Source organism: Cellvibrio sp. QJXJ (genome assembly GCF_024452345.1).
In the GTDB taxonomy this organism is placed as follows: domain Bacteria; phylum Pseudomonadota; class Gammaproteobacteria; order Pseudomonadales; family Cellvibrionaceae; genus Cellvibrio.
The window spans coordinates 2249193-2364535 of the sequence record NZ_CP101662.1 but is presented as its reverse complement, the minus strand read 5'-3'; the positions used below and the strand labels follow the sequence as shown (position 1 = coordinate 2364535).

The window sequence follows — 115343 nt, the reverse complement described above, 5'->3', positions numbered from 1 at the left end:
TGAGCTCATGCGCACTTCTTTGTAGCCATACTTAAAGGCGTTCTCCAGCAGGTTGCCGAGCAGTTCCATCACATCCTGTTCATCCCCCGCGACGACCGCGTTAGGCGAAAGGTCCAATGTCTGTTTCATTTGTTTGTTGGCGTACACCTTTTGCAGTGCGGCAAACAGGCGCTGTGCAATGGGTTCAATACGGGTGCGGCGGAAGCTGCCCTGTTGCTGGCTGGAAACGGCGCGCTGTAATTGATAGGTCACTACCTGGCTCATGCGGGCAACTTGTTCGCTGGCAATTTGTTGCAACTCACTGTCAGATTCAGTGCCTTGCCCGAGTTTACTTTGCAGCACGGCGAGCGGTGTTTTCAAACTGTGCGCAAGGTCGGCGAGGCTGTTGCGGTAGCGCTGGCGCAGCGCTTGCTCGCGCTCAAGTACCTGGTTGAGGTTGTCGACAATTTTTTGTAACTCTTTGGGGTGTTCGCCGGCAATATTGCTGGTGTCTCCGCTTTGCATCTTTTTTAGCGCCACGGCGAGTTTGCCCAGCGGGCGCAAGCCCCAGCGTAAGATCATGGTTTGGGCGATTAGCAGGAAAATCCCTGCTGCTCCCAGCCAGCGCCACAGTTCATTGCGATAGGCTTTGAGTTCGGCTTTGAATTCAGTCGCCCCGTGAACAACCACAAAATAAAAGGGCGTGGGTTTGCCGCTGGCACCCTCCCAATTAACGGCGTAACTCGCCACAAAATACCGCTTTTTATCCAGCACTTGCTCGCTAAAAACCAGCTGGCCGGGGGAGTCTTTGGTAACCACTTTGCTGAAGGCGGGTGGGTCGAGTAGGGCGGCAGAGTTGGAATGCCAGACCAACTTTTCTTTGCCGTTGAAAATATAGCCATAGAGCCCGGAGTTGGGGTGTTCAAAATCAGCCTCGCTGAGGGTGACGGGCATTCTTAAACTATCAAACCGGCCATTCCGTCCTTCCGGTTCGGCGACACTGAATAGCAAATTGATATGCCCGCGTAGTCGCGAACTCTCGGCGACATTCAGGCTGTTTTCAAAGGCGCGGTCGAGAAAAAAGCCGGTCAACCCCAAAAATAATGGTAGCAATACGGCCGATGCCAGCAGCAGCCGGGCGGCAATAGAGGAAAAGCGCGCCTTCAGTCTGGACAAGGCTTATTGAACATCCAGATTGAAGCGGTAACCCAAGCCCCGTTGGGTGCTAATTAAGTTGAGGCTGCCGTCCGGGTCGAGCTTTTTGCGCAGGCGTCCGACAAAAACCTCAATCACATTGCTGTCGCGGTCGTAATCCTGCGCATACAGGTGTTCGGTAAGCTCGCTTTTGGAGATGTTTTTGCCTGCATGTAAGGCGAGATAGGTGAGGGTGTTGTATTCAAAGCTGGTCAATTCAACTTCGGTGTCATCGCGGTGTACGCGCTTGGCGCTGGTGTCGATGGTGATGGGGCCGTAACGCAGCACTGAGGAGGCATGGCCGCTGGCGCGGCGTAGCAGGGCGTGAATGCGCGCGCGCAACTCTTCCGGATGGAAGGGTTTGGTGAGATAGTCGTCGGCACCGGCTTCGAGCCCTTGCACCTTGTCTTGCCAATTGCCGCGCGCGGTCAAAATTAAAATAGGGAAATTGCGCGATTTGCTGCGCAGCTCGCGGATCAGCTGAGTGCCGTCCAGCAGCGGCAGGCCCAAATCGATAATCGCCAAATCATAGTCGTATTCACTGCCTAAAAATAAACCTTCACGGCCATCGGCAGCGCTGTCGCAGGCGTACTTTTCGTCTGCCATCAGGGCGAGAATTTGCTCGCGCAGGGGTTTTTCGTCTTCGACTATCAATATGCGCATAGGTGAATCCTGACCTTATTATTCAGAGGCTGGGTTATTGATTGAGTAACTGACCGGTTTGACCGTCCACATTGATGACGCGCATGCGGCCGCCATTGAGCACTTTAACACCGTAAATAACCCCGGATTCACTGCGCTGGCTATTTACGCTCATCACTTGGCCGCCCACTTTGGTGCGTACCAGTGCCGCCGCTTGTGCCGGGGAGAATTTCGGTGGTACGGGTTCGTCGGGTAAGCTTTGGTTGTCGATTAATGAATTGCTGGGCGCGCTGGAGGTCAGGCCCATATCACCTTCCAGCAGCGAGGGGTCGGCAAGGGCTTGGTTGCTGGCCAGCGCAAGGCTCGCTGCCAGAATACACTGGGTCAGGCTGACCCGCGCTTGGCGCATAGCGATGGATAACACGGCGCGGAAGGTATTTGACTGCAACATAACAAATTCCAACTGGGTAATAGCACTGCTTCACTATCGCCGCTGAGGGGGCAAAGGTCAATTCGACCTCCGCCCGGAGGGTACTAACAGTGACTAGTAGCGATCTCTGACATGCACAATACGGTCGCCGGGGTGGTGGCGGGTATTGGTAGTATAGACGCGACCATCATAGCGGTAGGTGACATCATAGCCCACCAGTTCGCGCTGATATTCGGTGCGGTAACGGGTAGTGCACACCTCGCGATCTTCATAGCTGGTTACCCGACGACTGCCGCCAGCGACATTGTTACCAACTGCTGCACCAATCAATCCGCCCGCTGCTGTGGCGTGACCGTTACGGCCTACTTCATGGCCGATAGCCGCACCAATCAAGCCGCCTACCACGGTGCCTTGGAAAGAGTCGCCGCCGCGACGTTCGGTATAGGCAACTGTTTCCACATGGCAGGAATCCACCGGCACTCTTACGGCAACCTCGCGATAAACGGGTGTGCTGCGCACTACCCGGGCATAGTCATCGCGATATTCCACATAGTGGCTGTGCCCGTGTTTGTGGTGATGTTTGTGTTTGTGCTTGCCATCGGCGAGGACATTGTTAGCCAGCAACAAACTGATGCCGGCCAGCGCGCTGATTGCTAACAACTTTTTCATGATGTGACTCCTGAGAATGATCTTGCGCCAGTCATTAACGGTGGATGGCTGACGCCGCGGTTACGTCTTGTGCAGTGATTGCACAGGATCAGACTAGTCCTCATAAACTGAATCAAAACTGAAGCTTATCGGCCTATTTATGGCGCAAATCATTTTCTTGTGCGCCCCATCGCAATTGTGTGAATCGGCCAAAAGACTGAAATAAAGGCGCAAGCAGCGCCAACTTTGGGCGGCACTCAGGTTATAATCGCGGCCATTTTTTCCGGATTACCCGCAACAGGTTGTTTCATGTCTGAATTGAACGTCAAAGAATATATGGCCGAAGTTGGCCGCAAAGCGCGTGCTGCCTCCCGTGTGATTGCCGCCGCACCCTCTGCAGTGAAAAATGCAGCGCTCTTGGCGATTGCCACTGAATTGGATAAATCCCGTATCACTCTGGTTGCAGAGAACCAAAAAGACTTGGCCGCCGGTAAGGCCAATGGTTTGGATGCCGCCATGCTGGATCGCCTCGCCGTTAAACCTGCGGCGATTGATAGCATGATCGAAGGATTGCGTCAGGTTGCCGCGCTGCCTGATCCCTGCGGTGAAATCACTGGGATGAGCTATCGCCCGAGTGGTATTCAAGTGGGGAAAATGCGGGTACCACTGGGCGTGGTAGGTATTATTTATGAGTCCCGCCCGAATGTGACTATCGATGCAGCGAGCCTGTGTTTGAAATCCGGCAATGCTGCAATTTTGCGCGGCGGCAGTGAAGCCATTCACTCCAATCGCGCCATCGCCAATTGTTTGCAGGCTGGTTTAAAAGCCGCTGGCTTGCCTACCGATGTGGTGCAGGTAATTGAAACAACGGACCGCGCTGCTGTGGGTGAGTTGATCACCATGCCGCAGTTTGTGGACGTGATTGTGCCGCGCGGCGGCAAAAGCCTGATCGAGCGCATTAGCAATGACGCCAAGGTACCCGTGATTAAACATCTCGACGGTATTTGCCATGTGTATATCGACGATAAGGCGGACCTTGATAAAGCCTTTACCATTGCCATGAATGCTAAAACCCATCGTTATGGCGTGTGTAATGCGATGGAAACCTTATTGGTTCATGAGACAGTTGCCGCCGATATTCTCCCGCGCCTTGCTGCCGCCTTTGGCGAAAAAGGTGTTGAGCTGCGCGGCGATGAAAAAACCCGCGCGATTATTCAGGCCAATGTCGCCACTGAAGAGGATTGGGCGACAGAATATCTCGCGCCGATCTTGTCGATTAAGCTAGTGGTCGGTTTGGATGAAGCCATTGCACATATCAACCAATACAGCTCGCAGCATACCGATGCCATAGTGACTGAAGACTATACCCGCGCGCGCCGTTTTATCACCGAAGTGGATTCAGCGTCGGTGATGGTCAATGCATCAACCCGTTTTGCGGATGGTTTTGAATACGGTTTGGGGGCGGAGATTGGGATCTCCACTGACAAAATCCATGCGCGCGGCCCCGTTGGTCTGGAGGGACTGACCTCGCAAAAATGGGTGGTGTTTGGTGATGGGCATATTCGTCAGTAATTAGATGATGCGCAAATGTATCGGTATTTTTGGTGGTACCTTTGATCCGATTCATCTCGGCCATTTGCGGCTGGCGCTGGAGTTAAAACAACAGCTGGCACTGGATGAAATGCATTTGCTGCCCTGTTATTTGCCGCCCCATCGCGCTGCGCCGGGCGCCAGTGCCCCGCAGCGTGTGGACATGCTGCAGCTGGCCTTGCATAACTGCCCCGAGTTGCAGATAGATAAGCGCGAACTACAGCGCGATAAACCTTCTTATACCCTGGATACGCTCAGGGAAATACGTGCGGAGCAGGGGGGGCAAACAAGTCTCAGCTTGTGCATGGGTATGGATAGCTTTTGCACCCTGGATACCTGGTACGAGTGGCAGCAGTTAATTCGCCTTGCGCATATTGTGGTGGTAGAGCGCCCCGGCTATGAATTGCCAGCGGTAGGGCCAGTGGCGGAGCTTGTGCGTCGTCATAGTGCCGATGTCGCCGCGATTAAAACGGCTGCGATGGGGGCAGTCGTCATTGTTGCGCCGCGCCTGTTACCGGTATCGGCCACGGATATTCGCGCACAGCTAAAGACCGGGCAGTCACCGCAATTTTTACTGCCGGATGCTGTCCTTGAATACATCCATGCACAGCAGTTGTACCGTTAAATTGTTATTTTTTATTTTCTAACACAGTCTGATTTTTTTAAAACTTATAGGTAATTGAATGTCTGATTTAAACCAAGCGATCATTAACGCCCTTGAGAACCTCAAAGGCAAAGAGATAGTGACGCTCGATGTGCATGAACTCACCGATGTGACCGATACCCTGATTATTGCCAGCGGTACCTCCAGCCGTCACACCCGCTCGCTGGCGGAAAACTTGGTGGAAGAGACTAAAAAGGCCGGTTTTCGCGCTCTGGGTGTTGAGGGGCTGGACGCCGGTGATTGGGTGCTGGTCGATTACGGCGATACCATTGTGCACGTGATGCAGCAGGAAGCGCGCGACTATTACGAGCTGGAAAAACTCTGGTCAATGAAACCCGCTAATCGCCTTTAACGTTAATGAGTGACGGGTTAACAGCGAATGCGTATTCGTATTATAGCCGTGGGCACCAAAATGCCCGACTGGGTCGAGCAGGGTTACGCGGAATACGCCAAGCGTATGCCGCGCGATGTCACGGTTGAAATGCTGGAGTTGCCGCTCGCCCAGCGCGGCAAAAATACCGATATCGCCACTGCCATGGCCAAAGAAGGCGAGGCCATGCTTGCGGCGATTGAAAAAGGTGGCAAGGGCGAGCAGGTAATTGCGTTGGATGTAAAGGGCAAACCCTGGAGCACTGAACAATTGGCAGAGAATCTCGCCAGCTGGAAGATGAGCGGTTTTAATTATTGCTTATTGATTGGTGGCCCCGATGGTTTAGCGCCCGAATGTTTGGCCTTGGCATCGGTTAAATGGTCTCTGTCACCGCTGACCTTACCCCATCCCTTGGTTCGCATTCTGGTCATTGAACAGTTGTATCGCGCCTGCAGTATTTTGCAAAACCATCCATATCACAAATAACATCGGCTGTTTGCACCCCTAAGGGCTGCGATGGCCATAACTTCAATTACTGATTTTGATCAACCTCTGGCCCAAGAATGCAAGAAGACCAACAGTTTAAAGATCACCAGCGCGAGGCTCGATTATTCCGCAATCGCATTCTGGTGATGGCCGCCTTTATGCTGACCTTGGTCTCTACCGTGGTGTATCGCTATTACGATTTGCAAATTGTGAACTACGAGGAGTATGCCACTCAATCCGAGCGCAACCGCGTGCATGTACAGCCGGTTGCGCCTACCCGCGGGTTGATTTTTGACCGCAACGGCGAGTTGCTCGCCGACAACAAGCCCAGCTTTACTCTCTATGTCATCAGCTCCAGTCAAGATGAGCTGGATGCGACCATCGATTTACTAAAAAGCCTGATCGAGGTCACCCCTCTGGATCTGGAAAAGTTTTACAAGGCCAAAAAACAGCGGCGCCATTCACTTGACCCGGTGCCCCTGCGCTATCGCCTCACCGAAGAAGAAATTGCCCGCTTGGCGGTTAATCAGCATCTGCTTGACGGGGTAGAGGTGAATGCAGAGCTGGTGCGTAACTACCCATACCGCGACCTGTTTGCCCATGTTATTGGTTACACCGGGCGCATCAACGAAAAAGAGGTGGCCGCATTTACACCCGAGCAAATCCAGCGTTATTCAGGCACTCACTCGGTTGGCAAAAGCGGTATAGAACTCAGTTATGAAGATACCTTGTTGGGGCAGGTGGGGAGCCAGAACGTAGAAACTAATGCTCGCGGTCGGGTAATGCGGGTTCTGGATCGTATCGACCCCAAGCAGGGAGGCGATTTGCACCTGCATCTTGATTCCCGTCTGCAGGAAACCGCGACGGCAGTTATGCGCGGTCGGCGCGGTGCCGTTGTCGCGATTGATGTAAAAACCGGAGGGGTCTTGGCGGCTGTCAGTTATCCCGGGTTTGACCCCAATTTATTCGTGACGGGCATCAGTGTTCCTGACTATCGCGCGCTCAACAATGACATAGATACCCCTTTGTTTAATCGCTTCCTTCAGGCCCAGTATCCGCCCGGTTCAACGGTCAAACCGGTGGTGGGCATGGCGGGGTTGTATCATGGTTTTACCGATGTTAACCGCACCATCGCCGATCGGGGTTTTTATACCCTGCCAGGCAGCTCGCGTATTTATCGCGACTGGATTCTGGCTAAAACTGGCGGCGGTCACGGTATGGTCAACCTGAAAACCGGGCTTGCTGAATCCTGTAACACCTATTTTTGGGATTTGGGGGTGCGTATGGGTATTGATCATATGAGTGAGTTTGGCGCCCATTTCGGTTTGGGCATGCTGACTGGGATCGATATTCCCAACGAGCGCAGAGGTGTGTGGCCATCCCGCGAGTGGAAGCGTGCCACCAAAGGTCAGGCTTGGTATCCGGGTGATACAGTGAATATGTCCGTGGGGCAGGGGTTTGTGTTGACGACCCCCATGCAATTAGCGGTTATGGCGTCCACCATTGCCAACCGCGGCACTCGCTTCCGCCCGCAATTGGTGAGGCAGATTGGCGATCAACCACAAGCGCCGATCATTGAAAGCCAGTTGGAAACCAAGCCTGAATACTGGGATGCCATCTTTGACGGCATGGCCGAGGTAATGCACGGCGCCCGTGGTACGGCGCGCAGGGCGGCCGAGCGGTCTGAATACCGAATGGCTGGCAAGTCGGGGACAGCGCAGGCAGTAGGTATAGCGCAAAATGCCAAGTACAACTCCGGTTTGCTCAAGGAGCGCCATCGTGACCATGCCTTGTTTATTGCGTTTGCGCCGGTGGAAAACCCGCAAATCGCGGTAGCGGTGATGTTGGAAAACGCCGAGGGCGGATCCAGTCAGGCGGCACCGGTGGCGCGGGCCATGATGGATGCCCACCTGTTGGGTTACTACCTGAAACAGGATGAATTTGTGCCGCCGCTGGGCTATCACCATGCTGCCATCGTCAAGCGCGCCAACAACTATATCGCTGAGCGCAAAGCCGCGCGTGAAGCGGCGGCTAGCAGCAGTGCCGCTGCAGCATCATCAGCCCCCAGTGCTGCAGGAAACTGATTGATGAGTAGACAGGATTTTTTACGGCGTATGCCCGAGGCTGCCAGTGCATTCAGTCGCCGGGCGCGGCTGGCGGAACGCTTGCATATCGACTTCTTTTTACTGGGACTGTTGCTGATATTGACGGTGATAGGTTTGACCGTGCTCTACAGCGCCAGCGGTCACAACTTGCCGAGCGTGGAAAAGCAGGCCACTTTTTTTGTGATTGCTTACATCACTATGTTTGTGGTGGCGCAAATACCGGTGGATTTCATGCGGCGCATGGCCCCCTTTGCCTATGTGGGCGGCGTTATTCTGCTGGTTGCAGTCACCATCTTTGGCAATGTTGCTATGGGCGCGCAACGCTGGTTGCAAATTGGCGGCTTTCGCTTTCAGCCTTCTGAAATTATGAAGCTTGCACTGCCGATTGCGATTGCTGCTTATTTGAGTGGGCGTTTTTTGCCGCCGCGTTTCAAACATGTGTTGGCGGTGCTGGGGCTTATTGGTGTGCCTACGGCCTTGATCATTGAACAGCCTGACTTGGGCACCTCAATCCTGGTCGCGACTTCGGGCATTATGGTGCTGTTCTTTAGTGGATTATTGTGGCGTTACATCGCGGCGGCGGTCGTGGTCTTTCTCGCCAGCCTTTGGCCTATTTGGCATTTTATGATGCATGACTATCAGCGCCAGCGGGTGTTAACCATGCTTGACCCCACGCAAGACCCGCTGGGGACGGGGTGGAATATTATCCAGTCCAAAACAGCGATTGGCTCTGGCGGCCTCTCGGGCAAAGGTTGGATGGAAGGCACCCAATCGCGGCTGGATTTTCTGCCGGAGGGGCATACAGATTTTATTATCGCGGTGATGTCAGAAGAGTTTGGTCTGCTTGGTGTGCTGCTGCTGTTAACCATCTACGCCATGCTCATTATTCGCGGCTTGATGATCGCACTCAATTCGCAAAACACCTTTGGTCGCCTCTTGGCGGCGAGTATTAGCTCCACGTTTTTTGTCTATGTGTTCGTCAATATGGGTATGGTATCGGGCATGCTGCCGGTGGTGGGGGTGCCCTTGCCCCTGATTAGCCAGGGTGGAACCGCGATTGTTGCGCTCTTTGCCGGCTTCGGCATTTTGATGGCCATATCAACAGAGAAAAAACGGGTAATGACTCCGCAAGGTTAACGACCGGGGGCGGGGCACAACAGGAATCGAGGTCTTATGTTTTCTTCAATACGTTGCTTAGCAAAAAAATCACTGCCGCTGTTGCTGGGTGCGGCGCTTCCGGCCTGGGCAGATTACAGCCAGCACCCTTTGGCGCCAGCATTTATCGACGAAATGGTACAGCAGCATGGTTTTACGGCGGCCGAAGTGACGCAGTTGTTAAGCAAGGCGGAAAAACGCCAGCCGATCCTGGATGCAATTGCACGCCCGGCAGAAAAGTCCAAAACCTGGAAAGAGTATCGCCCCATTTTCATTGTGCCCATGCGCGTGACTAATGGCGTTGCCTTTTGGAATGAACATCGTGCGGCACTGGCGTTGGCTGAAAAAGAATACGGTGTGCCCGCCGAAATTATCGTGGCGATTATTGGCGTGGAGACTAACTACGGCCGCAATATGGGCAGCTGGAAAGTGATTGATGCCCTGAGCACACTGGCGTTTGATTACCCACCGCGCGCACCATTTTTCCGCTCGGAGTTGGTGAATTATTTAATTCTCACGCGCGAACAACAGCATAATCCGCTCGAATTCAAAGGCTCTTACGCGGGCGCTATGGGCTACGGGCAATTTATGCCCTCCAGCTACCGCAATTATGCGGTTGATTTTAGCGGTGATGGTTTTACCGATATTTGGAACAACCCCACCGATGCGATTGGCAGTGTGGCCAATTATTTTAAACAACATGGCTGGCAGACAGATAAGGCAGTAGTGGTACCGGCAAAACTGTCGCAGGCGCGCAGTAAAGTGATCGCCAACGACGCATTTAATAAAGTGGTGCCACCCACACTGACATTAAATGAATGGAAAAAAACCGGTGTGGTCCCTGTCACTAAAGCGAGCGGCAAGATCCCGGCTATCGCCATTGAATTTGAAGGCGTAAAAGGTCTGGAATATTGGTTTGGCCTGCAAAATTTTTACACGATTACCCGTTATAACCGCAGTCCGATGTATGCCATGGCGGTGTATGACTTGAGTGTAGAAATCAAAAATGCGATGAATAAATCCAACCAAAAAGTAGCGGGAGCAAACTAATGCAATGGGTGGCGCGCGCAAAACAATTTTTTGGCAGATGCCAGATTTATTTTCTCTGTCTGCTCGGCCTGTGTGTTTTGCTTGCCGCTTGTTCCGCACCACAAAAAGCGCCCACTGGAAAAACCAAACCGCCCTATAATCCCAACGATGGGCGCTATGCCCACGATAAAGATTTTGGCCCGGATGAAGATGTCGATCTGTCTCACGTGCCAGATGCGGTGCCGCGTTATGAGGTGCGCACCCGTGCGGGCAACAAAAATCCCTATACCGTGTTGGGCAAAACTTATCACTTGATCGCGGATGAGTCTTCATACAAAGAGCGTGGTTATGCCTCCTGGTATGGTAAAAAATTCAACGGGTATCGCACCTCAAACGGCGAAGTCTACGACATGTACGCTATGACCGGTGCGCACAAAACCTTACCTATTCCATCCTATGTGCGGGTGAAAAATCTCGACAATGGTAAAAGTGTTGTGGTGCGTATTAATGATCGCGGGCCTTTTCATCACGGGCGAATTGTTGATTTAAGTTATGCCGCTGCCCAGCGTATCGGAATTCATAAAACAGGAACCGGACGTGTTGAAGTTGAAATTGCGTTGCCGAATGACGCAGCACCGGTGCCTTTACGTGCGGGTGGTAATTCCGCTGCACAGGTCGAGTCTGCGTTGCCACCTGGTACTTATTTGCAAGTTGGTGCTTTTTCGCAAAAAAATGCAGCGCAGCAATTTGCCGCAAGTATTGGCACTAAACTAACCTATCCACTCACTATTAATTCTGCTCAGTCGCCCAAAGAAATTCACCGCGTGCGTGTTGGCCCATTCGCCAATGCTAAATCCTTACAGGAAGCGCGCGATCAATTGGCGCGCATAAAAATATACGAAGCCCATGTGGTTTATCAGTAACGGTGGCAAAGTGATTCAGGTTTGATTCACTGCGCTGCTTTACTGTTACAATTCGTCATTCATTTTTATTTTTCGTTTTAAAGAGTGTTATCTCATCATGATTAAACAAATTGCTGCCAGTATTTTTCTTGCCGGCGCGAGTATCGCGTTTGCGCAACAGCCTTCGGCTCCTGTCCCTGCTACCACTTTGCCAACTCCTACACCCGGTCAGGTTGTTCAGCAACAGCCACAAGCAATTCCCTCTGCGCCGCAATTGGCGGCTACGGGCTACATTTTGGTAGATGCCACTACTGGAGCGATTGTTGCGGAGTTTAATTCGGCGGAACGCTTGCCTCCCGCGAGCCTTACTAAAATGATGTCCAGCTATTTGGTGGTGGATGAAATTGAGAAGGGGCGAATTAGCGAAGACTCACTGGTAAATATCAGTGTTAAAGCCTGGCAGATGGGCGGTTCGCGCATGTATGTAAAAGAGGGCACCCAGGTTCCAGTAATCGATTTGCTGCGCGGGGTAATTATTCAATCCGGTAATGACTCTACGGTTGCTTTGGCCGAATATATTTCCGGCAATGAAGATGCATTCGTGGATTTAATGAATCAAACCGCCGCCCGCCTGGGCATGGTCAGTACCCATTTTGAAAATTCATCGGGCTGGCCCGCCGAAGGCCACTTAACTACCGCAAAAGATTTAGCGGTGCTGGCGCGTGCGATTATTAATGATCACCCAACCCATTATCCTCTGTATGCGGAAAAGTATTTCACCTACAACAATATTCGCCAGCCCAACCGCAACACGCTGTTATTCCGCGACGACGCGGTGGATGGTTTAAAAACTGGTCACACCGACGAGGCGGGCTATTGTTTGGTGGCCTCAGCCAAGCGTGATAACACCCGTTTTATCGCTGTGGTAATGGGCACTGAGTCAGAGCGCGCGCGCGCGGCAGAAACGGAAAAATTATTGGCCTATGGTTTCCGTTATTTCCAAACTACATCGCTGTATCAAGCGGGTCAGCAAGTAGGTACTTCCCGTGTATGGGCGGGTCAGGCCGACGAAGTCAGCCTCGCGATACCCAAGGATATAGTGCTCACTCTGCCCAAGGGACGCGAGCAGTCACTGCAAGCAAAAATGCATATCAACGAAATCATCAAAGCGCCGATTGCAGTTGGTCAGGAGCTGGGTAACCTTACGGTGGAATTGGATGGGCAGCTGTTGGTAAATACCCCAATCGTGGCGGTTCAGGCTGTAGAAGAAGCGGGCTTTTTCGCGCGTTTATTGGATAACTTGAAATTGTTCTTCCGCAATTTGTTTAGCTAAGCCATTGCGGCTCTATATTGCTTGTATCGCAGTATAGGGCCGCTTATCCACTACCTTATGCTTTTTTGCCCCGCGCGGTTCAGGTAAATCCCCTCTCTTTTCTTTTCTTAGCGATTCTTCGCTTTTCCCGTTTCGTTGGTAATGGTCTAATAAAGTCATATTTATATTGGCTGGCTTGTCATCAGGGATTTGGTGGGTGCTAATACCTTGCATACGTATTCATCTTGCTCCGCTCTCCTGCCTAAAACTACCCTGAGGTTGAAGCAAGATAAAAACAATAACCTTCTCCTAAAAGCTGCAAACCATGAGTAAACCCTGTCTGGCGCTATTGAATAGTGTGTTGGCAGTGCGTGTGAATTCAACTACCCAGGAATTTATACAGCGCACTCAGGATCAAATTTCCACTGGCGTTACGGACGATCGATTTACCCAGCTGGTTTCGTTGGCGAGCAGGCATGTGCCGCGCCAGCCGCTTGCCCCCTCTGGTGCGGAGCTTGAACGCGCCGCCGCGTTAATTCCCGGATGGAGCCCCAAGGCCTGGAGCTTGCTGGATACGGTGCGTGTCGGTTTTGTGCTGGCGCGCGCGGATCTGGCAGAGCCCGCCTTTGCCCAGCGTTTTAATCAATGGTTTCGCTTTGCCGATGAGGGTGAGTCCTGCGCTTACTATCGCGCGCTCTGTTTATTGCCTGAGCCACAACAACATGTCTGGCGCGCCGCCGAAGGTTGCCGCACCAATATGCGCTCGGTCTTTTCTGCTGTCGCCTGCGATTCGCCGTATCCGTTTTTGTATTTCGACGCTCTCGCCTGGAATCAAATGCTGCTTAAAGCTTTATTTATTGATGAACCGCTGGGCAATATTTACGGCGTTAATTTGCGTACTACGCCGGAATTAATCGCGATGGTAAATGACTATATTGATGAACGGCGCAGTGCCGGGCGCGATATTCCAGCGGATGTGCAGTTATTAGTGGGTTAATACGCCTCAACATTTTCTCTGTCAGTGCGACAGACAATCACCGGGAATTTTAGTTATGAAATTTTTTGATCCGCATATTCATATGTGCAGTCGCACAACAGACGATTACCAGGCCATGGCCGCCGCCGGCATTCGCGCCGTGATTGAACCGGCGTTCTGGTTGGGGCAACCGCGCACCAATGTCGGTTCGTTTATCGATTACTACGCCAGCTTAATTGGCTGGGAGCGCTTTCGTGCCTCGCAATTCGGCATCGCCCATTACTGTGCCATGGGCTTAAATTCCAAAGAGGCCAACAACGAAGGTCTTGCACGCGAAGTATTGGAAATTTTGCCGCAATTTATTTTAAAAGAAGGCGTGGTCGCGATTGGCGAAATTGGCTACGACGAAATGACACCCGCCGAAGAATATGCCTATCAAGCGCAATTAAAAATGGCAGTGGATTACGACATGCTGGTGATGGTGCATTCGCCCCATCGCGATAAAAAACGCGGCGTGTTGCGCTCTATGGATGTCGCGCGCGAAATGGGTGTGCCCATGCACAAACTCATTATGGATCACAACAACGAAGAAACCGTGCGCGACGTATTGGATTACGGCGCCTGGGCGGCGTTTACTATTTACCCCAATACCAAAATGGGCTCGGCGCGCATGGTGGAAATTGTGCGCGAATATGGCCCTGAACGCATTATTGTCGACAGCTCCGCCGACTGGGGCGTGAGCGATCCGCTCTCGGTTCCCAAAACCGCGCAACTGATGTTAGAGCGCGGCATTGATCCCGCTGCCGTTGAACTCACCACCTGGACCAATGCGATTAGCGCCTACGCCCAGTCGGGTCAAATTGATGTGGATGCGTTAATGCAAACGCCGGTGATTGATCAGCGCCAGTCTTACAGTGATAACTCGGTATTGCGCGGGCAAAAACCCCGTGTTGACGAACCTGTTCCCAATTAAAAGACGTAGTAAAAAAAGATGTCGCAAATTATCCAACGCTTCAGTGTCAGCTATGAATTTCCGGTGAGTTTTACCCGGCATACCTTTGCGGTAGAAAACGCGGTGCTGCGCGAAATTCTGCAGCGCGCCGGCGATCGCGAGCATAAAGTATTTCCGGTTATAGATGCCGATGTGCTGAAAAATCACCCGCAATTAATAGATGACCTGACGGAATATGCACGCTGCCACAGCGATACGATTAATTTAATTCTTCCGCCGTTAATTGTGCGCAGTGGTGAGATTTGCAAAAGCGATCCGCAAGAAGTCGAAGAGTTCTATCGCCTGACACAGGATTACAAAATCGATCGTCACAGTTTTGTACTGGTGATTGGCGGTGGTTCCGTGATTGATGCGATGGGATATGCGGCAGCAACAGCACACCGCGGTATTCGTTTAATTCGTATGCCCACGACCGTGCTGGGGCAAAACGATGCGGGCATCGGTGTAAAAAATGCGGTGAACTTTTTAGGTCGCAAAAATTATTTGGGTACCTTTGTACCGCCCTTTGCAGTGATTAACGATTTTGCTTTTTTACAAACCCTGCCCAAACGCGACCAACGCGCCGGTATTGCCGAGGCGGTAAAAGTCGCGCTGATTAAAGATGCGGATTTTTTTAATTGGCTGCACGAGAGTCGCCACTTGCTCGCTGCATTTGATGAGCAAGCGGTAGCCTATATGATTCGTCGCTGCGCCGAATTGCACTTGCATCATATCGCCACCAGCGGCGACCCCTTTGAATACGGCAGTGCGCGACCACTCGATTTTGGCCACTGGTCGGCACATCGCCTGGAAGAATTATCCGGCCACGATTTACGTCACGGCGAAGCAGTCGCGATTGGTATCGCACTGGATTCACTCTATTCCGCCAACATGGGTTTTATTACCCACGCGCTGTTGGAAAAAATAGTGGCAACACTGCGCGATTTGGGTTTTAACCTGAGTCACAGTGCGTTAACGCGCCTGGATATTCACAAAGCCCTGCAGGATTTCCGCGAGCATTTGGGAGGGGAATTATGTATTACCTTATTAACTGGCGAAGGGCAGGCGGCGCAATTTAATCATATTGAGCTTGATGTGATGCAGCGCAGTATTGATAAATTACTTAGTGATTTTCCGGCCACCAATTGACCATGCGCCAATTAACTTACTGCAGCAATATTCACCCCGGCGAATCCTGGCAGCACGTGCTGGATAACCTTGAATCCCACGGCTTGAGTGTAAAACAACAAGTTTCACCTAATGCGGCGTTCCCGCTCGGGCTGCGTATCGCCCAGCAGGCCAGCGTTGAACTGGACGATAAAAAAATCGCCGAGTTCCGCGCCTGGTGTGAACAACACGATTGTTACTTGCTTACCATTAACGGTTTTCCCTACGGCACATTTCATGATCAGCCGGTAAAAGAAGCTGTCTATGAGCCCGACTGGCGCACGCAGGAGCGAGTGGTTTATACCCAGCGTTTAGCCGATCTGGCGGTGGCTTTAACCACGCGTGCGCAGCAATTATCGATTTCCACTGTACCTATTGCCTACAAACAAGGTTTTGCGGAAGCCGATTGGTTACTGGTGCGTGAAAATCTAATCACCGTGCTTAGGCATTTACATCTGCTGCATGAGCGCAGTGGTATTCTGATCCAGTTGGCGCTGGAACCTGAACCCTGCTGTGTATTGGAAACAACCGCTGAAACTATCGACTTTTTTGCGCGCATGGATTTTCCGGCGGAATTAAAAACCTACATTGGGATTTGTTTTGACTGTTGTCATCAAGCGGTAGAGTTTGAAGATGCCGCCGATGTGCTCGCGCGGCTGCGCGCCGCCAATATCACTATTGCGAAAGTACAAGTCTCCAGTGCCCTGCGGGCGCAAGACGAGCAAATTGCCACGCTAATGCAATTTAACGAGCCGGTGTATTTGCATCAGGCGGTTGCCAAACATGCGCAGGGTTTGCATCGTTTTAGCGATTTGCCGGAGCTGCAAGCTGCACTTGAAAATGGCGAAGTTTATAGCGAATGCCGTGTGCATTTTCATGTGCCGATTTTTATCGATAACCTCGGGCCATGCACCACCACGCAATTTTTCCTGACCGATTTTTTACCGCAATTGGATGCGTCTATTCCATTAGAAGTGGAAACCTACAGCTTTAAAAATCTGCCCGCCCACTTACGGGATTACCCGCTGGATGTATCCATTGCGCGCGAATTGCAGTGGGTGAAAAATCTGCTCGGCCAAAATAATTAAGATTTTTATGGATACCCGCGTTCGCGAGTATGACGAAAAAATACAATAGGTAAGTTTTATGCAACGAACGCTGGTGATTAATGTGGTGGGGCTAACGCGCAATTTAATTGGCGAGCACACACCCAACTTACAAAAATTGCTGGGCAACAGTGTGGATATAAAACCCATGGTGCCCGCCGTTACCTGCGCCGTGCAAGCCACTTACCTCACCGGAAAAACACCGGCGGAGCACGGCATAGTTGCCAACGGCTGGTATTTTCGTGACCTTAATGAAGTTTGGTTGTGGCGGCAGAGCAACCGCTTAATTCAAGCGCCCAAAATTTGGGATATAGCACGCGCAAAAGATTCGTCGTTTACTTGCGCCAATACGTTTTGGTGGTATGCCATGGCCACCGGTGCAGACTACACCTTAACGCCGCGCCCACTCTATTGCGCCGATGGCAGTAAATTGCCGGATTGTTATACCTATCCGCTGGAGTGGCGCGAAGAATTGTCGCAAAAGCTTGGGCCATTTCCTTTGTTTCAATTTTGGGGGCCAGCGACTTCCATTAAATCCAGCGCCTGGATTGCCGATGCGGCGATAAACGTCGAGTTAAAAAAATCTCCCAGTTTGCAATTGGTTTATTTGCCGCATTTGGATTACTGCTTACAAAAAGTCGGCCCCCAAGGCGATATCAGCAAAGACCTGCAAGAGGTCGATGCGTTGGTGGGTAAACTGCTCGACTTTTTTACCGCGCGCGATTGCCGGGTGATTGTGTTATCGGAATACGGTATTGGTGCGGTGGATAAACCGGTACACCCCAACCGCATTTTGCGCGAAGCGAATTTACTCGCGGTAAAAACCGATTTGGGGCACGAGTATTTGGAAACTGCAACCAGTAAAGCCTTTGCCGTGGCCGACCATCAAATCGCCCATGTATATATTCAGGACGCTGAATTAATTCCCACCGTAAAAAAATTATTTGAGCAACAACCGGGCATCGCACGGGTATTGGATGCAGAAGGCAAACGCGAGCTTGGGTTGGATCACGAGCGCTCAGGTGAACTTATTTTATTGGCCGAGGCCAATGCCTGGTTTACTTATTATTATTGGCTGGACGATAACAAAGCGCCGGATTTTGCGCCTACAGTAGAGATTCATCGCAAACCCGGTTATGACCCCTGCGAATTATTTTTTAATCCCAAATTGCGTTTCCCTATGCTGCGCATGGCGGGTAAGGTGCTGCGCAAAAAATTAGGCTTCCGCTATTTAATGGATGTGATTTCCATGCAGCCGGAACAGGTAAAAGGTTCACACGGTTTGGCATTGCCTGGTGCAGACTCTACGCCGATTTTTATGTCCACCGAGGCGCGTCTGGTGCCCCGTGAACCTATTGCCGCCACTGACGTATGCGATTTAATGCTGCGCCATGTGTTTGATTAACTTTTATGGATACTCGCGTTTGCGAGTATGACAAAAAGTGTATTTATCAGAAATTTCTTGGCGTTCAACTTTGTCTCTTGGGATATGTACATGAAAATAAAACCACTCTTGGCTCTGTGCCGTATCAGTAACTTGCCCACAGTGTGGATGAATGTGCTCACGGCCATGGTGTTAATTGATCATGCTGTTCCTGCTACGGTGCAGTGGGTGTGGCTGCCGGTATTGGCGCTTGCGCTGTCGGCATTTTATTGCGGCGGCATGGTGCTGAATGATCTGTGTGATTATCAATGGGACAAACAACACCAACCCTACCGCCCGCTGGTGACTGGCAGTGTCAGCGTAAAAACGGCGGTGATTATTGCGATTACATTATTTTTAACGGGTTTTATTCTTGTCGCACTCACACCCTTTGCGCTGGCAGGCCTATGTGCTGCAGTCGCACTGTTTACAACCATTGCCGTTTACGATGTGTTCCATAAAAAAACGGCTGCCAGTATTTTGGTAATGGGGTTAGCTCGGGCATTGGTATTTGTAGTGGTGCTTATGGCCTTAACTGGTGAGTGGTTGCAGTGGGTGCTTATTGCCGCTGTGTTGCAGTTTCTGTACACCCTGTCGCTAACCTTTGTTGCACGCTATGAGCATATGCGCGGCAAACCCTACACTGGGCCGGTTATTCCACGCATGATTGCGGGCATGGCGGTGGTGGATGGCATATTGCTCGCGCTAGTGGTTGCGCCAGTCTGGTTATTGGCTGGCATCACGCTGGCAGTATTAACGCGTTTTGGTCAACGCTATGTGCGTGGTGACTAACACTTTATCCGTTAATTTCTCAACCAATGCTAGCCGCTTGAAGTGATGCGACTAGCAAGTGGTTTTCCATTCGACTATGGGTTGCTCCGCTGTTACGCGATGTAACTAATTGTCACCCAATACTTTTGTATTCCCTGCCTGAATTTTCTGCATACGTATTCATATTGCTTGCAACAACGGAACAAAACTATTCTGCAATGGCGATGGTGATCGTTTTAATACTTTTGTGTTAGCGCAATCATCTGCTTTCTCGCATCGATCAATACAGTAAAAAAACAACACACTAAAAAAATAAAGTAATTCGAACAAGTATCACCCTGCGTTGTTTCAGCGCCTTACAAATACTCTTACGTTACAAAAGACTATGGAACCGGTACGCAACAGTTGCGGGCATTACTGTGGCTGGGTAGCGGCATACTTTTGCTTAATGTTTTTCTGAAAATAATTTGCAAAATGTTGCACTGGTTGGGCGATAACTCCGCTCCACGGGTTCGTTATTCTTTAAATAATATCAATTTACATAACAATAATATTTCCAGGCTTCGCGGCGCGTAACGCCGGTCGTTTGGTTTCCTGTAGGAAGATACTATGCGTAAGTTATCAGCCTGTTTTGCGGCAAAAGGGTGGTTCACTCTTTTGTTCAGTGTTGTCGCCCTTGCTTATTCCCATGGGAGTAGCGCCCAGTGGAGCAATGCTTATTTTCGCGGTACTCCCACGGATTGGGTCGCCACTGCCATGACGAAAAACACCGCAACAGGTTTGTGGGAGACGCGACAAAATTTTGCAGGGACTAATCCGCGTTTTAAGGTTGGTCGCTATACCGACAATTGGAATGAAACCTTTCCGGCGCAAGATTTTTTAATCCCCTCTACGGGTGATTACCACATTGCTTTCAATGAGACGAGCAAGGCAATTTCCGCCGTAAAATTAGCGGCGACAGTTTCAGGCAGCAGTGTTTGTTTTAATAACCCCGGCAATTTTGCCAACCCCAGTATTTATTTCTGGGCGCCTACACCTGCGTCCAGCATGACCAATCTACCTGCTTGGCCGGGCAGGGCGATGGTCAAGATTGGCAATTATTATTGCTATGATTTGGCGAGCCATTTAACAGCGAGTGCATTGCCAACATCGCTCAGTATTATTTTTAGTAACAACGGTGCAAATCAAACCGCCAATCTCACTTTTAATGGTTCAGGTAGCGGCGCGGGTTGTTATGAAAATACCGTGTGGAAAAGTTTGCCGCAGTGCGGGTTTTATTTAGCAAATGCGGCGTCATCGTCCAGTGCGGTTTCTTCCATTGTCGCCTCCAGTGTTGCGCCTTCGAGCGTGCCATCCAGCGCGGCGGCATCATCGGTAGCGACGCAAATTATTAGCGCTAATTCGATTTGTTTTAATAATCCCGCTAATTACGCAAACCCTTCACTTTATTTTTGGAACCCTGCTCCTGCAGGGGCCATTACCGCTTTGCCCGCTTGGCCCGGTAAGAGTATGACCAAGCGTGGCGTTTTTTATTGTTACGACTTTAGCGCGGACTTGGCTGCTGGTGTTATGCCAACCTCGCTGGATATTATTTTTAACAATACCGGTGCGCCGCAAAGTGCGAATTTGAAATTTACCGGCGCCGGTTGTTATGAAAATACTGTATGGAAAACTCTTGCGCAGTGCGGCTTTACCACTGCAGTGGCATCCTCCTCTGCACCGGCATCAAGCAGTGTTGCACCTGCTTCTTCAAGTGTTGCGCCAAGCTCATCCAGTCTGTCGATAGCATCGTCAAGCGTTGCACAAACCTCTTCCAGTGCCCCCTCAAGCGTGGCCGCCACAAATACCACCCTGTATTTTAAAAATACCGCTAACTGGGCCAGTGTAAACGTGCATTTTTTCAATGCCGTGCCTGCGCGTACTGGCAGTGTGTGGCCGGGGCCTGCGATGGTTCGCCTTGCGAATGCGCCGACCATTTACAGCTATCAATTCACGGGCGCGCTCACATCGGCGGGCATGGTGTTTAGCGCAAACGGCAACCCTAAAACGGGCGATTTAAATTTTGTCGCACCCAATACTTGTTATGACTTTGGTACTGCGTCCTGGAAAACACCGGCGGCCTGCGGCGTGCCTGCAACCCTGGTCGCTAATGCGGGGGTGGATCGCAAAGCAAATGTGAATGGTCGGCAGGCATTGTCGGCGGCAGCATCCACTGGCGATTACACGACGGCCAGCTGGACCAGCACCGCCTGGGCGGGAGCATTGGCGGGTAAACAAGTAGTGACACCACCATTGACCAGCCTTGGTAATCACACGGTCACACTCACATTAACGGCAGCCGATGGTTCCACCGCGACCGATACCCTGGTGATCAATGTTGTCGCCGCGACTCAAGGTTTACCCGAGCGTCCGCAATTGGCGGCGCCACTTGGCTTCCCCGTTACCGGCACGGTGAGCAGCGGTAAATACCGCTTTGTAAATGCCTTCCCTGCGTTGGAATCCTTTTTCTTTTCACCGGTAATGGTGACTAACGACGGCGCCAATGATTTGGTGTATGTGGTGGATAAAGAGGGCGCGATCTACGCATTCCCCAACAAAGAATCGGTAGTGCCGGCAGAAGTGCGCAAGTTGTTGGATATCAAAACCACTGTGCTCAACAGCAACGAAAGCGGCATGCTCAGCATGGCCTTTGACCCGCATTACGCCAGCAATGGTTTTATCTACGTCTATTACATTTTTGGTGAGAGCGATAATTTCTACCCGCGCACCGATGGCATAGTGGGCGGGAAAACCGGCGATGCGATTATCGAGCGCTGGACGGTTGATAACCCGGCCAACCCAACCTCTGCTGGTTCCAAGGTCGAGCTGCTGCGCATTCCGCAACCGGGTGAGGATCACAAGGGCGGCATGATGCAATTCCACCCCACCGAGGGTTACCTCTATGTAGGTATCGGCGAGGGCGGCTATGGTCACAGCGCCTTCCCGCTCAACCCGCAACCGAGCGATGCCTATCAGCGCCGCCACAACAACAGCGCGCAAGATCCGACCACTTTGCGCGGCAAATTTATCCGCATCCAGCCGCTGGCGACGCCAGTGAATGGCAAGTATTACAGCGTGCCGGCGGATAACCCCTTTGTCGGGCAGGCGGGTTATTTGCCGGAGATCTGGTCCATGGGCCATCGCAACCCTTGGCGCTGGGCGTTTGATACCGATGCCCCCTACACCCTGTGGGAAACCGAAATCGGGCAGGACACCGATCTGGCCTATGAGGAGGTAAACATCATCACCAAAGGCCAAAACTACGGTTGGCCGGTGTGTGAAGGCACACGCAACCGCGGCACCTTGGGTGGCGCTGCCAGCAAAAATTGCCTGACGGATTATGTGCCGCCGCGCGATGGTTATGGCCGTACTTCCGGTGTGTCGATCATTGGTGGTTTTGTCTATCGCGGCACCCAATTACCGGCGCTCAATGGCAGTTTTATTTTTGGCGATTACGTGACCAAGCGCCTCTGGTCGGTGAGCAATGACGGGCAGGCGAAGAAACTGATCAGCGAAGCATTCCCTTACTACATCTCGTCGATAGGCAAGGATTTACAGAAGAACCTGCTGATTTCCAGCCACGGCCGCGAATTGGGTGGGCCATCCAGCATTTTCAAAGTGGTAGATGACGATGTCGCTACCGCGCAGATCCCGACCAAACTTTCCACCACCGGTCTGTTTGCCGATTTGGCTAACCTGATTCCGGCTCACGGTGTGATTGAGTATTCACTCAATAGCGGTGGTTGGTTTGATGGCGGCAAAATGCGCCACTTTATCGCCTTGCCCAATAGCAGCACAGCGGGCTTTGACCCGACTGCACTCTGGGACTTGCCGGTCGGCTCGGTGGTGGTAAAACACCTGGCCGTAGCCACCGCCAGCAATGCCAATAAACCCTTTACCACCTCGGTTTTGTTCCGTCAGGAAACCGGTTGGCAGGCCGCTAACTACCAATGGAATAGCGCCGGAACTGATGCCGATTTGGTTACTGAATCGGCCGTGGTGCCGGATGGCGGCTTGGTGAGTGTGACGCGCAAAGTGGAAACCGGCAGCACCTGTGGCGGCTGTCATAAAAATGCCGAGGGTCAACTCACCCCGCTGGCGCTAAGCACCCGTCAACTCAACGGCAACTTCAATTACCAGGGCGTGACCGCTAACCAACTGACAGTGCTCAACAGCATCAACCTGTTTAGCAGCGCCATTGGCAATGCCAGCAGCTATGCGCAGTTTGCGGCGCCAACCGATAGCAACGCGAGTTTGACCGAACGCGCCAAGGCTTACCTGGATGTTAACTGCGCCCACTGTCACGCCGGTACCTCGGGCGGTATGGATTTGCGTTTTGACACTGCGCTGGAATCCATGAAGCTGGTCAACCAGAGCAACCGGGTAATTCCGGGCATTCCCGCCAATAGCAACCTATACAAATACCAAACCGGTTCCGGTATGCGCATGCCTTTTGGCTCCACCGAAACCAATGCCCAGGCGGAAACCCTGTTCCGCAATTGGATCAATGAATTGGGTGTGGATGTAGTACAAACCGGCGTTGCACTCAGCGCCAGTAAAACCAGCGCCGAAGTGAACGAGGTCATCGGCCTGAGTTTGGCGATGCTCTACAGCAACAGCACCCAACTGCCTGCGGTGGGTGAGGTGAGCTGGAGTTCCAGCAACCCGGCGGTGATTTCTACCCAAGGTAAAACCGGCGCCGCCATCAACCTCACGGCATTAAGCACCGGCACGGTAACCATCACCGCGAGCAGTGACGGCTACAGCGATAGCATCACGCTGGAGGTGGTGCCGCCATCCAACCCCATCACCGCACTGACTATTGTCGGCCGTGCCAATATGCGTTTGCTGGCAGGTGAAAAGCACCAGCTGGCACTGGTGGCTACGGCGGCAGATGGCTTGCAGGGCATGACTTCGCGGGTGATTTGGACCAGCAGCAACCCACAGGTGGCGAGTGTATCGGCCTCCGGTTTACTCACCGCAGGCACCGCAGCAGGTACCACCACTATTAATGCCCTCTACGGCGATCTGACTACCAGTTACACCGTGACGGGGTTGGGGCAGGGGCAGTATGTGTATGTGAAAAAGCCTGCCAGCTGGGGCACAGTGTCAGCCTATGTGTGGACTAACCAAAACGGTGTAGAAACACCGCGTACTGGCCCATGGCCGGGAACTGCGCTGACCGAGGCGGCCACGGCCTATGGCGCAGGCTGGCTGCGCTTGGTGATTCCCGCCAGCTGGGCGAACACCAGCGGTGCGACCAATATTATTTTCAGCAATAACGGCGCTAATCAGACTGGCACCGGCCTTACCGTGAATCAGGCCCAGCCAAGCTGGTATGACAATGGTTGGTTGGCTGCTGAACCCGCTGCCGCTGCAGTGGAAGCAGGCACCCAGATTCAGGTCGGTAACGGCAGCGCGAGTATCGGCGCCAGCGGTAACCTGAGTGGTAAGTTGTTTGTGCCCGGTACTTTGCTGGATATTAAAGCCAATCCCGCCGGCCCCGGCATGCAGTTTGTGCACTGGGAAGGTACCGGCGCGGCTTACTTGTTGGATGCCAATAGTGCCACTACCCAAATGGTGGTGGGCAATGCGCTGTCGCTGACGTTGCTGGCGGTGTTTGATGCCATCACCGATCAACACGAAGTAGCGCGCGGCCATTACCAAAGTCAGGGCTGTGTGGGTTGTCATGGTAGCGATGGTCAGACTGGCAGTTACAAGCTCACTAACCAAGCGATTGCTGGTCGCTACAACCTGCAAACATTGGCGGACTACATCGCCACCAATATGCCCAAAGACACCAATGGTGCGAGCCTTGGCACCTGTACTGGCAGCTGTGCTACCAGTATCGCCGCCATGATTCTGGCGGATGCCATACTGCCGCCCGCAGGTGTGTGTGATGCCGAAAGCCTGGACGATTTGATCCCACAAGATCGCAGTTTCCGCTTGTTATCAACGCTGGAATACAACAACTCGGTGCGCGATTTACTGGGTTTAACCACCCCTATCGATGTCACCAGTGGCCGTATTCCGGGCGACTTGCCGGTCAATGGCTTCAAAACCAACGCCAATGCGGTGTTCACCAACGACTACGCCAAGGGGTATGTGCTCGCGGCAGAAGCGGCGGCGGGCATGGTGACCAACCTCTACAGTCTCGCTCCCGGTTGTAACAACGTAACTTGTTTGGTGCAGAACTTTGGCAAGCGCGCCTTCCGTCGGCCATTAAGTTCGAGCGAAGTAACCAAGCTGGTGACATTGCATAGCGCGCAGGGCGACTTGGCCTTGCTCACGGCGATTTTGTCCTCGCCCTCCATGCTCTATCGCTCGGAAGTGGGTGTGCCAGTGGGGAACTATTACGAGCTGACCGACTATGAAGTCGCCGCCATGCTCTCCTATACCTACTGGGCGACTACGCCGGATGCCACTCTTATGGCCGCCGCCGATGCTGGTCAATTGAGCACGCCGGAACAAATCGCCACCCGCGTGCGCAGCATGTTGCAGGACCCGAAAGCCCAAGTTGCCTTTGAGCGCTTTATTACCGGCTGGTTGGATCTGGACAAAGACATCAAAACCACCGCCATCAGTAACAGCCTCAAGGCGGACATGAAGGCCGAGACCATCGAGTTTGTAAAACGCACAGTATTTGGCGGCGGCAGTTACAAGGAATTGCTCACCGCTAACTACAGCTACATGACCCAGCAGATGGCCAACCATTACGGCCTGACCTGGCCGGGTGGCAGCGGCGTGCAGCGCGTGGATTACAGCGGCGTGAATGCCGAGCGTCGTGGGGTATTGGGGCATGCCGGTATTCTGGCGATTCAATCCGCCTCGGAGAAAACCCATCCGGTCAAACGCGGTTTGTTTGTGCGACGCAATCTGTTGTGTCAGGACTTCCCGCCACCGCCGGTGGGGGCGGAGTTAAAACCGCAGGAAGATCCAAGCCTCACGGTGCGCGAGCGGTTTGAATCCGCGCATTTGCAAGAGGGCTGCGAGTCCTGTCACCAGTACATCGACGGCATAGGTTTTGGTTTGGAGAATTACAACGCCCTTGGCCTGTATGTAAACAGCGAAACCACCGACAACGGTCTGGTAAAAGCCATCAACTCGCTGGGTGAAATAGGCAGCTTGAATTCGGCGGAAACTTATTTATCCGAGTCCGAACCTGTGACTCTGTATCACGGCATGGATGAGTTGACCGATTTGCTCGCCCAAAGCCCGAATGCGCAAGCCTGTTATGCGCGTCAGTGGTATCGCTACACTCGCGGCCAACTGGAGGAGGCGAGCGACAGCTGTACCTTGCAAGTTTTTGGTCGTGAATTCAAAACCGCCACCAATGCCAACCTGTTGGATTTGATGGTGGAATTCACTCAAACCAAAAACTACATTTTGCGCAAATAATTGCGGAGGACATCAGCATGAATATTTTAAAAAATAAAATGCAGCGTCGCGATTTCCTCCGCACGCTTGCGAAGGCCGGTTTAACCACCGCGTTCACCAGTCAGTTTATGTTGTCGGCCAATGTATTCGCCCAGGCGGGCGGCGCCAAACGTTTTGTGATGGTGTTTTACCCCAACGGTTGTGTGCGCGACAAATGGCATTCCTACAATACCGGCGCACTCGGCAGCGGCAGTTTTGATACCAGCCCGCTGCAACATTTAAACACGCACATTAACAAAATTGTCGCGTTTAAAAATCTCAGCTACAACGGCCACGGCGGCAGTTCGGGGCACCCGGAAGCCTGTCGCGGCGTGTTCTCCGGCGGTGTCGAGCGTGCGCCGTCTTTTGATGTTGCTATGGGCGAAGCATTGGGTGGTCGCCTCACCAACAATATGCATGTCGGCGTGTGGTCGAGCCGGGCGATAGGCGCAGAATATTTGCCCTTCACCAATAAAAACGGCAATAAAATTCAAGTGTCCGACAACCCACAACAGGTGTACGACAATTTACTCGCCGATATTGTTGGCAGCAGCAGTGGCACACCGGACCCGGAAGCGGAACGCCGCAAAAAAGTATTGGAAAGCTTGCACGAAAATTTGGATTTATTGCAGGCCAATACCCTCAACATTAAACAGCAAGGGAAATTACTCACCCACGAAGAAGCGCTCAATTATTACCAGAGCACACTCACCGGCACGCTGGATATTGGCGGCGGCACCGGTTTTAGCCGCCCCACTATCGGCATGACCGGCGTGAACGACGACGCTGAATTAATTGCCAAAGCGCAAATGCGCAATATCGCCATGGCATTTCAAGCAGACATTACCCGCACCGCCAGTTTTCAATTTATGGGAGCGCAGGACGAATCGTTAAAAATTAATTTCCCCAGCGTGCGCCCCTACATGGGCGATTTCGGTTCAGGCGATAAATTAAATTACAACGAAACCCGCAGCCACGTCAGCTCGCACAATGAATCCGCATTATTTGATTCACAGACCCGCTGGTACAACATGATGGTGGCCTACCTAATGGACGAACTCGCCGCCCGTCCAGATGTCGCCTACGGCGGCACACTGCTGGATAACACGTTGATATTAGTTATGTCAGAAGTCGGCGGCGGCAACCACCAACAAGAAAACCCCGGCATCTATGTCGCAGGCGGCGCCGGTGGCGCCATCCAAAACGGCAAAGCAATCGATGCAATGAATAACGGCATGTCCAATTTATATCTGGATATCGCCAAAGCCTTTGGCTTGAACTGGGGTAGGTATGGGAATAGTTATGGGGGGATTAGTGGTTTCTTGTTGTAATTATTTTTTGCAAAGTAATCAAAGAAACTATCTGTCAGTGATGATAGGTAGTTTTTTTATTTATGATCGAGTAAATTCAACAGGAATGTCGAGCAGAAATGGCGCTGAAGCTACGCGCTCACGGAAAGGGATTTATGCAAACAAAACGATTGCTTACAATTTTGGTGGCTGTAAGCATAGCCGCAACATTCTTCGCGTTGCATTTTAAAGAATTTCTTAAGGAAAATTCAGAAACTAAGTCAGCACACCACTCTAATGAAACCATTCATCATGCTGGTTCTGGTGTGAATGAAAATATTGGAGAGAAAGATAAGTTTGAAAAAAAGCTATCTGATTCAATACAGCCAACCTCTTCAAATAAACACTCAAGTAGTATCGCCCTCTCAGATCTTGATAAAGAATCTCAAAAACATGCTCAGGATATCACCGAAGTATTTGAGTCAGAGCGAAAAATAAAAGATATGTCAGTTGACGATGCGCCTAGTGAGTCGTCTGAAGCACCGCTTGGAAGTGAGTTGAATCTCGATGATAAAGATAACGACCTGCCTAAAAGGCATCGTTTTATCAAGATAGATTCATTTGGAAACCGGCTTGCCGATGATGCTGAAGTTTGGTCATGTATATTCGACAACAAAACCAACCTTTTATGGGAAAGTAAAAGTGTAAGTGCGCCGGGATTATCTCACGAGTTTCGGTACCGCTGGAGTGACGACGCGTCAGGCTCGCTGTCAATAGAGGATAATCAGCGGATTGTTAGTAATTGCCCATATTTTACGGAAGATAAAACGGGTAATTTGAAAGATTGCAATATATCCATGCACAGCATTGTGATAAATTCGATGTCGCTTTGTGGCACAAATAGTTGGCATGTTCCAAGCGTATTGGAATTAGAATCTATAGTTAAATCTGGGCAACATAATCCTGCTGTTGACATTAAATATTTTCCGCTTACCCAAAGTGATTACTATTGGAGCCGGGAAGGTTTTGCTTACACGGAATATAACGCTTGGGCAATCAATTTTGCTGTGGGTAAGGTAAACGATGTTGAAAAAACGGAGTTTGTTTACGTTCGCCTTGTCAGTGGTGAGTCCTCTATTACAAAACCCCCGCCCCCTTAATTTCCCAGTACGCATTCGCTACACGCACCGCTAATTCATTGGCGGTGCAGTCGATGGCGTAGATGCCGGAGGAGGTTAGTTGTTGGTGGCTTTCGCTGCGCTCGTGTAAAAATTGTTGTACGCCGGCGTAGTGCAGGGCGTCATCAAAATCGCGGACGGGGGTGTCGGCGAGTTTGTCTAGGATGTGTTCGCGGATATTCACTACCATTACCAAGTGGCGTTTCTTCAGCAGGTTTACCGCGAGTAATAATTCGTTGTTGTCTTCGTCGCGGGAATTGGTGACGAGAATTACCAGTGAGCGTTTAGGTTGCAGGATGGCGAGTTTTTCGGCGGCGGTGATGTAATCTGCCGTGGCTTGGGTCGCTTGCAAATCGTAAATCCCATTGAGCAAAGTTTTTACACGCTCCACGCCTTTTTGTGGTGGAATCCAGCGGTGTTTTTTATTGCCTTCGCTACCAAAACTGAGCAGGCTGACATTGTCGCCCTGGCGCAATGCAATATAACTGACGAGTAACATCGCATTAAGCGCGTGATCAAAATGGCTGAGTTCATCGTCTTTAGCGCGCATGCGTCGGCCGCTGTCGATCATTAATACAATTTGCTGGTCGCGTTCGTCTTGATAATCCCGCGCCATTAATTTCTGGCGGCGCGCGGTAGCTTTCCAATCCAATTGACGCAAGCTGTCGCCCTGGCGATATTCGCGTAATTGATGAAACTCCATACCTTCGCCGCGTCGCTGACGTTTTTTAATGCCCATTTGACTGGTGTGGTTTTCGGTGGCGAGAATCGCGTAATTCGCGATGGCGACAAAATCCGGGTAGACCTTGATGGGTGTTGCGTCGCCGGTCCAGTAGCGAATTGCCCAGAAGCCGAGTGGGCTATAAAACTCCACCTGCGCTTGCTTAATCTGTTCGGCACCACGCACCAGCGGGCGCAATTGGTATTCGTTGCGGCTGTTGTGATTGGGTTGTAATTCAATAGTCAGTGGCAGGTTGTCGTGGTCGGCGCTATTCGGAACGCCGTCAAAAATTTTAATCTGCGTGGGCTGAGTGAAGCGATGTTTAATGCGCAGTGTTACCGGCGCCCATTTATCCACAGCGAGGTTGCCCGCGACTTCGCGGGTTATTTCTACCGGAGGCAGGCGGCGCGACAACATAAAATCGAGCAGCGCAATAATAATCAGCCCGCCAAACATCGCAGCGGGTAAATAGTCGGCCAGCCCCGTATTAAAATAACTTTTGCTGAAGGCATTAATAAAAACCGCGGCACCCAATAGTGCAAATGCGGTAATTAATCGTGAGCTGGGAATCCATTTTCTGCGCATAAAATTTTCCATGCGATTATTCGAGATTATTTTGAAAGTGATTGTGAGAGAAATTTTCGGGAATTAATGTCGGAAGTCGCTGCGCTCTTCCAACCTACAATCAAAAAAATGTATCCGTAGGTTGGAGGAGCGCAGCGACTTCCGACACTGTGCACCGACACCGAGCCCCGATGTTAATCTCATATCAATTTCGCGGTGCATCAACCTGCAATAGAATATTGTGCAATATCCGCTCGGCCGCTATGCCTTCAATCGCCAATTCTGGCGATAACAAAATACGGTGGCGCAGCGCGGGGATAAACATTTTTTTCACGTCGTCGGGTGTGACGAAGGTGTTGTTGCTGATTAATGCGTAGGCACGCGCTGCCGCGAGCAATGCGATACAAGCGCGTGGGCCAGCGCCGCGCGCAATGCCGGACCAACTGCGAGTGGCGCGCACCAGTTTCACCACGTACTGCAGAATTTGGTCATCCACCGTAATTTGCTCGGCGATTTTTTGCAGGCTCAAAACATGGGCTGGTTTTAACAGGGTACGAATATGTTCCAAACCAAAACCGCCTTGTGCTTGCGAGGTAACCTGGCGCAACATTAATTGCTCATCGCTTTCGCTGGGGTAATCGATAATGACCTTCAACATAAAACGATCCAGCTCCGCCTCGGGCAGCGGGTAAGTGCCTTCCTGTTCAACCGGGTTTTGCGTCGCCAATACCATAAACGGCTCGCCGGTTTTAAAGGATTCCCCTTCAATCGTAATCTGACCTTCCTGCATCACTTCCAATAGTGCTGCCTGGGTTTTGGCGGGCGCGCGGTTAATTTCATCGGCGAGTAATAAATTAGTGAATGCCGGGCCTTTGCGGATTTCAAATTCCTGCTTTGCCATATTGAACATGGCGTGACCGGTGACATCGCTGGGCATTAAATCTGGCGTAAATTGCACGCGCGAAAATTGTCCGCCAAAACATTTTGCCAAGCTGCGTACCAACAAGGTTTTCCCCAGCCCTGGTACCCCTTCAATCAATACGTGGCCGCGTGCAATCAAAGCAATTAATACTTGTTCGATAATCGCATCCTGACCGATTAATACGCGTTTTATTTCGTTTAATAAATTATTGGCCAGTGCGCTGGCTTGCTGTAAACGTTGCTGCAGGTTTTCATCGGCACCTGTTGCTGGACTGGTGGCGACATCTTGCGCATGTTCAGCATTTTGTAAATTGATATCGGCGCTTTCACTGCTGTGGATTGACTCGGTCATAGTTGCTTCCTGATGGTTTGCAAATGGGCGATGGCGTTGGCAAAGTCTTGCGGTTGATGCAAATCCTCGGCATAGAGTGAGCGCTGAATTGCCGCGAGATCAATGCCGGTTAGTTCCTGTAAAAATTCACTGCGTTGTTGTTTGTCGGCTTGTGCTAACTGCGGATGCTGTTGCACCAGACGAGTGAAAATTTGCTGGCGCAATACAGTGAGTAATTGTGGGTGTTGCTGATTGCGCCAGAGCAACATGGCGCTGGCAAAAATATGTTCCGCCAAACTGCGGCGCGCGGTTTCCTTGTTCACAAAAATCGGCCCGAAGCGTTGGCTTTTTGCCCAGAGCCACAGCAGCAGCGCAAGCAGTGCGGCGAGTACACCATAGGGCGCGTTGCGCCACAGGATTGCAGCGAGTGAGGGCGCATCCTGATTGCTTAAAAACCACACGCGACCATTGTGGTTAGCCAGGCTCCAGAGTGCATAGGCGTGGTCGTGACAATCAATGCGGCGATTGCTCCAAATAGTGTTGTCGCTGGTAATGGTGATGCCGCCAGCGCCGACTTCAAAATAAACCATGTGCGATGTTTCTGAATCGTCGGTGCTTTTGTTGTTTTCTTCTGTGTTCGCTTCCGCTGTGTTTACTTCATCTTCTGTGGATATTTCATCTTCTACAGTTGTTTCACTCTCCTCGTAGTCCTCATCCTGATAAAAAAATGGATCGTAACGGCTAAAGTCAAAACGCAAGGGTTTTTCTTCATCGGCAAATTCTACTTCGTTCGGCTCGTCGCCCAAGCTGCAGCGATAATAGTTTTCCGGTTTATCTTCTTTTTTGGGTTTTTTAGTGGTTGATTTTTTATCGTTTTGTTTTGCTTCTTCTTTGTTTTCTTGCGTGGTGCTTTCTTGTTTAGTGTTTTCTTCAGTTTCTTGTTTGGGGAGCTGCTCAGCATTTTGGCTATCAGTAGCTTCGGTTGAGTCTTCTTCTGATTCTTCCTCTTCCTCGTCATCCTTGTTATCAAACGCGTCAAACAATGACTGTGCCAAATCCGGCACATGATCAGCGGCGGGGGTGATACCAAAATCCCGCAGCAGCAAATCCTCTTCATCGGTGTGGGAGCCGATAAAAGGGTTTTGGGTGGAGGTAATCAGTGTGCCGCCGTTTTCAGCCCACTCGTACAAACGCTCGTAGCGTTCCTGGGTGAGGGTTTTATTGGCGTTAATCAGAACGATGGTATCGTCCTGCCCCAAGGGAATATTTCGCCAGCGATGGTCATCAAGCAGGCTGAGATTCTTAACGCTGGTCGCTTGCACGCCGTGTTTACGCAAAAATATTTCGGCGGCGAGAAAATCATTTCGTTTGGCTTCGCTGGAATAACCTAAATCGATTTCTTTTTCTTCCCAGCGAAAGTTACTGATGGCCCAATAAATCAGCCCGGCGATCACCACGGCAGCAAAGGCAAGCAAGATAATAATTTGGCGTAGCGACAGGGATTTTTTACTCATTGCGCACCCGCCTTGCCAGCAACTGGCGATGTCGGTGCGACTGGTAATAGCCAACAACTATTCCACTGCAGGCAGAGCTGCTCCGCCAATGCAAATTCCGGTAGCTTGTGGCCGTAGGCAAGTTGCTGCCACGAGCGCGTTAGCTCGGCAAAATAGTCGATTTGTTGTTGCAGTATTTTCTGATGTAAATGTTGTTGCTGCGGATGCTGCGCGGCAGTGACATGATTCAGCAGTTCGCGCATAAGTTGTACACATTCACCTTCTGTATGGCCTTCGTGAATATCGGCGCCTTTATAAATTAATTGAAACAAACTGGCGCGGTAGAGTAGGGCAAGCGCTGCGCGGCTATTGCCTTGTTGCAAGAGTTGCAAGGCATTGGCACTGACATCGTCGGGCAATGACTCCTGCGTGACCTCCATACCAAACAGTGTTTGCGGTTTACTGCGCGGCACCTTGGTGGGCGCAACGCGTACAAATTGTGCTGACAACCAATGGCGATAGCGATAAACCACCAGTGCGACAAGTAGCAGCACGGCGCTCCACAAGAGTATTTCCAAGCCACTGGCGAAAAAACCAAAGCCTTTGAAGTCCTCAAATTTGTCAAAAAAATCGCCAAAATGTTTATCCAGAAATTCAAAGAACCAATTTTTTTCTTCCTCTTTTTCTATAAAGGTGAGCGTGCGTTTTATTTCTTTGCGACTAAATTCCGCTTGTTGCATTACCTCGGTAATCGCTTTCTGCGCTTGCTCACGGTTAATGTCCTGATAATCGCCCAGTGGTTGCTCAAGTAATTCTTGCGCACTATTTTCCGTTTGCTCTTGCGCAGCTTCCATGGTCGGCAATGGGTCATCGGCATAAGCGTGTGGTGCAGCATCGATTAACAAACAACAGCCCAGTGCTATAGCGCCGAGCAGCGAAACCAGTTGCGATGAAGCGGTGCGTTTGTTGGCAATGCGACGGAAGGCGATATCTATATCCCAGGCTTCTAATTTCACGCGGCGATTTAAATAAAGCGCAAATCCACAGGCCGTATAAAAAGGTGCGGTTAAACCCAAAGCCACATACCACAGCCCCAGTTGTAAATAAGGCAGCCAGTTTTTTTCCTGATTAAAAAAGAAATGTCGCCATTCGATTTCCAGTTCCTGCGGAACCATCGACCAGAGAATAGTGATCATGCCGATGGTGAGAAAAATTTCCAGCAACAGCCCGATAAAACTCAACCAGCCGGCGGGTGTTGAATCTTCACGGTGTAATACCAATAAACGAGCTTGGCGACGTTTACCAGCAAGCCCTTCCAGTTGCAGCACGGGTAAATCCATGCAGCGCGTGGGGCTAAAGCGGCGAATCGTCAGGCTCATAAACAGGTGTTGGCGCGCGAGTTTGGTGAATTCTTTTAAAGTACTGCGTGTTGTGGGTAAATTGTTAAATACCGCGCGGCTGATAATGTGCAATAGGGGGCGCTCGTAAAGTGGTTTAAACCACCAGAGCAATACAAAAGCGACCCAGAAATAATGTTCTGGCACCATGAGTGCCAGCGCCAAAAAAGGTGCGCTGGCGAGTAGCCAGACTTTTATCATCGGCAGCCACCAACGCTTGGCCATCAGCAAACCTAAATCCACTGCTTCCCACGCTGAGCGCGGGCGAATTTCCAGCGTGACTTGATCCAGATTCATGACGGGCTTCCCTCTGCGCGTGTATCCAGCCCGCGCCCGCTAAAGACAAAATAGCTAATGACCACTGTCCATAAAAATCCGCCGACCAGATATTTTTGCCATGGCATTAAAATATTGTTAGAGGACCAAAAAGCTTCAATAAATGCCGCAATCACCAGCATGATAATCACGCCGTAAATTAATTGGATGGCAATTTTACTCGCGCGTTTTAGCGATTCGGTACGCGTGAGGTTGCCCGGCGCCAGCAGCGCATAACCGAGTTTCAAACCGGCGGCTCCGGAAATACAAATCGCCGTTAATTCAAAACTGCCGTGCCCCACCACAAAGGTAAAAAAAGTTTGGGTAAATTCCGCATTGGTTAAATGCCCCGCCACGGCGCCCATCAACAAGCCGTTGTAGACGAGGAAAAAAATCGAGCCGACACCAAATAAAATGCCGGAGGCAAAGGTGCGAAAACTCACACCAATGTTGTTACGAATATAAAAACCAAACATTTGTACATTGGTGTCGGATTCGCGTGCACTGCCCAAGGTTCGGTTTTGTGGATCGTACATTTCTTCAAAACTGCTGACTTGCGCCGGTGGCGTAATGGTGTAAACCAAATCCGGCTGCCACAAAATCGCTAAATAAATAATCAGCCCCGGCACATAGAGCAATGCCGTCGCCCACCAAATATAGGATTGTTGTGCGCGCACCAAACGCGGAAAACCCGCGACTACAAAACTGATCAGTTGCTGCATAAACGGTTGTTTGCGGCGATAAAGTTGTTGATGGCCGCGCACCACCAAATCGCCCAGCTTGTCGACCAAATGGCTGGAGTAGTGGCGGTCTGTTGCCAGTGCATGTAAGTGACACAGGCGGCGATAGCGGCTGGCAAAGCTCGCCAGTTCGCTGCCGGAGAGCTGGCGATTGGGGCTTTCCAGCGCAATGATTTGCTGTTCCAGCAATTCCCATAGGGGTTGATAGGTTTGTTCAAATTGGCCTTGTTTCATCGGCTATTTTTTCCTTGGCTAAATGCTGCAGCGGTAGGCTTAGTGTTTGCCGACCATGCTGTTGGCCATTTGTTTAATGCGCGTGACCGGGTCCTGCGCGCCTATCACCGGTACTAACAGTGCCGCGAGTTCAGCCTGGCGTTCGGCAGACAAATAATTGCTGCGCTCGGCAAAGGCGAGCAGCGCGCGCTGTTCGTCGGTGGAGAAATCGGCTGGTACCGGCAGTTGGCCGCGCACGGCAAAGTCAGTGTGTTGGGCGGTGGTTGCGTCGTACACCACCATGCTGCCGGCGGCTAAATCACCCAGGCGTTTGAATTGGCGATTGCACAGGCTGGTGATAATGCCGGTGAGGTAGAGCATGGGCAGAAAATCCACCACGCGCAGCAGGTTGCGCAGCAGCGATGGCCCGAAAGTGATGGGTGTGCCGTCGTCGTTTACCACCCGAATGCCCAGCCATTTTTTGCCGGGCGTGCGACCGTTGCGTGTCACTTCAAAAAATACCGGGTAAAACCACTCCAGCAAAAATGCCAGAATCAGCGCGACTCCGGTGCCCATTTTGCCGAGCAGGGAGAGCAGGACAAACATAATCGTGGTGATCGCGCCGCGAATCAGAATGTCGATCAGCTGGGCTAAACAGCGCACCATAAACCCAGCGGGCGTGAGCGGCAGGAGCGCGCCTTCCGGGGTTTCAATGGCGTGGCGGGTGTCGAGTAGTGGGTGCGAGTGTGATGACAAGTCTGGCTATCCTTTTTACATGTCACTGTGGCCGTATCAGCGTAGGTGATGGCTACGGTAGTTGGCGCAAAAGTTATTCTTTTTTGGCGCAAATAATTGTTTTTTTAACGCCAAGATTGGCGGCGAGCATAACGGATAAGCCTATATCTGAATAGTCAAAACCACCTTTTCCGGCTTGTTAAAGAGGATTTCGCCCCCATACTGAGGCTATAATTTGCGCCAGCTTTTATCCCTCTATTTACCAAGACAAGTACCCGCGCAAGTATCAAGGACAGCCCGTTTGCCCAACTTGTCGATAGCCGAGATACCTTATGTCAGACCAACAGCCCCCCAAAATTGAGTTTCCCTGCGAAAACTACCCCATCAAAGTGCTGGGTGAAGCAGGGCCGGATCTGCATAGCTATGTGATAGAAATTATGGAGCGCCACGCGCCCGGCTTTGATCAGACGCGCATCACCATCAAAGAGAGCAGCAAAGGCCGCTACAACTCATTAACTGTGTGGATTACTGCCACCGGGGTCGAGCAGCTGACGGCAATTCACGAAGACCTGCGTATTAATCGCAGCATTAAAATGGTGATGTAACTTGGCGCAATCCTCTTTAGCGCTGGAAGTCATCAACCTCGGCCAGCAGGATTATCAAACCAGTTGGCAAGCCATGACCGATTTCACCAACCAGCGCACGCCGGAAACACCGGATCAGCTGTGGTTAGTGGAGCATCCTCCGGTATTTACCCAAGGGCAGGCCGGCAAAGCCGAGCACTTGCTGTTCCCCGGTGATATTCCCGTAGTCCAGACGGATCGCGGTGGGCAGGTGACTTATCACGGCCCCGGCCAGTTGGTGGCCTACCCGTTGCTGGACTTGCGTCGCCTGAACATCGGTGTGCGTGAGCTGGTGACTCGCATCGAGCAAACTATTATTGCCACGCTCGCGTACTACGACATTGAATCTGCCGCCAAGGCAGATGCTCCGGGCGTGTATGTGAATGGCGATAAAATCGCGTCCCTCGGCCTGCGCGTGCGGCGCGGCTGCAGTTTTCACGGCTTGGCGCTCAATGTGGCGATGGATTTAGCGCCCTTCCAGCGCATCAACCCCTGTGGTTATCAGGGCTTGGCCATGACTCAAATGAAAGATCTATTGCCCAATCCGCCCGCATTGGCGGATGTTCAAACCCAACTTGTCGCAGAATTTGCGCGGAAATTAGGTTATGAAACCTGTACAATGCGCGCCAATTAATGCGCCTGAATTTTCATCATAGTGAGTTGTGAGGCAGGAATAGCCTTGTGAGACTGCCGGAGACAGGATGTCGACGACAAGCCCCCATGGATGGGTTCACGGCGTGTCTCACAAGGCTATTCCTGACTCGCAACGGGTTAATGGCACAGTCAGCCAACAACGAGATTCTTATGACAGACCTTCCACCCGTATCGACTTTCGTACCCGAACTGCAGCCGGTCAAACGTACCGAGCGCTACAAACAGGGTGAAAAGCTGCGTGATGCCGACAAAGTCGAGCGTATTCCGGTAAAAGTGATTGCCAGCGATCGCGACGAAACCCAGCGCAAACCTGACTGGATTCGTGTACGTATTCCCGCATCGCCCGAAGTGGATCGCATCAAATCCATCCTGCGCAAAAACAAATTGTCTTCAGTGTGCGAAGAGGCAAACTGCCCGAACCTGGGTGAATGTTTCAGCGGCGGCACCGCGACCTTTATGATCATGGGCGACATTTGTACCCGTCGCTGCCCCTTCTGCGATGTGGGCCACGGCAAACCCAATCCGCTCGATGAACAGGAGCCGCGCAAACTCGCCGAAGCGATTGCTGAAATGCGGTTGAAATACGTGGTGATTACCTCGGTAGACCGCGACGATCTGCGTGATGGCGGCGCACAACATTTTGCCGATTGTATTCGCGAAGCACGCGAACTCAGCCCGAAATTGCAAGTGGAAGTATTAGTACCGGATTTCCGGGGCCGTATGGATATCGCCTTGGATATTCTTGAAAAAGAAGCGCCCGATGTGTTCAACCACAATATGGAAACCGTCTCGCGTTTGTACCGCCAGGCGCGCCCCGGTGCGAATTACGAATGGTCGCTGGAATTGCTCAAGCAATACAAAGCACGTCGGCCGGATGTATTAACCAAATCCGGTTTGATGGTTGGCCTTGGCGAAACCAAAGAAGAAATTATTGAAGTAATGCAGCATATGCGCGCCCATGACATCGACATGCTCACCATCGGCCAATATTTGCAGCCCTCCAAAGACCATTTGCCGGTTGAACGTTTTGTTCACCCCGACGAATTTGCCGAGTACACCAAACTCGCGGAAGAAATGGGCTTTAAACACGCCGCCTGCGGCCCACTGGTGCGTTCGTCGTACCACGCGGACAAACAAGCGCACGGTGAAGACGTAAAATGGTTCGGTGAAACCAAAACCAATTAACGGACCTGTTTACCGGTGTTTAAAAAACTCCCGCTAGCCGGGAGTTTTTTGTCTCTGCCTGTTGTCCCATTAATTAGACTGTCTCACTAAGTAGATTGCCCCATTTCAAGCATCCCCATTTTTTATAGCAGTGGCGCCCGTTCGGCACTGCTATTTTGTGCGCATCGAGTAACGATTGTGAAATTATCGGCAGTAAAAAAAGACATTAGGATCAGCGTCTGCGCACTGGAATCCAAACCGGAATTCTTTGCGCAGGTCGCGCGTTGGCATCATCAGGAGTGTGAGCGCCAAGGTTTAAAATCAACTCTCGCCCTGCGCCTGCAGCGCTTGGTCATGCATATCCGTGAAAGCGCCATCCCCAAAACCCTTATCGCCTTGCAAACCGATCAACTAGTCGGTTGCGTTAGCCTGGTGGATTACACCTTTCGCAGCAGCGAACGCATGCCCAAAGTCACCAGCGCCAGTCCGGTATGGCTCAGCAATTTATTTGTGCAAGAAAATTTGCGTCAGCAAGGTATAGGCAATGGCTTGATCGATGCCGCAAAAAACTACGCACTGGAATTAGGTTTGGAAGAGCTCTGGCTTTCAGCGACAGACTACACCGACTACTACCAAAAACGCGGCTGGGAAATTGTGCGCCGCACGAAATTAGGTGGGCGTCAGGTGAATGTGATGCGGGTGGAGTTGGAAGGTTAACGTTAATCACTCAGCCGTTAAAAATGCGACCACGTGGTTACGACCATTGTTTTTGGCTTGGTAGAGTGCCTGATCGGCGCGCCGCATTTCCTCGTCAAAACATATCTCAGCATTGGGTGAGGCTAAGCTGTAACCAATGCTGGCAGTGATGGAAATGTGTTGGTTGCAGTCGAGCAGTATCTTTTTTTCACGCAGACTGTCGAGCAGCCTATTACAGATAAGTTCGGCATCGCTTTTGTTACCAATGATAATACTAAATGCAAACTCTTCACCGCCAATGCGGCCGTAAATATCTTCCTGACGAAAAAATTGCATGATGCACTCAGCGCAGCTGACCAATACCTGGTCGCCAGCGCTGTGGCCATAGGTATCGTTAATGTTTTTGAAATTGTCGAGATCCAAAATGCCCGTCAGCAGAAAAAATTGATTGCGCTGTGCGCGAAAAATTTGTTTGGCGGCATGATCGTTAAAACTGCGCCGATTGGGTAGGTTGGTGAGGCTGTCGTTAAATGCCAAACGTTCCAGTTGTTGGTTGGCCATGCGCAATTCATCGGTGCGTTGGGATACCAATTGTTCCAGGTTATCTTTCAGTAGTTTCAAATCTTTGTTGCGTTTTTCCAGTTGCTCGGCGTGATACATTTGCTCAGTGATATCGCGCTCTATAGCGGCAAAATGTGTGATGTCACCATAGCGATTAGTGAGTGGGAATATATTCATGTCCAGCCAATAGGGGTGGCCGGTTTTGCTGTAATTTAATATTTTTTCGCGAATGGATTTTTTTTCAAGTAGGGCAGTACGTATACGTGCAAGCGTGTCCGGGTCTGTATGTTTTCCCTGCAAAATACGCGGTGTTTCACCGATAACATCGCTCGCGCTGTAGCCAGTTAGTTTTTCAAATGCGGCGTTTACATAAATAATTTTTGGGCCGGTGGGTGAGTCTATATCTCCCGCTTCGGTAACTATGACAATGTCTTGGCTGTTTTGCAGAATATTTTCGTAGGAAAAAAGATTTTTGCTGTCGGTAATATCATTAAAAGTGACAATAATAAAACTGTCTTCGAGTTTGTCCGCTTCGTCCATGTAGGCATTGACCAAAAACCAGGTGGCATTTTTACGGTTGCCATCTAAAACCCCCATGATTTCATTGGTAACCGGGTTTCTAAAACGTTTTACTTTGTTAGCGGGAAACTCGTTGTGGTGTAACACCCGGTTGCCATCATCAATAAAACGCCATTGTGGATCCGCTAAATCCCGGCCAATGATTTGCTCATAAGTGAGTCGCAGCAGTTTCAACGCCGTGGGGTTAGCGTAGACAATAGATGTGTCCCAGCGATGTATGACAACACCTATATGGGCATTTTCAAGGAGTGTTTGTAGGCTGATTGCGTCTATGCCATTCATAAGCAGACACCTTTAGCGGCTGGGCCTATGTTTCTTTAAGCGACATCCTAAGAGTAGTGACATTGATCACAATAAGCCAGCAACATGAGGCATGAATGGTTAATTTATTGAGTTGTTGAAGCAATACGAATGTTAAAAAAATCTTTTAGTCTTTTTAGTTATTCCAAGCTACTGTAATTATCAGGGCTGGAGTAGTTGTTATAAGGATAATAAATATGTCCAGCATTGCGCAGCGCAATGGAATGTGCGTGGCTAATAGCGGGTGAATTACATTATTGTAGTGCGAGGAATTGATATTTTATGCGTGATGTTTAACTACAGCCCTCTGTGCAGGGCTGTAGTTGGTTGCACGGAGAATTTAAATCAATGCAACTTCAAACGCGGTCTTAACCAGCGGTTTAAACGGCCGCCGAGCATAATCAAGCCAGTGCGCAGTAAACCGTGAATGGCGATTTGGTGCATGCGATATAAGGAGATATAAACCATGCGCGCCAAGCGGCCTTCGATGAACATGCTGCCTTTGCTCAGATTGCCCATTAAATTGCCGACGGTGGAATAACTCGCGAGGGAAACGAGTGAGCCGTAGTCGGTGTATTTGTAAGCGGTGAGCGGTTTGTTATTCAGGTGCGCGATAATATTTTTGTAACAGGCGCTCGCCATTTGGTGGGCGGATTGCGCGCGCGGTGGCACACGGCTGCCGTCCGGGTTTACAAATTGTGCGCAGTCGCCGATGGCAAAAATGGTCGCGTCGCGGGTGGTTTGTAAAAATTCATTCACATGCAATTGATTGATGCGATTAGTTTCCAGACCGGCGAGGTTGGCCATAAAGTCGGGCACTTTAATGCCTGCTGCCCACACGATGATATCCGCTTGAATTAATTGACCGTCTTTAGTGTGCAGCCCTTCGGTAGAGGCGGAGGTGATCATGGTATTGAGTTTTACATCTACACCAATTTTTACCAATTCACTGTGCGCTGAGCCGGAAATACGTTCGGGCAGTGCGGGCAAAATACGTGGGCCAGCTTCAATCAGTGTTGCGTGTAAATGTTCGTTGGTGACCGCATTGAAACCGTAGTTGTGAATTTCGTGTACGGCGTGATGCAATTCTGCGGAGAGTTCCACACCGGTTGCACCTGCACCCACAATGGCAATACGCACATTGTCGTCGGCGCCAGTAACACGCTGGATGCGCAAAAATTTATTGAGCAGTTTGGTGTGGAATTTGTGTGCCTGTGTTGGGCTGTCCAAAAACAAGCAGTGATCTTTTACGCCAGCGGTATTGAAATCGTTCGAGACAGAACCGAGTGCAATGACGAGATAATCGTAAGGGATGCGTGTAGAGGGTAAAAATTCCACCCCATCTTCGTCACGCATGGGCGCCAAAACTACTTCGCGTTGTTCGCGATCCAAATCAATCATGGTGCCCACACGAAAGAAAAAGTGATGCGCATTGGCGTGACCGCGATAGCTCACTGCATCCACGTCTTCATCCATGGTGCCCACCGCAATTTCGTGCAGCAGTGGTTTCCACAGGTGAGTGGTATTGCGATCAATCAGGGTAATTTCCGCTTTGTTTTTACGCCCGAGTTTATCGCCCAGTTTAGTGGCCAGTTCTAATCCGCCAGCGCCACCGCCGACAACAACAATGCGTGGTTTTTGTGTCTGCATGTTTATTCCTGCACTCTACATTAAAAATTCGTTGAGCAATTAGCGCTTGGCGATTATCGTTTGCCAGCGCTTGTTTTTGAGCTCTTGTTTACAAACTACAGCTCTACCCAGCAGCCCTCAGCAGCACTGGCAAAAACGGAATCGATAACACGCATATTATTAATTGCATCTGTGAGCGGTGTGGGTGTCGGTTGCTTGTTGATGATGCTGCGTGCAAAAGCGTCTACCATTTCGCGATAGTGATCACTGGATTCAATCGCAATAATTTCAGTTTCACCATTGTGTTTGATATGAATTTCAGTGGCGCTATCGCTAATCGGATTGAATGGAATCGGCAATAAAATGCTGCCTTTTTCGCCGTAAGCCTCCATGTATTGATGCGCTTCAATTTTGGTGGAAGCGGTGAAGGTGGCGCTGCCTTGATCAAATTCCAAAATGCCCGAAACCAAACAATCCACTTCATAATCTTCGTAGGGGGTGATTTGGCCAATCACCTGAGTCGGTTCGGCATTAAACAACCAGCGCGACAGCGAAATGCAGTAGCAGCCAATATCCATTAATGCACCACCGCCCATATCGGCATTGTTGCGAATATTTTGCGGCTCGCGATTGTTGTAAGAAAAATGTGAGTGCAAGGTGAGCAATTTACCAATGCGACCGGAATCGATCAGCGCTTTGGCCGCTTGCCAGCGCGGATGAAAGCGATACATAAACGCTTCCATCGCGTGTAAATGCGGGTGCGCCTTGGCGGCGTCGAGCAGGCGCTGGGCGTCGTCGGCGTTTAGCCCCAAAGGTTTTTCACAGAGGATGTGTTTGCCTGCTTGCAGGGCTTTAATCGACCAATCCACATGCAGGTGATTGGGCAGCGGGTTGTAGATGGCATCGATATCCGGGTCGGCGAGCAATTCTTCGTAGCTGCCGTAGGCACGGGCAATACCCAATTCATCGGCAGCGTTGCGCGCACTTTGGCTATCGCGCGAACAAATGGCGAGCACTTCATTGTGGGTAGAGCTTTGTAGTGCGGGAATCACTTTGGTGCGGCCGATTTTGGCGGTGCTGAGAATACCCCAACGGATTTTTGCGGATGAAGAAATGCTAGTCGACATAATTGTGTTCCTTGATACGGCGCAGGGCCACTACAGACAGGGATCTAAAAAAGTGCTGTCAGTGTAGCCCAAGCGCGGCTCAAAGCGTGAGCCGCAGGGCCAGATCAAGGCGCAAAATTACGCGTTTAAAACACTCACCCGTGATTGGTTAACGGTTTTTTACCAGGGCAATGTCTCGCCATTGGAATGCCAGAAGCCGCCGGAATTCCCCAGGGTTAAATCGGCAATGCGCTGGGTCAGGCGCTGGGCAGATTCAGCGGCGGAAATATCGCCACCAAAATTCACCATCGCCGTTTGTACATAACCTGGGTGCAAAATTGCCACTGCAATGCCGCGTGGTTTTAAGTCCCGTGCAAGCGACATAGCCGCTGCATTGAGTGCGGCTTTGGACATACGATAGCCGTAATAACCACCAGAAGTATTGTCGGCAATAGAGCCCATACGGCTGGTGATAAACGCGATTTTGGCACCGCTGGTCAAATTGCCCAGCAGTGCTTCGGTCACGCGCAGCGGCGCTTCAGCGTTGACCAAAAATTGCTGTTGTATCGATTCATAATCGATATTGCCCAGTTGCTCGTGTTGAAAAATTCCCGCGTTATTGATCAACAAATCAACCTGCTTGCCCTTGAGTTGTTGTGCGAGCGCCGCAACTGCCTTGCCATCGGTGACATCCACACCGCTAATAACTTGCGCACCTGAGGCATCCAGCTCGGGCGATGTAGTGCGGCAAATGCCGATTACTTGCCAGCCCTGGGCGAGATAGTTTTGCGTTAATGCCAAGCCAATGCCGCGATTGGCACCGGTAATTACTGCTGTTTTCATCATTCATTACTCCACGCATTTATTGAGTTCATTGATTGAGCTAATTCATTGGGGCGTAGCTGCGATCTATGGGCGAGAGTAGCGCATAAAAAGGGGCGGCAATTAATTATTTACGGTGAGTTTCACCAGGCGCATAACCAGCGGGCGCACAATTAAAATACACACAAATGCGGATGGCATAGCGATGCGATAAGCATGCAACACTTGCTGGAAGTAGTGATCGGCAATACCACTGTTGGCAGCAACAATAATCAGCGACATCAAAAACGCCATGATCAGCGACATGTAAAACGCAAATACCACGGGTGTGTATTTAGGGTGTAGTTTGCGGTTGGTAGTGGCGATGGAGTTTTGCATAGGCATACCCTTCTACTGTCGGCGCAATCGGTGAGAGCAGTTGTAATGCCCAAGTGTTGTGCGCAGGTTTAACAAAGGGCCACTCTACGCGGCAGACCGGATTAGCAGTAGATCAGCACATCTATTTACTTTATTAAGCAAATCTTGGTAATCGACCAATTATTTCGTAAGTAATCGCTATTCAAAGCCTTCGCCAGGCTAATTCTTAATACTAATTTAGCTCCAAAGGTAGTACAGCCCCGCTAGTGACGCAGTGAACAGAATAAAACCCGTTGTATATTCGGCAAGGTGGCCATTTTTTGGATTATGTGTCCGGGGATGAGCTTTAAAAACACTGGTGATGAACAGTGCGACTAGAAAGATAGAGGCAAGTATTTTTAGCGTAGTTAGAACGAAAGACATACTATCTAAAAAAACCTAAGCTGCCTTCCTTTTTGAACGGCGTAAACTTCCTCTGCTAGCTTCGCAGCCTTGATTGGACTGAGGGTTGTCATAAAAATCTCCTATTAATTATTCAATGAATCCCATATGCATGCGGTGCCGCCTAAGGAGTGATTTCCTCGTATGGTGGTAAGATCGTTCGTTAATTCACAACGTAGATTGATTGGTTCTCCTCCTAGTTCGGTAAAAATGGCAGGGTCCATTTTGGACATAGCCCACATTTCGTATGGTTTTCCTTCATGTCCCACAGTAATTTCTTGAGATATAACTAGTTGAGCCAAAGGTGTTTCTTTGTAGGTTGTTGTATGTTTCGGAATTTTAAAAAATCCATTTTCGTCTGCCGTGTAATAAAAGGATTCACCCTCTTTATCTTTCCAGGCAAACCACAATTTTATTTTCGCTCCCGCAGTGGGTTTACCTTCAAATGTAATTTTTCCCTCGAGTGGTGAAAAAAGCACGGCTTCTTTCTTCTCTCCGCCAAAAAATAATGACATAGCAACTCCTTTCTGAATGTAAAAAAACGAAATTAAACAGGATAAAAGGATAAATATTCGCCTGGTTTTCAATGGCTGTACTCCGTTTTATTGACTCCTATCCTGAGTGGATCAGGCGTCGTTATTTTTTCTTTTGAATACAATCATTTTTTTCTGAGATGTTTGCTGCCGTAGTTGGATTTAAATCAATCATATTATTTCTCTGATACCTTGGTTAATTTGTCCCACTTGCATAAGGTTCCCATGAGCGCATATTCTAAGTGTGTATCCATTTCTTCCGTTGTGAGTTCGCAGGTTAGATTTGATGGCTTACCGCCAAGCTCTCCAAACTGATGAGTGTTAGATTTGCTTAATGTCCATATCAGATAATTTTCGTTGTCATACTCGACGGTTATTTCTTGCGTAATTACAATTTGAGCCAATGGGTTTTCTTTATAGATCGCGACTTTTTGCGGGATATGAAAAAATCCATTCTCATCAGCAGTAAAGCCAAAATGCTCTCCTTTTTTATCCTTCCATTTGATCCATAGATTGATTTTCGCTCCGACGGCAGGTTTACCCTCAAATGTAATTTTTCCCTCGAGTGGTGAAAAAAGCACGGCTTCTTTCTTCTCTCCGCCAAAAAATAATGACATAGCAACTCCTTTCTGAATGTAAAAAAACGAAATTAAACAGGATAAAAGGATAAATATTCGCCTGGTTTTCAATGGCTGTACTCCGTTTTATTGACTCCTATCCTGAGTGGATCAGGCGTTGGTTGCTTTTTCTGTTGAATAAGCGGCGGCGATTTTAGCATTGGTTATCCATGCCGGTTTGAGATGTGGGGCATAAATCTACCTAGGGTGGATAAATAGGGGCACTTATTGTATTAAGTAAAGCTTATTAATTGATTTCCAAATTCGGAAGCGAAAACTATGGATACCCTGCGTGGGATTGAATGTTTTGTGCGGGCAGTTGAAGGCGGCAGTATTGCGGCTGCGGCGCGGCGGGTGGGGATTAGCGCCGCGGCGACCAGCCAGAATATCGCTCGCCTGGAGTCTTATCTCGGTGTGCGCTTGCTGACGCGGACTACGCGAAGCCTTGCGACAACTGACGCAGGGCAAGTCTATTACGACAAAGTCGCGCTGCTGATTCACGAGTTGGAGTTGGCGAGATCAGCGGTCACCGACACGCAGCAAGAGTTACAAGGGCGCTTGTGCATCGCCTCCACCGCCGCATTCAGTCGTCATGTATTAGCGCCGCTAATTCCCGCGTTTAACCAGCGGTATCCCCGTTTGGAAATTGAACTTACATCGACTGACCGGCGTGTGGATCACGTGCAGGAATCGGTTGATGTGAGCATCCGCATCAAACAACAGTTGGATGATGGAATGGTCGCACGCAAGATCGCAACGGTTCCCTCCATTTTTTGTGCATCACCGGCATACCTTGAGCGGGCAGGGCGACCATCAACCCCTGCCGATTTGCGCGAGCACGATTGTTTAGTCTTTCGTCTTGCTGTTGATGGACGATTGCTGCGTTGGGGATTTGTTGAAAACGGGCTGCGTTTTGACGCAGACGTGCGTGCAGCAATCATCAGTGACGATATCGATGTACTTGCGCGTCTTGCGGCGGCGGGTGGCGGCATTACGCGTTTGGCCGCGTTTGTCGCCAATGATTATTTGCGCAGAGGCGAATTAAAAGAATTATTTACCTGCGACGAATGCACCGGTTTTAATGCGGAAATTGAACCACTGGATTTTTACGCCTGCGTGCGCGACCGCCACCAATTAACACCGAAAGTGCGCGCGTTTATGGATTATTTGGTAGAAGCACTGCCCGCTGAGTGGCGGGTAATGTAGCCTAAGTTTCCGCCATATAGCTCAGCAATTAATTCGGAGTGATAGTTAACTCCTTGATTTGGTGGGAGTTAAATCGATCAAGGGTTCATCTACTTTTTTTGGAGTTATACATCACTACACCCAATTAGTTGGAATAACGTTCTGCGGGCTATATAGTTGGTGTAATTTAATAAAATGTTAGAGCAGCGGAGATCAAATCCCAGAATGAACGAAAATATTTATGAATCACCAAAAAGTATTGTTTTTACTGATCTGAATACCAGACTAAGTATAAAGCGCAGACTGGTATGGACGGCCGCAATTATATTCACTGCAATTCTTTATCGCGGTATTAATAAAGTAGCACCTCAGTTTGCAGAAACATTTTCTTCATTTGGTACCAAGCTACCATTGATTACACAGTTCTTCGTGAAAGCTTATCCGGATTTTTTTTGGTTTTGTATAATAAGTCTATTTCCAATATTTTTCTGGCTGGTAAATTTTTTTAGTGAAAAATATGCATTAATGATTATTAAAATTGCAAAATACAACTTATGGTTGTCGTTGTTTTGTGTTGCTCTATTTATGGTTTCCGTTTATTTACCTATTTTTTCCATGAGCACGTAGGCTAGGCCGCTATGTAAAACAATTCCATTCAACAACAAAAATGTTGGGCATTGCTGCCCAACCTACTACAAGCGAACATCCGCTTTCGGCCGAGCCGCGACCCTCGGCAGCTTTTTTACCCATCGCATTTTTTAATTAAATGTTAGTTTTTTAGTGATCGGAAAATTGAGTGCTTGAGTCGCAACCGGAAGCAATGTCTACAATAGGTTCCAACGCTATAGTTTTTGCTAACATTTAGTCCCGCTTCATCGCCGGCAATAAAATAGTGATAATCCCAAGCATTGGTAAAAATGCGCAGTAGTTAAATATATGTTCTATCGAAGTTGCATCTGCTAATGCGCCCAAACCTGCCGCCGCTATACCGCTAATACCAAACATCAAGCCGATTTTAGTGGGCACCAATTTTTGTGCTGGCTCTACAATCGACGAAAATCCCGGAGATTAAAATCGCTAGTAGTTCAGTTGTGATGCCTATCACATTGTCGGGCTAATTCCGTAAACAGAACCCATATTTATTTTTTGGTGGTCTGCGCTTTTAGGACTTTTGTAATATGCTGCTGCGCTACAGATTAGTAGAAGCATGTGCTATCTGTGTGTTACTGATAAATAATGAGGCTTCCAGGGTGTTCCTGCTTAAGTCTACTGTAGAGTCAACGTTTCATGAAAAAACAGATTTTTATCAAATTGACTGTCATTTTTTGCAGTCTTTTTTTTGTTGCTGTTGGAGTTTTTGCCATGAGTTTAGGTGATGTTGGAAAAGTATGTTTGTTTTCAGCGATGTCGGGAACTATTACCTTGGATGGTAAGCCAGTTGCCGATGCCCGCTTGGTGCGTACAGGGGATCGTGATGGCCCCATTGTTGATGAGACTGTCACTGATAAAAATGGCTATTTTGAATTTCCGGCCATGTTTGAACGCACAATCACAAAATTTTTGCCGCAAGAATTTGTAGCTTCCCAGAAGATTGTGGTGTCCCACAATAATAAGGATTACAAAGTATGGAGCTCGGTGAAAAGAAGCCCTAAGGAAAATACAGAGTCAAGGGGGAAGCGATTAATAGTCACTTGCGAGTTAAATAGCGAAGAAAAAAGTATTGTGGTGGATCGGGTACCTATTCACAGCTTGTGTGTTTGGGATGTGGAGCCAGACGCTTCGGAAAACTGGGATGAGTTGTAAAAATTAATTAAATAAAGGAGATTTATATGGCTGAGCTTACACCAAGACTTTCTGCATCTCTTGCCGAAGGCGTTTATGGATTAACAAAAAATGAGTCAATCGAGGAGGCAGTAAAGGATTTGAATATTCGTTTTAAGGATGTTGCCGGTTTTTCGGATGATGCTATGTTAAAAGCCAAGACTGGCGGCCCCTGGTTCATAAAATGTAGAACGGCTTTTGGGTTTACGTTGATCGGGAAAGGGAAGTTTAGCGGTCAGGCATTTATTCTATTCAGGGGTACACAATATCTTGCAGATTGGTTGACTAATTTTAATATTACTGTTTCCCGTGGCGCATCGGGTCAACCAGTGCATGATGGATTTAATCTTACCTTTAAAACAATGGAACCAAAGCTCAAAGAATTTATGGGTACTTTGGTCAAAAATAAAATAACGCAGATTCATTGTATTGGTCATAGTCTTGGCGGTGCGTTAGCTACTATTTGTGCGGATTGGATTCGTACCTCCTATAAAATAAAACCTTACCTTTATACTTTTGGTAGCCCCCGTGTTGGGTTAATGGGGTTTGCTGACAGCTGCACTACGAATATAGGAGCTGAGCGCATTTTTCGTGCTTACCATAAAACGGATATAGTGCCTTGTATTCCAACCTGGCCTTTTATTCACACACCTAATTCCGGCACTGATTATTATTTGCCTTCCCCGGGGATTGTTCCCGGTCCAACTTATCATGGGATGGATAAATATATAGAGTCAGTAAGTGGAAAAAATTGGGCTACGCTCGCGGCATTGGATATTGAAAAGAAATCGGAAAGTGGGATTGTTCTTTGGTTGAAGTCTCCCTCTCCTGTTGGATTAACGATTACGGCTTTGGAATGGTTAAATCAGGCATTAGTTTATGTGTTGAAAAAATGTTTAAATGGTGCTGCTTGGGTCATCTCTGGTGCTATGGGAACATCTTTTACATTAATGGACCAGCTTGCCTATGTTTTGCAAAAAGGGATCGATTTATCCGAAAATGTATCATCTTTGATTTTGCATTTGATTCGTAAAATAATGGAAATACTTGGTATGAAGCGAACATTAAAAGCGGTCGATTTGACGCGTGAGTTTATTCGCAATATTTTCATGAGATTGCATGCTAAAGCGAATGAATATGCTAAAGCGGCGTTAAGTGATGCTATGGTTAAAGGGCGTGCTATTTAATCATTAGACGTTGTAAGCAAAAAGGAGCACACAACTGTGCTCCTTTTTTGTTTACAGGTCAGGCATCATAAATGCAGTTAGTATGCTGCATACGACTAAATGAATTACTCGCGCTTCATTGCAGGCAATAAAATAGTAATAATTCCCAGCAATGGTAAAAACGCGCACCAGTTAAATACATGTTCAATTGAGGTGGCATCCGCCAATGCGCCCAAACCGGCGGCGGCAATGCCGCTAATACCAAACATCAATCCAAAAAATACGCCGGAAATCATGCCGATTTTGGTGGGGACCAATTCCTGTGCGAGCACCACAATCGCTGAAAATGCGGAGGATAAAACCAAACCAATTACCACCGACAGCACCGCCGTCCAGAATAAATTGCAGTAGGGAAATAACAAGGTAAAAGGCGCGGCACCGAGAATGGATATCCAGATGACCGCTTTGCGCCCCACTTTATCGCCAATGGGCCCACCGGCAAATGTGCCGAGTGCTACGGCGGCTAAAAACAGAAACAAAAATAATTGCGCATTGGCGACGGAAGTGGAAAATTTTTCGATCAAATAAAAAGTGTAGTAATTGGTAAACGCCGCCATGTAAATGTATTTGGAGAAAACCAATAGCGCCAATACTGTGAGTGCACCGATGACTTGCTGGCGGGTTAAATGCGCAAAATGCGCGTGTTTTTTAACGCTTTTAATGCAGGCGCCGGAGCGAATTGTCCAGCGGCTCACACCAAACAATACCGTCACACCCAGAATTGCAAATAGTGTAAACCAGCCAATGGCTCCTTGCCCCTGCGGAATAATAATCGCCGCTGCGAGCAGCGGGCCAAACGCCGAACCCGCATTGCCTCCCACTTGGAAAAATGATTGTGCAAAACCAAAACGTCCGCCTGAGGCCATGCGTGCCACGCGCGAGGCTTCCGGGTGAAACGTGGAAGAACCCAAACCAATCATCGCGGAGGCAACCAGCAACCAAGTGAAACTATTGGCTAGCGCCAGCATCACCAGACCGCACAGGGTAAACAGCATGCCGGTCGGTAGCAGATAAGGCTTTGGGTTTTTATCGGTGTACAACCCAATCGCCGGTTGCAACAAGGATGCAGTCATTTGGAAGGCGAGGGTGATCATGCCGATTTGGGTAAAACTCAACTCATAGTTGGTTTTCAGCATGGGGTAGATGGACGGCAAAATCGCCTGAATCAAATCATTCAGTAAATGCACAAAACTCACTGCACCCACGACGGGCAGAATGGTTTTGGTCGCATCAAATTCGACAGGTTTAAGGGGCTGGGCGGGAATCGGTTCCAGTTGGGTCATGTCGGTAGCTATCTCCGGGAGTTCTGGGCGCGCACAGTATAAAGTGCCATAAAAAGCAGATATGACATAAACTGTCGAATAAGTGACATGTTGAGCTATTTTGGGGCATGAATATGTTTTTGCTGGGAAGGGGGACTCGAGCATGAAAATCGTACAGCAGCGTAGCCCGGAAGGTTTACAGCATGTACCGCGCCCGATTGTGGCGTGGGGCGGGCGTTATGCCAATGGCGATGAAATTCCCCCGCACACCCATCCGCGCGCGCAATTGCTTTATGCCGTTGAGGGGGTTATGCGCGTGCTTACCCCCAATAGTGTGTGGACTATTCCCTCCCATCGCGCGCTCTGGGTGCCGCCGAATGTTGAACATCACTCGTTCATGATGAGTGATTTGGAAATGCGCACGCTCTACGTGAGTGAGGATATTTCCCGCGCGCTCGGCACTGAATGCCGTGCAATTTCGGTCTCGAGTTTATTGCGCGAGTTGATTTTGGGGTTGCTGCAAGAACCGGCGGAATATCCTATTCCGGGGCGTGGAGAGCATTTAGTTGCCTTGATACTAATGGAGATTAGTGGTGCCGCCGCCCAAGCCGTGGAGATTCCCTGGCCGCAGGATCGACGCTTACAGCGGGTGTGCCAATTTGTGATGAATGCCCCCGGTGTTAGCCATACGATTGATGATTTGGCTGCAATGGTAGGTGCGAGTGCGCGCACCTTAATCCGTTTGTTTCCCAAAGAAACTGGCTTGAAATATCGCCAATGGGTGCAGCAGGTACAACTGGCGGAAGCGATTTGCCGTTTGGAGCGCGGTGAAGCCATCGCACGCATCGCCAATTTTTTAGGTTACAGCAGCCCCAGCGCTTTTACCGCGATGTTTAAACGCAGTTTTGGTGTGGCGCCGAATCAGTATTTATTAAAACAAGTTCCGGATTGATTGGTTGTGAATTGGTTGTTGAAAGGATTTTAAAAAACCTCGGCAGGCACTTGGGCAAGGCTTTGAAACGCGGGGCGCGCAAAATAATAACCCTGGAATAGGCCGATCCCCATATCGCGCAGTACGGCATATTCCTCGTGGGTTTCTATGCCCTCGGCAACCACAGTCATACCCAACTCAGCGCAGACCTGCACAATGCCACGCACAATAATCTGGCTGGATTTGCGCGTATCAATATTGCGCAGCAACGCCATATCCAATTTCATAATATCGGTTTGGATCTCGGCGAGCAGGTTCAGACCCGCATAACCTGCACCAAAGTCATCGATGGCGGTTTTAAAACCACGCTGGCGATAGTAATCAACAATGTTGCGCACATGCGCCAAGTCATCGACCTTTTCACTTTCGGTAATTTCAAAAATAATTTGCTCGATGGGGAAATTGTATTTTTCCGCCGCGGCTAAAGTGGTGCGAATACACAGCTCGGGTCGGTACACAGCATTGGGCATAAAATTAATGCTGAGCAAGCTTTTCATGCCCAGCTCTGCGGCGAGCTTGATGGCTTTGGTGCGACAGGCCTGATCAAAACGGTAGCGATTACTGTCGTTCACATGCTCAAAAATTTGCCCGGCACCTTCATTGTTTAAGCCGCGCACCAGCGCTTCATGCGCAAAAATCTCGCGTGTACGGTAATTCACAATTGGCTGAAACGCCATGGTGAAGTCAAAATCCAGGCCTTCGCCGTTTTTGCATTCTTCGCACCCGGTTGGGCCGCAGTGTTCGTCTTTGCTCATGGTCGATTCATTTATTCACTAATGTGGGTAGCTAACTCGCGGAGGGGACAATCTCTATTGAGCCCCTTTTAGGGCAAGCCTGATGCCCAGTATAGGCGATGAATGTCTATTCGCCCATGTGTGAGATTTTTTGAGGGTGGAGGCGGGTAGGGAGAAAAACAAAGCCCGGAGTGGTTGACGCCGGGCTTTTGAAACAATCTGTCGGAAGTCGCTGTGCCCTTCTGTTACACAGAAAGGCAATCTATTTAGGTCTTGCGCGCACCAAGAGTTGTTGCAGGGCGATGAAACAGAAGAGTAGCAGGCCAATCACGATCTTTGTCCACCAGCTGCTTAAGGTGCCATCAAACGAAATGTAGGTTTGCACTACGCCCATGATGAGTACGCCAATCAGGGTGCCGAACATATAGCCGTAACCGCCCGTGAGCAGTGTGCCACCGATAACGACCGCGGCAATTGCATCCAGCTCTACACCGACTGCGGCGAGGGAATAACCGGAGAAGGTATAGAAGGAATAGACAATGCCGGACAGCGTCGCGAGGAATGCGCTGATGGCATAGATGCGGATGGTCGTGTGTGCCAGCGGAATACCCATGAGTGCTGCGGAGTTCATATCGCCACCAATGGCGTAAACGCGGCCGCCAAAACGGGTGTAGTGGGCGATGATGATGGCGATGGTTAATACCATTAAACAAATAATCGTGCTGGTACCTACCCAGGCATCGCCCGGCAACATAAAACCAAACTCGGCGACCTGATTATAAAATTCATGTTCAATCGGAATGGACTCTTCGCTAATTACACTCGCCAAACCGCGCGCAAAAAACATTCCTGCAAGCGTGACAATAAACGGCTGCATTTTGTAGTAGTGGATAATTGCACCCATGATCGCGCCGAAGGCGGTGCCGCCCACCAGAACGATGGGAAATACTACCAGCGGATGCATGTTGTATTTGCTAATTAACACACTGCACACCACCCCGGTGAGTGCGATAACCGCGCCTACCGATAAATCGATACCGCCCGATAAAATCACGAAGGTCATGCCGACAGCGGCAATAATTAAAAACGCATTGTCGCTCAGTAAATTAAAAAATACCCGAGAGCTGCCAAAACCTTCAAATTGCACTGAACCTATTCCGAACAATACAAAAAATAAAATGCAGGTGACGGCGAGGGGAATAAATTTGGGATTAAGCACGGTTAATCTCCTTGTTGTTTTTCTTAAAGAAGTTCAACTGACTTAATTGCTGTTGGAAGCGCGGCGATTGCATCAGCAGCACTAAAACGATGGCGCTGGCTTTAATCAGCAGATTAAATTTGGGTTCAATGCCGCTCAAAATAATAGTGACGGTCAGGGTTTGAATAATCAGCGCGCCGATGATCGCGAGGAAAATAGAAAAGCGCCCGCCCATCAGTGATGCACCGCCAATCACTACGGCGAGAATGGCATCCAGCTCCAACCACAAACCGGCGTTGTTAGCATCGGAACCGCGAATATCGGCCGCTGCAATCATGCCTGCCAGCGCTGCACATAAACCGGCAACAGTGTAGACGGATAATTTAATCGCTTTGGCATTCAGCCCCATGTAATGACTGGCCGAGGGGTTTGCGCCTACGGCTTCAATATATAAACCCAGTGCTGTGCGGCGCGTGAGCAATTGCACCAGCGCAAAAGTGATAATTACCAACACCACAGGGAAGGGCAGGCCGAGAAAATGACCAGTGCCCAAAAATGCAAAACCGCTGTGATCAAAGGTGACGATCTGACCTTCATTAATTAATTGCGCAATACCGCGTCCGCCTACCATTAAAATCAAGGTGGCAACAATCGGCTGGATGCTCATATACCCCACGAGAAAACCATTCACGATTCCCGCGATTAAACCGGCAATTAAACCGGCGCCGATAATCAGCGCGAGGTTGTCCACACCTTTGGTGATGTAGTACGCACTCACCGCACCGGCGATGGCCATAATAGAGCCGACCGATAAATCCACCCCGGCGGTAGCGATCACTAGTGACATACCAATGGCCAAGAGCGCAACGGGCGCAGCGCGGTTAAGTACGTCAATCAAACTGCCGTAGAAACGACCATCTTTAAATTCAATATTGAAAAATTCCGGTGCAATGATGGCGTTGATAATCATCAGCACCAGCAAACCCGCGCAGGGCCATAAATAGCGGCGCAGATTTTGGTTCTTGGTAAAATTCATAACAGCCTCTATCAATTAATTCGACGCAATCGCCTGCATAATGCGTTGTGGGTTGATATCGTCGCCTTGCAGCTCGGCTACTTTTTTGCGATCGCGCAGCACTACCACTTTGTTACTGAATGCAACCAGCTCTTCCAGTTCGGAGGAGGCGACTACCAGTGACAAACCATCGGCGCAGAGTTTGCGAATCAGGCGAATAATTTCGGCGTGCGCGCCAATATCAATACCGCGTGTAGGTTCATCCAAAATTAACAAGCGCGGGTCGGCGGCCAGCCAGCGCGCAAGAATCACTTTTTGCTGATTGCCACCGCTTAATTGTTCAATCGGTTTTTCAATATCCGAGGTGGCGATGTTCAACTCTTTCACGTAACGATTGGCGATTTCTTCCTGCTCTTTGTGCGAAATAAATTTCCACCACCCCTGTTTAATTTGGCGGGCGAGAATCATGTTTTCGCGAATCGATAATTGGCCGAGAATGCCATCGTGTTTACGGTCTTCCGGGCAGAGGCCCATGCCCGCAATAATGGCTTCGCGCGGCGCGGAGAAATTGACTGGTTTGCCATCCAACAATAATTGGCCGCTGTTGCGTTTATCGATAGCAAATAATAAACGGCACAGTTCAGTGCGGCCGGAGCCGAGCAGGCCGGCAAGACCAACTACCTCACCTTTACCAACGGTTAAATCCATCGGCGATAAATTGGTGTTGTGACCCAGGGCTTTTAATTCCACCAGCGGTTCACTGCTGCTGTGACTGCTCTGCGGTTTGTGTTCACCCAGTGCAGCTAATTCTTTACCGAGCATATGACCAATCAATTCCGGGCGCGACAAAGTGGCCGCCTCAAATTCACCGACGAGTTCTGCGCTGCGCAAAATCGTAATGCGGTCGCATACGGCGTAGACCTGATCTAAAAAGTGGGTGACAAAAACAATGCCAATGCCTTTGCTGCGCAGGTCGCGCATGATGCGGAAGAGCGACTGTACTTCGTCGGCGTCCAAACTGGCGGTGGGTTCGTCCAGAATTAATACTTTGGCCGACATGTCCACACCGCGTGCGATGGCAATTAATTGTTGCACGGCGATGGAGTAGCTGGAGAGTGGTTGGGTTACGTCGATATCCAGGTCGTAGCCTTTTAATAATTCCGCGGCATCGCGATTCACTTTGCCCCAGTTAATTAAACCGAAGCGGCGTGGCTCGCGGCCCAAATAAATATTTTGCGCCACGGTTAAGTTGGGCAGCAAATTCACTTCCTGATACACGGTGCTTATGCCAAGCGCTTGTGCATCGCCCGTGTTGGTGGGAAATATGGGGTGACCATCTAATAAAATATCGCCACCGTCGCGTTGATAAACACCGGTCATGACTTTAATGAGTGTGGATTTCCCTGCGCCGTTTTCACCGAGCAGCGCGTGAATTTCACCGGCGCGCAGAGTGAAATCCACTCCTTTAAGCGCATGCACACTCGGGAATTTTTTATGAATTCCCTTGAGCTGTAAAACTGGATTTGTGTTCATTTTTAAATCGCTTTGTTTTTTTTAGGGATTAGCACATTCTTTCGGTAGCATCTGCGCTAGGTTTTACTTAGCGCCGCGTTTAGCCAATTCTGCCGCTGCATTTTCTTGAGTGAATACTGCACCACCCATACGAATCCATTTTTCAAAATCTTTTTTGCCGGCGCGTGCTTGATCAATTACATCAAACGCCGGGCCGCCGAGGTGCGGGCTGAGTTCAACGGAGACATTAATTTCACCGGACACGATAGATTTCAACGCGTCGTCTACCGCATCTACCGATACGATTAAAATATCTTTACCTGGTTGCAACCCTGCTTCTTTTACGGCTTGAATTGCACCCAGTGCCATTTCGTCGTTATGTGCCCAAATCGCACAAATATTTTTGCCGCCACCTTCTGCTTTGAGCATGGTTTCCATCACTTCCTTGCCCTTGGCGCGGGTGAATTCAGCAGTTTGGCTGCGCACAATTTTGGTCTCAGGGAATTTCGCGATGGTGTCGTTAAAACCTTTCATGCGGCCGATAGCAGCGCTTGAGCCAACAGTGCCCTGCAGTTCCAAAATGTTGCACTTGCCTTGGGTTTTTTCGGTCAGCCAGTTTGCTGCGCGTTGGCCTTCCACTTCAAAGTCGGGGGCAATGCGGGTGAGGTAGAGCGATTGATCGGTGACGGATACATTGCGATCCAGAATTACCACCGGAATACGCGCGCGTTTGGCTTCCATCAACACTGGCTGCCAACCGGTTTCCACTACCGGTGCAATTAAAATCGCATCCACCCGTTGGGCGATAAAACTGCGTACCGCTTTAATTTGGTTTTCCTGTTTTTGTTGCGCATCAGAAAACTTTAAAGTGATGCCACGTTTTTCGGCTTCGGCTTTTACCGATTCAGAAAAACTGGTGCGCCAGCCGGATTCAGAACCCACCTGCGCAAAACCCACGGTTAAGGCATTGGCAGTGGCGCTGATGCCGATAGCGGCAGCGAGGGTCAGGGTTTTAAAAATAGTTTTCATTGTTATTCCTCGTGTTATTCAATTTATAAATTAAGTGATAAAGCAATAAAACGGTAAAGCGAATTCTTGTGCTGATTAAATCCAGCCGCCGTCCACAATAAAATGTTGCGCGGTACACATACGGCTATCGTCTGATGCTAAAAATAATGCCATAGCGCTAATGTCTTCGGGCATTACCGATTTTTTTAGACACTGGTTATCCAAAATGTTGCGCGCAGTTTTGTCTTGCGTGAGCATCGCTACTTGGCGATCCGTCATTACCCAACCGGGTACCAGTGTATTCACGCGGATATTGTCACCACCCATATCGCGTGCAAGGCCGCGTGTTAAGCCTTCAATCGCTGCTTTGGAACTGGTGTAACCGGGCATACCGCCTTGGGTGGCGTACCAACTCATGGAACCTAAATTGATAATCGATCCGCCGCCCAATTCGAGCATTTGCGGGTACACCGCTTGCGCGGCAAAAAAATGGTGGCGCAAATTCACCGCCAAACGCTCGTTCCAATAATCCACCGTAACAGTGCGAAAATCGTGGCGCGTATCGTTGGCGGCGTTGTTAATCAGCACATTAATGGCACCGACATCGCTATAAATTTGTTTGATGGTAGCCTGCAACTTGGGAATATTTAGCAGGTTGCAGCGATAGTAGCGCGGTGGTGTGCTGCTTGTGCTGTGACTCAGTTGCTCCACCAATTTGTGCGCATCTTCATCGCGGATATCGATAAAACACACCTGCGCGCCTTGTTTGCAAAATGCCTCCACCAAATTGGCGCCAATGCCGGATGCACCGCCAGTGATCAGTACTACTTTGTATTTCAGGCTTGGATATTGGTTGGTGATTGCCATAGTTGTTGACCTAATGAATCACCTTAATGCGAGTGGCCGGGCACTGCAGCGCCGCGACAACCCACTAAAAAATCAAAGTCGCAGCCTTCGTCGGCCTGCATCACGTGTTCTATATAAAGCTGTAAATAACCACCGGTTTTTTGCTGTGTTTTTTGGGCGCGTAATTGCTCAAGACGCGCGGCAATTTCCATATCGCTCACTTCCAAATGCAGCGAGCCATTTTCGGCGTCCAGTGCAATCCAATCGCCATCTTTTACGGCGGCGAGTGGGCCAAACTCCTGCGCTTCGGGCGCAACGTGTAAAACCACTGTGCCGAACGCCGTGCCGCTCATGCGCGCATCGGAAATGCGCAGCATATCGGTCACACCTTGTTTGAGTAGTTTAGGTGGTAAACCCATATTGCCCACTTCCGGCATGCCGGGATAACCCTTGGGGCCGCAGTTCTTTAAGACCATTACGCTGTTGGCGTCTACGTCCAGGCTGTCATCCATAATGCGGGTTTTGTAGTGATCAAAACTGTCGAATACTACGGCGCGGCCGCGATGTTTCATTAATTGCGGTGACGCGGCACTGGGCTTTAATACCGCACCGCGCGGCGCGAGGTTGCCGCGCAAAATACAAATGCCGCCGTTGTCGCACAGTGGGTTGTCGAGTGGGCGGATAACATCATCGTTGTAGCACGGTGCGTTCTGGTTGTTTTCCCACAGGGTTTTGCCGTTGGCGGTGAGGCAATCCTTGTGCAGTAAATTGGCATCACCCATGCGTTTTAACACGGCCGGTAAACCGCCTGCGTAATAAAAGTCTTCCATTAAAAATTGGCCGGAGGGCTGCAGGTTGACCAGTGTCGGCACTTGATGGCCATAGCTGTGCCAGTCGTCCAGCACCAGGGGAATATTTAAGCGTGCGGCGATGGCTTTTAAATGAATCACCGCATTGGTTGAGCCGCCAACAGCAGCGTTGGTGCGAATAGCGTTAATCACACTTTCACGGGTGATTAATTGCGAGAGGCATAAATCTTCATTCACCATCTCGACGATGCGCATGCCCGAGGCGTAAGCGAGGGTTTTGCGGCGCGAATCCACCGCTGGAATCGCGGCGTTTTGCGGCAGCGATAGCCCGAGTGATTCCACCATGCAGGCCATAGTGCTGGCGGTGCCCATGGTGTTGCAGGTGCCGGTGGAGCGGGACATGTCCGCTTCGGCATCCATAAATTCTTGCAGCGAAATCTTGCCGGCTTTGTAGTCCTCGCTCATGCGCCAGACCAGGGTGCCTGAGCCGACATCCTTACCCTTGTGTTTGCCGTTGAGCATAGGCCCACCGGTCACCACGATAGTAGGCAGGTCGCAACTCGCCGCGCCCATGACTAATGCGGGGGTGGTTTTGTCGCAGCCGACTAATAACACCACGCCGTCAATCGGGTTGCCGCGAATCGATTCTTCCACGTCCATCGCCGCTAAATTGCGGGTGAGCATGGCGCTTGGGCGCAAGTTGGATTCACCACTGGAAAACACCGGGAACTCCACGGGAACGCCGCCAGCCTCCAGAATGCCGCGGCGCACGCTTTCGGCCAGGTCGCGAAAGCTGCTATTGCAGGGGGTGAGTTCAGACCAGGTATTGCAGATGCCGATAATAGGTTTTCCCTGGAAATGATGCTCAGGAATGCCCTGATTCTTCATCCAGCTGCGGTACATAAAGCCATTTTTGTCTTGCGTGCCAAACCATTGCGCGCTGCGCAGGGCTTTGGTGGTAGATCTGTTGTTATTGTCTTGGCTCATAAAGGCTACTTCGTTAATACGCCACGCCAGTGGAATCTGCTCCTGCCCGTTGCCGCAGGTATATCAATGTAGAGATACTTGGAACAGATGATTATTATTAATGTATTACAATATAAGTTTTCGGCAGCCTCTCTAGCAATCCAAATTGTGAGGATTTACGAACAATAACCCTGACGCTTGCGAAGTTTGGGGGCTTTTGTGATGGCAACGTAAAAATTTGAAAGGGATGCTTGATTTAATTGTAATATAATATCAATATAAATCAACCCCACCTGATGGGGCTTGTTGATAATCAGCCGCTGCGTCGTTTGGCGTGCACAATAAACAGAAGAAAACACAAGAAAGAGGAATCTCCTATGCGTTCATTCATCAAACCCTTGGTCGTGGCAGTGGCATCTTGCTGTGCGGCATTCACACAAGCAGCCAACCCCATTTTTACCGATGTGTTTACCGCTGACCCAGCGGCGATGGTGCATGACGGCAAGGTCTACCTTTACACCGGTCACGATGAAGCCAAAGACAATACCAAGTTTTTTGAGATGCACGACTGGCTGGTTTATTCCTCGGATGACATGGTCAATTGGGAAGCCCACGGCCCCCTGTTAAAGGTGAAAGATTTCAAATGGGCCAAGGGCGATGCCTGGGCCAGCCAAATTATTGAGCGCGACGGCAAGTTTTACTGGTATATCACTGCGCGCCACAACGACACCAAACCCGGTTTTGCCATAGGTGTGGCGGTGGGTGATAGCCCACTTGGCCCCTTTAAGGATGCGCGCGGTAAGGCGTTGATTACTAACGACATGACCACCGCCACCAAAAATGACTGGGATGATATTGACCCCTCGGTTTGGATTGACGACGACGGCCAGGCCTATTTGTTCTGGGGTAATACCAAGGCCTACTACGCCAAACTCAAGAAAAACATGATTGAGCTGGACGGTCCGATTATGGAGATCAAGGGGCTGCCTGAATTCACCGAGGCGATCTGGATTCACAAGCATCAGGACAACTTCTATTTGTCCTATGCCATGGGCTTCCCCGAGAAAATCGGCTACGCCATGAGCAAGAACATTAATGGCCCTTGGGAGTACAAGGGAATCCTCAATGAAGTGGCGGGCAATACCCCCACCAATCATCAGGCAATCATTACCTTTAACGACAAACACTACTTTATTTACCACACTGGCGCCGGTCGCCCGGATGGCGGTCAATTCCGCCGTTCAGTAAGCATTGATGAACTGTTTTATAACCCGGATGGCACCATCAAACGTATAGTCATGACTAGTGAAGGTGTTAGCGCTAACAAAGCGGTTAAAAACAGCAAAAAATAAGTATTTACACTGCATCCAGCCCCCTAAAACCAATTGACAGGGGGCTGGTCTTGCTGAGATTATATTGTCATACAATATTAATATCCTTTGATGAGGCAATAGCTCATCAAACAGTACAACAATAGGTGAAGTTATGACGTCCTACGCCTTGGGGCTGGATTACGGTTCTGATTCGGTTAGAGCCCTGTTGGTAGATGCCCTGACCGGCAAAGAAGTAGCAAGCAACGTGGTCTATTACCCGCGTTGGAAAAAAGGCTTGTTCTGCGTACCCGCTAAAGACCAGTTCCGCCAGCACCCGCTCGACTATCTGGAAAGCCTGCAGCAGGTAGTGCAAGGCCTATGGGACAAAGCGCCAGCCGGTGCGGCTGCGCAAGTTGTTGGTATAGGTTTCGATACCACGGGCTCAACCCCCGTCGCGGTGGATAGCGAAGGCGTTGCCCTCGCGCTTAAACCCGAATTTGCCGAAAACCCCAATGCGATGTTTGTGCTCTGGAAAGATCACACCGCCGTGAAAGAGGCACAGGAAATTACTGCTGCTGCTAATACCGCAAGTGAAAATTACCTGAAATACGAAGGTGGCATTTATTCCTCCGAGTGGTTCTGGGCCAAAACCCTGCATGTACTGCGGGAAGACGCCGCCGTCGCCAAAGCTGCCTACCTCTGGGTAGAGCATTGCGATTGGATGTCGGCGGTACTCACTGGAACTACTCACCCGAGCAAATTGCGTATGGGTCGCTGCGCGACTGGCCACAAATTGATGTGGCACGAAAGCTGGGGCGGTTATCCACCCAACGATTTTTTTGTGGGTATAGACCCACTGCTGGACGGCCTGCGCGACAAGCTGCCCGCTGAAACCTTTACCTCTGATCAAACCTGCGGCCAATTAATTGGTGAGTGGGCTGAACGCTTGGGTCTGCCGGTTGGCACTCCTGTGAGCTTCAGCGCGTTCGATTGCCACATGGGGGCGGTTGCCGCCAATGTAAAACCGGGCGTGCTCACCAAAATTATGGGCACTTCTACTTGCGATATTACCGTCGCCACCTACGACGACATTGGCGATAAATGTATCGCCGGTATCTGCGGTCAGGTTGATGGTTCAGTCACACCGGGCTTGGTGGGCTTGGAAGCGGGGCAGTCAGCCTTTGGCGATTTGTATGCCTGGTTCCGCAATTTGGTGAACTGGCCGGTAGCCAACCTGTTGCAAAATTCAGTGTTGCTGGATGACGCAACCAAACAAAAACTCGCACAAGAAATTGAAGACAACATTTTGGTTGCGCTGAGCAAAGCTGCCAGTCAATTAGCCATCGGTGAATCTGGCATTACCGCACTCGATTGGGTGAATGGTCGTCGCACGCCCGATGCGGATCAAACCGTGGCTATGGCGATTGCCGGTTTAAAAATGGGCAGCAGCGCGCCGCATATTTTCCGCGCCTTGGTTGAAGCCACCGCTTACGGCGCACGCGCGATTATCGAACGCTTTAAACAAGAAGGCGTGGCGATTAACTCCGTGGTGGCGATTGGTGGCATCTCTAAAAAATCCGACTTTGTAATGCAAACCTGCGCTGATGTATGGAACTGCCCGATTGAAGTGTTAGAGAGCGAGCAGAGTTGTGCCTTGGGCGCTGCGATTTTTGCCGCCGTAGTAGGCGGCGTTTATCCAACCGTAGAGGCCGCGCAAAAAGTCATGGCCTCCACTGTGTGCAAAACCTATCAGCCCAACGCACAAGCGGCAGCGGCTTATGAAGCTTTGTATCAACAATATTTAACGCTGGCTGCGTTTGAGAACAACGGCGGTGTGGGAGGTAAAGCCTAATGAGCTACACCGAATTAAAACGCGAAGTCTTTGAAGCCAATATGGAATTAAACCGCCGCAATCTGGTGGTATATACCTGGGGCAACGTGTCGCAAATTGATCGCAGCAAAGGTGTGATTGCGATTAAACCGAGTGGTGTTTCTTACGAGGTGATGACCCCGGAAGACATAGTGATCGTGGATTTGGAAAATAAAATCGTGGAAGGCAAGATGCGCCCTTCTTCCGATACCAAAACCCACACCCATTTGTATCGCCATTTTGAAACCATTGGTGGAGTGACTCACACTCACTCGACTTACGCGACCGCTTGGGCACAAACCCAGCAGGCAATTCCCTGCTACGGAACCACCCATGCCGATTACGCATACGGTGAAATTCCCTGCACGGCAGTGATGACCGATGCGCAAATTGAACGCGATTACGAAGAAGAAACCGGCGTACAAATTACTGATTGTTTTAAAGATCGCAGCCCGATTGAAGTACCCATGGTAATTGTGGCCGGTCACGCGCCATTCACTTGGGGAAAAAATGGCGCGGATGCCGTGTACCACGCGGTGATTCTGGAAGAAATTGCGCGCATGGCTTATTTGACCAAAACCTTGCAGCAAAACACACCGCCGCTAAAGCAGGGCATTGTGGATAAACATTATTTACGCAAACACGGAAAAAATGCCTATTACGGGCAGAAATAAAATTTTATTAAGTTGTATAGGTTGGGTCGGATCGCGTAGGCAGCCATGCCCAACAACCAAAAATTGAAAATCGACAAAAAATTGAAAATATTTCCTGAGGAAAACAGCATGAAAATTTACGGCGACAAAGAAGTCTGGTTGGTAACTGGCTCACAAGATTTGTACGGCCCCGGCGTATTAAAACAAGTCGCCGAGAACAGCAAAGCCATCGCAGCGGGATTGACTGAATCCAACAATATTTCCATCAAAATTGTTGCGCAAGACACGGTTAAATCGCCGAAAGAAATTTTGGCGGTATGCCAAGCGGCGAATAGCAATCCCAATTGTGTGGGTTTGATTTTGTGGATGCACACCTTCAGCCCCGCAAAAATGTGGATCGCCGGTTTGAGTGCATTGAGCAAGCCTTATATGCATTTGCACACCCAGTTCAACGCTGAGCTGCCGTTTGCTGAAATCAATATGCACTTTATGAATCTCAACCAGTCGGCACACGGTGACCGCGAATTTGGTCACGTAAGCACCCGTTTGCGTCAAGAGCGCAAAGTGGTTGTGGGTCACTGGGCAACGGATTCTGTGCAAAAACAAATCGACAGCTGGTGCCGCGTGGCTATGGGTTGGTACGCCAGCCAGAATTTGAAAGTTGCACGCTTTGGCGACAACATGCGTCAAGTGGCGGTAACTGACGGCGATAAAGTTGCTGCACAAATTAAATTTGGTTACGAAGTTCACGCCTATGGCTTGGGCGATTTGCAAAAAGTAGTAGACGCAGTAACCGACGAACAAGTTGCTGCACAAATTGAAGTGTACAAAAAAGATTACGATGTAAACCCCGCGATTTTTGATGATGAACATCAATACCAGATGCTGAAAAATGAAGCGCGTTTGGAGCTGGGCATGTTGAAGTTTTTAACCGACGGTGAATTCGGTGCATTTACTAACTGCTTCGAAAACCTGACCGGTTTAACTAACCTGCCAGGCTTGGCTACCCAGCGTTTAATGGCAGCCGGTTTTGGTTACGGCGGTGAAGGCGATTGGAAAACCGCGGCCATGGTGCACATCTGCAAAGTGATGTCTAAAGGCCGCGAAGGTGGTTCATCCTTTATGGAAGACTATACCTATCACTTTGGCGCCGTGGATCAAGTATTGGGCGCGCACATGTTGGAAGTGTGTCCATCCATCGCTGCTGCAAAACCAAAACTGGAAGTGCATTTGCACACCATTGGTTGCCGCAATGATATCGCGCGTTTGATATTCACCGGCAAAGCAGGTCCTGCGCTGTGTATTTCTTTGATTGATATCGGCACTCGTTTCCGTGTAATCATCAACGAAGTGGATACCGTAAACCCACCACAAGAACTGCCGAAATTGCCAGTAGCTAAAGCCCTGTGGGAACCGCGCCCCAATTTGGAAATTTCGGCGGCTGCCTGGATTCAAGCTGGTGGTGCACACCACAGCGCTTACACCCAGGGTGTAACGGCTGATGAAATTGTTGATTACGCTGAAATGGCTGGCATCGAAGCGGTTGTGATTGGTGCAGATACCACTGTGCGCAATTTCAAAACCGAATTGCGCCACAATGCTGCTTACTTTCACCTGAAAGATGGTGTTTAAGAACGCATAGGTGAGGGGATTGGGTAGAGGTCTGTGAGACTGTGGCCGACATGGATGTCGGCGACAAGCCCCCGGGGAAGGGTTTACGGCGTGTCTCACAAACCTCTGCGCAATACCCGCACCGGTCTGCGCAACGAGAAGATTTTAATTTCATTTCGAGTTAAGTCTGGATCTGTGCTCTAATTTCCGTCCAACCGGCAAACAAGAGAGCAAATGATGTACGACCATTACGATGCGTTGATTTTTGATATGGACGGCACCCTGGTAGACAGCGGCCAACTCCATGAGCATGCATGGACTGCAACACTGAATAAATATGGCATTCCCATTGATCGCCCCTTTATGCGCTCACTGGCCGGTGTGCCCACCAAGGGAACGATTGAAATCCTGCTGGAAAAATTTGGCATTACCGCCAGCGCCAGTTTGGATGAAATGAACGATTTTAAAGAGCAGGTGGTGCACGACTCTATGCACCTCTATGTAAAACCAACGGCATTGATCGACGTTGCCCAGCGCTATCACGGCAACAAACCCATGGCGATTGGCACCGGTGCTTACACCGAAGAAGCCCGGAAAATTTTGGCGCTGTGTGGCTTGGATAAATACATAGATGCTGTAGTCGGGGCCGATCAAGTACAAAACCCCAAACCCGCACCGGACACATTTTTACGCTGCGCAGAATTGTTGGGCGTTGATCCGAAAAAATGTGTGGTATTTGAAGATTCAAAGCTCGGGCTGCAGGCGGCAGCCAGTGCTGGTATGGCGGGTATCGATGTGTTGTTGGTACACGCGGTGGAAAATGATTATTTTTTGTAACAAAAAATAATCCATCACTCCTGCGATTGCAGGAGTCGTAGACCCGCGTAGCTAATCCGGAATGGTGAGAGAAATTAAAGGAAGCGGCAATTACTCCCAAGCGTATTGCCGCTTTTTTTACACTTGTAATAAAAATTCACGAGGCGAAAATAATAATGCAATCAACCCCAGCAACTAGCGAGAAGTTATCTATCACCGAGAAAATCGGCTTTGGCGCGGGCGATATGGCGTTAAATGTGGTTATCTCCTCGATGATGTTGATCATCACTTTTTATTACACCGATATTTTTGGATTAACCCCCATGGATATGGGCATACTGTTTTTCACCGTAAAAGTAGTGGGCGCTATTTCTGATTTGGTAATGGGCCAAATTACCGACCGCTTTACCTTTTTACAGGGCCGCTATCGCCCCTGGTTGTTGTGGTTGGCCATTCCCTACGCAGTCAGTGTATTTTTTGTATTCACCACACCCAATTGGGAATACGACGCGAAATTAATTTGGGCCTACTCCACTTATATCATGATGACCTTCATGACTTCCGGTGTTGGCATTCCTTATATTTCATTGCCCAGTGCACTCACCAGTGATCCCAAAGAAAAACTCTCAGCCAACGGCTACCGTTTATTCCTCGCCAAAATTGGTGCCTTTATGGTGGCCATTGTGGTGCCGCTGGTAGCGGGAATGTGGACGGATAAAGCGGTAGGTTATCAAGTGGCTATGGCGATTATGTCGGCTATTGGTGCGGCGATGTTTTTATTCTGCTACTTCAAAACAACCGAGCGTGTAGTGCACGTAGTGGAGCCGCAACCGCTGCTTAGCCAGTTTTTGCAATTATTAAAAAATGACCAGTGGTTAATTCTGGTGGGTGTGTGTATTACCGGCACCATTGGTTATGTGATTCGCGGTTCAGTGGCAATTTATTACGCTAAATATTATTTGGGTGGCGACGATGCCACAGTGTCAGCATTTTTATCCACCGGGGTGGCAGCAGCTATTCTGGCGATGATCGCCTCCACCTGGATCACCAAGTTCTACTGCAAAATCAATTTATTCCGCTACACCCAATTGATTGTTGCCGGTTTAAGTGTGGCGATTTATGTATTTGTTGGCCCGCAAGATGTATTGCTGGCGTTTATTTTGTATTTCCTGTTGTCGTTTGTAGTGGACTTACATGCCCCGGTATTCTGGTCAATTATTTCGGAAACCATTGACTACGGTCAGGTAAAAAATGGCAAACGCGTTTCCGGTTTTGCCTACGGCGGTATTTCGGTTGGACAAAAAGCCGGTATGGGTATTGCCGGTTTGATGGTGGGTTGGCTGTTAACCTATTTCCAATACGTGCCCAACCAGGAGCAATCCGAGACCTCAATGATGGGTATTGCTTTGATGCTGTCGATTATTCCCGGTGTTTTCCACGGCTTAATGGGGTTGCTGATGTTTATGTATCGTATCAACGACCGCTATTACGCCGAATTAAAACGCACCATGATTGTTAAAGGCTATATCGCACAACATTAATGCGTGTGCATGAATCAAAAAAATGTTTGGAGATTTTTTGTGAGTGAATTATTAAAACCCCTGATCCCACAGCGCGCTGATCCGTTTATTTATAAACATACTGATGGCTATTATTATTTCACTGCATCAGTGCCGGCGTATGATCGCATTGAATTGCGCCGCGCCAAAACCATTGCCGAATTAGCTACAGCACCCACTGTGGATGCTTGGCACAAACCTGACACTGGCCCTTACAGCGAATTGTTGTGGGCACCGGAAATTCATTTCAACAAAGACCCGGAATCCGGCGAATCAGCCTGGTACGTGTATTTTGCTGCAGCACCCAGCCGCGAAATTAAATTCGATTTGTTTCAGCATCGCATGTATTGCGTGCGCAACAAAAATGCTAACCCGCTTGAAGGCGAGTGGGAATTTATGGGCCAGATTGACAGTGGTATAGACACATTCTGTTTGGACGCTACCACCTTTACCCACAAGGGTGTGCTCTATTATTTGTGGGCGCAAAAAGACGTGAACATTCGCGGCAATTCCAATTTGTATATCGCGCCCATGAAAACGCCTTGGCAGTTGGCGGGTGAGCCAGTGCTATTAAGCAAACCGGAATTCGAATGGGAAATTCGCGGCTTTTGGGTAAACGAAGGCCCATCGATTTTAAAACGCAACGGCAAAATTTTTATCAGCTACTCCGCCAGTGCCACCGACGAAAACTATGCAATGGGTCTGTTGTGGGCCGATGAGAATGCGGATTTATTAAATCCCGCGTCCTGGGAGAAATCCAAAGAGCCAGTGCTCTGTTCGGATATTCCTAATAAAATCTTCGGCCCCGGCCATAACAGCTTCACCTACGGCGAAGACGGCGATACCGTCATGCTTGTCTACCATGCGCGCACCTACACCGAAATCGAAGGCGACCCACTGTGGAACCCGGATCGCCACACCTTTGTAAAACCCCTCAAGTGGAACGACAAAGGCATGCCGGTATTTGGTAAGCCGTCGATGATTGATTAAGCGGCTCTGCCCGATTGAAATGAGAAAAGCCCCGCTGCGGTGAGCTGCAGCGGGGCTTTTTGTTACCTGCCGAATCAATTGAGCCATAAGGTTTTTTTTGCCTGGGTCTGCGCCGGTATCTTGTCGCATTTTTCATCATGGCTTGCGCATCTTCTTAAAAAGACAATGCCATGTCGTTTTTGGTGTTTTTATTCCAAATAAATAAAAAAAGCAAAAATAAATGCTTATTTATTATAAAAATGGAATAAAAAATAATGATTTTTATGCCAGCTCTGCTAATCTTGCTGTCAGGTTTGTGACCTTGATCACGGTTGTGGTTGAGCGTGTTTTTAATTGTCGATCTACTTTTCTAGAGGAAGGTTTATGAAATCGTTGGTTGTTGCTGTTGGTTTTGTTGCTTCTTGTATGGTGTCTTCACTGGCCTCGGCGTGCGCCAAGCCCGCTGCCAAACCAGAAATTCCCGATGCTGCCACAGTGGTTACCGCACAGATGGTTAAAGCAAACAACGATGTAAAAGCCTATGTGCAAGGCGTGCAGGACTACTTGGGCTGTGCCGGTTTGGCGCGCAGCGAAGAGAAAAAAGAGTTGGATGATTTGAAAAAATTTGCCGATGACTTCAACCAGGTTATCCGCGATTTCAAAGCAAGATCAGCCAGTTAAGTTAATCTGCTGGATCGGACATAAAACAAAAAGGCCGCTGGAAACAGCGGCCTTTTTGTTTGCGGTGCTCGCCAGATTTTAGAACGAGTAACGCGCACCTAAAGCATAAGTACGGGCAAAAATGGAGGCGCCGTTGTTATACAAGTAATCGTCGGTGTAGTAGCCCTGATAAATTTCATCGGTAATGTTGGTGGCATCGAAGGTGACTACCAGATTATCGGTTATGTCATAGCTAAGCTGGAAATCCATGCTCGCTTCTGAGGCCGACCAAACACCGCCGGGCATAGCGCAGCAACCGTTAAAGCCGGTTTTGAAATCGTCGCGCCATACATAGGACAGGCGGGCGTCAAAACGTTCTTTTTCATAGGCGAGCACCACACTGTAAGAGGTGTCAGACACACCGTACATATCATTGGTGGTGCGCTCGACTATGTTGTTGTTTTCATCAAACACCGGGTCGTAGGTTTCGCCGTCAAGCAGGGTGAAGCTGGCCTGCACACCCAAACCGTCCAGCAGTTCTGGCAGGTTGTCAGGGAAATACACCAAGCCTACTTCCACACCATTCAACTGACCATTAGAGGTATTGGAGGGGAGGGTTAAGCGGTATTTGCCGTTTAGGTCCGGGTTGGCGTTGCCGGTTACTTCAATGTTGGTGACTGCACTGGCGACAAAACCTTCTACATCGCGACGGAACAGTACCGCATAGAGCGAGCTGGATTCGGCGAAGTAGTATTCCAGCGACCAGTCATAGTTCACTGATTCTGCAGGTTTCAAGTCCGGGTTGCCGCCGCTGGCAGTGCCAAATTCCAGGCCAGTGGTGGTTGGGCGGTAGGTGCGTGCCGGGTTGAGATCACCATAACCGGGGCGACGGATAGTTTCGCCGTAGGTAAAGCGAGTGATCAGGTCATCGGTAAATGAGTAGCGAATAACCAGATTTTTCAGTGCACGGCTTTCACTGGCTTCGTCATTAATCGGAGCCCAGGTTACGCCGTCACCGTTTGCGTTTTCAAAGAAGTCCATGTCGGTATCAACTTGCACAAAACGCACACCGACTTGGCCGTCCAACGGTTTATCAAACAGTGAGAATTCGTAATCTGCTTGTAAATAGGCGGAGGCGGTTACTTCATTAATATTGAAAATACTGCCGGGTTGATAATCTGAGCCGCCCGCCTTGAAACCGTAGAGCGCACGGATTTCATCGGAGTTTTCCAGCAGGTAATTGCCGTCTGCCGCCAACCATTGGCTGGGTACATAGGCTTTGCCTTCAAAGAAGCCGGATTTACTGATGTTCACCAAACCTGGCAGCAACGTCAGATCACAACCCGTTTCTGATTTACAGCCACCGCTCTGGTCTTTGTATTTGGATTTTGCACCGCGATCGTCATAGCGCAAGCCGGCGCTGAGCTGTTTGATGGGGCCCCAATCGGTCTCGTAATCGGCATCGATATTAAAGGTGGTTGCTTCACCGCTATCGGTTGGGCCGTTGTCATAAGCGGTGCTCATGCTCCACTCGGCGGGATTGGTTAAATCACTTTCGTCGATATTGGGTGTGTTTTCGTCATCCAGGAATGCCACTAATGGCAAGCCATCGTCGTAATTAAAGTCGACCACTAAGCGATCGCGTACTGAGTCGGTGCGCATGGCAAAAAAGCGGCCTTCGTAGTCGCTGGTCTGATGGACAATTTCAGATTCCACTTTCAGGCGATCATTAATCTCCCACTTACCGCCCAGTGCATAAACCCAGCTGTCGGTATGGCCACTTGAGCCATCGCCCGAGGTGAACATATTGGCGTTATTGATGTAGTTGGTTTTTACCACGTTGGAATTGGGGTAAAGATCGGGATTGCGGAAATGGCTGGCGCCGTTGGTATTGATGAATACCAACGAGTTAAATGCCTGGTTGCGATAACCGTTGTAAAAGGTTTCAAACAGATACTCAGAGTTGTCATTAGGCGCGTACTGCAGCGAAATATTAGCGGCCGGACGCTCGCGTTTACCGGTGAAATCGGTAAAACCCATGGCATCGCGCAGCAATACATATTCGGTAGGAACGCCGTTGACATTCAGGGTAGAGCCGGGGGCTGATGATAGTCCCTGATCAGTTCCCGCTTGATAACCGCCTTCGGTACTGCGAATCACACCATAGGTGTCGGCGTTGTAGGGGTCGAGCGAACCGATCCAGATATTTTCATCGCGGTAGTTGGTTTCGGCATAAGAGAGGTTAATCAGTGCGCCGAACTCACCAACACTGGTTTCCCATCTATCACTGGCCAGCATGCTGACATTGGGATCGATTTCTTCCGATGTGGATTGGTAAATGCCTCGCGCCGCCATCACGACTTTGGTGTCGTCAAAATTGAAAGGGCGGTGGGTTTTGATATCGATATTGCCGGCAATGCCGCCTTCGAGTTGATCGGCGGAACGGGTTTTATACACATCAACACGGTTAAGCAGGCTTGCAGGGATATCCGCAAGTGCCACCGAACGGCCGGTAGAGGTAAAAATCTGGCGACCATTAACGGTAGTGGATACGTCGCCCAGACCGCGAATAGTCACGCCGTCTACTTCACCGCCGCCGCGGCCGGTGACCTGTACACCGGTGACACGTTGCAGTGCTTCAACGACGTTGTTATCGGGAAATTTGCCGATGTCTTCTGCAATGATGGCATCGACGATTTGAATTTCATTGCGCTTGATATCAAGTGCTTTGGTTAAGCTGCCACGAATACCGGTAACAACAACTTCTTCCAAATCGGCTTCGTTGTTAGTGGGTGCGCTGTCTTGTGCATAGAGGGGCTGGCTGGCCAAAGCTACGACAAAAGTAATAGCGCTGCTGAGCGCGGAACGCTGGAACATGGGGTGACCTCACGTGTAGTTGAGTTTTGCGGCTCTTTCTCAGTACCAGCTTGTCGATCCTGCAGGCAGGTGCCGGCAGAAGGGGGAAAGTTTGGCCTGAGGGCTGTCTGTGCGTGGCCACAGACAAAAAGAGCCTAGTTATATTTATCTTTCAAATATAATACTATTGTATGACTATTTTGGTGTCAACTGATGAAATTGCTTTCATAGGTGTTTACTCGCTGAAAACTTTGTGACACCATAATTGTTAGTATTATTGTATGACTAATGATGTGGCTCATCAGTTACTACCTAATATCTGACCCAACTAATAAGCAATAACTACAGTGAGAGGTTACCCGATGAAACTTCATAAACTCGCGCTCCTTATAAGTGGAGCCGTGCTAGTCACCGCTTGCGGTGGTGGATCGGACAACAAAGGTAGTGAAATCCCTGCCAATGTTGTACCTGAAAACGTGAGCCTACCTAACCCTACCGTCAATGCCGAAGCCATTGTTTACAACGACATGGCGGTGCATGACCCTTCTATTATTAAAGCAGCTGATGGCACTTTTTACGTGTTTGGCTCGCATTTATCGGTGGCAAAATCCACTGATTTGATGTCGTGGACGCGAGTAGCTGACGGTGTAAACGACCAAAACCCGCTGTTCAATACCTATTCATCCGAGATTGCCGAAGGTATTGCCTGGACCGATGGTTATGTTGGTAACTGGGCAGCCAATGTGGTTCAGGCGCCCAACGGCAAATACTGGTTTTATTACAACCATTGTGGCCAAAATCATCCTGATGAACCTGTACCAACAGAGGTTTGCTTCCGTCGTTCGTATTTAGGTTTGGCGGAGGCCGATTCCATTGAAGGGCCTTATGTCGATAAAGGCGTATTCCTGCGTTCTGATTATCGCTCGCCGGAAGAGTTTGCCAGTTTCCCCTTGGACAATGGCCAAACCACCTACGACGGCGCTGTTGATCCTAACGTGATTGACCCGACCACCTTCTTTGATAAAAACAACCAAATGTGGATGGTTTACGGCTCCTTTTCCGGCGGCATATTTATTTTGCGCATGGACGAAACTACCGGTAAACCAAAGCCTGGCCAAGGTTACGGTAAGCGTTTGACTGGTGGCGGTTTTGCTACGGTTGAAGGTTCTTTCATCTACTACAACCCCGATGCAGACTACTACTATATGTTCACTTCCATCGGTGGCTTTAACGCAACCGGTGGTTATAACATCCGTGTTTCCCGCTCCAAAAACCCCGATGGTCCTTATGTGGATGCAGCAGGCAACGACATGCTGCTCGCTAGAAACAATCTGGAAACGCTCAGTAAATATGGCGTGAAGTTAATGGGTGGCTTTAATTTTGTGTCGGAAGTTGGCGACGCTGCCGAAAGCTGGGGTTATTTGGCGCCAGGCCACAACTCCGCCTATTACGATGCAGCCACCAAAAAGAACTTCCTGGTTACTCACACTCGTTTCCCGAATCGCGGCGAAGAGCACTCAGTGCGCGTTCATGAAATGTGGGTCAACAAAGACGGTTGGTTAGTCTCTTCACCACAGCGCTATGCACCTATCGAGGGTACTAACGTGGTGGATGCTAATGATCTGGTGGGCGATTACCGTTTCATCAATCACGGCCTGGATACTAATTCTGTCGCTCATAACTCGGTTTATATCCGCCTGAACGACGACCGCACCATCACTGGTGAAGTGAGTGGTTACTATCGCCTGTCGGACACTGACAACAAGCGCATTACCCTGGTGTTGGGTAGCGATACCTATGAAGGTGTAATGGCGTGGCAGTGGGATGCAGCGGCAGCGCGTTTGGTACCAACTTTCTCCGCAATATCCACTAAGGGTGTGTCGGTGTGGGGCTCCCAGTTGGAAGCGCGTACTACCGGCGAAAACCTGACGGCAATTGCAGATGATTTGTCCTTGCCTGCGGAATACGTAGATCCAACCATGACTGTGCCATTGCGCGGCACCCGTGCAGCCGAGATTACTTGGGTATCGAGTAATCCGGCGGTGATTAACCTCAAGCGGGACAAAAAAACCGGTGAGTTAACTGGTGTCGCTCACGTCAATCGCCCTAGTGCAACTGCCGGTGATCAGGATGTAACCCTGACGGCAACAATTACCTTAAATGGGGAAACCCAGACCAAGAATTTTATCGTCAAGGTATTAGCTGTGCGTTTGGTTCCTGCTGCGGCTCAATTCAAGTTTGATGGCGATTTGACTGAAGCAACGGGAACTTTTGCTGCTGGCAGCACAACCGGCGACCGTATTTTTAATACCGGCGGGACTGCAGCCTATGGGGCGGGTATCGATGGTCAGGCAATTAATCTGAACGGTTATGGTGTCTTGTTACCGCAAGGTCTGATTTCCAACTACGAATACACTGTGTCCTTCTGGCTGAAGCCCACGGCTATAACGGCCTTCACGACAGCCTTTTTCGGTGCCGTGGATACCGAACAATGGCTCAGCTTTCTGCCTGAGGGTTGGAATGGCGGCACCATGTTGTGGGCGCGTACGCCAAACTGGTACGACGGCATTGCCGGCTTGAAGGTACCAGAAGGCGAATGGACTCAAATGGTATTCTCGGTTGATAAGGGTGAGGCAACAATCTATATCAACGGCGTGAAAAAACATGTTGGTCAGAATTTTGGTGACCTGTTTACGAATAACAATGCATTGTTTGCGTTAGGCGTTAACTATTGGGATCTTCCTCTGAATGGTTTGGTAGATGATTTGAAGATCTATAACCAAGTACTGACTCCGGACGAGGTTGCGCTTATGGATCCCGGTAGTCGCCCTGCTGCCGAGGTGCTGGAGCTGGCGGCGAATGAGTTGATCCTGGGTGATTTGTCGGCGTTAAAAGATGATATCGATCTGCCTTTGGCTGGCCCTTACACGACAGCCATTAGTTGGAGTTCATCTAATCCAAGCCTGATTGACGCGGTGGGGACTATCGTCCAGCCGAGTGCAACTGAACCTGATGGTACTGCAACGCTTACCGCCACAATTAGTTATGGCGGCGCAACAGTTACCAAAGCGTTTGATGTGGTGGTGAAATCCAAAGCACCTCCAGTGCCACTGGCTACCTTCTCGTTTGAAGATAATTTAAGTGAGGCAAATGGTGCTCATGCAGACGGTACTGTTGTTGGCAATCGCGTCAATGTCGCTGGCGGTTCAGTCAGCTATGTGGACGGCGCCAAGGGCAAGGCACTGGTGCTGGATGGTAACTCGGGTGTGCTCTTGCCTGACAACCTGATCAACGATCACTCTTATAGTATCTCGATCTGGCTGAACTTGACTGCGGGAACCCAGTACACACCGGCGTTCTTTGGTTGGGCGACTGACTCTAGTTGGATTAGCGTGGTACCGCGTGGCCCGGGTGATGCGCAAAACACTATGCTCTGGTCAGGTACTGCCTGGTATGACGGGACATTCAACGCCAAGATCCCAACCGGCAGCTGGAGTCATTTGGTGATGGTAGTGGAAAACGGCAGGTTGACTACCTACATCAACGGTGCACAAACCAGCACTATGGCGGGATTCCCCGACGTATTTACCCCTGCAGGTGATACTCACTTTGCATTGGGTGTGAACTATTGGGATATCCCCTATAACGGTCAAGTTGACGAGCTGAAAATCTATGACGAAGTGTTAACTGCAGATGACGTAGCAATTATTAATGCCCAGGACTCTGCGGAATAATCTGTCTTGATAGGTTATTAAATGTTTACAAAAGGGCACCTTCGGGTGCCTTTTTGTTGCATGTGGTTTTGTGTGACTAAATTTTGCTCAGCAGAGTGGCTGCTATTTACAAGCCATCCCCCAAGCTCTATCGTCACTTAAAAATATAATAATACTAATAAGGCATCACTTAATAAGGTAATAGACCGGTCGATCCAAAGAGGCATTCCTGCCCTGCTGCTTATCAATCCTGATAAGTGGATTCCCTAATAAAGATAAAAGTGGAGATCGAATCAATGAAACGTATTTCGTTATTTTTTGTATTGGTGTTCAGCATGCTGCTGAGTGCCACCAGCCATGCGGCGCTGTCTTCCGGGCGCTACGTCATAGTATCCAAGCTCAACGGTAATGCGTTGGACGTCGCCAACTTCAGCACGGCCGATGGTGCGGATGTAATGCAATGGTTCGTGTTAGGGGGTAATAACCAACAGTTTGATGTGACTGCCCTGAGCGATGGCACCTATTCCATTCGTGCTGTACACAGCGGTAAAGCGCTGGATTTATACGGTTGGAATACTAACGACGGTGCAGAAGTTCGCCAGTGGACTTACACCGGTGCCGATAACCAGCGCTGGTACATTAACGACACCGGCAATAATTATTACTCCATCACCGCCAAACTCGGCGGCCGCGCAATGGATGTGTGGCAAATGAATATGTATGCCGGTGCGGAGGTGAATATGTTCAGCTACTGGGGTGGAGCCGGGCAGTTATGGGCTTTCCAAAAAGTGGGTAGTGCCAGTGAATGTGTTGCGGGCGCCACGCTAACCAATCGTTTTGTTAATTGCGGTGGCAAAACCATTGGCTTGAGTTGTGCCAGTAACAGCGAAACCCAGCCGGCGGTGTTAACCCTGAGGAACTCATCCATTCGCAATGTGAAGCTTGCGGCCAATGGTGGTTCCGACGGTATTCACTGCAACAGCGGCAACTGCACCCTGGCGGACGTGGTATGGAATGACATCTGTGAAGACGCGGCGACTAACAAATCTGAAGGCGGCACTATGACTATCGTGGGCGGATCGGCCTATAACGCCTCGGGCAGTGGGTACGGTGGCACACCCGATAAAATCTTCCAGCACAACTCCAAAAACAGCACCACCATTGTGGCTGGCGGCTTTACCGCCACCGGCACAAACGGCAAGTTGTGGCGCTCCTGCGGTAACTGCTCAAGCAATGGCGGCCCGCGCAATCTGTTGGTTTACGATGTGAATATCAACGGGGCGATAGGCAGCATCGCCGGTGCGAACCGCAACTTTGGCGATAAAGCGACTATCCGTCGCTTGAAGATTAAAAATTACGTGCGCGGTAAACCGCCGGTGTGTGAAGAGTTCCAGGGCGTGCAAAGTGGCAGTTCATCCACCAAGTACGGCGAATACTGGAATACCGCCAGCTGTGATGTTTCTACGGGCGATGTAACCGCGTTGTAAGTTAAAAACTCGTGAAGTTGAAAAACTAACGGGGTGGAAGTGCCTCTTTGTACTTAATAACCGGGCGTTGCGCCCGGTTTTTTATGGATACCCGCGTTCGCTGGCATGATGAAGGAGGTTTAATTATTCCGGCTGCCCCACACAAAAATACCAACAGTTGATTGTGCACTGAATGTCACCACGAAGGTTTTGCTGTTGGGGTTCCACTGGCGCGATAAAACACCTTTAAAGCTCTCATTGCCAAGTGTCAGGTCAATTAAATTATTGCCCTGCGCGCTCCAGCTTCCGCTCACTGCACCAGTCACACTGCCATCACTATTAAGGGTAATAGTGGATGAGGTTTTCAGCGTGGCGCTGATGTCTTTACCGTGGTTGATGTATTTGTAACTACCCGCTACTTCGCTGCCAGCAATGGTTTTATCCAATGTGGTCGGATTGCTGCTGAGTGGTACATAGCGATAGGGCGCCGCGACCGGCCAGCCATCGGCATTAAAAAACAGTTCGTGGGTGCGAATTTCATGTTGCTCGCCACGGCCGGGGAAACGGGTGTGGAAGATCAGGAAATATTGATCCGACTCTTCCTCGTAATAGGCCGAGTTGTGCCCCGCAGAAACATAACCGTGTTGTGTGCCTGTCTCGCCAGCGGCTAACGCGAACTGGAAATTGCCCATCAACTTTTGCCCGTGAGGTGCGTAGAGCACGTCGTCAAACAGTTTGTTGGGGTTGCCTTTTACCGTGGACATATCGGTGCCCGCGGCATCCAAATAAGGGCCATCAGGGTTCACCGAGCGCGCGACGCGCATGTTGTAGGCACCAATTGCATCCAGCCCGCCAAAAGAGGTGAACATATAGTAGTAACCGGTTTGCGCGTTATAGAGCACATAAGCGCCCTCGATGCGCGCGTGATGGCCGCCTAACAGGTGTTTACCGTAGCCTTGGCCGGGTTTGGCAAGGCCGGTGGTTTCATCCAGCTCCAGAATAAAAATGCCGCCGGAGTAGGAGCCATACATCATCCACAGCTTGCCGTTTTTATCAAAGAATACATCCGGGTCTACTGCGTTGGGGTGGACTTGGGCGTCGTATACCGTGCCGTCTTCACTGGCCTGACCCCACATGCCGGACTTGAGCATGATTTGTTTGTTCACATAAGGGCCTTCAATGTTGTCGGCTACCGCTACACCCAGCGCCGAGCGGGGTGAATCGCCCTTGCAGGAGTTGTAGTAGAAGTAGAATTTGCCATCGTCCAGCTGGATAACATCCGCGGCCCACAAGCCGGTTACCTCTGACCAGGTAAAGGTGTCTGCCAATTCGGTAGTGACCTTATTGCCGAACAAGGGGTTTTGGTTGTTCACGCCATCGGCCACCTTGGTCCAGTTCATCAGGTCGCTACTTTTGGCGGCAGCCAGATGCGAGCCAAACACATAGTACTCACTGCCTACTTTTACCACTGAGGGGTCGTGTACCGCCGCGTTGGTAAAATTGATATTCACGGTTTCACCGGCGACTGCACTGCTACTGGCCATGCTGGTCGCGCTGCTACTAGTGGCCATTTCGCTGCTGCTTATGGTTGCCGCACTGCTGGCGGGGGTGGGGTTGTTTGCACTGGGTGAACCACCTCCACCGCCACCGCAGGCAGCAAGTGCCAGCGCCACTGAAAAGGGGAGGAGTTTTGCGCTGTGTTTTAGTAAAGGCTTCATTGTGGATACCTTGGGTTAAAAATTGCTGGATTACTTTTAATATTTATATATAATAATACAAATGGTGGCGCACAAAAGATAGCGATATCGATACAGTGCCCACCGTTATCGATTGTTGTATGTGTCCCGAGTCTTATCCCTTTGTCGTTGGATGGTGTTAGTTTTGTTGATGACACCACTTTTTGCGCCGCTAGTACTTGTGTTAGCGGCTTTTTTTTGCCTGTTCGGTGAGCCTTAGCTATAAGTAAAAGGACGGATTTATCAGATATGTGATTTTTTTGTGATGCTTTTCGCAAATAACCGGCTTATCTTCGTCTTTTATTGCTTTTTTGACTAACAAGAATTCTACAAATAGCAATTGCCAATATTGACCTATACTTAACATTCAGTGTTTTTATCGTAACCAAAAGATAAATCGGGGTAGGGCGCTTAGTTCGGTGCTTTATTTGACTGACAATTTATCCGCTGGTGCGGTAGTGCTGGATCATAGCGACATAAGAAAAATTATCTGAGAGGTTGGTGTGAATAATTTATCGCTCAAAATGAAAATCCTCCTAAGCGTCACGCTTAGCTGCGTGGCAGCAGTGGTGGCTACGGCAATAGTAACGGCACAATCGGGTATCGAGACGGCGCGCGATACCATTATTAAGGATACCCAAACCCTGGCCCAGGTATTGGGTGAGGCCAGTGTAGGTGCAATCACGTTTGATGATGCGGCAACGGTAGCAGCGTCACTCAATGCGTTGAAACTCAGCCCCCGTGTGCAATCGGCGGCCATTTACAGCGGCGGTAAACCCTTCGCTTGGTATGTGCAGGGTGTGAGCGAGGCCGATGCCAAAAGCCGCATATCTACACAAGCGCCTTCCGTGGGCATGACGGAAGCTAAAGGGCAGTTAACTATTACCGAGGCAATTCAGTCCGACGGCCAAACCCTGGCGTACATCTCCATGGTGATTGATATGGCCGAGGTGCAAACCATTGTGGCTCAGGCCTTTAATCGCTCGCTGGTAGTGGTGATTGTGCTCAGCTTGCTGGCCTTGGCGGTGTCATATGCCGTGCAAAAAAGTATTGTTGGGCCAATCAATAACATAGTGGAAGCACTGCGCAATATTTCGGAAGGTGAGGGCGACCTGACTCGTCGCTTGCCAGTTTCTGGCCGCGATGAAGTGGCAGAATTGGCCAGCTGTTTTAATCGCTTTGTAGAGCGTTTGCAGGGCATTATCGGCAACGTGATTCAAACTGCCGCAAGTGTGCGCAAAGATGCACAGGTATTGTCCGCCACCGCGCGTGAAAATGAATTGGCAATCCAACATCAACAAAACGAAATCCAGCAAATTGTTACGGCGATTCGCGAGATGGCGGCGGTGGTAGATAACGTTAGCCAAAGTGTGAGTGAAACCGCCAACCAATCACAGCAAGCCGATAGTGCTGCCGCTTCTGGCAAACAAACAGTGGCGCTCACTATGGGGCAAATCCAATCCCTCTCTAACGACATTAAAACGGCTGCTGGTGTGATTGATCAGTTACAACAGGAAACTCAAAGCATCGGTTCTGTGTTGGATGTCATTCGCGGTATTGCCGAGCAAACCAACTTACTTGCACTAAACGCGGCAATTGAAGCGGCGCGCGCCGGTGAACAGGGGCGTGGTTTTGCGGTAGTGGCCGATGAAGTGCGCACCCTGGCTTCGCGCACGCAAACATCCACCACCGAAATTCGCGAAATGATCGAGCGCTTACAATCTGGTTCGCACAAAGCAGTGGAAATGATGTCGGCGGGCAACGCACAAGCGGGTGCTTCGGTGGAACAAGCGGGGCAAGCGAGTGTATCGCTGGAAAATATTACCTCCATCGTGAGTGTGATTCGCGATCGCACCAACCAAATTGCTGCCGCGTCCGAACAGCAAAGTGCTGCAACACGCCAAATCGAAAAAAATGTGCAGCGCATTTCCAATGTGGCCGTGGAGTCGGCACAAAGCTCCAGTCGCATTTGTACCAATACTGAACATCTGGCAGCCGCAGCCGACCAGCTTTCCGAGTTGGTGAGCCGCTTCCGCGTATAAAGCAGAGGAGAGAGACAATGAAAAAATATGTAATTGCGTTGACACTAACCGCCGCCTTATCCAGCGGTGCTTATGCTTGCAGTAAACCGGCCACCAAACCGGAATTTCCGGACCCGGCAACAGCAGTAAGTGCACAGATGGTCAAAGCAAACAACGATGTAAAAGCTTACGTAAAAGCAATGCAGGATTATTTAGGTTGCGCTGGGTTAAGCCGTTCAGCCGAGAAAAAAGAATTGGATGACTTGAAAGCCTATGCAGAGAGTTTTAACGTAATTATTCGTGCTTATAAAGCGAAGGCTGGTTAAATCCCTCCCTCTCCTCCCCCTTTGAAAAAAGGGGGAGGAGAGGGATTAGCTTGTAAAAAAAGATTTAAATATCGCTACCAAAACCGCACATAAATCGCTGCTGTAATCCCCACAATTACCAGGGTATGAATCACATCCCACTTATCAATACCGGCACGAATTTCAGCGCGCTGTGCCGCAGAAATTGAACCATAGGTTAACCCTTGTAATTGCTCATCGCTCGCGACTTTGGTGAACAGGCTTACACTAATCACCAATACACAAATCACAACAAATAATAATGAGCAGTAGTAGAGCCAATTCATGGCCACCAAGCTGTACAGGAAGCCATCGGGATCGAGTTGATCTTTAAAAATGGTCAGCACTAAACGCAAAATGCCCAATACAAATCCGCTTACCAACCCGATAAAACCGGCAGCAGGTGTAATGCGTTTGGAAAATACACCCAGCAAAAATACGACAGCAATGCCTGGTGCAATCAACGCTTGTACTAGCTGTAAATATTCGTAGAGCACATCGGATACCATTTGCATTACCGGAATCCACACTATGCCGAGTAAAACCACCACTACAGTGGCGGTGCGGCCCACGCTCAAAAGTTTTGTTTCGCTTGCGTGTGGTTTGAACTTTTTATAAAAATCGATGGTGAATAAGGTGGCGGAGGAATTAAACAGCGAGGCCAGGGAGCTCATCAACGCAGCGAGTAAGCCGGCAATCACAATACCTTTAATACCTGAAGGCAATAGTTCCGATACCAGAGCCGCAAAGGCTTGGTCTGCACTCTCAATATTTATTTGCCCTTGTTGATGCAGCGCATAAGCGATCATGCCGGGAAACAGGAAAATAAATACCGGCAACAATTTTAAGTAGCCCGCAAAAATAGTCCCGCGCCGCGCCGCTTGAATCCCTTTGGCGGAAAGCACACGCTGCACAATGTATTGATCCGTACACCAATACCAAAAGCCGATAATAAACGAGCCAAAAATAACACCCGGCCAAGGAAAATCCGGGTCACTGGCGGCGCGAATCAAATGCATTTTTTCGCCATTGATACGTTCCAGTTCAGCAAAACCGCCCACCTTCTCCAAGCCTACGACCAGAATGACCAGTGAACCGATAATCAACACCGGTGTTTGTAGCACCGAGGTCCACATAATGGCTTTCATGCCGCCCAGCACGGTGTAAATCCCGGTCACTACCACCAAACCAACAGCCGCGATCCAAAAGAAATCTATACCCCACATACTGTCGATACCGAGTACTGTTTTCAGTACCACACCACCGGCATACACAGTGACCGATACTTTGGTGAGCACATAACTCACCAGCGAAATAAACGACAAAAAAGTGCGCGAGTTGGACGAGTAACGGCGCTCCATATACTCGGGCATGGTGTACACCTTGCTGCTCCAGTAAAACGGCGCAAACATCCAGCCGAGCAACAAAATAATCCAGGACTGTAACTCCCAGTGCGCCATCGCCATGCCCGTTTGCATGCCTGCGCCCGACAGCCCGACCAAATGTTCCGAACCGATATTGGAGGCAAAAATGGATGAACCAATTACCAGCCAGCCGGCATTGCGGCCTGCCAGAAAATAGTCAGAGGTGTCTTTTTCTTTTTCAAATAGCGACCAGACCACTACCGCGACTAGCAACAGCATAAAGCCAGCTAGCACAGCCCAATCGAGCGTGGAAAAGTGAATCATGCGGGTTACCTTTTATTCTCAGTCTGTAGTTATTGTTGGGGCTATTGTGACGCCCTGCGCCAGGGTAAGCCCGGCATAATCATACGTAAAGCAAGGTATTATTGTAATATAAAAATTGTATCAAATAGCGATTTGCAAGCCTTTCTTGCTGTTCCCAAATGAATAACCCTCCATCGCGATAAAACCTTGTTTTCTGCACACTTGGCGCTAGCTCTCGGGTGAAAGTGCTACTTTTGGTAATGCTCTGGTGTTTTTACATAAAAAATACTTTTCATTTGTTGACGGAAAATGCCGTGAAGACTAGTATTTTAATTGTCTTACAATATGCCTAATTATTAGGCGCTGGCTAACAAAAACGAGCCTGATCGTTTTGTGCGGAGCAGGCAGAAATACCGCGCCAGACTAAGACAGTGCTGCAAGAACACCGGTTTTAATAATAACAATCGCTCCATCGGACACTCCGAATAAAAAGGGCGATTGACCACGGGAGATAGTCATGTTCAAGAAAAAAACACTCAGTTTATCGATTGCAATGGTTGCAGCCTTGGGTTCGTCCTACGTGGCTGTAGCGCAGGAAGACGACGGCCTTGAAGAGGTTGTTGTTACCGGTATTCGCGGCAGTATGTCCAAAGCGTTGGATATCAAACGCGAGAACACCCAAATTGTTGATGCAATTGTTGCTGAAGACATTGGTAAATTCCCTGACAACAACGTAATTGAAGCTATGTCACACATCACTGGTGTGCAGGTGGGTGTGGATGTTAAAGGCGAAGGTAGTAGCGTAGTAATTCGTGGTTCTGGCGACATTGTTACAACTATTAATGGTCAGCAAGTATTTACCGGTGTCGGCCGCGGTATGGCACTGCAGGATATTCCTGCAACTCTAGTAGCAGGTATCGAAGTTTATAAGTCCACCTCTGCCGATATGATTGAAGGCGGCGTAGGCGGTGTTGTTAACGTGCGCATGCGTCGTGCATTTGATTTTGATGGTTTCAAAACTGCAGTTTCTTTGAAAGGAACTTACAACGATCAGTCTGAAGAAACCGATCCAAACCTGAGTGCATTGGTTAGTAATCGCTGGGATACCAGTGCGGGTGAATTCGGTGCATTACTGAACGTTGCTTACATGGAAAGTAATTATCGTGAAGAGGCAGTATGGGGCGGCGGCTTTTTCCCCTACACAGAAACTGGTGTGCCTATTGCTGGCTCCACACCTGGCGTAGCGCTGGACACTTCACCCGACAATGATTATGTATTGATGCGCGATGCGGCGGGTGCGTGGGATCGTTACGGCTTGAACAAGCGCCCTGCAGTGAATGTGTCATTACAGTGGGCGCCGAGTGACAGCCTGGAAACCTATCTGGATATGTCATACCAAGGCTACGAAGGCAAAGGCAATATGTCCTTCCTGTTTACTCGTACCGATGCGCAACAAAAACCTGGCACAAGTTACACCTATCATGAAGGCACTAATGTTGTTAAAACTGCCCAAACCGTTAATGCATTTTTGCTGACCAGTACGCAAGCATATGAAGCTGAAACTGAAAGTATGCAGTACACCACGGGTTTGAACTGGGATGCGAATGACAAGCTGAATGTCAAAGCTGACTTGAATTATCAAACATCTACCTTTGATAACACCGGTTTGATTCTCGATTTCACCAGAAATGCGCCTACCCTGAATGTTGACTTCAACCAAAATGGTGCAGTGGCGTTGGATTACGGTGATCTCGATTTAACCAGCACTGACGGTGTGGGTGTTGCGACCTTCTTTGATGGTTGGACTCATTCCAAGGGCACAGCTTACGCTGCGAAAGTGGATGCCGATTATCTTGTTGACTTTGGGCCGATTGAAAAATTTGAATTTGGTGTGCGTTATAGTTCGCGCAATGCGGAAAATCAGGACGTGCAAAATGTGCGTTGCTGCGGCCCATTGCTGTCCGATCCACGTCTGAATGGCATTGTTGATAAGACGCCGGGCGATTTCATGAGTGGTGTAGTGACATTTCCTCGCCAGTGGCTGACACCATCAGTTGACTGGATGTTGGATGCAGAAAATCAGGATACATTGCGCAACCTTGTGGGTTTCAACTACACCGGCAGACCGGCGTATGACCCTACTCGCTACTTCGATATTACTGAAGATACTACGGCGATCTATGGACAATTCCACTACGCATTCGATGTGGCTGGCAAAGCAGTTGATGGTGTGGTGGGAAGCCGTGTTGTAAACACCTCTTCTGATTTGACAGGTTTCCAAATTGATGGCGACACCAATGTTGCCACCCAGGTAACCTTGAATGCTGACGACACAGTGGTATTGCCAAACGCGTCTTTCCGCATCAGTTTGACCGATACGCTTACTGGTCGTATTAACGCCTCACAAACACTGACTCGTCCTGCTTTCGGTGATTTGAACCCTGCATTGACCTTGCGTGCACCTATCGCTGGTCAAATCAATCAAGGCACTGGTAGCGGCGGCAACCCGAATCTTGAGCCCATTGTGGCAACTAACTTTGATGTTGCTTTGGAATGGTATTTTGCAGAAGACAGCGCCCTGACCGGAACTATTTTCAATCGCAATTTCACCGACACTATCGTGCGTAAAACTACCATCGTTGATATCGGTGGTGTGCCTTACCGATTGGATCGCCCTGAAAACTCTGGTGAAAGTGACTACACCGGTTATGAAGTGGGCTTCCAATATTTCCCGGATAACTTACCGGCGGTATTGCAAGGTTTGGGTGTCCAATCCAGCTACACTTATATTGATGGTGAGTTGAAGCCTGAGTCAGGTGCTGCGAAGACCGAGCTGTTTAATGTATCCAAAAAATCTTATTCGGTGGCATTAGCCTATGAAAAAGAAAAATTCGGTGCACGTATTTCCTACGTCTATCGCGATGCATTTAAGGGCGGTGAAAACTTCTGTTGCAGTATGCCAATCGAAATTATGGCGCAAGACTACGGTTCAACTGACGTGAGCATGAGCTACAACGTGACCGACGATATTATCCTGACCTTGGATGCTACCAATATCTTTGGTGACAACTTCCAGGATTATTTCGGCGATGCCACTTTGTTTAACCGTGATACCGTTCGTTTTGCTAAAACTGTTTCTGCTGGTATTCGCGCTTCTTTCTAGGTTAGCCGAATAACTGTTGGAAATGAAAAGGCCGCTCAATTTGAGCGGCCTTTTTTATAATTAATGAATTGAAAATTTAAAAATAAAAACGAAGTAATAGAAAAGCCATTGTAAATATTAGTAATGGATGTTCAAACGTTTTTTGTGATCAATAAAATATAAATTGCCGATGTTGTTTAATTTTTCCTGCAAGGTTAACTCTATGTTGGTTGGCGTTATGTTTGCTTTGGTTGTGCGTAAATGGGTAAAACGCCCCATGCCCGCGAAAATGCAAAACCAAGATTCAGGTTTATACACTTTTGCGCGTTGCTGCTTGAACAACAAATCCATAAAATCACCTTGGTTATCCCAGCAGGAAATTAAGGCTTCCAGCTTGGTCGATGGTTTGGCTTGTTCGCGGCAAGCGCGCCAGTAGGTGGTATCGGTTCGGGTGTTGAGCAGATAATGGGTAACAATGTAATCGCGAATTCCGTCAATTAATTCGTTAATGTAATTGTTGTAGTTTTCTTTGGTTGTTTCGCTAACTGGCTGGTCAAAACAATCTACAAAATTTTCCAACGTGGATTGCACGATTGCCAGAGCTGTAGCCTCAAGTGGTTCGATAAAGCCTTGGGATAGCCCAACCGCCAAACAATTCTTTTTCCAGTGATTATGAATGCGACCAACGCGCATGGTTAAGTGACGTGCCGGTGAATCTTTAGCGGCATCGCCCAAATGATTGCGCAATTCCTGCTCGGCCTGTTCGGGGGAGATGAAATCCCGGCTGTAAACATAGCCATTACCGTAGCGGTTAGTGAGTGGGATTTTCCATGCCCAACCATAACCTAAAGCAGTTGACCGTGTGGCTGGTACGATCTCTTCATCAATCGCTGTTGGTAGTGTTACCGCTGCATCATTAAATAAATTTTCTTTGAACGATAAAAAAGGTTCCAGCAGGGTTTTACCCATCAACAAACTGGCAAAGCCAGTGCAATCGATAAAAAAATCAGCACCTATGCTGCCGTGTTGTCGGGTTTGGATACTGCTTATGTCACCCTCAGCGGTAAGTGTTACTTGTTCTACATTGTCGATGAGGTGGGTCAGTCCCAGTTGTTTGGCGCGGTCACGCAAAAACTTTCCCAGCAACGCTGAATCAAAGTGATATCCGTAATTGACCTGATTACCCAGCTGCGGATCAACAGGTAGGGGTGCTTTGTTTGCCTGTGCAAGGTGATAAGCGAGGAAATAAGGGTTGGGGTGTGCCTGCTGATTATTGCCCAGTCGCTGTGAGTTGGCCGCTGCTACAAAAGCGTAAGCACCTTCCTGATCCCAAGCGGTATAAAACGGGTGGAAATAACTTTCATATCCGGGAGTTTCGCCCCAATTATCAAAATAGATTCCAGCTTTATAGGTGGCGTTGCAGGCGGGCATCCATTCTTTTTCGGCAATGTGCAGATAGCTAAAAAATTTTCGCAGCGCAGGTGTTGAACCTTCACCTACGCCAATAATGCCAATGTCCTCAGACTCAACGAGCGTGATTTCCACTTGGTGTGTTTTCCACGCGTGCAACAATATTGAAGCCGCCATCCAGCCGGCAGTGCCGCCGCCAACAATCACAATTTGTTTAGGAACTTGATTTTGCATAGATAGGCCTGTTCTTCAGGGGTTATTTATTTTGGTAAAAGCTGTGCTATACGGCTGATATGTGATTTGTATAATGGTAGTATTGTAATACAAAGTAGCATAAAGCCAAGAACGAGCATTTTCCTAGTTGGTTCTGTGTCGTCGTGGCTTTTTGCAGTAACAGCTCTCCCACAATAATTAATAACTAAGGGTTTTTCTATGTGCAAAGCTATCCAGCTATTCAGAAATATTTTTTTTATCCTGGTGTCATTATCGAGTATTAATTCGATTGCATTAACGCTTAATGGCACAACGGATATTCACGATCCCTCTACCATTGTGAAAGATGGAAATACTTATTGGACTTTTGGCACCGGTGGTGGGGCCAGTAATTTTCCAATCAATGCACTTTATTCCACCGATTTGATTAATTGGCAGCGTGGCCCATCCCCCGTGCCTGCCAATACCTACCCGAGCTGGATTGGCAACAAAGTGCCGGGGTTTGACGGCAATTTTTGGGCGCCGGATTTAATTGAAATGAATGGCAAATTTTATTTGTACTATTCAGCTTTCTCCGCAACATCTGGTATGCGCTCAGCTATTGGAGTGATGGTTACCAACTCGCTCAATAATCCCAATTGGCAGGATTTGGGCATGGTAGTTTCTACCGTGGACGAAGGCACGTTAAGCGGCCAGCCAGTTAATACTATTGATGCAGGTTTATATCGCGATGCGCAAAATAATGTGTGGATGATTTATGGTTCGCACTATGCAGGTATTTTTGTGCGGCAAATTAATCCCAATACCGGGTTGCTGATGAATTCCACTCGTTACCCGGTGGTGGGAAATAATTATGCATGGAGTGAATTTGAAGCGGCGCAAGTAAAATACATCAATGGTTATTACTACATGTTTGTTAACTTGGGCGAGTGCTGCCAAGGTAATAACAGTGATTACTACTTGGTAACTGGCCGCTCCACTAGCCCCACTGGGCCATTTCTGGATAAGAACGGTGTAAGCCTGTGGAATTATGGTGGCAGCACTGTGTTGATGTCTGATGGGAATTATATTGGCCCCGGTCATTTTGGTTATTTCTACAATAATGGCCAGCACCTTGCGTCCATTCACTATTACGATGGCACCACCTCCACCGGTTGGCCTGCGCGTTTGGATTTATTGCAGATGACTTTTTCTAATGGTTGGCCGGTATTCAGTCGCAGTTTTACAGTGAAAAGCGATAACAATGCGCGTATCAGTGGTACTTATCGCATTACTCCTGCGCACTCAGGGAAATCCTTGGATGTGGAAAGTTGTGGTGTAGCAGCAGGTACTAACCTCCGTCAGTGGAGCTGGTTAAATAACAATTGCCAGAAGTTTATAGTTTCACGTGTTGATGATGTTTGGCATCGCATCTCGCCAGCCAATGCAACTGGCTTGGCTTTTGATGTAAATTCTTTTTCAACTGCTGATGGCGCCAACCTTATGCTGTGGAATTACACTGCCACTCACAACCAATTATTTCGTTTTCAAGCGGCAGGCTCAGGGCGTTATCGCATTGTGAATCGCAACAGCGAAAAATGTTTGGATGTTGCAGGAGCGTCCAGTGCGGATGGCGCCAATCTTAATCAATGGCAATGTGTTGCCAATAGCACCAATCAAATGTTTACGCTGCAAGCGCAATAATTATTTTCATGGATAGATGCGTTCGCGGGTGTGACGAATAGTGAATATCTAAGAACATGCTTAACTTTATGAAAAGTTAAGTTAAATCCCGCTATTAGTCAGTAATAAATCTTATATTCCCGCCATTGGCGGGAATATTTTTTTGGAGGTTTTATGATGAATTTGGTTAGCTCTCTGCGTTTAGTCACTCTTGGTTTCAGCTTGTTTATGGCGTCAGCGCATGCCCTTGAGCTAGCCCCCACCCGCGATGTGCAATTGCTCGATAGCCCATTTCTGCAAGCGCAAAATACTAACAAAGATTATTTAATGGCGCTGGATACCGAAAAATTACTGGCACCATTTCGCCGTGAGGCCGGCCTGCCGTTTAAGGAGACTTACGGCAATTGGGAATCCACCGGGCTGGATGGCCACATGGGCGGGCATTATGTGACGGCGCTGGCCTTGCTCTATGCCGCGACCAAAGACGAGGTGGTGCTGCAGCGGTTGAACTATGTAATTGCGGAATTAAAAAAATGCCAGGACAAGCTAGGCAGTGGTTACATTGGCGGTATTCCCGATAGCAATAAAATGTGGAGTGAAATTGCGCGCGGTGATATTCGCGCCGACAATTTCTCCACTAACGAGCGCTGGGTGCCCTGGTACAACCTGCATAAAATCTATGCTGGCCTGCGCGATGCTTATTTATATGCAGGCAACGAAGACGCCAAAAAAATGTTGGTGCGTTTGTCTGATTGGACTATTGAACTCACCAAAAAATTATCACCTGAGCAAATGCAAACCATGCTGCGCACCGAACACGGTGGTATGAATGAAGTATTTGTGGATGTGGCAGAAATCACCGGCGATAAAAAATATTTGAAACTGGCGGAAGCTTTTTCCCACCAAGCGATATTACAGCCGCTGGAAAAACAGCAGGATCAATTAACCGGCCTGCATGCCAATACCCAAATTCCCAAAATTATTGGCTTTAAAAAAGTAGCCGATGCGACGCACAACGAAAGCTGGAATAAAGCCGCAGAGTTTTTTTGGCAAACCGTAGTAGACAAACGCACCGTGGCGATTGGTGGCAACAGTGTGAAAGAACACTTTCACGATAGCCATGATTTCACGGCGATGATTGAGGATGTAGAAGGCCCGGAAACCTGCAATACCTACAATATGCTCAAACTCACCCAGTTGTTGTTTTTATCTTCAAGGGATAACTCAGCAGCGGATATGAAAAAAAGTAAAAACAATCCGGCGATGAAATACGTGGATTATTACGAACGCGCCTTGTACAACCATATTTTGTCCTCCCAGCATCCACAAACTGGCGGCTTGGTGTATTTCACCTCTATGCGCCCCAATCATTACCGCAAGTATTCGCAAGTGCATGACGGCATGTGGTGCTGTGTGGGTTCTGGTATAGAAAGTCATTCCAAATACGCCGAATTTATTTATGCGCGTGACTTAAACAAAAAAATACCCGAAGTGTTTGTGAATTTATTTATTCCCTCGCGTATGACCTGGGCAGAGCAGGGTATAAGCCTTACCCAAAATACCCAATTCCCTGATGCAGAAACTACCGAGCTGGTAATGGAAACCAGCAAGCGTTTTCGCTTGCAATTGCGCTACCCACACTGGGTTGAAGCCGGTAAGCTGCAATTACGGATAAACGGAAAAACGGTGAAAGTAAAACAACAACCGGGCGATTACATTGCGCTCGAGCGCCGTTGGAAAAAGGGCGATAAAGTGCAATTGGCGTTGCCTATGAAGCCGCGCTTGGAAAAATTACCCGACGGTTCAAACTATTACGCGGTGCTCCATGGCCCCATTGTACTTGCGCTGAAAGCACAGCCATTTGTGACTGAAAAAATCAGCTATTTTTCGGATGATTCACGCATGGGACATATCGCCTCCGGTCAGGTATGCCCACTGGAAGCCGCGCCATTTTTGTTGGGTAATAGCGATGAATTTATCCAGCAATTAAAACCCGTCGCCGGTAAACCGCTCACCTTTAACGCCAGCGGTTTAATCAATGGCCAGAATCTTCAGCAGATCGAATTAGTCCCGTTTTTCCGTGTACACGAATCGCGTTACGCACTGTACTTGCCCTACAGCACCGCGGAGGATTTAGAAACGTCTCGCGCCAAAGCCGCTGCTGAGGAAAAAGCGCGCTTGGAGTTGCAAGCCAAAACCATCGATCAGGTTACCCCTGGTGAACAACAGCCAGAGTCAGACCATTTTTATAAAGGCGAACAAGCGGAAGCGGGTTTATACAATAATCGTCACTGGCGCCACACTCGCTCGTGGTTCAGTTATGAATTAAATGATAAAAAACAGGAAGCCAAAACTTTGCGCATCACCTACGCAGGAATTGATTCCGGCAGAAAATTTGAAATTCAGTTGAACGATGTGGTGATTGCCAAGGTGGAATCCACCGGCAATACGCAGGAGTTTTTTACGGTGGATTATGCGATACCTGCGGAATTAGTAAAAAAAGCCAAAGGTAAATACACCCTGAAATTTGTCGCGACACCGGGTTCAATTGCGGGTGGTATTTATGGGGTCAGGTTGTTGCGGGAATAGCTTTTTAGCGAGTGAACTTCTAAAAATATACTTTTGTCATACCCGCGCACGCGGGTATCCATAAAAATAATAGTTCGAATTGTTTGTGGTTTTATTTTCTGTTGTCACTGCTTTTCAGATTTGTGAAGTGAAATCCATCATTGCACTCCCCAATCGTTAAATCCCAATCGTTAATCCTTATCTTTAACCCCACCCTTCGTAGTCTTAGGAACAGTGTCACTGAGTCCTGCGAGCTTCTGTCCAGCGATAAAAAAGTGGTCGCGGGGTAACTAAACCGGTAGCTGGCTTTGGCTGTTGCAAGGTGAAAACTATGCCCTCCCCACAAACCTGGGGTGCTGGTTTGGTTTGGTACCAACACAACGCCAAGCAAAATATATAATACAAATAATACTATTGACTTATTAAAACAAAGTGCTTTAATAAAGCGGGTGTGCCGTATTGTTTGATTTTTAAGCTGCTCGGTTTCACGTTCATCTCCTGTCGCGAATGCGACTTTGTATGGGCCGGTGAATTATTCGCCGGCTCTTTTTTAACCGTTGTTTTTTGGTTAGTTGCTATAACGATAATCATAAATTCACCCCGGGTGCAGCCTGTTGTGGTCGGTGGTTTTACGAGGAAATGTCACTATGAAAAACGTTCACAAGATCGTGTCGTGGGGTACTGCGTCACTATGGTTGTTGGTCGGGCTGGTACTGGGTTGTGGAGGAGCGCTTCACGCGACTGCCAAAGAATCGCTGATACTGGCATCACCCAACGGTCAATTGGTCGCTGAGGTAAGCATTGATAAGCATATTAGTTACACCCTGACCCAAGGGGATAAGTTGCTGTTGTTGCCCTCGCGTTTGTCGCTGGAAGTGGCCGAGGTAAAGAAATTGCTGGATAAGCCCCAGCTGGCGAAGGTTTCTCGCCGTAGTGTCGATGAGGTTATTGCTCCGACTTTACCGACTAAATCCAAGGAGATTCGCGATCACTTTAATGAAATGACAATTGAGCTGGCGCAGCAGGTATCAATCGTATTCCGCGCTTATAACAACGGTATTGCCTACCGTTTTGTAACTCGGATTCCCGGCCAGGTGCAGGTGGACGACGAACTGGTGGAGTACAACTTCAGTCAGGGCGACAGCGCTTGGCTGCCGGTGGAGGAGGGTTTTTATTCCCATAACGAGCGCAGTTATATTCAAAAACCCTTGGTGCAATTCAAGCGCGATACCCTGAGCAGCTTGCCCGCATTGGTGGCAACGGCCAACGCCAAGATATTGATTACTGAATCCGACCTGCAGGACTACCCTGGTTTGTGGTTAAAGGGCACGGGTAAAAATGCACTTGCAGGCACCTTTGCGCGCTTCCCCACCAAGGTAGAAATGGAACCCAATTCAGACCGTAATGAGCCGGTGAAAGCCCGTGCCAAATACTTGGCCATCACCAAGGGCGAGCGTGCTTTTCCCTGGCGGATTTTAGCGGTAGCTAAAAATGATGCAGAGTTACTGACCAACCAATTGGTTTACCAACTTGCTGAGCCTAGCCGTATTGCCGATACCAGTTGGATCAAGCCCGGTAAGGTCGCATGGGATTGGTACAACACTAACAATCTATTTGGTGTGGATTTTAAGGCGGGTGTGAATACCCAAACTTACAAGCACTATATCGATTTTGCCGCCGAATACGGTTTGGAGTACGTGATCCTTGATGAGGGTTGGTACAACCTGGGCGATTTGCTGTCCACCGCGCCGAATATGAATATCGAGGAACTGGTGGCTTATGGCAAACAAAAGAACGTCAAAATCGTGCTCTGGGTAATTTGGAAAACTCTCGATCTGCAATTTGAGGCGGCTTTTGATCGCTTTGAAAAGCTGGGTGTGGCCGGTATCAAGGTCGACTTTATGCAGCGCGATGATCAGGGCATGGTCAACTATTATTGGAAAGTCACCGAGGAGGCGGCAAAACGCAAATTGCTGGTCAACTTACACGGAGCCTATAAACCTGCCGGTTTGCAGCGCACCTTTCCCAATGCCATCACCCGCGAGGGCGTAAAAGGTCTGGAGTGGAATAAATGGAGCTATGAAAGCACTCCCGAACACAATGTGACCCTGCCTTTTATTCGTATGGTGGCGGGCGCTATGGATTACACCCCCGGTGCTATGTCAAACGGTATTGGCCCGGCAGCGTTTAAAAATGTGAAGTTTGATGGCAAGGCGCCGGATCATCAGGATTTCAGCATTCGTTTCACTCGCCCCATGAGTCAGACGACACGTGTGCATCAAATGGCGATGTTCAGCGTTTTTGAAAGCCCGATGCAAATGATGGCAGACACGCCGTCCAACTATCGCAAAGAGGCTGAGTCAGCAGGGTTTATTGCCAAGGTGCCAGCGGTGTGGGATGAAACCCGCGTGTTACACGCAGCAGTAGGCGATTACCTGGTGGTAGCACGCCGTAGTGGTAGCAATTGGTTTATCGGTGCCATGGGGGATGAATTTGCCCATGAACTTACCGTGGATCTGTCATTCCTACCGGCCGGAAGCTTTGCTATGGAGAGTTTTGCTGATGGTATCAATGCCGATTTTTGGGCTGAGGACTACCAGCGTAGTGAGCGTCAGGTTAGTCGCAGTGACCGCTTCACCATCAAACTGGCTCCTGCCGGTGGTTGGACTGCACGGTTGACGCCCCTGAAATAATATTTTTCACAACCCAGATCCCTTATTTCATGGGGTCTGGAGCCTATCTGTGGTGGTTCACGCAGTGCGCGGTAGAGCAATAATTAGCTGCGCACTTCATATAAAAATTAATGCCAAGTTAACTCTCGTAATTACTATAAATATTATATATATAATTATTGATTAATTAATTCAGTGTGATTTAATTATGTTTGTCGGTTCCGGATTGCGTTTGTCCGGGGGTGTCCAGCGGCCACCCAACAATAATTCAGCACAGTGTTCTCGGCATAAAAATCAGTTCAATTGGCGAGTGTGTCTTGGTTTATTGGCGGGTATATAACTAATGATAATATTCGAGGAAAAACACATGTTTACATTCAATAAAGTTGCTTTTGCCGTACGTAGCGTAATTGCGGCATCGGCTGTAGTTGCCAGCACTGCGCAAGTAGTGGTTGCGCAGGAAAATTCACCTGGCGCAATGGAGGAGATTACTGTCACAGGTATTCGTGCCAGTTTGACGCGCTCCCTGGATATCAAGCGGGAGGCAAATACGGTTGTTGATTCTATTTCGGCGGAGGATGCGGGTAAGTTTCCCGATTTAAACGTTGCCGAATCGTTGCAGCGTATCACTGGTGTATCGATTGATCGCAGTGGCGGTGAAGGGCAGGCTGTAACCGTTCGCGGTCTTGGTCCCCAATTTAACAATGTCCTCGTAAATGGTCGCCAAGTTGCCAATGACAGTGGTGGCCGTGAATTTAATTTTGATGTGCTCTCTACCGATTTAATCAGTGGTGCTGACGTGTACAAAAGCACCAACGCCACCATGCAAGATGGCGGTATTGGCGCCACGATCAATATCTCAACTGCCAAGCCATTGGATAACCCCGGTTTACAACTTCTGGGTTCTATTAAGGGAACCTATGAAACCCTTTCTGAAAAAACATCGCCTGGTTTTACCGGCATGATCAGCCAAACATTCATGGATGATACTTTTGGTGTTCTCGCCGCGTTCAGTCACGAAGAGCGCGATGTCAATATCAATAGCGTTAGAACGGCGACCTGGCGTCCGGGATTGGATTTGAAAAATGCGGATGAAGTGATAGCCAGCAATGTCAGCATACCCCGCAACTGGGCTCAGGTAGTGGATGCCCAAAGTCGCACCCGAGACAATGCTAATCTGGTTTTCCAATTTGCGCCAAGCGAAGACCTTGCCATTACCCTTGACGGATCTATGTCGAAGTTTGAGGTAGATTCACTGGTAACTGATTTATCTGCTTGGTTCGAGCCTTCGCGTATTTCACAAGCAACGGTAGATCCAACGACTCGCACTGCGCTTTTCTTCGAGCAACAAACAGGGATATTTACTGATGGTGTGGGTGATCCGTTTGTTGATCTGGTAAGTAGTACAACAGCCAGTCGCGATGTCACCAATATTCAAACTGGTTTAAATATCGAGTGGCAAATCACTGAAAAATTACAGTCATCCTTTGATATTTCCCGGTCAACAGCGGAAAACGATCGCGCTGGTAAAAACCGCTTCAATGTAATGGGAATCAAAGATAGCAATTCTTTTGATTCCACGACGAGTGTCCCTGTTGTTCAGTTTGAGCGTTTGGTGGGTGGAAATAATCTCCCTGCATCAGAAGCAAAAGCGCACTACTCGGAGATCAATGGCGCAACCAACAAAGATGCAATCAATGAATACAAAGTTGATTTTGTCTATGAGGCAGATGCAGGTGTATTCCAAAAACTCAGTTATGGCGTTTATCGCCAAGAGCGTGAGAAAGAATATTTCCAAAAAACCAATGGAGCCTTATGCAATATTTATTGTGGCTACAATATTCCAGTGCCTGAAGCCTTATTAGAGTCATTCACTGCCGATAATTTTTTTGCGGGTGCTCCTAAAGAATATTGGACATACGATGGTGACGCCTATATCGATTGGATGGTTTCTGAAGAGGGTATGGCTACTGCTGCAAATACCTTGGGCAGATCAATTGAAGATATTCGATCCGAGTTCTACGATGAAAATGGAAATTTAACTGCGACCACCGCTAATTTGCGCGATGATCGTTACACCATCAATGAAGATGTCTCTAGCGTCTATGTTAATTTCGATTTCGAGGCCGAAATTGCTGATATGCCTGTTTACGCAAACTTCGGTGCACGTTATTCGAAAACTGACATCACTGTTGCTGCAATTCAGTCAAATGTTCTGGATATAGTACCAACCGCTGATCCGACATTTTTTGATCATGTATTCAGTGAGCCTACTGCGCTGAGTGATGGCGGTAGTTACGCCAATCTTCTTCCAAGCCTAAACGTCAAAATGGAACTGACTGAAGACATGGTGCTGCGTTTTGCCAAATATGATTCTATTACCAGACCTACTATGAGCGAGCTTTCTCCCGCCACAAGTTATTCTGTACCAAGAAATCAGGCATTGTTTGCATCGGGTGGCAACCCAGCGCTAAAACCATTCAAATCCGCTAACTGGGATGTTTCCTATGAGTGGTATTACGGCGAGTCCAGCGCGCTTAGCGTTGCATTTTTCAGCAAGGAGATTGAGGACTTCATCGTAAATCTCTCTGGCCTTGAAACTATCACCATGGCGAACCGCCTCAATACACCCAATAACATTTGTGCTACTTGCGATGGAACGGAGACATCTGCAGAACTTTCAGGTTCAACTGAGCAGTATCTTGTTTCCAGACCGCAAAATGGTGAAGTTGCGGATGTAACGGGGTTTGAATTTGGTGTCACTCATACATTCGACAGCGGTTTTGGTTTTATCGTGAACGCGACTGTGGTTGATAGTAATGCAAGCTTGGGTGGCGATACAGCAACAACATTTGCACTGGAAGGGCTAGGCGATTCTCAAAACCTGGTAGTGTTCTACGAGGCTGATAACTGGCAAGCTCGTGCTGCATTTAACAACCGTGAACCCTTCTTGCGTTATGTCGATAATGGCAATGGCGAACCAGTCAATGGTGGAAGTTATGGGCAGCTTGATTTGAGTGCAAGTTATGATCTTAATGACAATGTCACTGTGTTTGTAGAAGCAATTAACGTCACTGAAGAGGAGCTGTATCAATATGGACGCTCCAGAAATCAAGTCTTCTCCGTGGAAGATAATGGTTCACGCTATGCACTTGGCGTTAGAGCCAAGTTCTAAAATCGGATGTGAGTAGTACCGACTCTGGCGCATTATTATTCAGGGTTACTTGGGCTCCTGCGTGTAGTTAATGCACGCAGGAGTTCACTTAAAAATGTTAAGCAGGTTAAAAAAGCAGACTATCAGTCCACACAATAATTAACGCGCGTTTATCGCGCATTTACAGGGCCGCTAATATTATGAAAATAATTATTGTAGGCGGAGGGACCGCAGGTTGGTTAACTGCTGCAATTATTGCAGCACAACACAATGGCCACTTGCCTGGGGCCCCTGAGCTTGTTCTTGTCGAATCCGAAAATGTACCTACCATCGGTGTCGGTGAAGGTACTTGGCCAACCATGAGAAACACTCTTAGTAGCATCGGCTTAAAAGAGTGTGATGTATTTAAACGCTGCAACGCTGCCTTTAAACAGGGCGGAAAATTTGTTAACTGGGTAAATGGAAATAATGATTACTACTATCACCCATTTACTGTTCCTACCGGTTACGGTCGCATTGATCTCGCTCCCTATCTTTCTGATATTACTAACTTCGCTACGCTGACCAACTTCCAGCAAGATGTCTGTGAGGCAGGACTGGCGCCGCGCACTTTGGCGGAGCAGGAGTACCAAGGTTCCTGTAATTATGGCTACCACCTTGATGCCGCCGCTTTCGGTGTGCTTCTGAAAGAAAAATGCATCAATGATTTTGGCGTGACGCACATTGTTGATGACGTGAAACGTGTTGCTGTTTCTCCAAATGGCGAGATTATGGGTTTAACTCTGGAAAACCAGGGTGAGATATCGGGCGAGCTTTATATAGACTGCAGTGGAATGCATTCAATTTTGCTTGGAAAGGCGCTCAATGTACCTATGGTTGATGTCAGTGCAGTGTTATTTAACGATAGGGCTTTGGCAGTACAAGTGCCGTACCCCAGTGACGCCGCGCCGCTTGCCTCGCATACTATTGCGACAGCGCAAAATGCCGGGTGGATTTGGGATATAGGTTTAACATCCCGCCGTGGTGTCGGTCATGTTTATTCAAGTCGCTATTTGTCCGATGATGAGGCGGAGTCAAATCTGCGCCGCTATATTGGTGACGCTATGAATACTTTAACTCCTCGAAAAATTGAATTTAATTCAGGTTATCGTGCTGAATTTTGGAAAAATAATTGTGTTGCTGTAGGCATGGCGGCGGGATTTGTTGAACCACTTGAAGCAACAGCCATTATGCTCGTGGAATTATCCGCGCGTTACATAGCCGATAATCTTATACCCGATAGTGCGGCTACCCGAGTGATAGCTAAACGGTTTAACGAGCAAATGCATTATCGCTGGCAGCGAATTATTGATTTTCTTAAATTACATTACATGTTGACAAAAAGGCAGGAGCAATATTGGAAGGATCACACCAACCCTGAAACAATTCCCGACTCGCTTAAAGATGATTTAGCTATTTGGCATTGCCGTGGCCCGAGGGTAGAGGATTTTAAAAGTGCCTATGAACTTTTTCCGGCTGCCAGCTATCAGTATGTAATCTACGGTATGGGATTCAAACCTGAGTTTGAAAAGCAGGAGTATCTTTATCAGCGAAAAAATGAAGTGGAAAGCATACTGAGGCGAACTCAACAATTAACAACGCAGTTGTTACAAAACCTACCGCCGCATCGCGAATATATTGCGAAGTGGCTGTCCCAACATTAAGTGCCAGGTAATAAATAATGACGCAATTGGTGGAGCTTGATCCGAACATTCATGGCGATTTAAAACTATCTTGCGCAGCCCCCATCCTTTTTGCTCAGGCACAACATTTAATGGGGGTGCGGGTAACGGAAATTGACAAGGCAGTGAGCAGTTTTCCAGTGTTTTTTGTGCGCAGCGCGCAAACAGGTACGTTATCGCTTACTGCGCTAACCAGCTTTCGCGCAGGTGAAAACCTTTTTATAGAAAATCAGAAATGGCGCGCAACTTATACACCCGTTGAAATGAAAATCTATCCCTTTTCACTGGTGCCATCAGCAAACGCTGAAAAAGGTTATGCGCTTGCCGCAGACCTTAATAGTCTCGCTCTACAAACGGAATCTGGCGAACCCCTATACGAAGCTAACAAAATGGAATCGCTTTATTTATCCAAAATTAAAGCGACCCTTGAGGCGGAGATTAAAAATGAAGCCCTCACTCGTCAATTTTTGCAAGAAATTGATAGGCTCGGCCTAATTTCCCCTATCGTAATCGAGCTTCACTTCGAGGGCGGCGCAGTTGAAATCATTAATGGCCTCTGCACCGTGGCGGAAGAAAAACTTAACTCGCTCGCAGACGATTTGCTCATGGCTCTCAATAAAAAAGGTTATCTACTGCCATTGCACGCTGCACTTATATCGCTGTTTCAGGTGAATGATTTAATTAACCGCTTCAACCGGAAGTGCCAAGGTCTAAAAATAGAAAATATCAATCTGAAACTTGATCGTGGCACCAGTGGGTCATTCCAGTAAGACCCTTGGCAGTGTCACCCTACAAGTGTCATTCGGTTTACGCGGCCTAACGCCGCGTAAACCGAATCGCCGTTCCCCCACCCGGTTTTAAATCCAGCTCCAAGGTGCTTTTTGCAGTCACCTTTATCCGTTTGATTTCATAGGCTTCAGGGTTGGTTTCCCAATCGGCGTCTTTGCCGTCGCGGTATATCTGGGCTTCATAGCGCGCTTTGGGGTCGAGGAAGTCCAGTTTTACTTCAAGTTGGCGTGCGTCCTGATTGGTGATGGCGCCTAGATACCAGTCGGGGCTCTGTTTATCTTGGCGGGCGACTACCAAATACTCTCCCACTTCACCTTGCAATGCGCGGCTCTGTTTCCAATCGGTGGGTACGTCATCGATAAATTGGAAGGCGGGGTGGCCGGCGTAGTTCTCGGGTAAATCCGCCACCATTTGCAGCGGGCTGTAGAGCACCACGTAGAGCGCTAGTTGGTTGGCGAGGGTGGACGGGACGCGGTTGTGGGGGCGATGTTTTTTGTAATCGAAGTTGAAGATGCCGGGGGTGAAATCAATCGGGCCGGACAGGCCGCGCGTGAAAGGGATGATGGTGGTGTGGTCGGGCATATTGCCAGTGTCAGGGCTGCCGCCGTTGTACTCCATGCCGCGTACACATTCGCGTGTCATCAGGTTGGGATAGGTGCGGCGCAGGCCGGTATCGGTCACGGTTTCGTGGGCATTAACCATCACTTTATGGCGCGCTGCGGTATCAACCACCCGCTGGAAGTGATTGACCATGTATTGGCCGTGGTGCCATTGGTCGCCGTCAATGCGTGTGCCGACGTAGCCCATTTTCACACTGTGGATACCGAGTTTTTCATAGTAGCCAAAGGCGGCATCCATCTGCTGTTCGTAGTAGGTCACACCGGCGGCGGTCTCGTGATGGCCGATAATTTCCACGCCTTTTTCGCGGGCGTAACGGGTAACTTCTTCCAAATCCAAGCCGACGACAGGCTCATCAAAAATAAAGGTCGGCGTGCGTTTCCACCATTCACCTTCCCAGCCTTTGTTCCAGCCTTCGATAAGTACACCGCTAATATCGTGCTGGGCTGCAAAGTCGATATATTCCTTGGCGCGCGCGGTAGTGGCACCCTGTTTGGGGCCGGGGCTCCAGTCCTTCTCGCCAATGTGCATCTCCCACCAAATACCCATATATTTACCGGGTTTAATATAGCTGCCTGGTTTGGTGTAGCTATTGTCGCTCTGGAGTGTTTCAGGTTTGGGCGGTTCGTTCAGGTTGAGGGTTAGGTAGGAGTTGAGCAGGTCGATGGCTTTGGGCGCGATTTGAATCGTGCGCCAAGGGGATTGCATGGGCGCGGCGGTGCGCACCTTGTCGCCATTGGGCCAGGGCACCAGATCCACTTTCAGGGTTTTGGTGTTATCGCCCACCATGCGCAGGGTCATGCTGGCGTAGTTCACCAGCGCCGCCTCGTGAATAGCCAAGGCATAGTGGCGCGCTTCCAGAGTGATGGGAGTGAAGGCGACATCCACCGAGCTGAGCGCTGATTTTAAATATTGGTATTCCGGCCCCCAGTTGCGATAGGCGGGCAGCCACCATGCGTGGCTGTTTTCCGCCAGTACAAACTCGGTGAGTTCATCCTCAATCACAAATTCTTTCAGCTTCGCTTGGGTGGGAATTTCGTAGCGCAGGCCAATGCCGTCGTTAAAGGCGCGCAGTACCAGGGTTAATTGCCGTGGGCTGGCGCTGGTTTCAATCAACTCCAGCCGTAATTCACGGTAGTGTTCGTTGATGGTTTGTTGTTCGCCCCAGGGCTGTTGCCAATCCTGGTTGTATTCACGCTCGCTGTGTTTGCGCAGCACCATCTGCTCGCCCAAGGCTTGTTGGCCTTTGATTTTTAACCCGAGGCGGGAGCGATTTACCACCGGCCTGCCGGCATAAGACACGGCGTAAAACACCCCCTCCGGTTTCACTTCCACTTGTAATTGGATCTGTTGATCCGGTGAACTGAGAGAGTAATGAGGTGTGCTGACAACTGTTTCGGCATGGCTCAAACCTGCCAGCAAGGCGATGGTGCCCGCTAAAAAGACGAATAAAGAACACTTGTGCATGGGGCATCCTCGCGGCCGGGGGATAGTTGATAAGAGTTGTTTTTATACTAGACGCTATTTTTAATTTACTAATTAAACCAATGTTATTAAATTGTGGCAAGTCAATCCGTGTCGGTTCCAGGTCAGCTTGCAACCGGTTGTATGGTTATTGTCAATAAAACAAATTATGATGCCAATTGAGATCTGCGTTTTATCCCTTTGAAATTGCTTCATTAATTCGTGACTGGTAATTGGTGTGTTATGGCAATAGCAGAACCCGGCGTCAAAAAATCCGCCCTGAAAATGACCGACCTTGCCCGTATGGCGGGGGTATCTAAATCCACTGTGTCGCGTGCGTTGCAAAACAGCGAACTGGTGAATCTGGAAACACGGGAAAAAATTCAGGCGTTGGCCAAAGAGCACAATTACCGGCTGAATACCCAGGCGCGCAATTTTCGCTTGAAAGAGTCGCTCACCATCGGGGTTGTGATTCCCTCCGCTGAGAGCGCTAGCTGGCAAATTACTGACCCTTTCTTTCTGGAGTTGCTCGGTGCAATTTCTTTCAATTTGATCGAACAGGGGCACGAGATGTTGTTCTCGGGGCTAAGCCTGCATGCGGTCGCCAGCGGTGACGATGGTTTGCGCCGCATCAACTGTGACGGTTTAATTGTGGTGGGGCAGGCCGATTGCCACGAGGATTTGAATCGTATTGCCGATGGTCATACCCCTATGGTGGCCTGGGGCGCCAAGTTACCAGATCAACGCTATTGCACCGTCGGTGGCGACAACCGGCGCGGCGGTGAATTGGCAACCCAGCACCTGTTGGCGCGCGGCTGCAAACGCATTGCAATTATTGGCGATTGGGCTACACCGGAAGGATTGCTCCGTTACGAGGGCTATCGCGCGGTATTGGCAGAGGCCAATATTGCACCTGAACCGGCGCTGGAAATTATTCTGGACAGCGCCCGCGACAGCCATCGCCAAGCCGCTTTGCGCCTGTTGTCGAGCGGCCATGAGTTTGATGGGCTGTTCTGCCTGAGTGATGCCATCGCCATGGCGGCGATTAATGCACTCAATGAACACGGCGTGGCAGTACCTGGCGACGTGGCCGTGGTGGGGTACGACGATATCTCCCTGGCGCGCTACTACACGCCCTCCATCACCACGGTGTATCAGGATCGTGAACTCGGCGGCCGCTGGTTGGTAGAAAAACTGCTGAAAATGATTGATGGCGATCTGGTTGAATCTGCCTACTTACCCACCGACATAGTGCTGCGTAATAGCAGCCTCCGCTAGATACTCTCCAACAAAGGCAACCGGCACACTCGCATAAGCGAGCGTTCTGGTTTGCGATAACAATCCCCGCCAGTGATCTCCGCGCTCGCAACGGCAGCACCTGCCCGCAAACTCCTATTTCCACCCGTTTTCTTCCCTAAAGCAGTCATTGTTGCACCCAAAATAGCGCTCAACTGCTGTTCAATAATTACTCTCAAATGCTAACTAATGTAACCACTGTTGTTTTTGTCGCTTAATGCAACCGGTTGTTTCTTTGGGTAGCACTGGTTTTTCGCTAATCGATGGTCAAATTGTAACCTTCCGTAGCAATGCTAAATATTCGCGGAACTTTTTTTGCTTTCGGCCTCAGTTGTTCTACATTACAACCGGTTGCAAAGAATTTTTGCGGCACATAAAAACACATCGGGAGAGAGACATGAAACACAACACACTATTCAAGCCTGCCATTTTGTCACTGGCTGTCGCGGCAGCGACCAGTGGTTCCGGCTTGGTATTCGCACAAGACACTACCAGTCAGGACGCCTCAAACGTAGAAGAGGTGATGGTGACCGGTATCCGTGCGAGCTTGATGCGCGCCCAGTCGATGAAAATGGAAAACACCTCCATTTCTGAAGCCCTGGCGGCGGAAGATATTGGTAAATTGCCCGACTCATCCATTGCCGAATCGCTGGCACGTCTGCCAGGTTTGGCCGGTGAGCGTAAAGGCGGCCGTGTAAGCGGTATCTCTGTGCGCGGTTTTAAAGAAGACTTCGTGGGCACCACCCTGAATGGCCGTGAGCTGCTGGGTATTGGTGACAACCGCGGTGCCGAGTACGACTTGTACCCTTCTGAAATTATGTCTGGCGCGGTGATTTACAAATCATCCGAAGCCAAATTAACCACCACCGGTATTGGTGGCACCGTGGATCTGCGCACTGCGCGCCCACTGGATGTATCCCCCACCGTGACTTTTAACGGTTCTTACGAAATGGCGTCGCAGGGTTCAGATAACCCCGAGTTCGACGACGATGGCAACCGTTACGCTATTGGTTTCTCACAACGCTTTGCCGATGACACCATCGGTTTGGCCATGGCCTACGCCTCTACCGAATCGCCTACTAACCAACGCAAATACGGCGTTTGGGGTTACAACGAAGATGAAGACACCGGTCGTTTTGTGCCGAGCGGTTTGGACATCATGGCGATCTCTTCCGTGTTGGAGCGCGACACTGTGTCGGCGATTTTCCAATACCGCCCCAACGATGACCTGGATATAGTCATCGATGCATTGGACATCGACTACAGCGATTACGGTGTGATTCGCGGTTTTATCGAACCCTTCTCAGTGGGCTCTCTCACTGCAGGTTCAGGCGCTTTTGATGCAACTGGCACTCAGGTTAACGCCAACCCGGTATTGCGTACCGACCCTAAAGAGATCCTCGGTGAACTGCAAACCGTGGGCTTAAACCTCAAATACAAACTGAACGATGTTTGGTCTGTTCATTTGGATGTGGCTGACAGCGAATCCAGCAAAACCGATACCCGCGGTGAAAGTTATGCCGGTCTGGGCCGTTCAGGTTCATTGACCAATGCGCAATTAGGTTCGCGCACCTTTGAAATGAGCCAGGGTGGTGTGTTCTTTACCGGCATTTCCGGTATGGATTTCAGCGATTTCGACGCCATCAAACTGACCGGCCCACAAGGTTGGGGTGGTTCTTTGGCGGCTGAAGCCGACGTGTTTGAATCCAATGTGGAAAAAGCGGCGGGCGGTGGTGTTTACACCTACGAAAACGCGCAGGACGGCTTCCTCAACTCCGGCGTATTTGATGAGAGCTTAACCACCATCAAATTCGAAGTGGCTGCAGAGTTGGATACCAGCTTCCTCACCGGCGTAACGGTGGGTGCTTACTACAGCGATCGCGAAAAATCCAAAGTGAACGACGGCTTCTTTGCCACCTCACCCACATACCCCTACGGCAATGGCACCGGTGTAGTGGATGAAGTGATCCCCGAGAAATACCGCTACGGTCTGGCTGACTTGACCTGGGCTGGTTTGGGCATGGTTGTCGCCTATGACGGTTATGCACCCTACAAAGATGGCTATTACTACCAAACCTCAGCGGCAACGCTGGAGCCGGATCGCTTGGGCGATACCTATGTAGTCACTGAAGAAGTCACTACTTTCTACGTTCAAGGTGATTTCAATACCGATGTCAGTGGCATCAACGTATTTGGTAACGCCGGTTTACAAGTCGTGGATACCGACCAGGCATCGACCGGTTTCATCGGCTTGGTGAATGAAGAGTTCCGCGTTGATCCTATCGTGGCTGAAGGTGGCGCTAGCTACACCAAAGTACTGCCTAGCTTGAACGTCAGCGCTGAAGTAGCCGAGTCGCAGTTTGTGCGTTTTGGTGCATCCAAAACCATCAGCCGCGCGCGTATCGACCAAATGAAAGCCTCCGGTTTCGTGAAATACGACCAAAACATCGACATCCTCTTGTCCGAGGATTACGAAGCGGAAACGCCATGGTCCAAGTTCCAGGGCGCGCCTACACTGCGTCCGTTGGAATCCAACAACCTGGATCTGGCTTACGAAAAATACTTTGCGGAAGACGGTTATGTATCCGTAACCTATTTCTACAAAGACCTGGTTAACTGGACCCGTGAAGGCCAAACCGTTATCGATTTCACTAACGATGCGACCAATGACGGCGCCAACTACTACATCCCGGCGTTCCACAACAAAACTGTACAAACCGATGGTACCTACGGCCCGAACGATGTATTCCTGACTGCCGGTACTGTAGTGGCACCTGCACAGTTCCAAGGTTACTCATCATCGTTTGAAGATGGCTTGAAAGGTAATGTGGACGGTTGGGAGCTGACGGCTAACGTACCGCTGAACCTGTTGAGCGATGCATTGGACGGTTTCGGTTTTGCAGCATCCAGCGCGTTTATCGATGCCAAACTGGATGATGGCTCTGCCATTCCCGGTCAATCGGATGAGGTTCACTCGCTGACCGTTTACTACTCCATGAACGGTTTTGAAGTGCGTGTGGCGGGTACCGATCGTAGTGATTTTGCAACCTATCAACGCGGTGGTAGTAACAAAATTGAAAACGCCAATCGCAATGGTGTGCAGTTGATCGACGCCCAAATCAGTTACGACTTCTCCGAGTCCAACTTCACCGCGCTGGACGGCTTGCGTATCTCGTTACAAGGTACCAACCTGACCGACGAGGATGAGGAAGATGTAGGTGATCAAGGTATAGTGACTGCTCGCCGCGAGTTTGGTCCAACCTACATGGTGAACGTGAACTACTCGTTCTAAGTTTATTGTTGTAGGTACGAGCAAGTTGTTTTGGAAAACCTCACAGCGCAATCTGTGAGGTTTTTTTATGGCGCGGGCTGAATAATTAGGCTCGCGCTGAAATACCAACTATTGTTAAAAGCATAAGTAACCTCTAGGTATGTTGATAAATATACCTATCGTCATGGCCGCGAATGCGTGTATCTACGTAGCAGTGCAACAAAAATAATAGGCAGCAATACGGAATCTGAATGAACAACATCATTAAAAAAATTGTGATTGCCGGTGGCGGTACCGCTGGCTGGATGACGGCAGCGCTATTAAAAAAAGTGTTGCAGCAGCGGGTAGAGATTCAACTGGTGGAGTCGGAAGAGATCGGCATCATCGGTGTGGGTGAAGCGACTATTCCTCCCATCCAAACCTTTAATTCTGTGCTCGGTTTACATGAACCGGAATTTTTGCGCGAGACCAAAGCCACCATCAAAATGGCGATTCGTTTCGACAACTGGAAACAGCAGGGCGATAGCTACTACCACACCTTTGGTGCCCCCGGCACTACCATCGGTTTTAGCGCCTTTCAACACTATTGGCTGCGCGCACAAAAACAAGGCTTGAACACATCAATTTGGGATTACGATTTAAATTATCTCTGCTGCGAGGCCGGTGTATTCGGCAAATTCGACGGCAAAGATCCGCTCTATCAAGTGCCTTACGCTTACCATTTTGACTCCGCACTTTACGGCCGCTATTTGCGCAAAATCAGCGAGCAGGCGGGTGTTGTGCGCACCGAAGGAAAAATCCGCGAGGTGCGGTTAAATACAGATAGCGGTTTTGTAGAAACGCTGCTTATGGAAAATGGCAGTGAAATTCAAGGCGATTTATTTATCGACTGCAGCGGAATGCGTGGCCTGCTAATTCAAGGTGCATTACAAACCGGTTATGAAGATTGGAGTCACTGGCTGCCTTGCAATCGCGCGCTGGCAGTGCCCTCGGAACGCTTTGAAAAAACCTTGCCCTATACGCGCTCCATTGCGCACAAAGCTGGTTGGCAGTGGCGCATTCCGCTTACCCATCGCAATGGCAATGGTTTGGTCTATAGCTCACACCATTTAAGTGACGATGAAGCGACCACTATTTTATTAAGTAATTTGGATTCAACTGCGCTCGCCGAACCTAAACCGATAAAATTTAAAACCGGCCGCACTTTACAACAGTGGAACAAAAATGTGATTGCAGTGGGTTTGTCGAGTGGATTTTTGGAGCCGCTGGAATCTACCAGTATTCATTTAATTCAATCGGCCATTGTGCGGCTGTTAAAACATTTTCCCAATGCGGGCATCAGCCAAGCGCAAGTGAATGAATACAATCGGGACTCCAAACACGAATACGAAACCGTGCGCGATTTTATTATTCTTCACTATCACCTCAACGAACGCGCCGATAGCGAGTTTTGGCGCTACCTGCGCAATATGCCCATTCCCGAACGCCTTGCGCACAAAATTGCGTTGTTCCAAGAAACCGGCGCAGTCATGAATGATCCCGGTGATATTTTTCTGGATTCTTCCTGGCTGCAAGTGATGATGGGGCAGGGCATTATGCCGCGCGATTATCACCCCACCGCAGATATTCCCGGCGCGGAACAATTGCAGTCCATGCTTGCGCGTATCGCCAGCACCAAACGCCAGCCACTCACACAATTGTCTAGTCACGATGAATTTTTGCATCAATACGCTGGCGTAACACGCGCAGGTATAAACCGTGGATAAACTGTTGCGCATCGTTATTTTAGGCGGCGGTACCGCCGGGTGGATGGCTGCCAATTTATTTGCCAAACGCTGGTCGCGCGAACAAGTGCAAATCACACTGATGGAATCCCCTGAAATTCCTATCATTGGTGTAGGTGAAGGTTCAACGCCCTCGTTAAAACGTTTTTTTAAACAGTTGGATTTACCCGAACAGGAATGGATGCCCGCGTGCCACGCCACTTACAAAACCAATATTCGTTTTGTGGGCTGGAGCCCCGCGTCGAGCATGCAGGAATATTCACATCCCTTTTATTCCCAGCCTGACGTATTTAATGAGCGCGCTTTTTTTACCAACTGCCGTACCCGCCGTTTGGGGTTGGATGTGGTAACCGACCCCGAAAAGTTTTTTATCAATGGTGAATTGGCGCGGCAGGGAAAGGTGCCCATCGCGTCGGCTAATTTTCCCTTTCAAATGGAATACGGTTATCACTTTGATTCGCAGTTGCTGGGCCGCTATTTGGCCGGTGTAGCTACGGCGCGGGGAGTGATTCATCACCAAGCGAAATTAGCAGAGGTGTTGCGCAATGATCGCGGTGAAATTACCGCCCTGCAAACCGATGCCGGTGATTTTATCGCGGGTGATTTTTTTATCGACTGCACTGGTTTTGCGTCGCTGTTAATGCAAAAGGCATTAGCAGTGCCATTTCATTCTTATCAACAGCAATTATTTAATGACAGTGCGGTGGTAATGCCCACAGCTGCACTGGAAAAACCTCCGGTAGAAACGCGCTCCACGGCGTTAAGCGCAGGTTGGTGTTGGCAAATTCCGCTTACCCATCGCACCGGCAATGGATATGTATATAGCAGCCAATTTATCAGCCGCGATCAAGCCGAAGCAGAATTTCGCGCGCACATCGGCATGAGTGAAAGTGCGCAGGAGTGTCGCCATTTAACCATGCGCGTCGGGCAATTAGCGCAACACTGGTCGCACAATTGTGTGGGGCTCGGATTATCGCAAGGTTTTATTGAACCGCTGGAAGCCACCGCATTGCATTTGGTGCAGCTCACCATAGAAGCCTTAATGGACGCGCTGGATGAACACAATTTTACGAGTAATGGGCGCGATAATTTTAATCGCACCGTCGCCAATCATTTTGACGGTGTGCGCGATTACATAATTGCGCACTATAAATTAAATACCCGTGGCGTAAATAATTCGCTCGGCAGCGATTACTGGCGCGCGAACCGCGACAACAAACAACTGCCCGAATCGCTGCTGCAAATTCTGGATGTCTGGTATCGCTGCGGTGATTTGGCTGCAGAGCTGGCACAGCGGAAAATCAAACCAGCATTCAACACCGCCTCCTGGCATTGCCTACTCGCCGGTTACGGCGCATTTCCCCCACTCGCCGCTAATCAACCGGGGCAGGGCAAGGGAGATTTATATCGCGAGTGCGAAGTGAAAAAGTTTGTGGAAGGCTGCGCGCTGAATTTTCCCACTCAGCAGAAATGTTAGAGCTGCAAATCTGTGGTCACTTGGTGGATGTTTAGTCTTCCAAGCTGATTCCTCTGTGGCAACACGATTTCCACAACGCTCTAAAAACCCCTGATACTAACAACTACAAATTATAAGATAATAATAAATTATGATTGAGATATGTTTTGGCGCGTGACACACTAATCCGGCTATAAAAATAACGCTTTTATATCGTTTCAGCTAAAAAAACCTGTTTTTGTACAGATTATCTGCATTTTTTCTTGGCGATCTTATCGCTGGGTGAGTTTCTGTACCTGTTAGTTTTTAAATTGTCAGACATTAAGGCGAAATAATCATAATTATTGCTACTTCTGGAGAGAATCGATGAAGTTCATAACCCAACCCCAATCCCGACGTTTGGCGGCTTTGTTGGCTTCGGCCTTAGCGCTGGGCGGTTTAGTGACCAGTATGAGTGCGCAGGCGCAGTTGGCGCCGGTGAGCGCGCCCACCTTTCTTAATGCTTCGGTACACGACCCTTCGGTTATCCGCGTGGATAACAATTACTACGTGTTTGGCTCCCATTTGGCAGCGGCCAAGTCGCCGGATTTGTTGCAGTGGACTTCCATCGCCGATGGCGTTAGTCCGCAAAACCCGCTGTTTACCAATGTAGTGACCGAGCTGGCAGAGACCTTCAGTTGGGCGGAGACGAATACCTTATGGGCAGCGGATGTTGTTCGGCTCGCCGATGGCAAATTTTATATGTACTACAACGCCTGCCGGGGCGATGCGCCGCGTTCGGCGATGGGTGTCGCGGTGGCTGATTCGGTGGAGGGGCCTTATGTGGACAAGGGGATTTTCCTCAAGTCCGGCATGTGGGGTTTGCCCAGTGAAGACGGCACCATTTACGACGCACGCAAACACCCTAATGCGGTTGACCCGCATACTTTTTTTGATGCGCAGAATAATTTGTGGATGATTTACGGTTCTTATTCCGGCGGGATTTTTATTCTCAAACTTGATCCGCAAACAGGTAAGCCGCTGCCCAACCAGGGTTACGGTAAACACTTGATGGGCGGTAATCACAGCCGTATTGAAGGTGTGTATGTGCTCTACAGTCCGCAAACCAATTATTACTATATGTTCAGCTCCTTCGGCGGCTTGGATGCGGTGGGTGGTTACAACATGCGTGTTGCGCGTGCGACTGCGCCGGACGGCCCTTATTACGATGCGCAGGGCAACAATATGGCGAGCGTGAAAGCGAATCCCGCGCTGCCTATTTTTGATGATGCAAGCATCGCGCCCTTTGGTGTGAAACTGATGGGCAACTTTTTGTTTGAGCGCAAACTCGGCGAAGTGGGTACCGGCATAGGCACAGGTTATGTATCGCCCGGTCACAACTCGGCGTACTACGATGCCGCGAGCGGAAAATATTTTTTAATTTTCCACAGCCGTTTCCCCGAGCGCGGCGAAGCGCATGAAATTCGTGTGCATCAGATGTTTATGAATGCCGATGCATGGCCGGTAGTTGCGCCTTATCGCTACGCCAATGAAACGCTGGGCACCGTACGTCGCGATTTTGTGGTGGGCGATTATTTGTTGGTGAATCACGGTAAAGATATTTCCGCGACCATTAAAAAATCCCAACATATCAGCTTGAATAGCAATGGCACAGTCACTGGCGCGGCAACCGGTAGTTGGTTATTGGTGGGTAATAATCAGGTGGAAATTAATCTGGCCGGTGCACCTACTTACAAAGGTGTGGTGGTGAACCAGTGGGATGAAACGGCAAAAACTTACACCCTGACTTTCTCCGCGTTATCCAATCAAGGCGTGGCGATTTACGGCAGTAAATTATTAAAGCGCACTGATTTGCAAATCGTGAATGCAATTAAAACGGAATTAAACCTCGGTGATACTTCGGCCATCACCAGCAACCTCATGCTGCCAACTAGCGGCGCACGCAATGCCACTATTACCTGGGCATCATCGAACCCGTCAGCAGTTAGCACCACGGGTGTGGTGACTCGCCCGGAAAATGGTGCGGGTGATGCCATGGTGACACTCACCGCGAGCATCAAAAAAGGCACTACCACAGCGACGAAAAATTTTGTGGTAGTGGTGCGTGAAAAATCGATTGGCGGCCTGATTGCACACTATGCGTTTGATAATAATTTGAATGATGCAACCGGTGTTTTGGCGGCAGGAAACGTGAGCGGTGCGCGTATCGATTGGCTCGGCGGCAACCTGAGTTACACCAGTGGTGTGCAGGGCGCAGCAGCGGTGTTTGATGGCAATACCGGCGTGCGTTTGCCCAACGGCATTATCAGCTCCAATAATTACACCGTTTCACTCTGGTTGAACCCTACGGAACTGAATGCGTTTACCACCAGCTTTTTTGCCGCACGCACTACCGATTCCTGGGTGAGTTTATTGCCAATGGGGCATGGCTGGGTTAATGGCAATACCATGCTCTGGTCGGGCACCGCGTGGTACGACGCAGGTTTGGGCATGAATATTCCCGCAGGCCAGTGGTCGCACTTGGCGTTCACGGTGAATAACGGCGCGCTCAATGTGTATGTAAATGGCGTGAAAAGATTCAGCGGCACCAACTTCCCGAATATTTTTACCACCACCAATGGCATTTTTTCACTTGGTGTGAACTGGTGGGATGTGCCCTACAAAGGCGCGATGGATGAGCTGCGTATTTATGAAACGGCATTAACTGAAAGCCAAATTCAAAGCCTGGCATTCTAGGTTTTTGCTGAAAATATTTCAGTCATACCCGCGCACGCGGGTATCCATAAACATTCTTGTTATAAAAAGTGAGTGAAAAAATGAAAGTATTTATTGGAAGTGTGTTGTTAATGTTTGCGGCGCAATTTGCCAGCGCAGCGGTAATTGATTTTGATGATCTGGGGGAAGAATCCTTCGCGCAAATTGGTGATGGTTACGGCGGCTTTAATTGGAATGTAATCGGCGCCCTGAGCGGCAGTGATTACTCTGGCACTGGTTTGGATACGGCGGTCGTCTCCGGTACTAATGTTGCGTTTAATGCATTTGGTGCCTGGTCGTCTATCGATTTGGCAGGCGCGGGCAGTTTTGATTTTATCGGCGCCTGGTTTGGGTCTTATTTATTTGAACAGGAACTCGCGTTTGAAGGTTGGTTGGATGGTGTGTTGGTGTACAGCACCTTGGACACTTTTGTAATAACGCCCGAGAGCGCAAGTTGGATTCAATTGGATTGGGCGGGTATAGATCAGCTGATGATTTACAACAGTCTGGCTGACTGGGGAGTTAGCTGGGGTATGGATGATTTCACCGTAGAAATCCATCGCCCGGCGAATGTGCCTGAGGCATCGGGCTTGGTATTGCTGCTAATGGGGGTTTTGGGCGTAGGTGTGTTGCGCCGCCGCGCATAATTGGTCGATTAACTTTTTCAGTGTTAATTAAGAAGTTATAAATTTTAGTTTCTTAAAAACGCCAGCCGGATAAACCTGCGCTGGCGTTTTTATTTGTGGCGAATCTCCCGCTGTTTTCGGCAGCAATCGCTGCTGTCCTGTCTATACTCTTTTTATTCATATCCTGCCAGTTGGTGTAAAACCCAGTGGTCGCTAATGTATAAATTTATAGTCGGGAAGACACTATGAATCCTGTTAAAGAAATAAATCCAGCAAGCGAAAGCAAAAAATGTTTAACCCGTGTTCTTGGTGCTATCGATTTATCGTCGCTCACTAAAACTGATCACAAAGTATTTTTATCCCGCCTTGAGCAACATTTTCCCACTTTGTTTGAATTGTTGTTGCAGGTGTATGACAAACACTACGACTTGCACTATCACCTGCAGCAATTGGTGCAAACCCTCGCCAGTAATTTTGCCCAGCGCAAAGCGCGCCTGAAAAAGAAAGATAAACAGCGCCTTGCTGATCCGCTTTGGCATAAA

General features: G+C 49.4%; 83 protein-coding genes (2 of these 83 cut by a window edge). 52 read left to right on the top strand and 31 right to left on the bottom strand.

Translation table 11 applies throughout. From position 1 onward, the window contains the following. The 4 genes from NNX04_RS10215 to NNX04_RS10200 form a co-directional block, all read right to left on the bottom strand. Window positions 1–1155 carry the 5' portion of an ATP-binding protein gene (locus NNX04_RS10215; RefSeq protein WP_007644789.1) on the bottom strand. 246 nt of this gene lie to the left of the window's left edge, so only the first 1155 of its 1401 coding nucleotides appear in the window; it begins with the start codon at window positions 1153–1155; the stop codon falls past the left edge of the window. A 3-nt stretch (window positions 1156–1158) separates the two neighbouring features. Then, entirely contained in the window at window positions 1159–1836 is a 678-nt protein-coding gene (locus NNX04_RS10210; protein ID WP_007644790.1) for a response regulator transcription factor, read from the bottom strand. Between the two features lie 34 nt (window positions 1837–1870). Further along, entirely contained in the window at window positions 1871–2266 is a 396-nt protein-coding gene (locus NNX04_RS10205) for a PepSY domain-containing protein (RefSeq protein ID WP_261948359.1), read from the bottom strand. A 93-nt stretch (window positions 2267–2359) separates the two neighbouring features. Further along, window positions 2360–2914 (bottom strand): glycine zipper 2TM domain-containing protein, encoded by a 555-nt coding sequence (locus NNX04_RS10200; RefSeq protein ID WP_007644792.1) that lies wholly within the window; start codon window positions 2912–2914, stop codon window positions 2360–2362. Window positions 2915–3211: 297 nt separating this feature from the next. Between NNX04_RS10200 and NNX04_RS10195 the strand changes: the two genes are divergently transcribed. The 18 genes from NNX04_RS10195 to NNX04_RS10110 all read left to right on the top strand — a co-directional run bounded on the left by NNX04_RS10195 (window position 3212) and on the right by NNX04_RS10110 (window position 28844). Further along, window positions 3212–4465 (top strand): glutamate-5-semialdehyde dehydrogenase, encoded by a 1254-nt coding sequence (locus tag NNX04_RS10195; RefSeq protein WP_261948406.1) that lies wholly within the window; start codon window positions 3212–3214, stop codon window positions 4463–4465. Between the two features lie 4 nt (window positions 4466–4469). Then, complete coding sequence (gene nadD, locus NNX04_RS10190) at window positions 4470–5108, top strand: nicotinate-nucleotide adenylyltransferase (protein ID WP_261948358.1); 639 nt, start codon at window positions 4470–4472, stop codon at window positions 5106–5108. 58 nt (window positions 5109–5166) lie between these two features. After that, window positions 5167–5499 (top strand): ribosome silencing factor, encoded by a 333-nt coding sequence (gene rsfS, locus NNX04_RS10185; RefSeq protein ID WP_007644796.1) that lies wholly within the window; start codon window positions 5167–5169, stop codon window positions 5497–5499. A 27-nt stretch (window positions 5500–5526) separates the two neighbouring features. Next, window positions 5527–6003 (top strand): 23S rRNA (pseudouridine(1915)-N(3))-methyltransferase RlmH, encoded by a 477-nt coding sequence (gene rlmH / locus NNX04_RS10180; RefSeq protein ID WP_261948357.1) that lies wholly within the window; start codon window positions 5527–5529, stop codon window positions 6001–6003. Between the two features lie 77 nt (window positions 6004–6080). Beyond that, the gene (gene mrdA / locus NNX04_RS10175; protein ID WP_261948356.1) at window positions 6081–8087 is read left to right on the top strand and encodes a penicillin-binding protein 2; all 2007 of its coding nucleotides are present in this window, start codon (window positions 6081–6083) and stop codon (window positions 8085–8087) included. A 3-nt stretch (window positions 8088–8090) separates the two neighbouring features. Then, window positions 8091–9245: a rod shape-determining protein RodA gene (gene rodA / locus NNX04_RS10170; RefSeq protein ID WP_007644799.1), complete on the top strand. Its 1155-nt coding sequence runs from the start codon at window positions 8091–8093 to the stop codon at window positions 9243–9245. Between the two features lie 36 nt (window positions 9246–9281). Next, window positions 9282–10313 carry a lytic murein transglycosylase B gene (mltB, locus tag NNX04_RS10165; protein WP_007644800.1) on the top strand — a complete coding sequence of 344 codons (1032 nt, stop codon included), beginning with the start codon at window positions 9282–9284 and terminating at the stop codon, window positions 10311–10313. Continuing rightward, window positions 10313–11215, top strand: a complete 903-nt coding sequence (locus NNX04_RS10160; protein ID WP_007644801.1) for a septal ring lytic transglycosylase RlpA family protein — start codon at window positions 10313–10315, stop codon at window positions 11213–11215. The genes mltB and NNX04_RS10160 overlap by 1 nt, the downstream gene beginning before the upstream one ends. A 97-nt stretch (window positions 11216–11312) precedes the next feature. Next, a complete protein-coding gene (locus NNX04_RS10155) occupies window positions 11313–12527 on the top strand; it encodes a D-alanyl-D-alanine carboxypeptidase family protein (RefSeq protein ID WP_007644802.1) in 1215 nt (404 codons plus the stop codon). A 304-nt stretch (window positions 12528–12831) separates the two neighbouring features. Continuing rightward, window positions 12832–13503 carry an EboA domain-containing protein gene (locus NNX04_RS10150; protein ID WP_261948355.1) on the top strand — a complete coding sequence of 224 codons (672 nt, stop codon included), beginning with the start codon at window positions 12832–12834 and terminating at the stop codon, window positions 13501–13503. A 55-nt stretch (window positions 13504–13558) separates the two neighbouring features. Continuing rightward, entirely contained in the window at window positions 13559–14455 is an 897-nt protein-coding gene (locus tag NNX04_RS10145) for a TatD family hydrolase (RefSeq protein WP_007644805.1), read from the top strand. Between the two features lie 18 nt (window positions 14456–14473). After that, window positions 14474–15622 (top strand): 3-dehydroquinate synthase, encoded by a 1149-nt coding sequence (locus tag NNX04_RS10140; protein ID WP_261948354.1) that lies wholly within the window; start codon window positions 14474–14476, stop codon window positions 15620–15622. A gap of 2 nt (window positions 15623–15624) precedes the next feature. Next, on the top strand, window positions 15625–16728 hold the full coding sequence (gene eboE, locus NNX04_RS10135) for a metabolite traffic protein EboE (protein ID WP_261948353.1): 1104 nt from the start codon (window positions 15625–15627) through the stop codon (window positions 16726–16728). A gap of 58 nt (window positions 16729–16786) precedes the next feature. After that, entirely contained in the window at window positions 16787–18151 is a 1365-nt protein-coding gene (locus NNX04_RS10130; protein WP_261948352.1) for an alkaline phosphatase family protein, read from the top strand. A gap of 90 nt (window positions 18152–18241) precedes the next feature. Further along, complete coding sequence (locus NNX04_RS10125; protein ID WP_261948351.1) at window positions 18242–18961, top strand: UbiA family prenyltransferase; 720 nt, start codon at window positions 18242–18244, stop codon at window positions 18959–18961. A 588-nt stretch (window positions 18962–19549) separates the two neighbouring features. Then, window positions 19550–26377, top strand: coding sequence for a starch-binding protein (locus tag NNX04_RS10120; protein WP_261948350.1), 6828 nt, complete (start codon window positions 19550–19552; stop codon window positions 26375–26377). Window positions 26378–26394: 17 nt separating this feature from the next. Further along, window positions 26395–27726 carry a DUF1552 domain-containing protein gene (locus NNX04_RS10115; RefSeq protein ID WP_261948349.1) on the top strand — a complete coding sequence of 444 codons (1332 nt, stop codon included), beginning with the start codon at window positions 26395–26397 and terminating at the stop codon, window positions 27724–27726. A gap of 98 nt (window positions 27727–27824) precedes the next feature. Continuing rightward, entirely contained in the window at window positions 27825–28844 is a 1020-nt protein-coding gene (locus tag NNX04_RS10110) for an Lcl C-terminal domain-containing protein (protein ID WP_261948348.1), read from the top strand. Here the strand turns inward: NNX04_RS10110 and NNX04_RS10105 are convergent. The 6 genes from NNX04_RS10105 to NNX04_RS10080 all read right to left on the bottom strand — a co-directional run bounded on the left by NNX04_RS10105 (window position 28822) and on the right by NNX04_RS10080 (window position 36313). After that, entirely contained in the window at window positions 28822–30168 is a 1347-nt protein-coding gene (locus tag NNX04_RS10105) for a DUF58 domain-containing protein (protein ID WP_261948347.1), read from the bottom strand. The genes NNX04_RS10110 and NNX04_RS10105 overlap by 23 nt on opposite strands. A gap of 184 nt (window positions 30169–30352) precedes the next feature. Next, on the bottom strand, window positions 30353–31420 hold the full coding sequence (locus NNX04_RS10100; protein ID WP_261948346.1) for an AAA family ATPase: 1068 nt from the start codon (window positions 31418–31420) through the stop codon (window positions 30353–30355). Beyond that, window positions 31417–32913 (bottom strand): DUF4350 domain-containing protein, encoded by a 1497-nt coding sequence (locus NNX04_RS10095; protein WP_261948345.1) that lies wholly within the window; start codon window positions 32911–32913, stop codon window positions 31417–31419. Before NNX04_RS10095 ends, NNX04_RS10100 begins: the two co-directional genes overlap by 4 nt. After that, window positions 32910–34586 carry a hypothetical protein gene (locus NNX04_RS10090; RefSeq protein WP_261948344.1) on the bottom strand — a complete coding sequence of 559 codons (1677 nt, stop codon included), beginning with the start codon at window positions 34584–34586 and terminating at the stop codon, window positions 32910–32912. Before NNX04_RS10090 ends, NNX04_RS10095 begins: the two co-directional genes overlap by 4 nt. Beyond that, window positions 34583–35578 (bottom strand): stage II sporulation protein M, encoded by a 996-nt coding sequence (locus tag NNX04_RS10085; RefSeq protein ID WP_261948343.1) that lies wholly within the window; start codon window positions 35576–35578, stop codon window positions 34583–34585. Before NNX04_RS10085 ends, NNX04_RS10090 begins: the two co-directional genes overlap by 4 nt. A 39-nt stretch (window positions 35579–35617) precedes the next feature. Then, window positions 35618–36313 carry an RDD family protein gene (locus NNX04_RS10080; protein WP_261948342.1) on the bottom strand — a complete coding sequence of 232 codons (696 nt, stop codon included), beginning with the start codon at window positions 36311–36313 and terminating at the stop codon, window positions 35618–35620. A 311-nt stretch (window positions 36314–36624) separates the two neighbouring features. Here NNX04_RS10080 and NNX04_RS10075 point away from each other — a divergent pair, with 311 nt between their 5' ends. The 4 genes from NNX04_RS10075 (at window position 36625) to NNX04_RS10060 (ending at window position 39450) form a co-directional block, all read left to right on the top strand. Then, the gene (locus NNX04_RS10075) at window positions 36625–36897 is read left to right on the top strand and encodes a YbeD family protein (protein ID WP_261948341.1); all 273 of its coding nucleotides are present in this window, start codon (window positions 36625–36627) and stop codon (window positions 36895–36897) included. 1 nt (window position 36898) lies between these two features. Then, window positions 36899–37549: a lipoyl(octanoyl) transferase LipB gene (gene lipB, locus NNX04_RS10070; RefSeq protein WP_225318464.1), complete on the top strand. Its 651-nt coding sequence runs from the start codon at window positions 36899–36901 to the stop codon at window positions 37547–37549. 170 nt (window positions 37550–37719) lie between these two features. Then, window positions 37720–38754 (top strand): lipoyl synthase, encoded by a 1035-nt coding sequence (lipA, locus tag NNX04_RS10065; RefSeq protein ID WP_261948340.1) that lies wholly within the window; start codon window positions 37720–37722, stop codon window positions 38752–38754. 177 nt (window positions 38755–38931) lie between these two features. Beyond that, window positions 38932–39450, top strand: coding sequence for a GNAT family N-acetyltransferase (locus NNX04_RS10060; protein ID WP_261948339.1), 519 nt, complete (start codon window positions 38932–38934; stop codon window positions 39448–39450). Window positions 39451–39456: 6 nt separating this feature from the next. Here NNX04_RS10060 and NNX04_RS10055 read toward each other — a convergent pair whose 3' ends face one another. The 7 genes from NNX04_RS10055 to NNX04_RS10025 form a co-directional block, all read right to left on the bottom strand. Next, window positions 39457–40851 carry a diguanylate cyclase gene (locus tag NNX04_RS10055; protein ID WP_261948338.1) on the bottom strand — a complete coding sequence of 465 codons (1395 nt, stop codon included), beginning with the start codon at window positions 40849–40851 and terminating at the stop codon, window positions 39457–39459. Window positions 40852–41214: 363 nt separating this feature from the next. Continuing rightward, window positions 41215–42519 carry an NAD(P)/FAD-dependent oxidoreductase gene (locus NNX04_RS10050; protein WP_261948337.1) on the bottom strand — a complete coding sequence of 435 codons (1305 nt, stop codon included), beginning with the start codon at window positions 42517–42519 and terminating at the stop codon, window positions 41215–41217. A gap of 95 nt (window positions 42520–42614) precedes the next feature. Beyond that, entirely contained in the window at window positions 42615–43625 is a 1011-nt protein-coding gene (locus tag NNX04_RS10045; RefSeq protein ID WP_261948336.1) for a Gfo/Idh/MocA family protein, read from the bottom strand. Between the two features lie 159 nt (window positions 43626–43784). Then, complete coding sequence (locus NNX04_RS10040; protein WP_261948335.1) at window positions 43785–44450, bottom strand: SDR family oxidoreductase; 666 nt, start codon at window positions 44448–44450, stop codon at window positions 43785–43787. 99 nt (window positions 44451–44549) lie between these two features. Further along, window positions 44550–44804 carry a DUF2798 domain-containing protein gene (locus NNX04_RS10035; protein ID WP_007644850.1) on the bottom strand — a complete coding sequence of 85 codons (255 nt, stop codon included), beginning with the start codon at window positions 44802–44804 and terminating at the stop codon, window positions 44550–44552. A 506-nt stretch (window positions 44805–45310) separates the two neighbouring features. Continuing rightward, window positions 45311–45739 (bottom strand): DUF4198 domain-containing protein, encoded by a 429-nt coding sequence (locus NNX04_RS10030; protein WP_261948334.1) that lies wholly within the window; start codon window positions 45737–45739, stop codon window positions 45311–45313. Window positions 45740–45933: 194 nt separating this feature from the next. Then, on the bottom strand, window positions 45934–46374 hold the full coding sequence (locus tag NNX04_RS10025; RefSeq protein ID WP_261948333.1) for a DUF4198 domain-containing protein: 441 nt from the start codon (window positions 46372–46374) through the stop codon (window positions 45934–45936). Between the two features lie 279 nt (window positions 46375–46653). On the opposite strand from NNX04_RS10025, the gene NNX04_RS10020 reads away from it, so the two are divergent. Continuing rightward, window positions 46654–47580 (top strand): LysR family transcriptional regulator, encoded by a 927-nt coding sequence (locus NNX04_RS10020; protein ID WP_261948332.1) that lies wholly within the window; start codon window positions 46654–46656, stop codon window positions 47578–47580. A gap of 840 nt (window positions 47581–48420) precedes the next feature. Here the strand turns inward: NNX04_RS10020 and NNX04_RS10015 are convergent. Then, window positions 48421–48585 (bottom strand): fosmidomycin resistance protein, encoded by a 165-nt coding sequence (locus tag NNX04_RS10015; protein WP_261948331.1) that lies wholly within the window; start codon window positions 48583–48585, stop codon window positions 48421–48423. Between the two features lie 261 nt (window positions 48586–48846). On the opposite strand from NNX04_RS10015, the gene NNX04_RS10010 reads away from it, so the two are divergent. Together NNX04_RS10010 and NNX04_RS10005 are read left to right on the top strand one after the other, a co-directional pair. Beyond that, a complete protein-coding gene (locus NNX04_RS10010; RefSeq protein WP_261948330.1) occupies window positions 48847–49362 on the top strand; it encodes a DUF6795 domain-containing protein in 516 nt (171 codons plus the stop codon). A 26-nt stretch (window positions 49363–49388) separates the two neighbouring features. After that, window positions 49389–50567 (top strand): lipase family protein, encoded by a 1179-nt coding sequence (locus NNX04_RS10005; RefSeq protein ID WP_261948329.1) that lies wholly within the window; start codon window positions 49389–49391, stop codon window positions 50565–50567. A gap of 104 nt (window positions 50568–50671) precedes the next feature. Here the strand turns inward: NNX04_RS10005 and NNX04_RS10000 are convergent, their stop codons facing one another. After that, window positions 50672–51889 carry an MFS transporter gene (locus NNX04_RS10000; RefSeq protein WP_261948328.1) on the bottom strand — a complete coding sequence of 406 codons (1218 nt, stop codon included), beginning with the start codon at window positions 51887–51889 and terminating at the stop codon, window positions 50672–50674. Window positions 51890–52031: 142 nt separating this feature from the next. On the opposite strand from NNX04_RS10000, the gene NNX04_RS09995 reads away from it, so the two are divergent. Continuing rightward, the gene (locus NNX04_RS09995; protein WP_151059033.1) at window positions 52032–52820 is read left to right on the top strand and encodes an AraC family transcriptional regulator; all 789 of its coding nucleotides are present in this window, start codon (window positions 52032–52034) and stop codon (window positions 52818–52820) included. A 29-nt stretch (window positions 52821–52849) separates the two neighbouring features. Here the strand turns inward: NNX04_RS09995 and NNX04_RS09990 are convergent, their stop codons facing one another. The 7 genes from NNX04_RS09990 to NNX04_RS09960 all read right to left on the bottom strand — a co-directional run bounded on the left by NNX04_RS09990 (window position 52850) and on the right by NNX04_RS09960 (window position 60968). Further along, window positions 52850–53614 carry an EAL domain-containing protein gene (locus tag NNX04_RS09990; RefSeq protein ID WP_261948327.1) on the bottom strand — a complete coding sequence of 255 codons (765 nt, stop codon included), beginning with the start codon at window positions 53612–53614 and terminating at the stop codon, window positions 52850–52852. 241 nt (window positions 53615–53855) lie between these two features. After that, window positions 53856–54812 carry a galactofuranose ABC transporter, permease protein YjfF gene (yjfF, locus tag NNX04_RS09985; protein WP_151059029.1) on the bottom strand — a complete coding sequence of 319 codons (957 nt, stop codon included), beginning with the start codon at window positions 54810–54812 and terminating at the stop codon, window positions 53856–53858. Next, entirely contained in the window at window positions 54805–55827 is a 1023-nt protein-coding gene (locus NNX04_RS09980) for an ABC transporter permease (RefSeq protein WP_261948326.1), read from the bottom strand. The genes yjfF and NNX04_RS09980 overlap by 8 nt, the downstream gene beginning before the upstream one ends. A gap of 15 nt (window positions 55828–55842) precedes the next feature. Further along, window positions 55843–57339, bottom strand: coding sequence for a sugar ABC transporter ATP-binding protein (locus tag NNX04_RS09975; RefSeq protein ID WP_261948325.1), 1497 nt, complete (start codon window positions 57337–57339; stop codon window positions 55843–55845). Window positions 57340–57402: 63 nt separating this feature from the next. Beyond that, a complete protein-coding gene (locus NNX04_RS09970; RefSeq protein ID WP_007646111.1) occupies window positions 57403–58347 on the bottom strand; it encodes an ABC transporter substrate-binding protein in 945 nt (314 codons plus the stop codon). Window positions 58348–58422: 75 nt separating this feature from the next. Continuing rightward, entirely contained in the window at window positions 58423–59193 is a 771-nt protein-coding gene (locus tag NNX04_RS09965) for an SDR family NAD(P)-dependent oxidoreductase (protein ID WP_007646113.1), read from the bottom strand. Window positions 59194–59216: 23 nt separating this feature from the next. Next, a complete protein-coding gene (locus tag NNX04_RS09960) occupies window positions 59217–60968 on the bottom strand; it encodes an IlvD/Edd family dehydratase (RefSeq protein WP_261948324.1) in 1752 nt (583 codons plus the stop codon). Window positions 60969–61324: 356 nt separating this feature from the next. On the opposite strand from NNX04_RS09960, the gene NNX04_RS09955 reads away from it, so the two are divergent. The 8 genes from NNX04_RS09955 (at window position 61325) to NNX04_RS09920 (ending at window position 70419) form a co-directional block, all read left to right on the top strand. Further along, window positions 61325–62299: a glycoside hydrolase family 43 protein gene (locus NNX04_RS09955; RefSeq protein WP_040393811.1), complete on the top strand. Its 975-nt coding sequence runs from the start codon at window positions 61325–61327 to the stop codon at window positions 62297–62299. Between the two features lie 133 nt (window positions 62300–62432). Continuing rightward, a complete protein-coding gene (locus NNX04_RS09950) occupies window positions 62433–64112 on the top strand; it encodes a ribulokinase (protein WP_261948323.1) in 1680 nt (559 codons plus the stop codon). Continuing rightward, the gene (locus NNX04_RS09945; protein ID WP_151059021.1) at window positions 64112–64804 is read left to right on the top strand and encodes an L-ribulose-5-phosphate 4-epimerase; all 693 of its coding nucleotides are present in this window, start codon (window positions 64112–64114) and stop codon (window positions 64802–64804) included. The genes NNX04_RS09950 and NNX04_RS09945 overlap by 1 nt, the downstream gene beginning before the upstream one ends. 108 nt (window positions 64805–64912) lie before the next feature. Next, window positions 64913–66415, top strand: a complete 1503-nt coding sequence (gene araA / locus NNX04_RS09940) for an L-arabinose isomerase (protein ID WP_040393840.1) — start codon at window positions 64913–64915, stop codon at window positions 66413–66415. 213 nt (window positions 66416–66628) lie between these two features. Then, window positions 66629–67231, top strand: a complete 603-nt coding sequence (locus NNX04_RS09935) for a beta-phosphoglucomutase family hydrolase (RefSeq protein WP_007646124.1) — start codon at window positions 66629–66631, stop codon at window positions 67229–67231. A gap of 155 nt (window positions 67232–67386) precedes the next feature. Beyond that, window positions 67387–68751, top strand: a complete 1365-nt coding sequence (locus tag NNX04_RS09930; RefSeq protein WP_261948322.1) for an MFS transporter — start codon at window positions 67387–67389, stop codon at window positions 68749–68751. A gap of 39 nt (window positions 68752–68790) precedes the next feature. Continuing rightward, window positions 68791–69759 carry a glycoside hydrolase family 43 protein gene (locus NNX04_RS09925; protein ID WP_040393842.1) on the top strand — a complete coding sequence of 323 codons (969 nt, stop codon included), beginning with the start codon at window positions 68791–68793 and terminating at the stop codon, window positions 69757–69759. Window positions 69760–70122: 363 nt separating this feature from the next. Beyond that, entirely contained in the window at window positions 70123–70419 is a 297-nt protein-coding gene (locus NNX04_RS09920) for a hypothetical protein (protein WP_007646130.1), read from the top strand. A gap of 78 nt (window positions 70420–70497) precedes the next feature. Here the strand turns inward: NNX04_RS09920 and NNX04_RS09915 are convergent, their stop codons facing one another. Then, window positions 70498–73275, bottom strand: a complete 2778-nt coding sequence (locus NNX04_RS09915) for a TonB-dependent receptor (protein WP_261948321.1) — start codon at window positions 73273–73275, stop codon at window positions 70498–70500. A gap of 341 nt (window positions 73276–73616) precedes the next feature. Here NNX04_RS09915 and NNX04_RS09910 point away from each other — a divergent pair, with 341 nt between their 5' ends. Both NNX04_RS09910 and NNX04_RS09905 read left to right on the top strand, forming a co-directional pair. After that, a complete protein-coding gene (locus NNX04_RS09910; protein ID WP_261948320.1) occupies window positions 73617–76988 on the top strand; it encodes a LamG-like jellyroll fold domain-containing protein in 3372 nt (1123 codons plus the stop codon). 275 nt (window positions 76989–77263) lie between these two features. After that, on the top strand, window positions 77264–78454 hold the full coding sequence (locus NNX04_RS09905; protein WP_261948319.1) for an RICIN domain-containing protein: 1191 nt from the start codon (window positions 77264–77266) through the stop codon (window positions 78452–78454). 119 nt (window positions 78455–78573) lie between these two features. Here NNX04_RS09905 and NNX04_RS09900 read toward each other — a convergent pair whose 3' ends face one another. Further along, entirely contained in the window at window positions 78574–80151 is a 1578-nt protein-coding gene (locus NNX04_RS09900) for a glycoside hydrolase family 43 protein (protein ID WP_261948318.1), read from the bottom strand. Window positions 80152–80672: 521 nt separating this feature from the next. On the opposite strand from NNX04_RS09900, the gene NNX04_RS09895 reads away from it, so the two are divergent. Further along, on the top strand, window positions 80673–82211 hold the full coding sequence (locus tag NNX04_RS09895) for a methyl-accepting chemotaxis protein (protein ID WP_007646141.1): 1539 nt from the start codon (window positions 80673–80675) through the stop codon (window positions 82209–82211). Between the two features lie 17 nt (window positions 82212–82228). Further along, complete coding sequence (locus tag NNX04_RS09890; protein WP_007646143.1) at window positions 82229–82516, top strand: hypothetical protein; 288 nt, start codon at window positions 82229–82231, stop codon at window positions 82514–82516. 74 nt (window positions 82517–82590) lie between these two features. On the opposite strand, the gene NNX04_RS09885 is transcribed toward NNX04_RS09890, so the two are convergent. After that, complete coding sequence (locus NNX04_RS09885) at window positions 82591–84222, bottom strand: sodium:solute symporter (protein WP_261948317.1); 1632 nt, start codon at window positions 84220–84222, stop codon at window positions 82591–82593. Window positions 84223–84718: 496 nt separating this feature from the next. On the opposite strand from NNX04_RS09885, the gene NNX04_RS09880 reads away from it, so the two are divergent. Next, window positions 84719–87364 carry a TonB-dependent receptor gene (locus tag NNX04_RS09880; RefSeq protein ID WP_151059013.1) on the top strand — a complete coding sequence of 882 codons (2646 nt, stop codon included), beginning with the start codon at window positions 84719–84721 and terminating at the stop codon, window positions 87362–87364. A 117-nt stretch (window positions 87365–87481) separates the two neighbouring features. On the opposite strand, the gene NNX04_RS09875 is transcribed toward NNX04_RS09880, so the two are convergent. Then, a complete protein-coding gene (locus NNX04_RS09875) occupies window positions 87482–88987 on the bottom strand; it encodes a tryptophan halogenase family protein (RefSeq protein ID WP_261948316.1) in 1506 nt (501 codons plus the stop codon). Window positions 88988–89185: 198 nt separating this feature from the next. On the opposite strand from NNX04_RS09875, the gene NNX04_RS09870 reads away from it, so the two are divergent. The 6 genes from NNX04_RS09870 (at window position 89186) to NNX04_RS09845 (ending at window position 101513) form a co-directional block, all read left to right on the top strand. Then, window positions 89186–90649: a family 43 glycosylhydrolase gene (locus tag NNX04_RS09870; protein ID WP_261948315.1), complete on the top strand. Its 1464-nt coding sequence runs from the start codon at window positions 89186–89188 to the stop codon at window positions 90647–90649. A gap of 153 nt (window positions 90650–90802) precedes the next feature. Next, window positions 90803–93217, top strand: a complete 2415-nt coding sequence (locus NNX04_RS09865; RefSeq protein ID WP_261948314.1) for a glycoside hydrolase family 127 protein — start codon at window positions 90803–90805, stop codon at window positions 93215–93217. Window positions 93218–93843: 626 nt separating this feature from the next. Beyond that, window positions 93844–95889 (top strand): glycoside hydrolase family 97 protein, encoded by a 2046-nt coding sequence (locus NNX04_RS09860; RefSeq protein ID WP_261948313.1) that lies wholly within the window; start codon window positions 93844–93846, stop codon window positions 95887–95889. A gap of 346 nt (window positions 95890–96235) precedes the next feature. After that, on the top strand, window positions 96236–99043 hold the full coding sequence (locus NNX04_RS09855; protein WP_225318460.1) for a TonB-dependent receptor: 2808 nt from the start codon (window positions 96236–96238) through the stop codon (window positions 99041–99043). Between the two features lie 179 nt (window positions 99044–99222). Continuing rightward, window positions 99223–100725, top strand: coding sequence for a tryptophan halogenase family protein (locus NNX04_RS09850; protein WP_261948312.1), 1503 nt, complete (start codon window positions 99223–99225; stop codon window positions 100723–100725). A gap of 17 nt (window positions 100726–100742) precedes the next feature. Further along, window positions 100743–101513, top strand: coding sequence for a SapC family protein (locus tag NNX04_RS09845; RefSeq protein ID WP_261948311.1), 771 nt, complete (start codon window positions 100743–100745; stop codon window positions 101511–101513). Between the two features lie 46 nt (window positions 101514–101559). Here NNX04_RS09845 and NNX04_RS09840 read toward each other — a convergent pair whose 3' ends face one another. Next, the gene (locus NNX04_RS09840) at window positions 101560–103617 is read right to left on the bottom strand and encodes a glycoside hydrolase family 97 protein (RefSeq protein ID WP_261948310.1); all 2058 of its coding nucleotides are present in this window, start codon (window positions 103615–103617) and stop codon (window positions 101560–101562) included. Between the two features lie 240 nt (window positions 103618–103857). Here NNX04_RS09840 and NNX04_RS09835 point away from each other — a divergent pair, with 240 nt between their 5' ends. From NNX04_RS09835 to NNX04_RS09800, 7 genes are all read left to right on the top strand, one after another. Then, on the top strand, window positions 103858–104892 hold the full coding sequence (locus NNX04_RS09835) for a LacI family DNA-binding transcriptional regulator (RefSeq protein ID WP_261948309.1): 1035 nt from the start codon (window positions 103858–103860) through the stop codon (window positions 104890–104892). A 415-nt stretch (window positions 104893–105307) separates the two neighbouring features. Next, on the top strand, window positions 105308–108202 hold the full coding sequence (locus NNX04_RS09830) for a TonB-dependent receptor (protein WP_007646158.1): 2895 nt from the start codon (window positions 105308–105310) through the stop codon (window positions 108200–108202). 230 nt (window positions 108203–108432) lie between these two features. Further along, on the top strand, window positions 108433–109947 hold the full coding sequence (locus NNX04_RS09825; protein ID WP_261948308.1) for a tryptophan halogenase family protein: 1515 nt from the start codon (window positions 108433–108435) through the stop codon (window positions 109945–109947). Then, window positions 109940–111442 (top strand): tryptophan halogenase family protein, encoded by a 1503-nt coding sequence (locus NNX04_RS09820; protein ID WP_261948307.1) that lies wholly within the window; start codon window positions 109940–109942, stop codon window positions 111440–111442. The genes NNX04_RS09825 and NNX04_RS09820 overlap by 8 nt, the downstream gene beginning before the upstream one ends. 345 nt (window positions 111443–111787) lie before the next feature. Next, window positions 111788–114157 (top strand): LamG-like jellyroll fold domain-containing protein, encoded by a 2370-nt coding sequence (locus NNX04_RS22830; protein WP_315973087.1) that lies wholly within the window; start codon window positions 111788–111790, stop codon window positions 114155–114157. Between the two features lie 80 nt (window positions 114158–114237). Next, the gene (locus NNX04_RS09805) at window positions 114238–114822 is read left to right on the top strand and encodes a hypothetical protein (RefSeq protein ID WP_261948306.1); all 585 of its coding nucleotides are present in this window, start codon (window positions 114238–114240) and stop codon (window positions 114820–114822) included. Between the two features lie 224 nt (window positions 114823–115046). After that, a protein-coding gene (locus NNX04_RS09800; RefSeq protein ID WP_261948305.1) for an amylosucrase crosses the window boundary here: on the top strand, window positions 115047–115343 show its start. Its footprint extends 1659 nt past the window's final position; 297 of the gene's 1956 nt are visible here — the first part of the coding sequence; its start codon is at window positions 115047–115049; its stop codon lies off the right edge, out of view.

Excerpts from the sequence above, each read along its gene's own strand:
- NNX04_RS09860 (WP_261948313.1), top strand. The coding sequence starts at position 93,844 with ATGAAAAACGTTCACAAGATCGTGTCGTGGGGTACTGCGTCACTATGG.
- NNX04_RS09945 (WP_151059021.1), top strand. The coding sequence starts at position 64,112 with ATGAGCTACACCGAATTAAAACGCGAAGTCTTTGAAGCCAATATGGAA.
- NNX04_RS09970 (WP_007646111.1), bottom strand. The coding sequence starts at position 58,347 with ATGAAAACTATTTTTAAAACCCTGACCCTCGCTGCCGCTATCGGCATC.
- NNX04_RS10020 (WP_261948332.1), top strand. The coding sequence starts at position 46,654 with ATGGATACCCTGCGTGGGATTGAATGTTTTGTGCGGGCAGTTGAAGGC.
- NNX04_RS10035 (WP_007644850.1), bottom strand. The coding sequence starts at position 44,804 with ATGCAAAACTCCATCGCCACTACCAACCGCAAACTACACCCTAAATAC.
- NNX04_RS22830 (WP_315973087.1), top strand. The coding sequence starts at position 111,788 with ATGAAGTTCATAACCCAACCCCAATCCCGACGTTTGGCGGCTTTGTTG.
- NNX04_RS09865 (WP_261948314.1), top strand. The coding sequence starts at position 90,803 with ATGATGAATTTGGTTAGCTCTCTGCGTTTAGTCACTCTTGGTTTCAGC.
- NNX04_RS09885 (WP_261948317.1), bottom strand. The coding sequence starts at position 84,222 with ATGATTCACTTTTCCACGCTCGATTGGGCTGTGCTAGCTGGCTTTATG.
- NNX04_RS10150 (WP_261948355.1), top strand. The coding sequence starts at position 12,832 with ATGAGTAAACCCTGTCTGGCGCTATTGAATAGTGTGTTGGCAGTGCGT.
- NNX04_RS09955 (WP_040393811.1), top strand. The coding sequence starts at position 61,325 with ATGCGTTCATTCATCAAACCCTTGGTCGTGGCAGTGGCATCTTGCTGT.
- NNX04_RS10155 (WP_007644802.1), top strand. The coding sequence starts at position 11,313 with ATGATTAAACAAATTGCTGCCAGTATTTTTCTTGCCGGCGCGAGTATC.
- lipA (WP_261948340.1), top strand. The coding sequence starts at position 37,720 with ATGACAGACCTTCCACCCGTATCGACTTTCGTACCCGAACTGCAGCCG.
- araA (WP_040393840.1), top strand. The coding sequence starts at position 64,913 with ATGAAAATTTACGGCGACAAAGAAGTCTGGTTGGTAACTGGCTCACAA.
- NNX04_RS09995 (WP_151059033.1), top strand. The coding sequence starts at position 52,032 with ATGAAAATCGTACAGCAGCGTAGCCCGGAAGGTTTACAGCATGTACCG.
- NNX04_RS09825 (WP_261948308.1), top strand. The coding sequence starts at position 108,433 with ATGAACAACATCATTAAAAAAATTGTGATTGCCGGTGGCGGTACCGCT.
- NNX04_RS09965 (WP_007646113.1), bottom strand. The coding sequence starts at position 59,193 with ATGGCAATCACCAACCAATATCCAAGCCTGAAATACAAAGTAGTACTG.
- NNX04_RS10120 (WP_261948350.1), top strand. The coding sequence starts at position 19,550 with ATGCGTAAGTTATCAGCCTGTTTTGCGGCAAAAGGGTGGTTCACTCTT.
- NNX04_RS10130 (WP_261948352.1), top strand. The coding sequence starts at position 16,787 with ATGCAACGAACGCTGGTGATTAATGTGGTGGGGCTAACGCGCAATTTA.
- NNX04_RS09855 (WP_225318460.1), top strand. The coding sequence starts at position 96,236 with ATGTTTACATTCAATAAAGTTGCTTTTGCCGTACGTAGCGTAATTGCG.
- NNX04_RS09950 (WP_261948323.1), top strand. The coding sequence starts at position 62,433 with ATGACGTCCTACGCCTTGGGGCTGGATTACGGTTCTGATTCGGTTAGA.
- NNX04_RS09835 (WP_261948309.1), top strand. The coding sequence starts at position 103,858 with ATGGCAATAGCAGAACCCGGCGTCAAAAAATCCGCCCTGAAAATGACC.
- NNX04_RS10105 (WP_261948347.1), bottom strand. The coding sequence starts at position 30,168 with ATGCGCAGAAAATGGATTCCCAGCTCACGATTAATTACCGCATTTGCA.
- NNX04_RS10010 (WP_261948330.1), top strand. The coding sequence starts at position 48,847 with ATGAAAAAACAGATTTTTATCAAATTGACTGTCATTTTTTGCAGTCTT.
- NNX04_RS10040 (WP_261948335.1), bottom strand. The coding sequence starts at position 44,450 with ATGATGAAAACAGCAGTAATTACCGGTGCCAATCGCGGCATTGGCTTG.
- NNX04_RS10210 (WP_007644790.1), bottom strand. The coding sequence starts at position 1,836 with ATGCGCATATTGATAGTCGAAGACGAAAAACCCCTGCGCGAGCAAATT.
- NNX04_RS09975 (WP_261948325.1), bottom strand. The coding sequence starts at position 57,339 with ATGAACACAAATCCAGTTTTACAGCTCAAGGGAATTCATAAAAAATTC.
- mltB (WP_007644800.1), top strand. The coding sequence starts at position 9,282 with ATGTTTTCTTCAATACGTTGCTTAGCAAAAAAATCACTGCCGCTGTTG.
- NNX04_RS09910 (WP_261948320.1), top strand. The coding sequence starts at position 73,617 with ATGAAACTTCATAAACTCGCGCTCCTTATAAGTGGAGCCGTGCTAGTC.
- NNX04_RS09840 (WP_261948310.1), bottom strand. The coding sequence starts at position 103,617 with ATGCACAAGTGTTCTTTATTCGTCTTTTTAGCGGGCACCATCGCCTTG.
- NNX04_RS10110 (WP_261948348.1), top strand. The coding sequence starts at position 27,825 with ATGGCGCTGAAGCTACGCGCTCACGGAAAGGGATTTATGCAAACAAAA.
- NNX04_RS10050 (WP_261948337.1), bottom strand. The coding sequence starts at position 42,519 with ATGCAGACACAAAAACCACGCATTGTTGTTGTCGGCGGTGGCGCTGGC.
- NNX04_RS10090 (WP_261948344.1), bottom strand. The coding sequence starts at position 34,586 with ATGAATCTGGATCAAGTCACGCTGGAAATTCGCCCGCGCTCAGCGTGG.
- eboE (WP_261948353.1), top strand. The coding sequence starts at position 15,625 with ATGCGCCAATTAACTTACTGCAGCAATATTCACCCCGGCGAATCCTGG.
- NNX04_RS10085 (WP_261948343.1), bottom strand. The coding sequence starts at position 35,578 with ATGAAACAAGGCCAATTTGAACAAACCTATCAACCCCTATGGGAATTG.
- NNX04_RS09905 (WP_261948319.1), top strand. The coding sequence starts at position 77,264 with ATGAAACGTATTTCGTTATTTTTTGTATTGGTGTTCAGCATGCTGCTG.
- NNX04_RS10025 (WP_261948333.1), bottom strand. The coding sequence starts at position 46,374 with ATGTCATTATTTTTTGGCGGAGAGAAGAAAGAAGCCGTGCTTTTTTCA.
- NNX04_RS10045 (WP_261948336.1), bottom strand. The coding sequence starts at position 43,625 with ATGTCGACTAGCATTTCTTCATCCGCAAAAATCCGTTGGGGTATTCTC.
- NNX04_RS10160 (WP_007644801.1), top strand. The coding sequence starts at position 10,313 with ATGCAATGGGTGGCGCGCGCAAAACAATTTTTTGGCAGATGCCAGATT.
- NNX04_RS10100 (WP_261948346.1), bottom strand. The coding sequence starts at position 31,420 with ATGACCGAGTCAATCCACAGCAGTGAAAGCGCCGATATCAATTTACAA.
- NNX04_RS09980 (WP_261948326.1), bottom strand. The coding sequence starts at position 55,827 with ATGAATTTTACCAAGAACCAAAATCTGCGCCGCTATTTATGGCCCTGC.
- NNX04_RS10115 (WP_261948349.1), top strand. The coding sequence starts at position 26,395 with ATGAATATTTTAAAAAATAAAATGCAGCGTCGCGATTTCCTCCGCACG.
- NNX04_RS09805 (WP_261948306.1), top strand. The coding sequence starts at position 114,238 with ATGAAAGTATTTATTGGAAGTGTGTTGTTAATGTTTGCGGCGCAATTT.
- NNX04_RS09875 (WP_261948316.1), bottom strand. The coding sequence starts at position 88,987 with ATGCAAAATCAAGTTCCTAAACAAATTGTGATTGTTGGCGGCGGCACT.
- NNX04_RS09920 (WP_007646130.1), top strand. The coding sequence starts at position 70,123 with ATGAAATCGTTGGTTGTTGCTGTTGGTTTTGTTGCTTCTTGTATGGTG.
- NNX04_RS09890 (WP_007646143.1), top strand. The coding sequence starts at position 82,229 with ATGAAAAAATATGTAATTGCGTTGACACTAACCGCCGCCTTATCCAGC.
- NNX04_RS10075 (WP_261948341.1), top strand. The coding sequence starts at position 36,625 with ATGTCAGACCAACAGCCCCCCAAAATTGAGTTTCCCTGCGAAAACTAC.
- NNX04_RS10125 (WP_261948351.1), top strand. The coding sequence starts at position 18,242 with ATGAAAATAAAACCACTCTTGGCTCTGTGCCGTATCAGTAACTTGCCC.
- NNX04_RS09850 (WP_261948312.1), top strand. The coding sequence starts at position 99,223 with ATGAAAATAATTATTGTAGGCGGAGGGACCGCAGGTTGGTTAACTGCT.
- rsfS (WP_007644796.1), top strand. The coding sequence starts at position 5,167 with ATGTCTGATTTAAACCAAGCGATCATTAACGCCCTTGAGAACCTCAAA.
- rodA (WP_007644799.1), top strand. The coding sequence starts at position 8,091 with ATGAGTAGACAGGATTTTTTACGGCGTATGCCCGAGGCTGCCAGTGCA.
- NNX04_RS10095 (WP_261948345.1), bottom strand. The coding sequence starts at position 32,913 with ATGAGTAAAAAATCCCTGTCGCTACGCCAAATTATTATCTTGCTTGCC.
- NNX04_RS10030 (WP_261948334.1), bottom strand. The coding sequence starts at position 45,739 with ATGTCATTATTTTTTGGCGGAGAGAAGAAAGAAGCCGTGCTTTTTTCA.
- NNX04_RS09830 (WP_007646158.1), top strand. The coding sequence starts at position 105,308 with ATGAAACACAACACACTATTCAAGCCTGCCATTTTGTCACTGGCTGTC.
- NNX04_RS09935 (WP_007646124.1), top strand. The coding sequence starts at position 66,629 with ATGATGTACGACCATTACGATGCGTTGATTTTTGATATGGACGGCACC.
- mrdA (WP_261948356.1), top strand. The coding sequence starts at position 6,081 with ATGCAAGAAGACCAACAGTTTAAAGATCACCAGCGCGAGGCTCGATTA.
- NNX04_RS09930 (WP_261948322.1), top strand. The coding sequence starts at position 67,387 with ATGCAATCAACCCCAGCAACTAGCGAGAAGTTATCTATCACCGAGAAA.
- NNX04_RS10145 (WP_007644805.1), top strand. The coding sequence starts at position 13,559 with ATGAAATTTTTTGATCCGCATATTCATATGTGCAGTCGCACAACAGAC.
- NNX04_RS09880 (WP_151059013.1), top strand. The coding sequence starts at position 84,719 with ATGTTCAAGAAAAAAACACTCAGTTTATCGATTGCAATGGTTGCAGCC.
- NNX04_RS10140 (WP_261948354.1), top strand. The coding sequence starts at position 14,474 with ATGTCGCAAATTATCCAACGCTTCAGTGTCAGCTATGAATTTCCGGTG.
- NNX04_RS09990 (WP_261948327.1), bottom strand. The coding sequence starts at position 53,614 with ATGAGCAAAGACGAACACTGCGGCCCAACCGGGTGCGAAGAATGCAAA.
- NNX04_RS10005 (WP_261948329.1), top strand. The coding sequence starts at position 49,389 with ATGGCTGAGCTTACACCAAGACTTTCTGCATCTCTTGCCGAAGGCGTT.
- NNX04_RS09845 (WP_261948311.1), top strand. The coding sequence starts at position 100,743 with ATGACGCAATTGGTGGAGCTTGATCCGAACATTCATGGCGATTTAAAA.
- NNX04_RS09960 (WP_261948324.1), bottom strand. The coding sequence starts at position 60,968 with ATGAGCCAAGACAATAACAACAGATCTACCACCAAAGCCCTGCGCAGC.
- nadD (WP_261948358.1), top strand. The coding sequence starts at position 4,470 with ATGATGCGCAAATGTATCGGTATTTTTGGTGGTACCTTTGATCCGATT.
- NNX04_RS09900 (WP_261948318.1), bottom strand. The coding sequence starts at position 80,151 with ATGAAGCCTTTACTAAAACACAGCGCAAAACTCCTCCCCTTTTCAGTG.
- NNX04_RS10055 (WP_261948338.1), bottom strand. The coding sequence starts at position 40,851 with ATGAATGGCATAGACGCAATCAGCCTACAAACACTCCTTGAAAATGCC.
- rlmH (WP_261948357.1), top strand. The coding sequence starts at position 5,527 with ATGCGTATTCGTATTATAGCCGTGGGCACCAAAATGCCCGACTGGGTC.
- NNX04_RS10205 (WP_261948359.1), bottom strand. The coding sequence starts at position 2,266 with ATGTTGCAGTCAAATACCTTCCGCGCCGTGTTATCCATCGCTATGCGC.
- NNX04_RS09915 (WP_261948321.1), bottom strand. The coding sequence starts at position 73,275 with ATGTTCCAGCGTTCCGCGCTCAGCAGCGCTATTACTTTTGTCGTAGCT.
- NNX04_RS10200 (WP_007644792.1), bottom strand. The coding sequence starts at position 2,914 with ATGAAAAAGTTGTTAGCAATCAGCGCGCTGGCCGGCATCAGTTTGTTG.
- NNX04_RS09870 (WP_261948315.1), top strand. The coding sequence starts at position 89,186 with ATGTGCAAAGCTATCCAGCTATTCAGAAATATTTTTTTTATCCTGGTG.
- NNX04_RS10000 (WP_261948328.1), bottom strand. The coding sequence starts at position 51,889 with ATGACCCAACTGGAACCGATTCCCGCCCAGCCCCTTAAACCTGTCGAA.